Below are 115,343 nucleotides of genomic sequence, written 5' to 3'. Positions count from 1 at the left end.
GGGCGAGCCCATCGTCATCAATCTGTTGCCGGAAGTGGACGTGGCGCAGACCTTGATCGAAGGCAAGGGCACCTTGAAGAAGCAGCTGGGCAATATCGTCGCCCAATGGCTGCCGCAGCGCCTGGCCGACTGCCTGCTGGCCGTCAACGGCCTGGCGCCGGACGCGCGCATCGCCGATATGCCCGACGCGCAGCTGCGCAAGCTGGGGCTGGCCATCAATGCCTGGTCCATCGTGCCGAACGGGTCCGAAGGCTACCGCAAGGCCGAAGTGACGCGTGGCGGCATCGACACGCGCGAACTGTCGCAGCAGACCATGATGGCCAATAAGGTGCCGGGCCTGTATTTCATCGGCGAATCGGTCGACGTGACGGGCTGGCTGGGCGGCTACAACTTTCAGTGGGCCTGGGCTTCCGGCGTGGCGGCAGGTATTGCCTTGCAGTAAGCAAGTCTGTAGGATGAGGTTCTGGCGCCCGGTGCGCCGACCCCGGTGCGTGGTTTACGCCACATTCCGGCAGCGACCGCAGGCTGCATGCCGCACGCAAGTGGGGGAGGGGCTTCCCTTTCCGAATAAAAGCTGCTACTATCTATCTCTTCCTATACACCACCTCAACGGTTTGAATTTTACATGACCACTATTCGCCTTAAAGAAAACGAGCCGTTCGAAGTCGCAATGCGTCGCTTCAAACGCACCATCGAAAAAACGGGTCTGCTGACCGAATTGCGCGCTCGCGAATTCTACGAAAAGCCAACAGCTGAGCGCAAGCGCAAGCTGGCAGCTGCTGTAAAGCGTCATTACAAACGCATCCGCAGCCAACAACTGCCGAAAAAATTATTCTAAGACTGTTCAGTCAGAACCAACCCGGGTAGTTCGGCGCATTGTTCGCCACGGGTTTTGTTTTGATTCGCCTGGAGTGATACTTCAGATGAGTCGCATACCCGCTCCGGTTCGCCGCAGCGGGTTTTCGCTTTTGTGGCCGCCCGCTTGGAGTGCCTGCACGAGCATCGAACCCCACTTACCACCACGAGGATTGCCATGAGCTTGAAAGAACAAATTACCGAAGACATGAAAAACGCCATGCGCGCCAAGGAAGCGGGCAAGCTGGGCACGATTCGCCTGTTGCTGGCGGAAATCAAGCGCAAGGAAGTCGACGAGCGCATCGAACTGACGGATGCCCACGTGACGGCCATCGTGGAAAAGATGATCAAGCAGCGCAAGGATTCGATCACCCAGTTCGAAGCCGGTGGCCGCGCCGACCTGGCCGACATCGAAAAAGCCGAGCTGGTACACCTGACCGGTTACATGCCTGCCGGCCTGTCGGACGAAGAAGTGGCTGCTGAAGTGGCTGCCGCCGTGGCTGCCTCGGGCGCCGCAGGTCCGCAAGACATGGGCAAAGTCATGGCCATCGTCAAGCCGAAGCTGGCTGGCCGCGCCGACATGACGGTGGTGTCCGCCCTGGTCAAGAAAGCCTTGACGCCGGCAGCGTAAGCAACAATAGTAGCAAGGGCTGCCAGCCGTCGCGCTGGCAGCCTGTTAACAGCCCACACGTTGACCTGGCTCAACCTCAGGCCACGTGCGGTAGTATAGTCTGACCTATAACAAGACCCGCCCTAGCCAGTGATACCTCAATCCTTCATTTCCGATTTGCTCAACCGCGTCGATATCGTCGATGTCGTGGGGCGCTATGTGCAACTGAAAAAAGGTGGCGCCAATTTCATGGGCTTGTGCCCGTTCCACAGTGAAAAGTCGCCCAGCTTTACCGTCAGCCCCACCAAGCAGTTCTATCATTGCTTCGGCTGTGGCGCGCATGGCACCTCGATCGGCTTCCTGATCGAGTACTCGGGCATGGGCTTTGTCGACGCCGTCAAAGACTTGGCGCAGAACGTGGGCATGGTCGTGCCGGAAGCGGACGACAAGATTCCGCCAGCCCAGCGCGCGCAGATCCAGGCGCAAAGCCTGGCCTTGTCCGACGCCATGACGCAGGCGTGCGATTATTACCGCGGGCAATTGCGCCACGCGCCCGAAGCCATCGCCTACCTGAAGAACCGGGGCTTGACGGGCGAAGTGGCCGCTCGCTTCGGCATGGGTTTTGCGCCCGGCGGCTGGGACAATCTGCGCTCCGTCTTCCCCGAATACGACGTGGTGGCACTGGCCGAGGCAGGCCTCGTGATCGACAAGGTCGATGAAGAGGGCAACAACCGCAAGCGCTATGACCGTTTCCGCGAACGCATCATGTTCCCGATCCGCAATACGAAGGGGCAAGTGATCGCCTTTGGCGGTCGCGTGCTCGACCATGGCGAACCGAAATACCTGAACTCGCCGGAAACCCCCTTGTTTTCCAAGGGATTCGAACTATATGGGTTGTTCGAGGCGCGCCAGGCCATCCGCGACGCCGGGTACGTGCTGGTGACGGAGGGTTATATGGACGTGGTGGCGCTGGCGCAGATGGGTTTCCCGCAGGCGGTGGCGACCCTGGGCACGGCGTGCACGCCGACCCACGTGCAAAAACTGCTGCGCCAGACCGATAACGTGATTTTCAGCTTCGATGGCGACAAGGCCGGCCGCCGCGCCGCCCGCCGCGCGCTGGAAGCGAGCCTGGCCCACGTGTCGGACAATAAAACGATCAAATTCCTGTTCTTGCCGTCGGAACACGATCCGGACAGCTATATCCGAGAATTCGGCGCCGAAGGGTTTGAACAGCAAGTGCATGAAGCCATGCCGCTGTCGCAATTTCTGCTGAAAGAAGTGTCGGGCGAGCATGACCTGTCGGAACCGGAAGGGCGCGCCCGCGTGCAGTTCGACGCCAAGCCGCTGCTGCAACTGATGGCGCCATCGTCGCTGCGCCTGCAGATCGTGCGCGGCCTGGCACAGCTGACGCAATCCACGCCGGCCGAGATCGAAGCCCTGTTCGAGCTGGCCAAGCCTGTTGCCGTGGCGCACCGGGCGCCGCCGAAATCGGGACGTCCCGTGCCTGTCGGCCTGGAATTGAAGATCATGCGCATGCTGGTGGCGCATCCGCCGCTGACGATGCGTATCGACGAGGCCGCCCTGGCCGCCTTCCAGCACCTGGGGCCGGACGCGGCGCACAGCCTTGGGCAGCTGGTGGCCGTGGGCCAGGCCTTGGGCGAACACGGCAGTTTTGCCGCGCTGGCGCAGCAGTTGAAGGAGCTGGGCAGCGAATACGACGAGATCATCGGCGAGATCGCGGCCGGCACGGAATCCGATTACGACAGCGAATTGTCGTGGCTGGTGAGCACCATCCGCGAGATCAAATTGAATGCCTTGAAGGCGGAATTGCAGCAATTGTTTGCGTCGGGTTTGCCATCGGAGAAAATTGGTGTACGCTACCGCGAAATCATGCAGGAGCAGGGGGCGCTGGAACGTGAGCGCGATGCCGAGTTGGTGAATCGCTAACCTTGCTCTGAGGGTATGGCGCGCACTGGAAAAACATTTTTCGCGTGCTATAATTAAATGCTAAGTATTGTGTGCTTTGGCAAGCTAGTTCTGTTTCGTAAATAGTATTTGTTTTCAGTAAGTTAGGCTCTTGATCGGCGCGGTGGATCGTGTCGGCAGCCAGGGCCAACAGGCGCTTTCGGCGTTGCGGGCAAGGCTCGCAGACGCTGGCAAGCCGCGCCAGGCTCTCGCTCCCAACGCGGTCGATGCAGGAATTTTTGCCGAGGCGGCTGGCAACAGCCGGTGGACAGGAATTGCTGCGCTTCCCGCGGATCGTGGCCGATGAGGTGTAAGTAACGTAACAGTGTCGAATTTGCGTAGTCGGCAGGTTCGAAGATGGTGGTTCCCGCAGGTAGACAGGGAACTGGCAGCAAACTTTATCCTAATCCACCGTAAAGCAAGTCGTTGTGTAATCGAAAGCGCCTGTGCCAATCAAGAAACCCGAATCCAAAGCGGCTGCAAAGCCCACTAAAGTTACCACGAAAGCCGAAAAGGCGCTCGACCGGCCAGAAGCGCGCGTCACCAGCGCGCCTGTGGTCAGCCAGACCACCGACGCCGCCACCCTGGCCGCGATCGATACGTCCGGTTATGTCTTGCCGTCGGTAAAAGTGCCAGGCCGCCGCGGCCGCAAGCCAAAAGAATTCCAACCAGAAAATGATGAAGTCGCTGCCCTGAATGCCGTTGAGCGGGCCGAACTGAAGGCCGTCGACAAGGCCAAGGCCAAGGACCGCAAGGCGAAAGAGCGCGCGCTGCTGAAAGATGCGTTCTCGTCCGATACGGAAGCGAGCGAGGAAGAACTTGAGCGCCGGCGCCAGAAACTCAAGACCCTGATCAAGTTCGGCAAGGAACGCGGTTTCCTGACTTACGCGGAAATCAACGATCACTTGCCTGAAAACATCGTCGATCCGGAAGCCATCGAAGGCATCATCGGTACCTTCAATGACATGGGCATCGCCGTCTACGAGCACGCGCCCGATGCGGAAACGTTGTTGTTGTCCGATAACGTTGCCGTCGTCACCAGCGACGACGAGGCGGAAGCGGCAGCCGAGGCCGCACTGTCGACCGTCGACTCCGACTTCGGCCGCACCACCGACCCCGTGCGCATGTACATGCGCGAAATGGGCTCGGTCGAGCTGCTGACGCGCGAAGGCGAGATCGAGATTGCCAAGCGCATCGAAGATGGCTTGAAAGACATGATCCAGGCCATTTCCGCCTGCCCCGTGACGATCGCCGAGATCATCGCTGCCGCCGACCGTATCGCCAACGAAGAGATCAAGATCGACGAAATCGTCGACGGCCTCGTCGATGAAAACGAACCGGTCGCCGCCGCCCCTGTCGTGGCCGCTCCCGTCGAAGAAGACGAGGAAGAAGGCGAAGCGGAAGAAGAGGAAGAAGAAGAGGAAGAAGAAGCGAGCGCTTCGGGCGCCGCCGGTTTCTCGGCCGAACAGCTGGAAACCCTGAAGCGCACGGCGCTGGAAAAATTCGCCATCATTTCGCAGCAATTCGACAAGATGCGCCGCGCCTTCGAGAAAGAGGGCTACAACTCGAAACCGTACGCCAAGGCGCAGGAAGCCATTTCGCAAGAATTGCTGGGCATCCGCTTCACGGCCAAGGTCGTGGAAAAGCTGTGCGACACCCTGCGCGGCCAGGTCGACGAAGTGCGCCATATCGAGAAGCAAATCCTCGACGTGGCCGTGAACCGCTGCGGCATGCCGCGCGCCCACTTCATCAAGGTTTTCCCGGGCAATGAAACCAATCTCGACTGGGTCGATGGCGAAGTCAACGCAGGACACGCGTACAGCGCCATCCTGGGCCGCAACATTCCGACCGTCAAGGAACTGCAGCAGCGCCTGATCGACCTGCAGGCGAGGGTCGTCTTGCCGCTGCCGGACTTGCGCAACATCAACCGCCAGATGGCGGCCGGTGAAATGAAGGCGCGCAAGGCCAAGCGAGAAATGACGGAGGCCAACTTGCGCCTGGTCATTTCGATCGCCAAGAAATACACGAACCGCGGCCTGCAATTCCTCGACCTGATCCAGGAAGGCAATATCGGCCTGATGAAGGCCGTCGACAAGTTCGAGTACCGTCGCGGCTACAAGTTCTCCACGTATGCGACCTGGTGGATCCGCCAGGCCATTACGCGCTCGATTGCCGACCAGGCGCGCACGATCCGTATTCCCGTGCACATGATCGAGACGATCAACAAGATGAACCGCATCTCCCGCCAGATCCTGCAGGAAACGGGCGCGGAACCCGATCCGGCCACCCTGGCGATCAAGATGGAGATGCCCGAGGACAAGATCCGCAAGATCATGAAAATCGCCAAGGAACCGATCTCGATGGAAACGCCGATCGGCGACGACGACGATTCCCATCTGGGCGACTTCATCGAGGACAACAACACCCTGGCGCCGGCCGACGCGGCCCTGCATGCGTCCATGCGCGGCGTGGTCAAGGATGTGCTCGACTCTCTGACGCCACGCGAAGCGAAAGTGCTGCGCATGCGTTTCGGCATCGAGATGTCCACCGACCACACGCTGGAAGAAGTGGGCAAGCAATTTGACGTGACGCGCGAGCGCATCCGCCAGATCGAAGCCAAGGCGCTGCGCAAGCTGCGCCACCCATCGCGCTCCGACAAGCTGAAAAGCTTCTTGGAAGGCAACTAGAAGCCAATAGGGCTTGACGTACGCCCCTGATACCCCTATCCTCGCGTGTCCGTTTCCAAAACGGCCACGCGAGGCGGGCATCAACAGCGCCGCCACGCCGCAGTCCCCGGGCCTCTAGCTCATGCTTGGTTAGAGCAGCGGACTCATAATCCGTTGGTGCCGTGTTCGACTCACGGGAGGCCCACCAGAATTCAGCAGTAACAGAACGAGCCCCGACAGGTGACTGCCGGGGCTTTTTTCATGCTGTCGTACAATCGCGGCATAGCGATTGATGAAGGATGAAACGAGATGACGGCTGAAGTGAGGATTGACGATATCGTGGTGGGTGATGGCAAGGCGGCGGCGCGCGGCGCGCTGGTGACTGCGCATTACCGGGGCTGGCTGGAAGATGGGACGGAGTTTGACTCGTCGCACAAGCGGGGCGAGCCTTTTCGCTGTGTGTTGAGCAATAACAAGGTCATCCAAGGCTGGATTCTGGGACTGAACGGCATGCAGGTCGGCGGCAAGCGCAAGCTGTGGGTGCCGGCGGCGCTGGCGTATGGCGAGCGGCAGGTGGGGTTGATTCCGCCGCATTCCAATTTGATCTTCGAGATTGAATTGCTGGAAGTGCTGACGCGCGATTGATGCCTGGATGGTGTCATCAGGCAGATACGACGCCGGCTTTTTTCAGCAGCAGTTGCTCGATGTCGGCGCGCAGCGCCTGCTGGGTGGGAAAGTTTGCATAGCGCAAGGTCACATAGCCGGCTAGCCTGAGCATGGCGTCGCGCTCCTTGTCCTGGCGTTCTCGGCCTGCATGGCTGCGGTCATCGAGCTCGATCACGGCGATGACGTGCAGTTGCTGGCTGCACAGCACAAAATCGGCCACCTTGCGGTCGAAACGGTTTCTGTTTGCCCATCCTTTTGCCGTCACCAGCGCGGAAAACGCCACTTGTGCCAACACCGTGCATTCCGGCAGGGCTGTCTGCAGCAGATGGTACATCTGTTGTTCTCGCGCCGTCATCACGGGCTTTCTTTGCAGCTTCAATGGCCTGCGGGACTTGGCCGCCTGACGCGTGACCAGCATGGCAAAGAACAGGATCAAGGCCGCGATGGCGAGCAGGACGGTGTAGGAAGGCATAAGCTGGCACCAATATGGACGAGTCCTGATGGTACGCGAGTAGCGGCGCGTTTTCGTGCCGCTGCCAGCGTATTTCAGGTGGTGCGCTTGTTGGCGATCAAGCCTGTTTCAAGTTCACCGGTATCACGTCCAGCGCCGGCACGATGTCATGCAGGCTGGCCACTTCATAGGTGGGAATGGCGGCCGAGGTATTGGCCATGCTGTCCGGGTTGAACCAGCAGCTGGCTATGCCGTAGCGGTTGGCGCCCAGGATGTCGGCGTCCAGGCGGTCGCCGATGATGATGGTCGTATCCTTGCTGAATGCGCGCGCCATGTTGGCGGCATATTCGAAGAAGCGCACGTCCGGCTTGGCGTGGCCGCACGCTTCCGAGGTGGCGACGAAGGAGATGTAGTCGCTCAGGCCGGAGGCTGCGATGCGTCGGTTCTGGATGGACTCGACGCCGTTGGTGATGATGCCCACTTCGCCGATGCGCGACAGCGTTTCGCACACTTCTCTGGCGCCATCGATGAGCACGACCGTGTCCGGCAGCGATTCCAGATACAGACGGCTGGCCAGTTCCGGATCGATGGCGATGCCGTTCAGCGCAAATGTCTTGCGGAAGCGTTCCACTTTCAGGAAATCCTTGGTGACGTCACCCGTTTCGAAACGTCTCCATAGGTCGACGTTGATCGCCTGATATTGGGAAAATAGTCCGTCGATGCCGTCGCGCAAGCCCAGCTCGTGCATGGTGTGCAGGAACGAGCGTTTTTCGGACGCCCGGAAGTCGAGTAGGGTATCGTCGAGGTCAAACAGGAATAGCTTGTATTTCATGGCGTGTCATTGAAAGGAACTTGTCTTGCATCGTAGCACGTAGCGATGGGTTCGGTTGGCCGTGCCCTGTGAGGGCGATTCGCTACAATCGCTGCCACATTGTCATCCTTACTTAACTCCTGCCCATGACCCAACTTTCCGTCAACGTCAATAAAATCGCTTTGCTGCGCAATTCGCGGGGCCGCAACTTCCCCGACCTGTTGGCGTTTTCCGTGCGATTTCTCGACTTGGGCGCCGCCGGCATTACCTTGCATCCGCGTCCGGACCAGCGCCATGCGCACTACGATGATGTGGCCCCATTGCAGCGCCTGTGCGCGGAGCGGGGACGCGAGCTGAATGTCGAGGGCTATCCGGCAGCGGACTTTTTGGACGTGGTGAAAAGCGTGCGCCCGGCGCAATGCACCCTGGTTCCCGACATGCCGGGGCAATTGACGTCTGATCACGGCTGGGACATCGAAAAACACGCGGCGCTGCTGCGTCCCGTCATTGCGGAATTGAATGACTTGGGCATCCGCGTCAGTCTGTTTGTTGATGCCGATTATCCGGCGCTGGAGTGGGCGCGCGAGGTGGGGGCGGCGCGGGTCGAGCTGTACACGGAACGGTTTGCCGAGAGTTATGGTGGCGCGCAGGCCGATGCCGTGTTTGATGCGTATCTGCAGGCGGCACGGCGTGCGCAGGCGCTGGGTTTGGGCGTGAATGCGGGGCATGACCTCGATTTGCACAACCTGGCGCGCTTCCTGGACATTCCCGACATCCTGGAAGTGTCGATCGGCCACGCACTGGTGGTTGAATGTCTTGAGCTGGGCATGGACAAGGTGCTCGGCCGCTACCTTGAGATATGTCAGTCGTAGAGAGCTTGGGCGACGACACTGGCTGGCCGCCGCAGCCTGAGCCGGACTGGCTGTTCCTCAATGCCGATTTCCAGCTCACGGCAGAAACGCTGACGCAGGTGCAAGCGATTACATATCCACCCACCAGTTGAGCAAGGTTTCATCATCGTCGTCATCGAGGTTGACGTAGATGTTGGCGAAGTACCACTCCACGCCCGTCGCTTCGCGGAAGGCGTCGAAGGGACCGTTGACGTTGTAGATGCCGTGATGCCCCGGCACGCTGAAGGTGAGGTTGCCCTTGTACTGGCCGTCCATGGTGCCGCCCAGCTGGCTTTGCACGTCGCGTTCGAGCTGGTCCACTGCCTCTTGCGACACGTCGTCGGCGTAGATCTGGATGCAGAAGTTGCCGCCGCGTTTTAATACTTCGGCGGGGGCGAGCGGGTCGGCGATGCTGACGATGTCGCCGCGCGCCAGGTTCAGGGTCAGGCCTGGCGAGGCCAGCAGTTCGTAGACGTGCTCGTCGATCTGGCGTGCCGGCAGGGTCTCATACACGGGGCCGTCGGTGTTTTCGCCTGCCAGTACGCGGATGTGCGGCAAGCCTTCGCAATTGATGTCTTCCATTCATTCTTTCATGGTGCCGGCGCGCCGCGCTGTTGGGCGCGCCAGATAGGGGAATGCCAATATTGTACCGGGTGTGTGCGTGCTGGGGCCGCAGCTGCCGCAGGCAGTTCGCCCGTGGTTCAGACTGGCGGCGTGGCCATGAAGGCGGGCAGGGTTTCCGCCGAGCGCGTATAGGCGTGGATGGCCGGGTAGTCGGTCGGCTTGACGATATCGGGCGTTTCCAGCTGGGCGAAGCTCCAGCCGACGGCGATGGTCACGCCCGCTTGGTCGATAGTGCCCGTCTCGCCAGGCTGGGGCAGGCGCGCGCATTCCTGTTCCAGCAAATTCCAGGCGGCGTGCAATTGCATGCTGACCCGTTCCAGCCACGGCGCATGCTGCTTGTCGAGCGGGCGCAGCTTGCGTTCGTAGACGATTTGCACGGCTTTTTCATAGGCGGCCAGCGCCAAGCCTGTCAGGCGCAGTGCGCGCACGCTGTCGGTGAGGTCAGGGACGGAAGTGGCGGGGCGCAGGAGCGACAGATATTGCAGGATCAGGGTCGAATCCATCAGCACTTGCCCGTCGTCCAGGACCAGGGTCGGCACCTTGATGATGGGATTGATTTCTCGCACGGCATCCATGTTGCGGAACACGGACAGTGGCGAGTGCTCGTAGCTAATGCCCTGCAGTTGCAAACAGATGGCGACCCTGCGCACATAGGGCGAGTCGAGCATGCCGATCAGTTTCATGGCCAGTCTCCGGGGAAGTCAGCGGGAGTGCCTACGATACCCGCTTGCCTGCCCGTTTGCCAGCATGGTGCTTAATTGTGTGCGCTGATGCCGCTGCGGAACTGTTCGAAACCGGCGCGGGCGGCCTTGTAGCAATTGCCGGCGGCCGCTTCCAGGCCTTCGCGGTCGAGTACCTCGACCGTGCCGCGGCGGTACTGGATCAAGCCTTCGTCCTGCAGCTTGCGGGCTGTGACGGTGATGCTTTCGCGGCGCACGCCCAGCATGTTGGCCATGGTGTCTTGCGTTACCTTCAGCTCGTTCGACAGCGAACGGTCGAGGCGGTCCAGCAGCCAGCGGCACAGTTTTTGTTCGATGCTGCAATGGCGGCCGCCCACCACGTTCTGCGCCATTTGCGCAAACATGGCGCTGGTGTAGCGCATCAGCAATTGCGCCAGGGCGCCGCCTTCATTGAACACTTCGCGCAGGAAGGCCGTTTTCAGACGGTAGCCGTAGCCGGCCGTTTGCACGATGGCGGTGCAGGTGGCGCGCTCGGCTTCGTACAGCACTACGCCGGCCACGCCTTCGCGGCCAACGACGGCGATCTCGGTGGTGGCGCCGTCTTCCATCACATACAGCAGGGAAACGATGGCGTTGGTGGGGAAGTACGTGTATTCAATCTTGCCGCCGCAATCGAACAGGTGCTTGCCGGCAGGCAAAGCGACCAATTCCAATTGGCAAAACAGGCGCTCCAGATCGGCGCGCGACAAGGCGCGCAGCAATTCGTTCTGTTGCGCACCCGTGATGCTGATCATCGGTGTGGCGGGCGCGGCTTGCCAGTTGTGCTGGGCGGCTGCGTGGGTATTCGTTGCTGGTGTCAGGTTGCTATAAGCTTTGTACATGGTAGGGCCTCGTCTTCTGATTTTGTTGGATGGCGCTGCTTTTATGGCTTGCTAGCGTTGTGCTGAATCTTGTATCCACTATAGAACCAGGGGGCGCCGGCGGGCATCGGATGAGCCGACGTGCTTATGTAGGCTAGGAACATTGCCTCGTGTCATCCGACTCCTACGCCTGCTACTGCATTTTTCCTTGTGGAAACAAGCGTGCTGGGAAAAAAATGCCGTGCTGCCCGCTATGCGAGAACTTTGGCTGCACGCCGCGATCAAACCACTCTGCGCTGCAGTACGACGGTGATAAAATGTTGCATTGCGGAAATTCGATTTGTGTGCCGGTATGAGCTTGCTCTCCATCTCTGCTCACTTTTGTCCCGTTCGTTTAATGAAGGAAAGCAACGCATGAAATGGTTTTTTGATTTGAAAATTGCCACCAAGCTGATCTTGTCGTTTGGCGCCGTGCTGTTATTGACGGCGGCCTTGGGCGTGTCGGCGATCTTGTCCATGGCGCGCATCAATACCGCGTCGACCGACCTGTCCGACAACTGGATGCCCAGCGTGCTGACGGCCATGAATATGCGCAGCGATGTCAGCGATTTCCGCCGCTGGGAGCTGGCGCACATGCTGGCCGCGCAGGATGCCGACATGGTGCAGAACGAAACGCGCATGACGGAAACCCAGGCCAAGCTGAAGGCCGATGCCGACAAGTACCGCAGCCTGATTTCCGCAGCGGGCGAGAAGGAAGTGTTCGAGCGCTTCCTGGCGCTCAACGATGAATTCATGCGTCTGCATGCAACCATGCTGAGCCTGTCGCGCGAGATGAAAAAGGAAGAGGCGCGCGCGCTGGCCGTGGGGCCGTCGGCCAAGGTCATGACGGACATGATGGCGGCCCTCGATAAACTGGTGTCGATTAACACGGACGGCGGCGTGCGCTCGAGCGCCAGCGCCGATGCAACCTATGCGGCCTCGCGCGCCAGCCTGATCGGCTTGGTGGTGGGCATCGTCGTCATCGGCATGCTGCTGGCGCTGTGGGTGGCGCGCAGCGTGGCGCGTCCGCTGATCGAGGCCGTCGGCGTGGCGCGCCAGGTGGCGGCCGGCGATCTGACGGCGCATATCGTTGTGCAATCGCAAGACGAAACGGGGCAATTGATGCAGGCCCTGAAAGACATGAATGCCAGCCTGCAAAAGCTGGTGGGCCAGGTACGCAGCGGCACCGATACCATCGCCACGGCGTCGAGCCAGATCGCGGCCGGCAACCAGGATTTGTCGTCGCGCACGGAAGAGCAGGCTAGTTCGCTGGAAGAAACAGCTTCGTCGATGGAAGAGCTGACGTCGACCGTGAAGCAGAATGCGGACAATGCGCGCCAGGCCAACACCATGGCGCAGACCTCGTCGAGCATCGCCATCGAGGGCGGCAAGGTCGTCGGCGAAGTGGTGGGGACGATGGCGTCGATCAACGAATCGTCGCGCAAGATTGTCGACATCATCGCCGTCATCGACGGCATTGCTTTCCAGACCAATATCCTGGCCCTGAATGCGGCCGTCGAGGCGGCGCGTGCGGGTGAGCAGGGGCGCGGCTTTGCCGTCGTGGCCACGGAAGTGCGCAACCTGGCGCAACGCTCGGCTGCGGCAGCCAAGGATATCAAGGTCCTGATCGGCGATTCGGTCGAGAAAGTCGAGGCGGGATCGAAACTGGTGGACCAGGCGGGCCGCACGATGGATGACATCGTTGCCAGCATCACCCGCGTGACGGACATCATGAGCGAGATCACGGCCGCCAGCAGCGAGCAGAGCGCCGGTATCGAGCAAGTTAACCAGGCCATTGCCCAGATGGACCAGGTGACGCAGCAAAATGCGGCCCTGGTGGAAGAGGCGGCCGCGGCAGCCGAATCGATGCAGGAACAGGCTGCCAGCCTGAGCGCCGTCGTCAGCGTCTTCAAGCTTGACGTGGCCAGCGCCGCCGCGAACCGGCCGCGCGCACCCGTCACCGTCAAGACGCCGGCAGCCGTGACGCCGGTACCGGCGCCGCGTCAACTGGCCAGCACGGCGCGTCGCGCGGCACCAGTCGATGAGTGGGAAAGCTTTTAAGTGAATGAAGTCAAGCGCGCTTGCGCGGCTTCTTGATGCCTGCGGCAGCGGGCGCGGCAGCGGCTTGCTGGCGCTGTTGCCAGGCCTTCAGGGCTTCTTCATAGGCGGCCAGGTCTTCCTGGTACATTTCCAGCACGCAAAAGGTACAACCGCTATGGCAGCACTCGTCATTGCCTGGTTTACTGGGTGGCTGCGGTTGCGGATCGTGGGCTAAGGGCGGGGTGGGCATGGTGAGGGCAGGGGATGGAGCAGCAGGGATCGGAGCAGGCATTGGAACGGCATCATACGGCATTCCCGCAGGCCATTGCTGGAATGCTTTTTGCTCAAAAATCACGGTTTCCGTGTACAGTTGCGGTGAATTAGGGTATCGTTTACAGCACTGATATTGTATCTTCTGCGCGCGATGTTCCGCCGGCGCGATCTCCGCCGCCATCGCAGCACATCTCTTCGACGCTCCCGCATACGCCATCCAGCATGTCCCGGAGCACAGAGGTGCCGCAAGAACAATGATCCATGGCTTGCAAGACGGAGCTGCCTGTGCCCCGAAATGTTGTTTATTGAGAAAGCATGGCTTCCGCAGTGCGGAGGCACACCAGAAAATTTATGTCTGAAACCGAATCGACTCCTACGCCCAGCCCGGCAATTGTCCCTGAAGCGGCGCCCGCCGCCGCTGCACCAGCACCTGCCGCATCCGCTGCTCCCAGCCTGACCTTTGCCGACTTCGGCCTCGCGCCTGAAATCCAGCGCGCACTGACCGACCAGGGCTACACCCATCCGACACCGATCCAGGAACAAGCGATTCCCGTCGTGCTGCAAGGCCGCGATGTGATGGGTGCCGCGCAAACGGGCACCGGCAAGACAGCCGGTTTTTCCTTGCCGATCATCCAGTTGCTGATGGCGCATGCCAGCAGCAGCATGTCGCCGGCACGCCACCCGGTGCGTGCGCTGATCCTCACGCCGACGCGTGAACTGGCGGTGCAGGTGGCCGAAAACGTCAAGGCCTACGCCCAGCACACGCCGCTGCGTTCGACCGTCGTCTTCGGCGGCATGGACATGAAGCCGCAAACCGTCATCCTGCGCGGCGGCGTGGAAATCGTCATCGCCACGCCAGGCCGCCTGCTCGACCATATCGAGCAAAAGAACATCAGCCTGAGCCAGGTGCAGATGCTGGTCATGGATGAGGCGGACCGCATGCTGGACATGGGCTTTTTGCCGGACTTGCAACGCATCATCAACTTGCTTCCGAAACAACGCCAGAACCTGATGTTCTCGGCGACGTTCTCGCCAGAAATCAAGAAGCTGGCCGCGACCTTCCTCAACGATCCGCTGACGATCGAAGTGGCGCGCAGCAACCAGACGGCCGACAAGGTCACGCAAGTGGTCTACAAGGTGACGGAAGACCAGAAGCATGCCCTGGTAGCCCATCTGCTACGCCAGCGCGACCTGAAGCAGGTTATCGTCTTCTCGAACACCAAGATCGGTGCCTCGCGCCTGGCCCGCGTGCTGGAACAGGAAGGCATGAGCGCCACGGCGATTCACGGCGACAAGAGCCAGCAGGAACGCATGGCGGCGCTGGAATCGTTCAAGAAGGGCGAGATCGACGTGCTGGTGGCCACCGACGTGGCGGCGCGCGGCCTGGATATTTCGGACTTGCCTTGCGTCATCAACTTCGACTTGCCGTACAACGCGGAAGACTATGTGCACCGTATCGGCCGCACGGGCCGTGCCGGCGCCTCGGGCGATGCCATCTCGATTTACTCGGATAAAGACGAGCGCTTGCTGGCCGATATCGAGAAACTCATCAAGCAAAGCATCAAGCGCGGCGAATTGACGGGCTTCAATCCCGCTCCTGCCCGCAGCAGCGATAGCGAGCGCCGCCCACCGCGCCGCACCGAAGGTGGCGAGGCGCGTCCCGCACGCGCCCCGGAGAGCCGCCATGCCGGCGAGAGCCGCGACAGCCGTTCCGCCGAGCGCGGTGCGCGTCCCGCCTTTGGTCCTGGCGCCCGCCGCGAGAAGGCCGATCCCTGGTTCCTGAAGCCATATGAGCCCGCCAAAGCAGCCGCTCCCGCTGCCGCCAGCATGGCGCCTGCCGCGGCCAAGCCGAAGCAGAAAATTGCTGCTTTGCTTGGTGGACTAGTCAAACATTAACGTGGATGGCATGGGGTTAGACAAGTACTAACGTTTTACGGAGAAATGATGAACAGCCAGGTTTTACCTGGCTGTTTTTTTGCTGGGGTGGAAGCTACATGCATCAGGCAGCTTACGCATTTCCTCTGCATGAGCGAGGCACTGTTGTGCATCTTTCGGCGACTGTTTTGCCTAAGTATATCTCGCAGAATACAGGCATGACATAGGGCGCTTACTTGAGCAGACTGAGGTTGTTTTCGCGCCACCAGTTGCGGCCAATAACAAATACCAGCGAAAGGAGCAGGCCGAAAAGTGCGGCCTTGCCGACGACATGCGAGAGTCGGTCGGCACGATTTTCTGGCAAGCTTGGACCTGCAATAAAGCGGCTCTTTTCCAAGTAAATATTCAGTGCATTTTGATTGTCGATCGTGATGGAGTTGTAAACTTGCTTGATCACTTCGTCATCCATATTTTTTCCCTTGAATACTTCGATTTTCAGGGGTTCCAGTCCACGCAGCACTTCCTCTCCCGAGCGGGTGTTGTCGATCAGGTCTTTGGCCTTTTTATAGTATTCGAGGAGCAAGACATTTTTACTTTGTTCCGTTTTTGCCTGCAGAATGGCTTCGTTGGCCTCTGAAATCTCTACTTCGCTGGTCATTAATTGCGTGACTGGCGACAGATAGCGGGCATTGTCATCATTGATCGTGACGATCTGGCGTGATGGCTGACTGGCAGGCTCGGGATAGCGGTTGACGATCTGCTTCAGGTCACCACCCTTGCGCTTGAATTTTTCCAGCCGTTCTTTTTCCTCGATGATATCGTTATCGAGCTTGGTGATTTTTGTGGTAATTTCGGTTTGCTTGAAGCGCAAATTATCTGAATAAATCAGGTAAATGATCGTATCGATCGTATAGCGCCCCATCAGCGCAACCATGCGCTGGGCTCCCTCTGGAGTATCGTTGATTGCGCTGATCCGCAGGCCGATGACATTGTTATTTCCGTCTTTTACTTCACCGGCTAATTCCTTGGCATCGAGCTTGGTAAACGGAAAAACAGGTTCGATCATTTGACTGATGCCTTCGCGCGCAGAAAATACGCGGCGCATTTTTTCGAAATCCTTCGCATCAAGCGTTTTGTTTTTTTCCGAAAATTCGATAAAGCGTCCGCTGGTATTGAACGCGGCAGCATAGCGTTTGTAATTCGCCAAGCTGATGCCAGGGTTGGGTTCTGGATCTTTGACGCTCTTTTGTACGGTAACGGGGATTGGGCCACCGAATTGAAAGAATCCTTCGCTGCGGTACTTTGGGAAAGCATACACAGTGGCAGCCCCAATGGTTGCACTTAATATGGTGATGCCAAGAATGATGCGGCGGGAATGCCACAGGGAAGCCAGGAAATCGTTGAAATTAATGCTTTCGTCTGCAGGATGATTTCCTTTTTCCCTTAGTTGCGAAGATTGGTCCATGAAATTTTCTTTAATAAAAACGTTTGAGGTGAGCTGGGGCGCAGCGGTCCAATACAGTTGGCAAAAATGATCATTCAGCGACCTTGCTGACTTGCGGGCATTTCCCGTCGGAGCCAAGTCTGGCAGTCAAACAACTGCTCTGCGCAGTCCTGCGTGGCAGCGAGAGGCGCAATATGGACGTACTCATGGATACCGCAAGCGCACATTATAAATGGCGCTGGCAGGGACAGGATGACAAATTGTGAGGATTTGTTAGGCCGCCGGGTGAGCTCGGCGGTGCGGTGTGCCATGTCCCACTGAAATGGCTTATTTTTTCTTGCGTAAACTCTGCCTTAGAATCATCCATTGCGGCGATTTAAAACGCACAATTTGCGTATACAGCCATACGTAGGTGACGATAAACAGCATTGAAAAGGCGACTAGTACCCATTGGTAGCGCCAGAAGAGCGTAGCAGGGATCACGGCAGTCAGTGACAGCAGCCACAGGTAGGGGGCCGTCAACGAGTTGCGACGCGTCAGCGCATGAGCGTCGCGCTTGCCTATCGTCCAACGCACTAGACGCTTAAATACCAGCATGTGCAGGTGGATACCATCGGGTAATCCAGGCGAGACGCCGCGAATGAATTTTCGGCGGTAGATCGAAAAGATGGTCTCAAAGACGGGATAAATCATCAGCAAGACCGCATACCATGCAGAAACTTCTTTGTTGCGCACAACCAGCAATACCGCCAGTTCGCCGAGCATGAAGCCGATGAAATACGCACCCCCATCGCCCAAGAAAATCAGTCCGTTCGGATAATTCCAGACGAAGAAGCCTGCAATCGCGCCAATCAGTATCAGGCAGGCTGCCATGACATGAAAGTCCCCGACCAGAAATGCGACATACGCCATGGACAGAAGCATGAAAATCGACACGACACTTGCCAGGCCATTAAAGCCATCGATGATGTTGATGGCATTTGCGATGCCGGCCACCGCAAGCACGGTCAACGGCAATGCAATCCAGGCATATTTGAGCCAGGCATCCACCAGAGGAATGTCGATACGGACGATCTTCGCATCCATTACATAATAACCAATGACGACGGATATCATCGTCAGCAGCAACCGGCGGAATGCACTGACTTGCTTGGTGAAGTCTTCGACAATGCCGCAGCCAAATGCCAGACTGGCACACAGGACCAACAGAAACACCCATGCGCCCACCTCTGGTGTTCTCCAGAAAGTGACCGCAGTGCCTGTTAGTGTCGCCGCATAAATTGCCAGCCCACCGATACGTGGCACGGGTCTGGCATGAATTTTTTGCACACTGGCCAGGTCATGATCCAGCATCTTCTTCATGTTTCTGGATAGCTTAACAATAAAGAGTGTTGCAAAGAATGCGGTGATGAAACTGACTACAACTGAAAGCATAATATCCAATTAAAAAATGACTAAGAACCCCGGCTGGGAGCGCCTGTTGCAACTTGCTGCGGACCTTTGTTCCGTTACGCTGTTACCGCAACATCTCTGCACGCTACGGTTTGTCAGGCGTTATAACTTTATGGAGCGGATTAAATCAATAAATCTGCTTGCCGTACCGGCCACGCGGCGCAGTTTGCGACTGTGGCGGGGAGCTGACTTGAGGTAGGCAAGGCCCGCGCTGTGAGATGGGTAGCTAACGTCGCATCTGTTTGCCTCGTTCCCTGCATCGGTTCCAGGGCCTGCGTGTTCATGACGGTGACTGCCTGTTCGGGCGCATGCGACAGATTGATCTGTTCCCGGAAACAGTCGAAGCGCAGCCACGCCAAGCCTGGTATCCGAAGTTCGGGATTGAAAAAATACCATGCCCCAGTCAGTCCTGATCATAGCCGATTCTACGGTTGAGCAGAAGAACTGTAAAACAGATAGTGCCGATAGTGTGTAATTTATTTTATTTCTTCATTTCTAAAAATATTTAATTGGATACAGTTGTTACTGGACGTAACCAAGCTTTTATTTTATTTAAAAATGTTGTAAATTCCGTAAAATTTTTTTGAGTTATCAGGTAGTAAATTGCGTCGATGTGAAAAAAGCAACCGCCTGGATTGATCAAGTATATATTTTACGCTATGCGAAGTGTTCTGCTGCGGATGATTCCGCAAGATATTGTGCGCAGGATCGCTGTTCATCTGAATGAGCGTACTTTTGCAGGGTAAGTATATTTTCTTTTTGGAATTATTGCTTTGGATGTGGCATTTTCTTTGGCCATGTCTGCGCAAGTATTTGCCGCAACTCCATGTGGCTGCGTAAAATGTGGGGTCGGCCCTAGAGGGCCTGATGAAGCCGTGGAAATATTGCAGTCGTCCGGGGGCGGCGTAATTCCAGTAGGTGTCATGAGATCGCAGTATTTTGCTTGAAAAGACACTTCCATGTATTAAAATTGTTGTATTTTTCTGACGTATGGGGTATAGAGATGATTGTAGTGACCGGCGGTGCTGGCTTTATAGGATCAAATTTCGTAAATGACTGGCTTGCCTTCAGCGACGAGCCGATTCTTAATCTGGATAAGCTAACTTATGCAGGAAATTTGAATAATCTAAATGCACTGAGCGATGATGCCCGGCACGTGTTTGTGCAAGCCGATATTTGCGATCGCGCTCAGCTCGAGGCGTTGTTTTTTAACAACATGCCGCGCGCCATTGTTCATTTCGCTGCAGAAAGCCATGTGGATCGGTCCATTCTCGGCCCTGGTGAGTTTATCAATACAAATATTAACGGCACATTCAGCTTGCTCGAAGCCGCACGCACCTATTGGTCTGGCCTGCCTGACGAGGAGCGTGCCACTTTCCGCTTTCTGCACGTCTCAACCGATGAGGTCTACGGTACGCTGGGACCAGATGATGCGCCCTTCAGCGAGACGACCCCGTATGCGCCCAATAGTCCTTATTCAGCCTCCAAGGCCGCGTCGGATCACCTCGTTCGCGCCTATCATCATACGTATGGCTTGCCGACGCTGACTACAAATTGTTCGAATAACTATGGACCGTATCACTTCCCCGAGAAGTTGGTTCCCTTGATCATTGCAAATGCGCGGGCAGGCAAACCCCTGCCGATTTATGGTGATGGACAGCAGATTCGCGACTGGTTGTATGTCAGTGATCATTGTGCCGCCATTCGCCGCGTACTCGAGGACGGGCGTTTGGGGGAGACTTATAATATTGGCGGATGGAACGAGAAAGCCAATATGGATGTCGTACATACTCTATGCGACATGCTCGATGAGCTGTCGCCGAAGGCGGCTGGCGGATCGTACCGGGAGCAAATCACGTATGTGGCGGATCGTCCCGGCCATGATCGCCGCTATGCCATTGATGCTCGTAAAATCGAGCGGGAATTAGGTTGGCGGCCGGCGGAAACGTTTGAGAGCGGCATCAAAAAAACGGTGCAGTGGTATCTGGCTAATCAGGAATGGGTGGCCGATGTGCAATCGGGTGCTTATCTGAACTGGATGGAAAAGAATTATGCGGCGCGCAAGGAGGCGCCATGAGCGCGCCAGCGTTGGCGCGCAAGGGCATTATCCTTGCAGGCGGTTCCGGCACCCGCTTGTATCCCGTGACGATGGCCGTGTCCAAGCAGTTACTGCCTGTTTATGACAAGCCGATGATTTATTATCCGCTGACCACCTTGATGTTGGCGGGCATTAAAGAAATATTGATCATTTCAACGCCGCAGGATACGCCGCGCTTTCAAGAGCTGCTGGGAGATGGCAGCCAGTGGGGCATCAGCTTGAGCTATGCGGTGCAGCCTACGCCTGATGGCCTGGCGCAGGCATTCATCATTGGCCGCGACTTCATCGGCGATGCGCCGTCGGCACTCATATTGGGCGATAATATTTATTATGGTCATGATTTTGAGGCGCAGCTGTGTGCAGCGAGCAACCGTCATGAAGGCGCCACGGTGTTTGCCTACCATGTGCACGATCCGGAGCGCTACGGCGTGGTGGAATTTGATGCGCAGCGCCGGGCAATCAGCATTGTGGAAAAGCCAACGGCGCCGAAGTCTTCCTATGCGGTAACCGGCTTATATTTTTATGACAAGCAGATTTGTGATATCGCCGCTGAGATCAGGCCGTCGGAGCGGGGTGAATTGGAAATTACCGATGTCAATCGGGTCTATCTGGAACGCGCCCAGCTCAATGTCGAACGCATGGGACGTGGCATGGCCTGGCTGGATACCGGTACACATGAATCCCTGCTGGAAGCGGGCCAATTCATCGCCACCATCGAAAATCGCCAGGGTTTGAAAGTGGCTTGTCCTGAAGAAATCGCGTATCGCAAGGGGTATATCGATGCGGAACAATTGCTTCAGCTCGCCCAGCCCCTCAAGAAAAATGCATACGGGCAGTATCTCTTGCGTTTATTAAATGAAAAGATCTTCTGATTATGCAAATCCATACGACTGCAATACCCGATGTACTGATTATTGAACCCAAGGTGTTTGGCGACGACCGGGGATTCTTCTTCGAGAGCTACAATGCCGCCCAGTTTGAAAAACTGACGGGAATTGCGCCCCATTTCGTGCAAGACAATCATTCCAAGTCCGCAAAAAACGTACTGCGCGGTTTGCATTACCAAATCCGCCAGCCACAAGGCAAACTAGTTCGCGTGACTGCGGGCAGCGTCTACGATGTTGCAGTCGACCTGCGCAAGAACTCGCCCACTTTCGGTCAATCTGTTGGCGTAGTCTTGTCCGCGGAGAACAAGCGGCAGTTATGGATACCGGCTGGCTTTGCACATGGCTTCATGGTGACCAGCGAAAGCGCGGAATTTCTCTACAAGACGACGGATTACTGGGCGCCTGAATTCGAGCGCTGTATTTTATGGAATGATCCTGCACTGAACATCGTATGGCCACTCCATGAGGGAGAAGTTCCTCTCTTGTCCGCCAAGGATCAACTTGGCAAGTTGTTGGTTGATGCCGAGGTATTTGAGTGAAGATTTTGCTTACGGGAAATACGGGCCAGTTGGGCTATGAGCTTGAGCGCAGCTTGCAGGGGCTTGGCGAGATCGTAGCCCTGGGACGCGGCAAACTTGATTTGTCGAATCTCGACCAGATCCGCGATGTCATTCGCACGGTAAAACCTGGGTTGATCGTCAATCCTGCCGCATATACGGCGGTTGACAAGGCGGAGACCGAGGTTGAACTGGCCATGCGCATCAATGCGGAAGCTCCGGCCGTCATGGCGCAGGAGGCGAGGAAGCTTGGCGCGGCAATGATCCATTACTCGACCGATTATGTCTTTGACGGCACTAAATGCAGCCCGTACGTGGAAGATGACCCGACTTGCCCGATTAATGTGTACGGCCGCAGCAAGCTTGCTGGTGAACAAGCTATCCAGGCCGCTGGCATCCCCCATTTGATCTTCCGCACGAGCTGGGTCTATGGCATGCGCGGAAAGAATTTTTTGCTGACCGTGCTGCGTCTTGCGCAGGAGCGCGAGGAATTGCGTATTGTTGGCGACCAGCATGGATCGCCAACATGGTGCCGCTCCATCGCCGATACGACAGCGCATATTCTCGCCCAAACACAGGCCAGTGACGATCTGCAGTCCTGGTGGCAGCGGCATTCCGGCGTTTATCATCTGACGGCACAGGGGCAAACAACGTGGGCTGGTTTTACACAGGAAATTCTGAACAATGCCGCATTGCCCAAGTCGCCAATTGTCACGGCAATCACGACCGATGCGTATCCGTTGCCAGCGCCTCGCCCAGCGTACTCTGTCTTGTCTTGCGAGCGCCTGAAACAGGCATTTTGTGATTTGCCTGCATGGGACGATGCTCTAAGATTGTGCATGCATTGATGCCCACAAGGCCGTCCGCGTGCGAGTGGCGGCCGTATTGGGTAGATACGAATCGAAGTGGCATTTTTGACAACCATGATTGCAAGGCCTTTAATGACTGAAAAAAAACATATCCATTCCCACGCGATTGTCGAGCCAGGAGCGTCGATTGGCACCGCGACCAATGTATGGGCGTTTGCGCATGTATTGGGCGGTGCGCGCATTGGTGCCGAGTGCAATATCTGCGATCATGTGTTCATTGAAAATGACGTGGTGCTAGGGGATCGGGTCACTATCAAATGTGGCGTGCAATTATGGGATGGGATCACCATTGGCGACGATGTCTTCATCGGCCCGAACGCGACCTTTGCCAATGATAAATTCCCCAGGAGCAAACAATATCTGGCAGAAGTCGCGCGGACAAGCATTCGCCGTGGCGCCTCCATTGGCGCCGGCGCTGTCATCCTGCCAGGTATCGTCATTGCCGAAAATGCGATGGTGGGTGCCGGTGCGGTCGTGACCAAGAACGTCCCGCCCCATGCCATCGTTGTGGGCAACCCTGCGCGCGTGGTCGGATATACAAACGCTAGTCCGAATGCAGTGCAAGCGCCGTTGCTTGGCACCGCTGGCGCGTCGGAATTTACCAAAGACGGAGCGCCTTCTCACGTCAATGGTGTGCGTCTGTACAAGTTTCCTTTGATTAAGGACATTCGCGGCTCCTTGTCGGTGGGGGAATTCCAGAAGGAAATCCCCTTTGATGCTGCACGCTATTTCCTTGTCTTTGACGTTCCCAGCAAGGAGCTGCGCGGCGAACACGCACACCATGCATGCCATCAATTCCTCATTTGCATTCATGGGTCTTGCGCTGTCGTCGCAGATGATGGCAATGTGCGCCAGGAATACATGCTGGACGCTCCCAACCTGGGTATTTATTTACCGCCGCTGACGTGGGGGGTGCAATACAAATACTCTCCGGACGCCGTGTTACTGGTTTTCGCATCCCATGTGTATGATGCAGACGACTATATTCGCGATTACAGCGATTTCCTTTGCATTACCGCATCCTTATCCGGTGCGGATCCGATATCTTCACTGATTGAGCAGAAAAAATAATAATGGCTATCCCCTTCCTTGATTTAAAAGCAATTAATCTTGAACACGCAGCAGCACTTGAAAGCGCATTTCACCGTGTGCTGCATTCCGGCTGGTATGTGCTGGGCAAAGAAGTCGAGGCTTTCGAGCAGGAGTTTGCTCGTTATTGCCAAGCGGACCACACGGTCGGCGTGGCCAATGGCCTTGATGCCATCTTCCTGATCCTCAAGGCATACGGCATCGGGCCTGGCGACGAGGTGATCGTTCCCAGCAATACCTATGTGGCTACCTGGCTGGCGGCGACGCATTGTGGCGCCGTTCCTGTGCCAGTCGAGCCGGACGCGCGTACCTACAACATCGATCCGGCGAAAATTGAAGCGGCCATTACCGCGAATACCAAGGCCATCATTGCCGTCCACCTGTACGGACAGCCTGCCGACATGGATGCCATCAATGCCATTGCGCAGAAGCATGACTTGAAAGTGATCGAGGATGCGGCCCAGGCGCATGGCGCGTTATACAAGGGCCGCCGTGTGGGCAGCCTGGGCGATGCCGCTGCATTCAGTTTCTATCCGGGGAAAAATCTCGGCGCGCTGGGCGATGCGGGCGCGGTGACGACCAATGATGCCGTCCTTGCGGACAATCTGCGCGTGTATCGGAACTACGGCTCGCGTATCAAATATCACAATGAAGTGGCGGGCTTCAATTCGCGTCTTGATGAGTTGCAGGCGGCACTATTGCGCGTCAAATTACCGGATCTTGATGCGTCGAACAGCAAGCGTGGCGAGATTGCCCGCATGTACAATGACAAATTGAAGGATGTTCCCGGCATCGTCCTACCCCATGTGCCCGAGTGGTGCGACCCCATCTGGCATCTGTATGTCATTTGCACGCCAGAACGCGGCGCCTTGCAAGCGGCATTGGGCGAGGAGTCCATCGGCACCATGATTCATTACCCGGTACCGCCGCATCTGCAGCCCGCCTATGCCGAGCTGGGTTACAAGACTGGCGATTTCCCTATCGCGGAACAGGTGCACCAGCAGATTATCAGCTTGCCCATGGGGCCAACCATGTCGGAAACGGATGTTCAGCAAGTCGTCGATGCCGTGATCAGCAGTTTGAAATGATCCAGTAGTGAAGAAATTACTGACGGTCACTTTGTTCAGTGGCTTGCTGACGTTGCTGCGCATGGCCAGCGGTTTTGTCATTGCCAAGGTTGTTGCGGTGTACACAGGACCGAGCGGCATCGCCATGCTCGGGCAAGTTCAAAGCCTCATCGCCGCTCTCAATGGCGTGGTGGCGGCGCCTGCGGGCAACGGTGTCGTGCGCTATACGGCTCAGCACCATGAAGCTGGTCCGCAGGCATGCGCACCGTGGTGGAAGGCGGCGCTGAACTGGATCTGCTTGTTGATGGCCGTCATGATTCCTGTGATTTGCCTGTGCGCGCAGCCATTGGCCATCTTGGTGTTCGGCGAGGCGCGCTATTTCTGGCTGGTTATCATGGCGGCCCTGGCTTTGCCATTTTCTGCTGCGAATACCTTGATCGCGTCGATTCTCAACGGCCAGCAGCAATATCGTCGCTACGTGGGCTTGGGCATTGTTTCCGTGATGATTGCCACGGTGATTATGGTTGTGCTGGTGGTACACGAGAACCTGAATGGCGCCCTGATTGCGGCAGTTTTATTTTCCGGCATATCCGGCCTTATCATGTTGCTCGGTGTAGTACGGCAGCCATGGTGCCGCCTGCGATTCTGGTGGGGCCGGGCCAGCAAGGCTGAGTTACGTGGTATTGGCGCCTATGTGGTGATGGCGGTGACAACGGCATTGACCATGCCGATGGCCTTGCTTGTAGTACGTAACATTCTGGTCAGCAAAACGGGATGGGAGCAAGCCGGCCAATGGCAGGCGGTGTGGAAGATCTCCGAAGTGTATCTTGGGGTGATCACAATGGCGCTGAGCACGTATTTCTTGCCGAAGCTGGTGTCACTCACCGGTAGTGATGCCATCTTGAAAGAGATCCGCAGCACCGCCAAGATCGTCATGCCGATCGTTGCGCTGCTTGCGCTGAGCGTCTATGTGTTGCGCGATGTCGCGCTCTCCTTGTTGTTTACCGAAGCATTCCGTGCTGCACGTGATCTTTTCGCCATTCAGCTTGTCGGCGACGTGTTAAAAATACTGTCTTTTCTGTATGCCTATCCTATGGTATCGAGAGGCGCCACACGTTGGTTCATGGCTGCCGAAGTGATTTTTGCCCTGCTTTTTATCGTGTTGTCCTATTTTTTGATTGGCCCATATGGCGCGCATGGCGCAAACATTGCCTATGCGGTCAGCTATTTTTTTTACCTGATATTTGCCTGGGCAAACGTTCGGAATTTTTCCCGCTGAGAGGCACTGCGCCGCTCAATTGAAAGCGGACGGTTCCGAAGACCGCGCCGCTGGAGCGTAATACCAGGTAGTGCATTTTCATTCGTTCGTATATATATACCCTGAGAAAGTTACATGAAGATTCTGATTCCTATTTTGATTTTTGCCCGTTCAGGCGGTAGCAGGGTATTGTCCGAGCTGGCGAATGAATGGGTCAAATCAGGAAACGACGTGGCGTTCTTGTGTCCCGACAGTAGCGACGCCCCCTACTTTCCCACCATTGCCCGCATCCTGTGGGTGAATGACAAAGGACAGATTGCGGCCGAGCGCAATCCACTGGCCAAGCCAAGTGGCCGCTATCATTTGCAAGCGCTGTATGCGGGACTGAAGGCCGTGGGGGCGGAATACGAGCTGATTCTGGCTAATCAATCGCTAACGGCATGGCCCGTGGCGCTGGCATCGTGCGGCAACGCCAGGAAGGCCTACTACGTCCAAGCGTATGAGGCGGAATACTATGTCAACATGAAGACCGCCAAGGACCTGGTTTTGGCAGCGATTTCCGCCCTGTCATACCAGTTGCCACTCAAGAAAATCGTGAATGCGCCGGTGTATTTTCGTTATAAAAATCTGCGGGCCAGCGATTTTGTTCCACCTGGAATGGATCTTGACGTCTTTAAACCTTTGGCGGCGCCCCGCGATATCGATAGCACCGAGACCATCATCATCGGCTGTATTGGGCGCCATGAACCTGAAAAAGGCACCATTTACGTATTGCGGGCATTTGAGCAACTGGTGAAACTCGATCCGCGTTTCCGCTTGCGCGTAGCGTATGGAAATTTGCCGCAAGGATGGCAGCACGAAAAATGTGAAGTCGTTGTGCCAAAAAGCGATGCGGAGCTGGCCGACTATTACCGCAGCGTCGATATTCTTGTTTCTCCTGGTACGGTCCAGCATGGCGCGCCGCATTATCCCGTGCTGGAGGCACTGGCAACGGGCGCGGCCGTCGTGACAACCGGCTATATGGGTGCGACGCAAGATACTGCCTGGCTTGTGAAAAACAAGGATGTGCAAACCATTGTCGAGCGCATACAGGAATTGGTCCGGGATGGCGCCGCGCGCCGGGCGAAGATCGCCGCCGGATTGCTGACTGCACAGGCGTTTTCGTGGAAAGCCGTTTCGGCCAAGATGATGGCGATTTTCGTGCGTACCCTGTTTGGCGACAACGCGAAAAAATGAAGCCAATACGTTTGACGGACAAATCGCAAATCCGCCTGCTGCTGGGAATTGCATTTTTGCTGGTATGCATCGCCGGTTTTCGGCAAGTGGGATTTGACCGTGATTCCCTGCAATATTTGGAGAGCTACCAGGAATTTGCAGGACTGCTGGGCGCTGACTTGCGGACCCGGGAGCCAACCTTCTGGCTGATCACGGCGATAGCCAAGATGTTGCCCGGCGATGGATTCCGCTGGGTCCTGTTGGCGTATGCTGTTTTGGGAATGGCGATCAACGTCAAGGCCATCCAGAAAATCTCGCCATATCCCATCATGGCGCTGATTTGCTTTGCCTTTTTGTACTTCCCGTTGCATACCATGACACAAATTCGGGCCAGCATCGCTTGTGGCCTGTTGTTGCTGGCGATCCCCGATATTGCGGATCGCCGCCTCAAGGATTTTCTCATCAAGGTGGGGATGGCAACCTTGTTCCATTATTCGGCGATTATTCTGGTTCCCCTTTACCTGATCCGCTTGAACAGGCTCGACTTCAAGCTGTATGCGATTCTGCCGCTGGTCACGCTGGCATTTTCACTGGTGAATGGTTTGCTGTTGCAGGCAATGGCTTTTCTCGCGCTGGCGCTGCCGGAAGTGCTGGGTTACAAGATTTCGATCTATCTGACATTATTGGAGAGCGAGGAAAAGGCGCCCATTAACCTTTTCAGCCTGTACTACCTGAGCGTGCTTTTTGTTTATTATTTGTGCATTTTTAATATAAATAAATTCAGTTCGAAATATGAAGTGCTTTGCATAAAAATACTGGGCTGGTCACTGGGGATTTATTATGCGATGTCTTTCCTGCCGGTAGTCGCTGTGCGTATCTCGGAAATGCTGGGAGTGGTGATTGTCATTGTCATCCCGGCGCTGGTGCACAAGATCAAGGGACGCAATGAGGTGTTGTTGATTACTTATGCATGGCTTTTTGCCATATTTTTCAATAATGTCATCTTGCATGAATTATTCAATTTTTAGGAAAATCGATGGTTTATGATATCGATGCTGTCTTTGTAACATATAGGCCGGATTTTTCTGTCTTTGAACAGGCATTGGATAGTATAAAAAACCAGGTCCGCACAGTTTATATCGTCGATAATTCGGCAAGTGCTGACGTGGCCAACAGATTGCGGGCGCTGGAAACCAGGGTGCCGAATGTGCGCCTGTTGCTGCTGGAGCGTAATGCCGGCATTGCCAAGGCCCAGAACATGGGCATGGCCAAGGCCATGGAGGAGGGCGCGCAGCTGTCCTTGCTGAGCGACCAGGACACTATCTATCCGCATGATTATGTGGCAAACATGCTTGAGAACTACCGCGGTCTTGGCCACGCTGACCGCCTGGGGGCGATTGCCCCGGATTTTCAGGAGGAAAACAAGGCCAGCGGCGAGGGAGAAGGTTTTTTCGAGCTTCAGGGAGTCAACTCGGTCAAGGTGGCGTCTACCCAGTCCTTGGTCGAGGTTGCGCAGGTGATTGCCTCGGGGATGATCATCAATAATGCGGCCCTGGCCCACGTGGGCATGATGGACGAGGAGCTGTTTATCGATTGGGTCGATTTTGAGTGGTGCTGGCGCGCGCGTGCGCATGGCTATCGTATCATCGGCTGCCGCAACGTGGTCATCCGCCATACCTTGGGTGACGGCGCCGTGAAGGTGGGAGCGAAGACGTATTCGCTGCATACACCGCAGCGCAATTATTATATTGTCAGGAATGGTATTGCCATTGCATTGGGCAAGAAATATCTGGGAGCGGGTGTGCGCCTGGGGATTTTTCTCAAATCGTTACGCTATATGGTGGCGTTCAGTATGTTTGGTGATCAGCATCTGAAAAATCTTGTGTATTGTTGCCGGGGCTTTGCGCATGGTGTCATTGGCCGCCTGGGACCGCTTGAAAATTAGAATAAGATGATAGCCGTATGCCAAAAATAAGCGTTTGCATGGCCGTATATAACGGCGAAAAATATATTCTGGAGCAAATTGAATCGATACTCGGACAACTGTCCGCTGACGACGAATTGATTGTATCGGATGACGGGTCGACCGACTTGACGCTGGAGAAGATCCGCTCATGTGGCGATTCACGCATTCGTATGATCGCCAATGAGCTCGACAAGGGGTATAGCGGCAATTTTGAACATGCCATTCGGCACGCGACAGGCGAGGTGATTTTTCTGTCCGACCAGGATGATGTCTGGCTTGCCGGCCGGGTACAGAAAATGTTGGCCGCTCTGGAACGTTGCGACATGGTGGTGTGCAACGCGCAGTTCACGGACGATGTATTGACACCACTGGATACGACTTTGTTTTCCTTGCGTGGCGGCGGCCAGGGGTTCTGGAAAAATCTGTTTAAATCCCGGTATCTGGGCGCTTGCATGGCCTTTAAGCGTAGCATTCTGCGCAAGGCGCTGCCCTTTCCCGGCAATCGAAAACTGTGCCCGCACGACCTGTGGCTGACCCTGGTCGCCGAACTTTATTATCGGGTCGAACTTATTGAGGAGCCGTTGATCCTGTATCGCCGTCACGGTGCAAACGTCTCGAGTGGCGGTAGTGCCAGTAATAATAGTTTCTTTAAGAAAATGCAGTTCCGGGCATATTGCCTGTTGAAAGTGCTCGGCAGGGCATAACTCCAACTATCAGATTCATTACGTAAGAAAGAAGAATGGCATGAACCAAACAGTACTCATTACGGGCGGCGCGGGTTTTATCGGACAACGCTTGTGCCGCACCTTCCTTGGCCAAGGCATGCAGGTGCGCGTGCTGGACAATTTCAGCCCGCAGATTCATGCGAGCGATGTACTGCCTGACGATCTGGCCGGGAAGGTTGAACTGATCAAGGCCGACGTACGTGACCGCGATGCGATGAAACAGGCACTGACAGGTGTCCATGCCATCGTGCACCTGGCTGCGGAAACAGGCACCGGTCAATCCATGTATGAAATCGACCGTTATTTCAGCGTCAACGTGCAGGGGACCGCCACGATGCTTGATTTGCTCCAGAACGAAGATTGCGCCAAGGAATTGCGTTCCATCGTCGTCGCCTCGAGTCGCGCCGTATACGGAGAAGGTGCTTACCAGTGCGCATCGCATGGCACCGTGTTCCCGCACCAGCGTACGCGCGAACACCTGTCGGCTGGGATGTTTGAGCCTGTCTGCCCTGTCTGCGTCAAGCCGGTGGCGCTGCTGCCGACGACGGAGACGGCGCCGTTCCTGCCGATGTCGATGTATGGCCTGACCAAACAGGTACAGGAACAGGCCGTGCTGTTATTTGCGCGTACCCGCGGCATCAACGGTTTTGGTCTGCGCTATCAGAATGTGTATGGCCCGGGCCAGTCGTTGAAGAACCCGTATACCGGGATCCTGGCGGTGTTTTCGAATCTGGCGCGGCAGAATCAGCTGATCGAAATCTATGAAGATGGCGAAGAGTCGCGCGACTTTGTGTATATCGACGATGTTGTTGAAGCAACGGTGCGCAGTGTCAACCACGCTGGCCCTTTTGTCGGCGCGCTCAATGTCGGTTCCGGACAAGCCACCAGCGTGATGACCGTCGCGCAAGAGATCAAGCAATTCTTTAACAGCGATAGCGAGATCACCGTCACTGGCGCATTCCGCGTCGGCGACATTCGCCATAATATCGCTGATGTTTCGGTTGCCGCTGATGTCCTGGGCTTTACGCCAAGTGTGCAGTTCAAGGATGGCTTGAAGCATTTCCTGACCTGGGCCTCGCAGCAGCCGGCAGAAGACAAGGCCGCCTATGCGCGTTCGGTCAGTGAACTTGCCGACAAGGGGCTGATGGGCTCCAGCCGTCAACCATGACGTTAAAAAAAACCTTGCTGGCCGATCTGGCACGGCAATATGCGGCCAATGGCCAGCCTGGCCGCGTGCCGGGCATCATGGGCGTGATGCTGGGGGCCCTGTCGCCCCGCTTCGCGCCGGTGGTGATTTTTCGGCTGTCCCACTGGTTTTATCAGCATAAGCTGTCACCGCTGGCCAAGCTGTTCTCGTTGCTGAATTTTGTCGTGTTCGGGCTGGAGATTGCCATCCGTTGCAATATCGGCAAGGGATTGTATTTGCCGCACACGCAGGGCACGGTGATCGGCGTAAACAGTATTGGTGAAAATGCCACGATTTACCATAATGTCACCTTTGGTGCGCGAGAAATCGATGTGAATTTCTCCGAGCATTCGCGTCCCACGGTGGGCGATAACGTGATCGTCGGTTCCGGCGCCAAGATTCTTGGCGGCATCATGATCGGTAATGGTGCCCGCGTGGGCGCCAATGCCGTGGTGCTTGCCGATGTCCCAGCAGGCGCCACCGTCGGCGGTATTCCAGCAAAAATTCTCAGGCAAGGCGAAGTCACATGATTCAACAGGGAGCGCGCGTTTTATTTATTTCTCCGAGGACGTTCGATTACGAGAAAGAAATCAAGGCTGAATTGGAACTGGCGGGCTGTCAAGTCGACTGGCATGATGACCGTCCAGCATCGACGCCGCTGGTAAAGGCATTGATACGTTTTCGGCCAGAGTTGGTGGCCACCATGTGCGACCGTTATTTCGACCGTATCATTCATGACGCACGTGGCATTGTCTATGATGTCGTGTTTGTCATCAAGGGCGAAGCTATCTCTGCGGAGCGGCTCAGGATGCTGCGCGAAAGCCAACCAACAGCACGTTTCCTTTACTATTCGTGGGATTCCTTAAAAAATTTCAAGAATGGCGAAGTCAAGCTGTCGTACTTTGACAAGGCATACAGTTTCGACCGGCTAGACACCGTCAATATCCGGCACGTGCGGCACCTGCCTCTGTTTTATATCAGTGTCTATGAAGCGATGGCGGCCAAACAGGCGGAAAAAAACACCAACGATATTGGCATGCTGTTTCTTGGCACCGTGCATTCCGACCGCTACGCCGTAGTCCGGCGCATTGTGGCGGCGGCGCAACGCGTGGGCATGACGCTGCCCGTCTACACGCATTTTTATTATCAAAGCAAATGGGTGATGGCGGTCCGAAAATTGTTTGACCGGGATTTTCGCGCCATACCGTGGAAAGATGTCCAATGGCACTCGCTGAACAAGCAACAGATTCTCGACTTGTTTTCGCGTAGCGAGATCGTGCTCGACATTCATCATCCTGGCCAGACGGGTTTGACGATGCGTACAATCGAATGTCTGGGGGCCGGTAAAAAAATGATCACGACGAATGCCGATGTCGTCAGTTATGATTTTTACCGCCCCGAGAATATCTTGGTGGTGGATCGCCAGGCTACCGACTTGCCCGTAGATTTCTTGCGCACGCCCTGCGTCCGCTTGCCTGAAGATATGTATCGCCGCTATAGTCTGAGAAGTTGGTTAGCTGAAATTTTTGCCTAGTCAGGCTAAGATCGCTATGGCCAGCTTGGGGCCGTAGCGATCTCAGCTCGTCTTTTCCCCGTGACAATGCGGGCAAGACACCTCATACACATATTCCGGCGCCAGTTGCTGGCGCGGGGTAACGACGGCGCGGCAGACGAAACATTGCACGGTTTCCGTCGGTTCCAGTTTCGGGTTCAGGGCCGTGCGGTAGTCGAACACGAAGCAGTCGCCCGTGTAGTGCTCGCCGCCCACTTCTTCGAAATACTTGAGGATGCCACCGTCGAGCTGGTACACGCTGTCGTAGCCGATTTCCTTCATGTGGATCGCGGCCTTTTCGCAGCGGATGCCGCCTGTGCAGAAGGTGACGACGGTTTTGCCTTCCAGCTCGTCCTTGTGGGCGGCGGCCACGGCAGGGAATTCCGTAAACTTGTCGATCCGGTAATCGAGCGTGTTGTTGAACGTGCCCACGTCCACTTCAAAGGCGTTGCGCGTTTCCATCATGACCACGGGTTTGCCCGCATCGTCGACGCCGGCATCTAACCAGCGCTTGAGCGTGTGCGCGTCGACGGACGGGGCGCGGCCCAGTTCCGGCTTGATCAGCGGCATGCGCATGGTGATGATTTCTTTTTTCAGCTTGACCAGCATGCGCTTGTGCGATTGCTCGTTCGACAAGCTTTCCTTCCATTCCAGATCGGCCAGACGCTCGTCGCTGCGCACCCAGGCGAGGAAGCTGTCGATATGCTCGCGCGTGCCCGACAGGAACATGTTGATGCCTTCCGGTGTCAGCAGGATCGTGCCCTTCAGCTCCAGCGCCAGGCATTGCTCCTGATACAAGGGGCGCATGGCTTCCGTATCGTCGAGCGTGATGAATTTATACGCGGCGATATTGACAAACGTGGCGGCCAGCGGGCTGGCGGCGGCGGAAACGGCGGGTGTTGCTGGGGTGATGGCTTGCATGATGGCGATCGGCTTAGACTGAACAGCCGATATTATAAGCCCGACAGGCCAGGCAGGATACCCGGTCCGTACGCGCGACGCGGTAGAATAGACCCCATTGAATTTTGCACGAAACGGTACACAGGATGGAAATGGTAATGCAAGAGGCCGGCGCTCCGGCAGGTTCACAGCAAGCGATGCAGCCCGGTCCTGCTTTCGTCCATTTGCGCGTGCACTCGGAGTACTCGATCGTCGATGGCCTGGTGCGCATCGACGACGTCGTCAAGGCGGCGGCGAAGGACAAGCAGGTGGCGCTGGCCGTCACCGACCTGTCGAACCTGTTTGGCATGGTCAAGTTCTACAAGGAAGCGCGCGGCAAGGGCATCAAGCCCATCGTCGGCGTCGACGTGTGGATCACGAATGACGATAACCGCGAAAAACCGTCGCGCTTGCTGTTGCTGGCGAAAAACCGCATGGGCTATCTGCAGCTGTGCGAACTGCTGTCGACGGCCTGGCTGACGAACCAGTACAAGGGCCGCGCCGAGTTGCGCATCGAGTGGCTGCAGGCGCTGGCGACGAATACCTACGACCTGTACCCGGGCGAAAGCGCGGCCAATGGCTTGATCGTGCTGTCCGGCGCGCACTTCGGCGATGTCGGTACCGCCATCGAGAATGGCAACCTGGCCCTGGCCGAGCGCAATGCGCAGCGCTGGGCCGAGATTTTCCCCGGTCATTTCTATATCGAAATCCAGCGCGGCGGCCAGGCCAACCAGGAAGCGCAGGTGCGCCATGCGGTGGCGCTGGCGGCCAAGCTGGGTTTGCCCGTGGTGGCCACGCATCCCGTGCAATTCATTTCCCCTGAAGAATTTATTGCCCACGAAGCCCGCACCTGTATCGCCGAAGGCGAAATGCTGGCCAATGCCAAGCGCGTGAAACGGTTTAACGACAGCCAGCGCTTCCTGTCGCAGGCCGACATGGCGGAACTGTTCGCCGACTTGCCGGCCGCGCTGGCCAATTCCGTGGAAATCGCCAAGCGCTGCAATTTGACCTTGACCCTGGGCAAGCCGCAGTTGCCGAACTTCCCCACGCCGGACGGCATGACGATCGACCAGTTCCTCGTCGCCGAATCGCAGGCGGGCCTGGAAAAACGCTTGTTGCAGCTGTATCCCGACCCCGAGCGCCGTGAAAAGGAGCGTCCGCGCTACGAGTCGCGCCTGAAATTCGAGACGGACACGATTTGCAACATGAAATTCCCCGGCTACTTCCTCATCGTGGCCGAGTTTATCCAGTGGGCCAAGGAAAACGGCGTGCCCGTCGGTCCGGGCCGTGGTTCGGGTGCGGGTTCGCTGGTCGCGTATTCGCTGCTCATTACCGACCTTGATCCATTGCAGTACAACCTGCTGTTCGAGCGCTTTTTGAACCCAGAACGCGTCTCGATGCCCGACTTCGATATTGACTTTTGCCAGGAAGGGCGCGACCGCGTCATCCAGCACGTCAAGGATTTGTATGGCAAGGAGGCGGTCTCGCAGATCGCCACCTTCGGTACCATGGCGGCCAAGGGCGCGATCCGCGACGTGGGCCGCGTGATGGATTTCGGCTACAACTTCTGCGACGGCATCTCGAAGCTGATCCCGTTTAAGCCGGGCAAACCCGTGTCGATCGCCGACGCCATCGAGGAAGAACCGCTGCTCAAGGAGCGCCTGGAAAACGAGGAAGAGGTCAAGCAGCTGCTGGACCTGGCGCAGCAAGTCGAAGGCATCACGCGCAATATCGGTATGCACGCGGGGGGCGTGTTGATTGCTCCAGGCAAGCTGACGGATTTCTGCCCGCTGTACACGCAGGGCGGCGATTCCGGCGTTGTGTCGCAGTACGACAAGGATGACGTGGAGGCCGTCGGCCTGGTGAAGTTCGACTTCTTGGGTCTGACGACCCTGACGATTCTCGACCGCGCCGTGCGCTACATCAAGCAGCTCGATCCGGCGCAGGCGAACTTCGATCTGGCGACCTTGCCGCTGAACGACAAGCCGTCGTACGACTTGCTGACCAAGGCCAAGACCGTCGCCGTGTTCCAGCTTGAGTCGCGCGGCATGCAGGGCATGCTGAAAGACGCGCGTCCCGACCGTTTCGAAGACATTATCGCGCTCGTGGCTTTGTATCGTCCTGGCCCGATGGACCTGATTCCCGACTTCTGCAAGCGCAAGCACGGCGAACGTTTCGATTATCCCGATCCGCGCACGGAATCGATTCTGTCCGAAACCTACGGCATCATGGTGTATCAGGAGCAGGTGATGCAGATGGCGCAGATCGTCGGCGGCTACTCGCTGGGCGGCGCCGACATGCTGCGCCGCGCCATGGGTAAAAAGAAAGCCGAAGAAATGGCCGAGCACCGCGAGATCTTCCGCGCCGGTGCGGCGAAAGATGGCTTGACGGCGGAAAAGGCCGACGAGATCTTCGACTTGATGGAAAAGTTCGCCGGCTACGGTTTCAACAAATCGCACGCCGCCGCCTACGCCTTGCTGTCGTATCACACGGCTTACCTGAAGGCGCACCACACGGCCGCCTTCATGGCCGCCAACTTGTCGCTGGCCATGGACGACACGGACAAGATCAAGATCCTGGTGGAAGACTCGCTGGAAATCTGCAAGCTGACCTTGTTGCCGCCGGATATCAACGAATCCGATTACCGCTTCACGCCGAGCGGCGCGCCGCCCTCCGTGAGCGGCAAGAAAGTCACGCAGATCCGCTATGGCCTGGGCGCCGTGAAGGGCTCGGGCCAGAACGCCATCGAAGCCATCATCGCCGCGCGCGAGGCCGGTGGACCCTTCACGAGCCTGTTCGATTTCTGCAAGCGCGTGGACAAGAAGCAGATCAACCGCCGCACCATCGAGTCCCTGATCCGCAGCGGCGCCTTCGATTGCCTGAAGGTCGACCGCGCCATCCTGCTCGCATCCGTCGCGTTCGCCATGGAATGCGCCGACCAGGCCGCCAAGGCGGCCAACCAGGTGAGCTTGTTCGGCGGCGACGACAGCGACATGGTGGCGCCGCCCGAGTACGTCAAAGTGCCCGTGTGGACCGATAAACAGCGATTGACGGAAGAAAAGATCGCGCTGGGCTTCTATTTGTCCGGCCACCTGTTCGATTCGTATGCGCCCGAGGCGCGCCGTTTTGCGCGCACGAAATTGTCGGAACTGTCGCCATCGCGCGAGCCGCGCATGATGGCCGGCGTCATCACGGGCTTGCGCACGCAGATGACGCAACGGGGCAAGATCCTCATTGTCACCCTGGACGACAAGAGCGGCACGGTGGAAGTGACGGTGTATGGGGAACTGTTCGACTCGAACAGGAAAATCTTCAAGGAAGATGAATTCCTCGCCGTCGTGGGCAAGGTGTCGGAAGACCGTTTTTCGGGCGGTTTGCGCATCACGGCCGAGAGCGCCTTCGACATCATCGCCGCGCGCGTGCAGTATGGCCGCCAGCTGGGCCTGACCTTGCCGGCCACCCTGGATGCCAAGCGCATCCGCGACGTGATCATGCCGCACCGTGCGGAGACGGGCTTGCCGATTGCCGCGCGGGTCAGCCCGCAAGGCGTCAGTTGCGTGCTGCAGTTTGGTGATGAGTGGAAAGTGGCGCCATCGGATGAATTGCAGATGGCGCTCGAGCAAATGCTGGGCGCGCAAGAGGTGGCGGTCGAATACTGACCGGCACCGCCCGGCATACAACAAAGCCAAACCGCAGACATGCTGGTTTGGCTTTTTTCGTTTACATGTCTTTCAGGCCCGTGATCGCATAGCCTTTGGCGGCGATCTGCTGGTGCGGCTGTTCGATATGGTAGTCGGGCAAGATCTCGGCATCGTCGGCCACTTCGCTGGCGCGTGCTTCGAGCTGCCAGTCGGTATTGGTCACTTCTTCCGGAATGAGCTTTCCTTCCGGCACGGCGAGGTAGGAAAAAATGCCGTCGTGCTCGGCCCGGCGGTAGATGTCTACGCGCATGAATGCCTCCTAGTAAGCGTTGGGGGAACCGGTGCACCGCAGTGCATGCCGATAGCGCTAGCGTAACAGGATTGTGCCGTGCACGGGTTGTAGCGTGTGCCGCAGGAGGGGCGGTGCTCAGGCGATGGCGGAAGCGTAGTCGTCGTCTTCGCCGAGCATGGCCGATTGCCACACCCCGCCGGCGGCGGCCGCAGCACCTGCCATGGCGGCTTGCAGCGGGCTGCGATGGGCGTCGAGGCCGCTGCACAGGCAGGCGATCATGGCCAGTGTCAGTTCGTGGCGCTTGCGTGCTTCCGAGCGTTTCTTTGAAGGAATTTCTTGCAGCGCTGGCAAGGGCAGGTTTTCGCACGCCAACTCAAAATCGCCATCCTGGCGCACTTGCGCGCCCAGTTCTTGCCATAGCGCATTGTAGTCGGCGAACAAACGGCCTTTCTTGGCGGAGTGGTGCACGGCGCGGTTGATATTGCCGACAAGAAGCATCTTGCGGCAGCCGTGTTCGTATCCCAGCTGGCGCACCAGGCGCACCATCAGGGTCTTGGGACGCATGCCGTGCAAGTCGCGCGTTGCCTCGCGCACGCGGTGCGCGCTGTCCTCGCCCTTCGGGCCTTGCAGGCAGCCGATGCGCATGCCCAGGGTGGCGCGCAGCTGGCTGCCGAAGAAGGAAAAGGCGATCGAATACAGCACGTCGTCGTCATGCATCAGCTGCAGCACCATCTCGCCTTCGCGGTCCATCGGGTGCAGCGAACACAGTTGCAAATGGTAGGGTGCCCCCGACTTGCCCGCCACCGTGCCCAGGCGTACGGGCCCGTGCGCCGCTTGGCTCATCAGCTTGCCCCAGCCCTGCTGCAAGATGAAATGGTAGTGCTCGGTCAGCAATTCCACGCGCTGCTGGCAATTCAAGGTCAGGCTCAGGTACGGGCGGTAGACCTTGTGGATCATGTGCGGATAGGCTTGTACCAGATCATGAAACGCCGGATGCGAGTTCAGCAGTTGTAGCCAACGGCGGGTCTGGCGCTGCTGCACGCGGGCGCGCAGATGCAGCTTGAGCAGTTCGCGCCAGCGGCGCATGCCACTCGGCATCGCCATCAAGCCGTCAGACAGGGTAATAGTTGGCATCATCGTGGCGTGGAGTTACAAGGCAAGGCGTGCCGCATGCATGGGAGGGATGCTCATGGTCGGAAAACCATGTCATCTTATGCACGCCATCCCCCTCTGTAAATTGGCGAAACAGCGTACGGGTTCCCCTTATGCCAGCCCTGTTTTAATAGCGGTAGGTGACATACACGGCGCCGATTGGCGAGGTCTTGCGCTGCACGATGGGGCTCTTGGCCGCGTCGCCCAGGCGGCTCTCGACGCCGACCAGGGTATTGATGCCCCAGCGCGCATCGAAGCGGTGCTCCCAGTTGACGGTGGCTTGCGCTTCATAGAAACCGGCCTTGGGTGTGTATTGCTTGAACGAGGTATTCGCGGCCTGGGTGGCCGTGACGCCATACATGGTCTGCACGTATTTGCGCTCGCCCCAGGCCAACTGGCCGCCGATGGTCACGCTATCCTTCTGCACGCCCTTGGCATCGGACCTGCCGTAGACCTGGCCCGTCGCTTCGAAATGCACGTTCGCACCGTTTTCGCGGTTCGACAGGGGAATGTCGCTCGACACGCTCAGCGACAGGCCCGGCAATGGCGAATAGCCCACGCTGAGCAGGGCGCTGGCGTTGCCCTTGACTTCGCCCATGCCCTTCAGATAATCGCTGCCGCCCCAGCCGTTGGCGCCATTGCGTTTGTGGTCTTCGCGGTTGCCGCGGTAGCCCAGCGCCGCGCTGTAGCTGAGGGGGCCTGCCTGGCCGCCATAGCCGATGCCGCGCGACGTGCTGAAGAACAGGCCATTGGCCATGGCGTAATCGAGAATGATCAGCGGCGAGGCCGACAGCTTGTCGGCGCCGGAATAGCTGGACACGGCGGCAACACCGCCGCCGATGGTGAAGACATTTTCCGCAGCTGGTTCGGCCGCCGCGGCAGCCAGGGGATTCAAGCTCAGGCCGCAGGCCAGCGCCAGCGAGGTCAACAAGGTTGTAGATGCGTGCATGGAGTTTTCCGTCAGGTGGAGAACCGAGTCCGGAGTGGCTCGATTGACTGCCGACAGTATCTGTCCTTGCCATGAAGGAAAAATGAGCCTTTTATTAAGATTGCATGAAGAGCGCGTCTTTACCCTTTCTTCAGCTTGCGGTGGTTTAATACTGACCATGAAGATACTGCTGATTGAAGACGATATGGACCTGGGCAATGGCGTGCGGATCGCCTTGCGCGACCAGGGCATGCAAGTGGTCTGGGTGCGCAGCCTCGAGGATGCGGCGCGCAGCATCGAGCACGACAGTTGCGAGCTGGTGCTGCTGGACCTGGGCTTGCCCGATGGCGATGGCCTCGATTTGCTGGCCCGGCTGCGCGCGGCCCGCCTGCCCGTGCTGATCCTCAGCGCCCGCGACACGCTGGAACAGCGCTTGCGGGGCCTGGACGGCGGCGCCGACGATTACCTGGTCAAGCCCTTCGTGCTGGCCGAGCTGCTGTCGCGCGTGCGCGCGCTGGCGCGCCGCAGCTATGGTTTCGACGGCGACACCATCGAGTTGCGCGGCCTGCTGCTGCAGGTACCCACGCGCCGTGTCAGCGTGCATGGCCGGCCCGTGGAACTCACCGCCAGTGAATATGCCCTGCTGAAGACCTTGCTGATGCGCGCCAACCGGGTCATCACGCGCCGCGTGCTGGAAGAACACATCCTGCCCGGCGGGCTGGCCAATGCCAGCAACACCCTTGATGTGCATATGGGTAACCTGCGCCGCAAGATAGGCGAAGGGTATATCCGTACCGTGCGCGGCGTCGGCTATGTCATCGACCAGCAGGGCGAACCGTCCACCGCGCCAGGTGCTGGCGCATGATGGGGCGTTTCTGGGCCATGCTGCGCCGGCCTACCCTGGTGCGCCGCCTGATGATGGCGCAAATGCTGATGCTGACCATGGTATGGAGCCTGGCCGTGGCGTATGTGATGGTCGAGGGGGCGGACGAAGCGAGCAATGTGAGCCGCGGCGTCCTGCACGCCATTATCAGCGTGGCCGATAATCTGGCCGAGCAGCCGCAGCGCCAGGAACAAAGCTTGCGCGCCATCGACGAAGCCTTGCGCGAGGAGTTTGAAACGGGACAGGTGCCGGAACTGGCGCCGCGCATCCTGGTCTGGCGCGAAGGCAAGCTGGTCTACAAGTCGCCCGATGCGCCCAGCGGTATCCGCAGCGCCGGCCCGGAGCAGATGGAAGTGGTGTACATCAAGGGCCAGGCCTGGCGCAGCCGCAGCCTGGCCGAGGGCAACACGCGCGTGACGGTGCTGGAAGCGGGAGGCGCATGGCAATTGTTCATCACGATCAATTCACGCGGTTACTACCTGCTGCCGTTGCTGATCAGTCTGCCGTTCCTGCTGGTGCCGGCCTGGCTCTCGATCCGCCTTGCCATGCGACCGTGGCGCAAGCTGGCGCAGGAGGTGGCGGCGCGCGGGCCGCAGGATTTGCGGCCGCTGGCGTTCAAGCCGCCGCATGGCGAACTGGCGGCACTGGTCGACAATATCAATGCACTGCTGCAGCGGGTCGACGCCAGCGCCGCGCGCGAACGCAGCTTCATCGCCGATGCCACACATGAGCTGCGCACGCCTCTGGCTGCCATGCGCGTGAATGTCGAGGCCTTGCAGGGCCAGGTACATGATGCGCGCCAGCAAGAGCTGCTGGACGGTATCTTGAATAGCGGCAACCGGGCCGCGCGCCTGGTGGGCCAGCTGCTGCAGCTGACGCGCAGCGAAGTGCAGGCGGGCGCGGGCGAGTTGCCGCGGCGGCAGGCGCTCGATACCTTGCTGCAAGACCGCCTGGCGGCCCTGTCCGGACTGGCCCAGGCGGGCGATATCGAGCTTGAGTTGCAAGCCAGCGTCTCGCTCAGCGTGCCAGGACAGCGCGAGAGCCTCGTTTCGCTGATCGACAACCTGGTGGAAAACGCCATCAAGTACAGCCCGCGCGGCAGCAGCGTGACGGTGTCGCTGCATGCGGAACGAGGCCAGGCCGTGTTGCATGTGGCGGACCAGGGACCGGGCATCGCGCCGGCGCTGTATGAGCGCGTGTTCGACCGCTTTTTCCGCGCCCCGCAGCAGGTGCAGCCAGGCAGTGGCCTGGGCTTGTCCATCGTCGCTTCCGTCGTGCGCCAGCATGGCGGCACGATTCAGCTGCACAGCGGTAACGGCGGCCTGGGCTTGCTGGTGGAGGTGCGCTTGCCCTTGGCCGTGGCCTGATTGCGTTGACGGGTCTTGCGATATTGCATGAAAATTATTTCATGTGCATATAACGCAAGATGGCATGGCGTGGCGCACGCTTGCGATGCATAATGCGGGACAGTTAAAAAAACACCGTTATGCGTCCATTCCTGTCCCGCTACCTGCCGTATCCCGTCTTTGTCGGCCTGTATCTGCTGTTTGACTGGGCCACGTATATCGACCCGATGTACGGGCTGAACATTACCCCGTGGAATCCCGATCCCGCGCTGGGCCTCGTGTTTTGGCTGATCCATGGCCGCAAGGCAGCGCTGCCATGGTTCATCGCCCTGGTGGCCGGCGAGGTGCTGGTGCGCGGCATGCCGGCAGGCCTGCCCCTGACCTTGCTCTGTTCGGCGTGGCTGGTGCTCGGCTATGGTGGAATCGGCGCAGTCCTGCGCCGCAGTTTCAGCAGCAGCGACATCTTTGACAACCGGCGCCGCCTGAGCGCCTGGGTCCTCATCGTGCTGCTGGGCACCGCGCTCAATGCGCTCGGCTATATTTCATTGCTGTCGCTCACGGGGCGCATACCGGCCGGTGAATGGGACACGGCCGTCTGGCGTTTCGGCATCGGCGACACGGTCGGCATGCTGGTGTCGATGCCGCTGATCTGGGTGCTGTTCAGCGAGCGCGGGCGTGAGCGCCTGCATGCCGCCGTCTGGCGCTGGGAAACCCTGGCTTACCTGGCCCTGGCCAGCTTCGTGCTGTGGAGCCTCTTCGGCTCCATCGTGCGTTCCGAATACAAGCATTTCTACTTCCTGTTTCTTCCCGTGATCTGGGCCGCCTCGCGCCAGGGCTTGCATGGCGCCATGCTGGCCGTGTTTGTATTGCAGCTATGCATCATCACCCTGGTGAAATGGACGCATGCCGTCGATATCCAGTTTTATGAATTGCAGTTGCTCGACGCCGTGCTGGCGCTGGTGGGCTTTTTTATCGGTATCGTCGTCGATGAAATGCGGCAAGTGGCCGACGAACTGAAACACACGCTGCGCCTGGCCGCCGCCGGCGAAATGGCGGCCGCCCTGGCGCACGAGCTGAACCAGCCGCTGACGGCCTTGTCGACCTATGGCAAGGCGTGTGAATACCTGCTGGAACGGGGCGAGAGCGGCGCCTTGCTGCAAGGCGCCATCGGGCACATGATCGTCGAATCGGGACGGGCTGCGGACGTGGTGCGCCGCCTGCGCGACTTTTTCCGCACGGGCGCGATGCAGCTCGAGGCGGTGCGGGCGAGTGAGCTGATCGAGGGCCTGGCACGCCAGTTCACGCCGCTGTTCCATGAACACGGTATCGAGCTGGCGCTGGCGCCGCCGTCGCCGCTGGCCGTCAACGCGGACCGCCTGCAAATCGAACTGGTATTGCGTAACCTGCTGGCCAATGCACAGGATGCGGTGATGGGCCAGCCGCGCGGCCAGCGCCGCATCACGGTCTCGGCCGAGCCGCTAGAGGGCGGCCGGCTGAGCCTGTCCGTGGAAGATAGCGGGCCCGGCATTTCCAGCAGCCTGGCCGCGCGCCTGTTCGAACCGTTCGTTTCGACCAAGGCCAGCGGCCTGGGGCTGGGCCTGGTGCTCAGCCGCAGCATCGTCGAAGCGCATGGCGGCCAGCTCTGGGCCGAAGTGGGCAAGCATGGCATGTTTCGTTTTATCCTGCCCTTGGCGCACGCCAGTGCAGGCACTACGGGAGAGTATGGTGACAAGTAATTTGACGGTGTTTATCGTGGACGACGATCCCGCCGTGCGCGATGCGCTGGGTTTGCTGTTGGGCATACGCGGCTACCGCACGGCCCTGTTTTCCTGCGGCGAGGATTTCCTGCACAGCTGGCGGCCCGAGTGGGCCGGCTGTCTGCTGATCGATATCCGCATGTCGGGCATGGATGGCCTGAGCCTGCAGCGCCGCTTGCTGGAGCGCAAATGCCTGCTGCCCATCATCATCATCACGGGGCACGGCGACGTGGCGCTGGCACGCCAGGCCTTCAAGGCGCAAGCCAGCGATTTCCTGGAAAAACCATTTGATCACGACAAGCTGCTGGCCGCTATCGATGAAGCGTTTTCGCACGAGGCGCATGCGCGCGGCCAGTTGCAGCGCCAGGTGGACGGGCTGGCCTTGCTGCGCGCCTTGACGCCGCGCGAGCGCGAAGTGATGCAGTTGGTGGTAACGGGCCAGCACAACCGCGATATCGCCCCGGCGCTGGGGATTTCCGTGCGCACAGTGGAAGTGCACAAGGCGCGCCTGATGGACAAGCTGGGCGTCGATAATGTGGCCGACCTGGTGCGCATCAGCATGCTGGCCACCGGCTAGCCGCTGAAGCGTTCTCTAGGCGATGGTCTGCAATACCTGATCGCTTGAAATCGCCTTGACCCAGTCGCTGCGCCGCGCCACCGTGATGACGGTGCTGTTTGCGCTGTCGAAGGGGGCCCATTCGGGATTCTTCTTGCGCATCAATGCCACCACGGGCACATGCACGGCGTTCGCCAGATGCATGATCGATGTTTCCACCGAAATAATCAGGTCGCATTGCGCCAGCATGGCCGGCAGCTGGAAAAAATTGTCGATGGCACTGAAGGCTTGCGTGCGCGGCAAGTTGTGCGCCTGCACGACGGCATTCACCTTGGCCAGTTCCTGCGGCATGGCATTGATCAGGAAGCAGGCATTTTTCCACTTCGGCATCGCTTGCATGCGCGCGATCAGCTCGGCAATGCGCTCCAGGGGCCAGCCACGCTTGTGCGACTTGGCAAACGGATTCAAGAGCACGAGCGGACCCTGGCGCGGGGAAAAGCCCCAGCTGGCCAGTTGCTCCTGTGCCTGCTGCAGCGCTTGCTCGGGAATGTGCACGAAGGGATAGCGTTCGGCCACGGGAATGTCGAGTCCCGTCAATTGATGGAACCAGTCCGCATACACGCTGCTGATATGGTGTTCGCCGGCATCCTGTCCCGCATACGAGGCCAGCACGGCATCGATCTTGCGGTACGCCAGATAATGCCAGGGGCGAAGCGGACTGAACGGCTTGCGCGTACCGATCACGAGCCCGTGTGGGCTGATCGCGCGGGCAAGGTCCGCATATTGCTGCGGCCGTACGTGGGCCAGCGACACGACCACCGGATAGTGCTCTGCCTTGGCTTCGCGCAGTGACTCTTCGTATAGCGCCGGGCTGTAGGTCTTGCGGTACACCTTGGAAAACAGGCCCGACTGTTCGACCCAGTCGTACAGCGAATAGGTGCGCAAGCTTTCCCATTGTTTGGCGTCGGACGTGCGGCGTACTTCGTCGACCCACAGGTGGATCTGGATATGCGGGTAGGCCGCGGCAAAGGCGCGGAAACCGTTTTGCAGGTAGGTAAAGTCTCCCAGCGCCAGATGGGCGATGAACAGAATTTTTTCCGACTTTTGTAGAAGTTCGGCGGGAATCAAAGGCGTCATGTATCAGTACGATTTCAGGTATTCATTCGATGGTGTCATACCACTTGCTGGGAAAATTGCAGGCGATGCAGATTGGCATACGCGCCGTTGGCATCCAACAATTGCTGGTGACTGCCGGTTTCCATTATTTTCCCATGTGACAATACCACGATACGGTCCGCACGTTCAATTGTTGATAGCCTATGAGCAATAACTAAGGTGGTTTTTCCTTGCATAAGGTGCTCCAGTGCCGCTTGCACGGCCCGTTCCGCCTCCGTATCCAGTGCCGAGGTGGCTTCATCGAGGATCAGGATGGGCGCATCCTTGTAGATCGCGCGGGCGATGGCCACGCGCTGGCGCTGGCCGCCGGACAGGCGCGAACCGTTGTCGCCCAGGCGCGTTTCCAGGCCGTCGGGCAAACCGTCGATGACGTCCGACAGGAAGGCGGCTGCGGCGGCCGCTTCGACGCGCTGCCGGTCCGGGGCCGCATCGCCATACGCGATGTTGGCGGCCAGGGTATCGTCGAACAACACCACCTGCTGGCTGACCATGGCGATCTGGCTGCGCAGGCTGGTCAGGGCGATGGCATCGATATTCTGTCCATCGAGCAAGATTTCACCGCTGCTGGCCGAGTAAAAGCCGGGCAGCAGGCTGACCAGGGTCGATTTGCCGCCGCCGGACATGCCCACAAAGGCGACCGTTTGTCCGGGCGCGATGTTCAGGTCGATGTGTTGCAGGGCCGGCTCCGGATGTCCGGGGTAGGCGAAGCTCACGTCCTTGAACTCGATGCGGCCGTTGCTGCGGCCAGCGAGCGGCTTGCCGCCCGTGCGTTCCGGTGTCTTGTCGATCAGCTGGAAGACTTCCTCGGCGGCGGCCATGCCGCGCTGCAGGGGGCCGTTGACTTCGGCCAGCTGCTTCAAGGGCGTCAGCAGCATCAGCATGGCCGTGATGAAGGAAACGAAGCCGCCGACCGTGATCTGCCCCTGTTCCGACTGGAACAGTGCCATCACGATGACCAGGGCCACGGCCGCGGCCGTGATTACCTGCGTGATGGGCACGGTGGCGGAAAAGGTCGTCGTCATGCGCATGCTGTAGCGGCGCAATTGTTCGGCGCGCTCTTCGAAGCGGGCTTTCTCGTAGTTCTGGCCGCCGAAGATCTTGATCACTTGCTGGGCGCGCGTGGTTTCCTCGATGACCTGGGTCAGCTCGGCATTGACGGCCAGCGAGTCGCGGTTGAGTTTTTTCAGGCGCTTGCCCGTGGTGCGCACGACGATGGTCAGCAGCGGCAGCAGCACCAGGGTCACCAGGGTCAGCACCCAGTTCAGGTACAGCAGCCATGCCAGCAGGCCCAGCACCGTGAGCGAGGAGCGCACGATCGAGGTAAATACCTTGGTCACCATTTCGATGATCTGCTGCACTTCGAACATGATGGAGTTGATGACTTTGCCCACCGTGTGCGTGTTGTAGAAGTCGATGGGCAGGTTCAGCATGCTGGCAAACATCCGGCGCCGCAATTCGTTGAGGATGCGCGTGGAGACATAGCTCATCAGGTAGCTGCTGGCAAACGTCGAGGCGCCGCGCATGGCAAAGATGCCGATGACGATCAGCGGCACGAGCCAGAAGGAAAAACTCACCTTGCCGCCAAAACCATTGTCGAGCAGCAACTTGAGCGCATACGGTAGCAGCGGCTCCGTGGCCGCCGTGACGACCATCGCCAACAGGGCCAGGGCCAGGTGTTTTTTATAGGGCGCGTGCAGCGCGGTGAGGCGCTTCAGGTCGGGCGTGAGCATCGATATGGTTCCTTGCAGGGACAGCAAAAACGGTCAGGCGGAAAACAAGCTCAAGCAGTGCGCTCTTGCTGGCGCAACATGGCCCACAGTATCACCATCGGGAAGACCAGCATGATGATGCCGATATTCAGGGTAAGCGAGCTCGTCGTCAGACCGAAAATCATATAGCAAGTGCACAGCACCACGCCGGCCAGCGCATAGGGCTGCGCCGCAGCGCTACCGCGCCGTAAGATGCGGGTGAAGAGTACCAGCGGTACCAGGAACAGGGCCAGCAGTGCCAGTACGCCAGTGATGCCGCGTTTGACCAGCGTGTCGAGATAGTCGTTATGCGCATTCGTGTAGTCGCTGATGATATTGCTCATCTTGCCTTCCGCCACCAGTACGCGCTTCGCTTCCAGATAACCGGTACGGCCGATGCCTACCATCAAATGGTCGCGGGATATAAGCAAGGCAGTGCGCCACATTTCCAGGCGCTGTCCGACGGATGACCATTTGAGATCGGCGCCATGTTCAAAATTCTGGGTCTCCTCGACAGCGGCATGCATGCGCTTGCGTATCTGAGAATCAGGCAAGGAATAACTGACTGCACCCAGGGCGATGATCGCGATGGCGGCGCTGGCAATATAGCGTTTGCCATCTCTTTTCGCGTAATGCAGGGCGATGATGCCAGCGCAAACAGGCAAGGCCAGCCAGCCGCTGCGGCTGCCGCTGATGACAGAGCCGAGGATGCCGGCCAGGCCGCCGGCTAGCAAGAGTGTTGACCATGCCGCGCGGTAGCGTTGTTCGCGGGCCCAGACCAGGCCGCACAGCGATAGCATGCCCAGCAACATGCTCACATTGCCGTAATGGATGGCGTTGCTTGTTGCCGCCTGGGGGCGTTCCAGATTCAATACGGTGAGTTGCCAAAACGCCAGTGCGGCACCGCCGATTGCGCCAATGGCGACACCACTCCACCAGGCCGCCGGCCGCGGCGGATAGGCGAGCAGCAGCAGCAGCACGGGCACCGCCAGCAATGCCCGCAATGGCATGTCGAGTTCGCGTGCCGGATCGCTGTGGTACAGCATATTGGCGGTAAAGATGGCGAAGTACAGCAGCAGTGTGCCCAGCAGCAGATAATCGCGGCGCTGCAGGTTCAGACGGGGGCGTTTCCACAGCAGCCAGCTGCTGGCCAGCAGCAGCACCAGCGCGCCAAGGGAATATCCGCTGTTGACAGCCAGCGCCAATGCCGAAAAGAGAAAAACACAAACAGAGGTCAGGCCGAGCATAATATCCTTGGTAACGCACGTGTCGCCATTATGGCAACTGTAGCAACATAAAGTAGGCGTCATTGTAATCGAAGGTGGCTGCAAAAACGCCCACGGGGGAATTTGCTCTTCGATAACTATTTAAGCAGTCTCAAGGGGAAGAATGAAAAAACCATGGTTTTTAGCCATGGTTTTTTTGTAAGCAATGGTAACTTGCTGTTATTTTGCCAAGGCCGCAAGGCCTGTCATGCGTCTCAGGCGGTGGCTGGCACGCGCGTGGCGACGCCGGTGGCGATGGCCGCTTGCGATACGGCAGGCGCGACCCAGCTGCGCAGACGTTCATCGAACGGCGACGGTATCAGTTGCAGCGGCGTCAGGGCGCTGCTCTCGTGGCCCGGCAGCGGCTCCTTGGCCAGCGCGGCGATGGCGCGCACGCAGGCCAGCTTCATTTCTTCGTTGATGGTGGTGGCGCCCACGTCGAGCGCGCCGCGGAAGATGTACGGGAAGCACAGCACGTTGTTGATCTGGTTCGGGTAGTCCGAGCGGCCGGTGGCGACGATGGCGTCGTCGCGCACGGCGTGCACTTTTTCCGGCGCGATTTCCGGATGCGGATTGGCCAGGGCGAAGATCAACGGCTTGGCAGCCATCGATTCGACCATTTGCGCGCTGACCACGCCGCCCTTCGAGACGCCGATGAAGATGTCGGCGCCGGTCATGGCATCGGCCAAATCGCGGTCGCTCGTGTCGTTCGCGTAGCGCGCCTTGTTCTCTTCCATGTTGGCATCGCGGCCCGGGTAGATCACGCCCTGGCTGTCGCACACTTTCAGCAGCGACTTGTTCAGGCCCAGCGAGACGAGCAGGTCCAGGCAGGCGATCGAGGCCGCGCCCGCGCCCGACACGGCCACCTTGACGTTGCCGATATCCTTGCCCACCAGTTCCAGGCCGTTCAGGATGCCGGCCGCGACGATGATGGCCGTGCCGTGCTGGTCGTCGTGGAAGACGGGAATGTTCATGCGCTTGCGCAATTGCTGTTCGATGTAGAAACAGTCTGGGGCCTTGATGTCTTCCAGGTTGATGCCGCCGAAGGTCGGCTCCATGCGCACCACGGTGTCGATGAACAGGTCGGGATCATTCTCGGCCAATTCGATGTCGAACACGTCGACGTCGGCGAACTGCTTGAACAGGCAAGCCTTGCCTTCCATGACCGGTTTGCTGGCCAGCGGACCGATATCGCCCAGGCCCAGCACGGCCGTGCCGTTGGTGATCACGGCCACCAGGTTGCTGCGCGACGTGTAGATGCCGGCCGTGCGCGGATCTTCCACGATGGCTTCGCAGGCAAACGCCACGCCCGGCGAGTACGCCAGGGTCAGGGCGCGGGCGTCGCCCAGCGGTTTGGTGGGGATCACGGAAATCTTGCCTGCGCGGGGTTCCGCGTGATAGGCGAGGGCGGCTTCTTTCAGGTTGAAGGTTTCGCCGTTCTGTTCGGCGTGCTTGCTGTGCGAAGTAGACATAGGAATTCTGGGAAGGGCATGCATGGCCCGAGTGGTAAGTCCGAGCCATGGTATGCAAGCGTTTGCACGCTGTCAAGGCTGGATTGTACTTAAGCGTAACAAAACCGCTTTGGCCAGCGGCATTATTTCAATGCAAGCGTTTGCTCGGTTTTTGACGGAATGGGCATTTTTTGCGATAAAATCACGGTATTGCGATCCGGGAAGCCCATGACAAACAAGAACCCCACCTTAAGTGACGTTGCGCGGGCCAGCGGCGTGCACTTTTCCACCGTATCGCGCGTGATGAACCCGGCAACGCGGCAAATGGTCAGCGCCGAGGTGGCCGCGCGCGTGCTGGCCGAGGCGGGCCGGCTCGGCTACCGTCCCAACCGCGCCGCCTCCACCTTGGTTACACGCAAGTCGCGCATCATCGGCGTGGTCTTGCCCGACATTACCAACGCGGTTTTTCCGCCCATTCTGCTGGGCATCGAGGAAGGCTTGCGCAAGCATGGCTACCTGGCCATCGTCGCCAACGTGGGCGCCGACGAGGAAGAACAGCTGTTCGTCATCAACCGCCTGCTGGGGCAGCAGGTCGATGGCCTGATCCTGGCCACGGCGCGCCGCGACGATCCCGTCATCAAGATGTGCATCGACCAGAACGTGCCTGTCGTGACCGTCAACCGCAGCGATGAAAACGGCGTGGCGTCCTGCGTCGTCAGCGACGACGTGGTCGGCATGCGCCTGGCCGTCGAGCACTTGCTGGCGCTGGGCCACCGGCACATCGCGCACATCGCGGGCCCGGAAAATTTGTCCACCGGCCACGTGCGCCGCCTCGGTTTCCTGGCCGCCATCCAGGCCAGCGAACTCGCTCCTTCGCAAGCGTTCGTCTTTGAAAGCAGCGGCTATTCGCGCGAATGCGGCAAGGCGGCCCTGCTGGAACTGCTGAGCCAGTCGCCGCAAACGACGGCCGTGGTGACGGGCAGCGACCTGGTGGCCCTCGGCTGCTACGACGCCATCCGCGAACTGGGCTTGAGCTGCCCCGAAGATATTTCCGTCGTGGGCCACAACGACATGCCGTACATGGACATGATCCGCCCGCCTCTCACCACCATCCGCATCCGCCACCACGGCATCGGCACGGAAGCGGCCCGGCTGATCCTGCAAACCATCGCCTCGCCCGATTCCCCGGTGCTCGACGTGCGCCTGAAACCTGAACTTGTGGTGCGCGAATCGACTGCCGCGCCGCGCGCCTGACACCTTCTTGCCCTTCTTTCTGCCGAGTATGTTTAAATCTTGATATTGATAATGATCAAGGCAACGCCATGCAGATGAGAGCCAAGCAAGCACAGCAGGGAGGCCGCTGATGCCGAAGAATTTCGGCATGCCCGGCAACGCCTGGCGCTATGCGCTGGGCAGCGATTATGGCTATTGTTCGCCCTTGCTCGACGGCATAGAGTTTGAAAACGAGTGGGTCACCATACGCGAATCGGCGATCCGCATCCGCGCCGGCTATGCCTGGGATGGCTGTTCGCCCTGTATCAGCGTGCTCGGCCTGTTTTATGTGGGCACGCCCGATGGCGCGCAGCACCTGGGCTTGCCGGCGACCTATCATGCCAGCCTCGTACATGACGTGCTGTGCCAGTGGCGCGCCGACATTCCCGTCACCCGCGCGCAGTCGATCGCCATTTTCCAGCAGTTGCTCAGGGAGGTGCGCTTCCCCCTGGCGGGACTGTATGCGGGCGCCGTCTTCCTGTTCGGGCCACGGCGCGGCTTCATGCGGCCTGTCGCGCGCACTGCGGTGGCCGCCCCGCACCCGCCAGGCGCAACATTAAAGCGGCGCTAACGCCGCCGCCGATGCGCCATGATGTTAAACTGGCGCCCCTCATCGTTTCTCTTGCCCTCTACCGCCATGACCAAAACCAACACGCCTTCCCCAAAACGCCGCGAAGAGGGCGTCGCCAAGCTGACCGTCAATCCCTTCCTCGACGCCGAGTTTTACGCGCGCATGCGCGACTACACGGAGCGCGATGCGGCCATCATCAAGGAATTGAAGGCGATCGCCGAGATCCGCGCCGGCAACAAGCAGCCCGATCCCCGCCTGGCGCCGTCGTTGCAAGCACTGCGCGATACCGTCAAGAAAGGTTTGACCTTTGGCGAGATGCTCGACCGCATGGCGGCCGGCAAGGAAAAAGGCTTGTGGGAACCATGGATGACGACCTTCGGTATCGAGATCCGCGCCGTCAACTACGGCGCCGGCCCGCGCAATGCCTGCCTGGTGCTGGACTTGGCCGCGAATGCCCCCGCGCACGCCATGTTCGCCAAGGCCGGCATTCAGAACTGGCGCAGCCTGGCCGCCGACGACTGCTCCGTCGTGCGCTCGGAAAAAGCCACGGAAACGACGCCCTTGAAAGTGTATGCCGTGTTTTACCTGGATCCGCTGCCGGCCTGAACCAGTAGCACTATCGCTAACGCAATCAGCATCACGCCCGACAGCCGTTCCAGGGCAGGCAGCGCACGCGCGAAGCGCTGCCGCAGGGCGCTGCTGCCGATGGCCAGCGCCACCGCCATATCCCACGCCAGCACGGCAAAGACCATCCACGCGCCATACGCCGCCATCGCAGCGGGGCTCGTTTGCCTGGCGGCCAGCACGGTGGCCAGGCTGACGTAGAACAGCGCGTTCTTCGGGTTCAGGATGGCCGAGACAAACCCCATCACGACACCGCCGCGCCAGCGCGCCTTGCCGGTGGCGGGCGCGGCTTCCAGGCTGCTCTTGCCCGCATGGCGCAGGAACAGCCAGCCCAGATACAGCAGATAGGCGCATCCCGCCAGTCGCACCACCATGAATGCCGTACTGCCCGCCTTCAGGACCGACAGTCCGCCAAACGCCGCCACGATAAACACGGCATTGGCCACGGTAATGCCCACGCACGTGCCGGCGGCGGCGCGCCAGCCGTGGGCCAGCGAGGTGCGCGCGATCAGGAAAAAATCGGGGCCGGGCGACAGCAAGGAAAGAAAGTGGGCGGCGGCGATGAAGAGGAAATCCTGCATGGGGTTAGGCTCGGGCAATGGCGATGCGCGAGTATGCAGGGACAGGCGGCAGCCTGTATTGAAGAAAATTGCAGCTTAGCGGTAGCGTCCCGGCGTGATGCCCGTATGGGCTTTGAACACGCGCTGGAAATGGCTCTGGTCGGCAAAGCCCAGTTCATGCGCCAGCTGCGCCAAAGCCGTCCCCGCCTGCAGGCCGCTGCGCGCGCGGTTCACGTGCGCGTTCAGCTGGTAGGCATGCGGCGTCATGCCCGTGGCGGCGCGAAAGGCGCGGATCAATTGATACGGGCTCAAGCCCGCCGCTTGCGCCAGTTGCCGCAGGCTGGCCGAGGGCTGCGCCGCCAGCGTTGCGAGCACGGGCGCCAGCCGCTGTGGCACGGGCTTGCGTTCCGAAGGCAGCAGGTCTGCGCAGGCACTGGCGCAAGCGCCCAGGAACGCCAGCAGCGCCGCATTTTTTTCGCCTGTGCTGGCCGTTGAAAACAGCAGCGCATTCATGGCGCAAAACTGCGCGTATAGCAGCGGGCAGTACAACACCGTGGCCGTGTCGCCATCGAGCGCTGGTGCGTGCGCTTGCAGCCACTGCGTATCGAGATGCAGCATCTGGTAGCTCCACAAGGCGCCAGACAGGGGATTGCAGGCGTGCACGCAGCTGGCCGGCACCAGCACCAGGCTGCCATTGGCGAGCACGGCCTGGCCATCCTGGCTGCCCGTAAAGATGCTGCCGCCGGAGTCGACGGCGCCGATGGAAAACGTGGGATGGCTGTGCGGCTTGTAGCACGCCCGGCTGTGGCAGGCGCGCCGGCTTTCCACGTGGGGCAGAGCCGGGTCGCGCCAGAAGGCGGTGGTGCTATTGCTTGCGTACATAGGCCTCAACCAGCCGGCGCGGACGGGCGCAAATACAGCATTTGATGCTGCAGGTCGAACAGTACCGGCATTTGCTTGAAGAAATCCGTGCCCAATATGCCATCTGCCTTGAATTCATCCGGCAACGTCATCAACAGGGGCGAGATACTCTTGCCGCCCGGGAGCGACAGTGTGATCGCGCGGCAGGGAAGTCCGGGGCCCAGCTTGAACGCGCATTTTTGCACGCGCGAAAACGCTTCGGCTGCCGAACTTTTTATAATGGAAATGGAGGCGGCGGTGTCGAGCACCAGGCGATAGGTTTTCTTGCCGTCGGCCAGATGCAGCAGCAAGCCTTCATCGATGCGCTCATATGGCACTGCCAGCCATCCGGCAGGTGGTGCGGCGCCATCGCTGGCGCTGATCTGCAGGATGCCCGCTGGCAGGTCGAGCACGACCCGTTTGCCGGCAAAAAAATTCAATCCCAGCACGGACATATTTGCCGGCAAGCCCTTTTGCTCGCCCAGCGACAGGCCCCATGGCGTCAGAATGACACCCTGCATGGCAGCGAATGGCAAGCCGTTGACGGTCAGCACGGGGACGAGAAATTCGTCCGATGCATGAACCTTGCCAGCCAGGTCGATGCTTTTGCGTTGCCGACCCGTGTAGGCCAGCCCCGGCAGCGATTGTGCGACCTCCGGCGTGAGGTGCAGGCTGGTGCTTGCACCCGTGTCGAGCACGAAGGGCAGCGTCTTGCCGTTCAGGTCCAGCTGCACCACGGGTGTACCCTTGGCGAGGGTGACGGGGAGTGTGGCATTGGTAGCGGCCAGGGCCGTCGATGCGCACAGCAGCAACAGGCACAGGGCAGCGTTTGTTTTCATGGTCAGCGTGTGCAATGGCTACATCAAAATCACGTCGTACTGCTCCTGATGGTAGGCATTCTCCACCTGCAGCGAGATTTTCTTGCCAATGAAGTCACCAAGCATGGCCAGGTGCTGCGATTCTTCTTCGAGGAATAAATCCACGACTTCCTGCGAGGCGAGGATGCGGAATTCGCGCGGGTTGAACTGTTTTGCCTCGCGCAGCAGTTCGCGCAGGATTTCATAGCAGATGGTGCGCGACGTCTTGACTTGTCCCTTGCCGGCGCAGGCGGGGCACGGTTCGCACAGGATGTGCGCCAGCGATTCGCGCGTGCGCTTGCGCGTCATTTCCACCAGGCCCAGCGGGGAGAAATTGCTCACCGAGACCTTGGTACGGTCGCGCGACAGCGTGCGCTTGAGTTCGGCCAGCACGGCGTTGCGGTGCTCGGCATTGTCCATGTCGATGAAGTCGAGGATGATGATGCCGCCCAGGTTGCGCAGGCGCAGCTGGCGCGCGATCGCGTGCGCCGCTTCCAGGTTGGTCTTGAAAATCGTGTCGGCGAAATTGCGCCCGCCGACGAAACCACCTGTGTTGACGTCGATGGTGGTCATCGCTTCCGTCTGGTCGACGATCAGGTAGCCGCCCGATTTCAGGTCGACCCGGCGGCCCAGCGCGCGCAGGATTTCCTCTTCCACGCCATACAGGTCGAACAGCGGGCGCTCGCCCGTGTAGTGCTGTAAGCGTGTCAGTTCGCTGGGCGTGTAGATCTCCGCGAATTCGCGCAATTTCACATAGTTTTCGCGCGAATCGACCTGGATGGTGGCCGTTTCATCGCCGACGAAGTCGCGCAGCACGCGCTGCGCCAGGCTCAAATCCTGGTGCAGCAGGCTGGTGGCGGGACGCGTGCGCGCGCCGTGCGTGATGGTGCTCCAGGTTTTTCTCAGGTAGTCGACGTCCGCCTTCAGGTCCGCGTCGGACGCGTCCTCGGCCATGGTGCGCACGATGTAGCCGCCCTTTTCGTCGGGTGGCAACAGGCTTTGCAGGCGTACGCGCAACTGCTCGCGCTCCGCTTCCTTTTCGATTTTTTGCGAGATGCCGATGTGCTTGTCTTGCGGCAGGTACACGAGCATGCGCCCGGCGATGGAAATCTGCGTCGACAGGCGCGCGCCCTTGGTGCCGATCGGGTCCTTGATCACCTGCACCGTCAGCACCTGGCCGTCGAAAAGGATTTTTTCGATGGGAGCGGGCGTGGCGTTCTGGCCGTCGTGGCCGCGTGCTTCCCAGATGTCGGCCACGTGCAGGAAGGCGGCGCGCTCCAGGCCGATGTCGATGAAGGCCGATTGCATGCCCGGCAACACCCGCACCACTTTGCCGGAGTACACATTGCCGGCCAGGCCGCGCGTGAGCGTGCGCTCGATGTGCAATTCCTGCACGGCGCCCTGCAGGATGAGGGCGACGCGCGTTTCTTGCGGCGTGATATTGATCAGGATGTCTTCGTTCATGGAGGCGCGGGAGTGGAGGCAACGAATGACATCATACCCGGGATCAGGGCAGGGGCAAACCTGCTTCACGCAGCAATTGCGCCGTCTCGTACAGGGGCAGGCCCATGATGCCGGAATGGCTGCCTTCGATATGCTCGACGAACAGGGCGGCGCTGCCCTGGATGCCGTAGGCGCCGGCCTTGTCGTACGGTTCCGGCGTGGCGCAGTAGGCGGCGATCGAGGCGGGCGAGAGCACGCCGAAGCGCACTTGCGATACCTGCGTGCGCTGCTCGGCGAAGTTTTTGTAGTGCACGGCGATCGAGGTGAGTACCTCGTGCGTGCGGCCCGACAGCTGCTCCAGCATGGCCACGGCCTCGGCGCGGTCGGCCGGTTTGCCGAGGATGACGCCGTCGATGGTGACGGTGGTGTCGGCCGCCAGTACGGGACGCGGGGTCAGGTGGCGGCGGCGCACGAGGTCCCACGCGAAGGCGGCTTTTTCATTCGACACGCGGGCGACATAGTCGAGCGCCGATTCGCCGGGGAAGACTTCCTCGGTGACGTCGGCGCCGCGCGGGCCGTCGCTGCGCAGCAGCAGCAATTCGAAATCGACGCCGATCTGACGCAGCAGTTCGCGCCGGCGCGGGCTTTTGGAAGCGAGGTAGATCTTGTGATCAGCCGTTTTCATGGAGGAGTTCAGACGCGGTGATAGGGGTGGTTTTGCGTGATCGACCAGGCGCGGTAGAGCTGCTCGGCGAGGATCACGCGCACCACGCCGTGCGGCAGGGTCATGCTGGAAATGCGCAGCATGCCTTCGGCACGTGCCTTGAGTTGCGGATCGAGGCCGTCGGCGCCGCCGATCAAAAAGGCGGTGTCGCGGCCATCCTGCTGCCACGCCATCAATTGCTGCGACAGGCCGACGCTGGTCAGGTCCTTGCCGCGTTCGTCGAGGGCGATGATGCGCACGCCCTTGGGCAGGACGGCTTCGATGCGTTCGCGTTCGAGCGCCATCGCCGTGGCGGCGGTCTTGCTGCCGGAACGCTCCACCGGCTTGATTTCTTTCAGCACGATGCGCAATTCCGGCGGCATGCGCTTCGCGTATTCTGCGAAGCCCGTCTCTATCCAGGCCGGCATTTTATGGCCGACCGCAGCGATGATGAGCTGCATCGAGGCTTACTCTTCGACTTTTTTGATACGCTTGATCACGGTTTTTGCCGGTGCAGCATCGGCTGCCGGCTTGGCCGCGCGTGGGGCGCGTACTTTTTTCTCTGGCAGCGCTTTCAGTGCTTTCACGGCAGCCGCTTCGGTCTTGGTTGGCGCGACTTTCACGGTCTTGCCGACAGCTTTGGAAGCGGTGGCTTTTTTCGCCGGGGCTTTCTTTGCGGCGGTAGCGGCCGTGGCTTTCTTCGCCGGTGTCTTTTTCTCGATCACGGGCGAAGCTTCCACATTGGCCTTGCTTGCCGCCAGATGGCCGCTGACCTTTTTCGGCTCGTCGCCGGCGGCTTTTTTCGGCGCGCGCTTGGCGGCACCCAGCTTGACCGGGGTGTCGCCCCAGATTTCTTCCAGGCGGTAGTAGGCGCGGATAGGCGCTTGCATGATGTGGACGATCATGTCGCCCAGATCGACCAGCACCCATTCACCGGTTTCCTCGCCTTCCATGCCGATGATCTGGCCGCCGGCATCCTTGACCTTGTCGCGTACCGAGGCGGCCAGCGCCTTGGTTTGACGGTTCGAAGTGCCGGAGACGATCGCGATGCGGTCGAACAGGCTGGTCAGGTGGCTCGTTTCGAAGACGGCGATGTCTTGGCCTTTGACGTCTTCAAGGGCGTCAACGACGAGGGTTTGCAGTTTTTTGATGTCCATTTAGCTTTTGTATAAATTATGTTGTTCAATATAGTCTAGCACTAGCGGGGAAACAAGCGAGTTCGCCCGATCCCCCCGTTGTAATGCCGCACGTATTTCGGTGGCGGAGATATCCACCGCGAAGTCCTGTGCCAGATAAGTCAGACCGTGCGGCGTGTTGCGGATGCTTTCCAGAGACCCCAGGCGGCGCGAAAATTTGTCGGCGACCACTTGCGGTACTGCTGTGTCATTCAGCGCGAAGCCAGGGCGGGCCGCGACGCAGATATGCGCGTATTCAAATAATTGCTGCCATTCGCGCCATGTCGCGAGCCGCTGCAGCTGGTCGGCGCCCATCAGGAAAACGATGGAAGCGCGCGGTCCCAGCTCGGCGCGTACCTGGCGCAAGGTATCGATGGTGTAGCTGGCCTGGCCATGTTCGCTGCGCTCGATTTCCTGGCGGTCGATCACCACGGGCAAGGGCAGGCCGGCAAAGGCCAGGCCGGCCATCTCGGCGCGCTGCTGGCCGGTGGCGCCCAGGCTACCCTTTTGCCAGGGCGCGCCCGCCGGTATCACGCGCAGTTCATCGGCGTGCAGCAGGCTGGAAAAATGCGTGCCCAGCGCGACATGGCCCATATGCACCGGATCGTAGCTGCCGCCGAGCAGCGCCACGCACGCCGTACTACCGTCGGTCACGCCTGCAGCCAGTCGCGATGCACGAGGAAGTCAGTATACAACGCCGCTTCCGGACTGCCCGCTTCCGGGTGCCAGTCGTAGCGCCACTTGACCACGGGCGGCATCGACATCAGGATCGCCTCGGTGCGTCCGCCCGACTGCAGGCCGAACAGGGTGCCTCGGTCGAACACCAGGTTGAACTCGACATAGCGTCCGCGCCGGTAGCACTGGAAATCGCGTTCGCGTTCGCCGTAGGGCGTGTCCTTGCGGCGCGCCACGATCGGCACATAGGCCTCGATGAAGGCGTCGCCGGCGCTGCGCATCATGGCGAAACTGCCGTCAAAGCCCAGGGCGTTGAAGTCGTCGAAGAAGATCCCGCCGGCGCCGCGCGCTTCGCGCCGGTGCTTCAGGTAGAAATAATCGTCGCACCACTGCTTGAACTTCGGATGCAGCTCGTCGCCAAACGGCGCCAGCGCATCGTGGCACACCTGGTGGAAATGCTTCACGTCGTCCGCGTCGCCGTAATACGGCGTCAAATCCATGCCGCCGCCGAACCACCATACGGGTGCGCCATCGGCATTCACGGTGCTGAAAAAGCGCACGTTCATGTGCACCGTGGGCGCGTAAGGATTGCGCGGATGCAGCACCAGCGACACGCCCATCGCTTCCCATGCCTTGCCACCGAGTTCAGGGCGCGCGGCCGCTGCCGATGGCGGCAGCGCGGCGCCGGTGACGTGCGAAAAATTCACGCCGCCACGCTCGAACACATTGCCTTCCTCGATCAGCCGCGAAATGCCGCCGCCGCCCTCGGGGCGCTGCCAGGCATCGGTCAGGAAGGGCTTGCCGTCCTGCGCTTCGAGCGCCTGCACGATACGGCTTTGCAAATCGAGCAAATAAGCCTTGACGGCCGAAGGGGAGGGAGTTGACGACATCGCGTGGGCCGACGAGGCCGAAATAAAAAAGTAAGGACGGATTGTACCCTGTTACGCGTTTTTGTGATAGGGCGGCGCTGGCGCTGTGGTTTTGCGGCCAGCGCCCCTTACAGCATGCGCAACTGCTGCAGCACGGGCAGTTTCTCACGCAGGAATTCCTCGATGGCTGCATTGAGCAGCTGCTGGTGCGCCGCCTCGTCGTCGCATGCCGCGCCCTCATTGAGCAGGCGGCGCCCGCAGTGCGCCATGGCGCTGGCCGCCTGCACCTGCAAGGTGGCCAGATCCGGCTGTTCCCCTTCCTGGATGAGCAGCGAAAACAGCAGCCGGTCGATGAATTCCGTGTCGATGCCGCTGCCTGCCAATGGCGAACACAGGACACGATTGCCGTCGCCGTAGCGCAGCTGCGCGCCGATGGCCTGGTTCAGGCGGCGCGCGGCCGCGTCGCCGCTGCCGTCCTGCGCCCCAGCCGGGAAATACATCACGACCTGGCTGCCGGTGACCAGCATGGCCGCCACCTCCGCCAGGCTTTGCACGCTCTGTCCGGGCAAGGAGGGCAGTGCGGCCAGGTCGGCCAGACTATGCGGGCCGGTCGCCAGCGCATCGCAGACGGCGCCGTAGACCTGCTCGTTTCCTGTCACGACGCCCGCCTTGGTCTGGAAGGTAAAGGCCATTTTTTCACGCGGCACCAGCATGGCCAGGTGCACGCTGGCGAGGCACTCGGCCTGGCGCACGGCCCCCATGCGGCGCGCGCCCCGCACCAGCACATCCTTGCGGAAGCTGGTATTGAGAAAATAATCCTTCATCATTTCGCGCATGGTGGCGTCGGGCAGCAAGTCGATGGTGGCTTGCTGGTCGGCGTTCAGATACAGCGCGGGAAAGGCAAAAGGCAGGTCGGCGGAGCCGGCAAAATCGAGCTTGGCGCGCGCCACATCGCGCATCACGTCCGTGTGGTACAACGGCTCCCAGTTCTGGTTCAGGTATTCATGCACGCTGTAATGGGGATCGCTGTTGATGAGCGCATTGAGGCGCGGCGCGAGTGCGGGATTGTCCGCGATGTAGCCAGCCTGCAGGTTCTGTAACTGCTGCACGTAGGCGATGCCAGCCTGCATCTGCAAGTCGCTGCGGCCGGGGAAGCTGGCGGCAAACTCCAGCAGCAGGCGCTGCAGGGGCAGGGCGGAACTCCATCCAGGCATGGCGTTATAGCTGAGCGAAACAATGCCGCCCGGTTTCAGGTAGCGTGCGATGAAGTCGACGATATGCTGGCGATTCTCGCGGTTGACCCAGGTGTAGATGCCGTGCAGGGTAATGAAGTCGAACTGCGGCAGATCGGGCACGCGGCCCTGGGCCAATTCTTCAAAGCTGTTTTCCAGCAGGGTCAGATTGCTCGACTGGGCCTTGGCCGCCAGGGCGCGTGCGCCAGCGACATGGGCCGGATTGAAATCGTTGCCGTAGAACCGGCCGTTGGCATTGGCCGCTGCCAGGACATTGAGCGTCTGGCCACGGCCGAAGCCCAGTTCAAAGTAGGTGTAGGGCTGGTCCAGGGGCACCGGTTCGACGCCGTTGAGGATGCAGCTGAAATTGAGGTGATGCGGACTCAGGTCGCTGTAAAAACCGTTGGTGTACTCGATATCCGACACGTATCCTTCATTCCAGGCCATGGCTTCCCCGCATTGGTGGCAAAACGGCAGTATGCCATCATGGCCGCCTGCGCGGGAAGTGCATTGTGGTTCAAGGCGCCGGCGGCGTGGCGCCGTCCTGCACGACGGTGATGGACAGGTCCGGCCCGGCGCCGGGCAGGCGCGCGCTTTCGACGGCGTGCGCGGCGTTCTGCTGCAGCTCAGGCCGCTCGACGCCCTGCTCGGCGATGGTGGCGGGAGAGGGAGCCTGCCGGGACATGATGGAGCGGCCGGCGACGGCCAATACCACCACCAGCAGCAGTACTGGCATCACCCATGTCACCGGGCGCGCATACGCGGGGCGGTGGGCCCGCTGCGCGGCGCCATCGACGATGATGCGGCCCAGCTCCGAGCCGCGCTGGCGGGTGCGCAGGCGCAGTGCCTCGAATTGGGGCGCGGACAAGATACCTTGCCGTAGCATGTCGCGCAGGGCGGCGACCGGCGAGGCGAGCAGGCGGTCCGCCGGCAAGCGGGCGTGCGCGGCGTCGCGCTGCCACTGGTCGATCAGGTCTTCGTCGTACAGGGTGTCGATGGCCTGGCGGTTGACTTGCCGCAGCGCGTCGGCGGCCAGTTGCTGGCGTTCGAGCAGGTCCGCGCCGCCATGCTGGCGCGGCAGGTCGCGCACCCGCTGCAAAAAGTCGTCCTGTGGCAGCAGGTCCGTGAGCAGCAGCCATGCCAGGGTGTCGACAAGCCCCGCGCCAGCGGCCAGTTCCGGCACGTCGATGCCTTCTTCCTCGTTATGCTTGCGCTGCAGTTCGATGATCTCCAGTTCGGCGATGGCGTCGTCGAGTTCATCGTCCGTGATCAGACCGAGCTGGCGTACCTGGGCGAGGGAAGGATGAATGTGGCTGGGGCTGGGCATGGGCGGCAGTTTTGTCTGAAAGGCAAAATCTTAGCGCAAAGCCCGTTTTCCCGGCGCGCCAATTAAAACGGGACCGGGGCGGATGACTTCCGCGCCGGCCCCGCCGTTTGCCGCTAAAGGGCTGATCAGTGTTTCAAACCGCGCCAGCCGATGTCGCGGCGGTATTGCGCGCCGTCGAAATGGATTTTTTCCACGGTTTCATATGCCTGCTTCTGCGCCATCTTGATGCTGTCGCCCAGGCCCACGACGCACAGCACGCGGCCGCCATTGGTGACCAGGCGTTCGCCGTCGATGCGGGTGCCCGCATGGAAGGTGACGGAGTCCGGCGTTTCGGCCGGGATGTCGCCGATCGCCGTACCCTTGACAGGATCGTCCGGGTAGCCGGCGGCGGCCATGACGACGCCAACGGCCGTGCGGCGGTCCCATTCCAGTTCCACGGCGTCCAAGGTGCCGTTGACGGCGTGTTCCATGACGGTGACCAGATCGGTTTTCAGGCGCGCCATGATCGGCTGCGTTTCCGGGTCGCCCATACGGCAGTTGAATTCCAGCGTCTTCGGCGTGCCCTTGTCGTCGATCATCAGGCCCGCGTACAGGAAGCCCGTGAACGTGATGCCATCCTTGGCCATGCCCTGGATGGTCGGCACGATGATTTCGCGCATGACGCGCGCATGCATGGCCGGCGTAACGATCGGCGCCGGCGAATACGCGCCCATGCCGCCCGTGTTCGGGCCCTGGTCGTGGTCCTTCAGGCGTTTATGGTCCTGGCTGGTGGCCAGCGGCAGGATGTTCTTGCCGTCGCACATGACGATGAAGCTCGCTTCTTCGCCTGCCAGGAATTCCTCGATGACGATGCGCGCGCCGGCGTCGCCGAACTGGTTATCGGACAGCATCATGTCGACCGCCTGGTGCGCTTCTTCCAGAGTCATGGCAACGACGACGCCCTTGCCGGCGGCCAGACCGTCGGCCTTGATGACGATGGGCGCGCCCATGGCGTCGATGTAGGCATGCGCGGGAGCGACGTCGGAGAACGTCTGGTAGGCGGCCGTCGGGATGCCGTGGCGCTGCATGAAGGCCTTGGCGAAGTCTTTCGACGATTCCAGCTGCGCCGCTTCCTTGGTCGGGCCGAAGATTTTCAGGCCGCGCGAGCGGAACAGGTTGACGATGCCCGCTGCCAGCGGCACTTCCGGGCCGACGACCGTCAGGCCGATGTGTTCCTGCTGAACGAAGTCGGCCAGCAATTGCGGGTCGCTGATGTCGAGATTGACCAGGCGCGCATCGCGCGCGGTGCCGCCGTTGCCCGGCGCGACATACACCATCTGTATGCGTTCGGACTGGGCCAGTTTCCAGGCCAGGGCGTGTTCGCGGCCGCCAGAGCCGACTACCAGAATTTTCATAGGGACCGTTCGTTCAATGTGGGTTGCAGGGCGGCGGTGCCGCCCTTGAGTACAGAGTGATTAATTCTCTATTAACGCGTTGGTAAACACTTCCTGCACGTCGTCCAGCAGTTCCAGCGCATCGATCAGCTTTTGCATCTTGATGGCGTCGTCGCCCGAGTACACGGTTTCCGTCGCCGGTTTCATGATGACTTCGGCCACTTCGGCCTTGAAGCCGGCCGCTTCCAGCGCTTCCTTGACGGTGGCGAAATCGTGCACGGGAGTGACCACTTCGAAGCCGCCTTCTTCATCGGCGATGACGTCGTCGGCGCCCGCTTCCAGGGCCGCTTCCATCAGCTTGTCTTCGTCGGTGCCCGGCGCGAACAGCAGCTGGCCGCAATGCTGGAACATGAAGGCGACGGAGCCTTCGTTGCCCATGTTGCCGCCGTTCTTGTTGAAGGCATTGCGTACTTCGGCTACCGTGCGCACCTTGTTGTCGGTCATGCATTCGACGATGACGGCCGCACCGCCCACGCCGTAACCTTCGTAGCGCACTTCTTCGTAGTTGGCGCCATCGACGCCGCCGCTGCCGCGGTTGATCGCGCGCTGGACGTTGTCTTTCGGCATATTGGCGTCAGCCGCCTTGTCGACTGCCAGGCGCAGGCGCGGATTGGTGATGGCGTCGGCGCCGCCCATGCGGGCCGCGACCGTGATTTCCTTGATCAGGCGCGTCCAGATTTTGCCGCGCTTGGCATCGGTGGCAGCCTTTTTATGCTTGATATTGGCCCATTTGCTATGTCCTGCCATGTCGAATCTTCCTTAGACGGGTGTTCAATTGTGGCCGACATTTTAGCATATCGGCCCCTTGGCAAGCGGCATGGCCCCGTCATCAGGATGACACAATCTGTTGCTAAAGTGACGCGCTTTCACCATATCGAGGGCGCGACATCATGGCAAGTCAAATGGACAGGCGGCAATTTCTGAAATTGGGCGGCTTCATTACCGTCTCCGTGGCCACCGCCGGCCTGGCCGCCTGCGGCAGCACCGATTACAGCGATCCTGGCGTGCCGCTCGCTTCGGGCGGCGACTGGAAATTCCCGCAAAGCGTGGCGTCGGGCGACCCGCGCGCCGACAGCGCCATGCTGTGGACGCGCGTCGTGCCCGCCAGTTTCGACGCCGTCGCGCCCGCCGTGGCCGGCAAGTCCGACGTGGCCGTGCGCCTGATCGTCAGCGCCAGCGACAATACGGCCGCCCTGGGCGGCAACACGGCCCTGGCGGGCACGCCTATCGTCGACGCGAAATTGCCCCTGAAAGCCGATTTCGACAATACCTTGCGCCACAAGGTGACGGGCTTGCAGCCGGGCCAAGTGTATTTTTACCAGTTCATCGCCGGCGACGTGCGCTCGAACGTGGGCCGCTTCAAGACGGCGCCCGCCGCCACTAGCGACGTGCCGCAGCTGCAGTTTGCCTACCTGACGTGCCAGGACTGGAGCATCAACCACTGGGGCGCGCTGTCGCACATCGCCGCCAATGAAAGCCTCGATTTCATCGTCCACCTGGGCGACTACATCTATGAAACGGTGGGCGAAGCGTTCCAGAGCGGCGCCGTGGAAAGCCGCCACGACCAGCTGAAACTGCCCGACGGCACCTTCAAAAGCGGCGCGTCCGGCGCCAAATACGCGACCACGGTGGCCGATTACCGCTACCTGTACAAGAAATACCGCACCGATGCGCGCCTGCAGGCCGTGCACGAGCGCTTTGCCTTCATCGCCATCTGGGACGACCATGAATTCACGGACGACGCCTGGCAGGACGCCTCCACCTACGAAGGCATCGTGGCCGCCGACGGCTCCGATCTGCATCAGCCGGCCCGCCGCCGCAGCGCCAACCAGGCGTGGTTCGAATACATGCCGGCCGACGTCACGTTCGATAGCGCCGCGACCACGTTCCAGAACATCCAGATCTATCGCGATTTCCAGTTCGGCAAACTGATGCAGCTGGTGATGACGGATGAGCGCCTGTACCGCGCCGACCATGCGATCGCCGAGTCGACCGTCAACCCGGCCACGGGCAAGCCGCTGGGCAGCATCGGCAGCCGCTACCTGGTACCGCAAGCGCTGTTCGACAGTGTGGAAGGACAGAAAATGGCGGCCGCCACCAAGGCTGGCGCCGATCCGCTGGCCGCCGTTGGCATGCTGGGCAGCACGCAACGCGACTGGTGGAAAAGCAAGATGAAAGCGGCGACCTCGACCTGGAAACTGTGGGGCAATGAAGTGTCCTTGCTGCGCATGGGCTTGAATGGCACGGACGCGATCGCCACCTTGCTGGCGCTGAGCGCCATGAGCAACGTGGGCCAGGCCATCGCCAGCACCCTGCCGTTGGTGGGGGGCAGCGTGCCATTGGCGTCCGCCATCGTGGCGGCATCGACGGCGGGCGCCGCGCAAAACGTGGCGCAAGCGGCGGCCATGGCCATTGCCGGCGCGGCAGCGAACGCCAGCGCCCAGGGCGCCGCTGCCGTGGGCGCCGGCTTGAGCGCGGCCCAGGCCGGCATCACGGTGGCCGCCTACAACAGCGCTTCGCCGGCCGCCGCGGCGCAAGTGATCGCCTTCGGCTGGATCAAGCCCGACGTGCAGGCCAAGGGCGCCGCATCGAGCTTTGTCGCCGCTTCCGGCCAGCAAGCGGCGCTGGCGCCATTCTTCACGCGCTTCCTGCTCAATTGCGACCAGTGGGACGGCTACAACAGCGAGCGCAAGAATTTGATGGCGCACCTGAAAACCAATGCCATCGGCAACGTGGTGGCGCTGACCGGCGATATCCACTCGTTCTTTGCCGGCACCGTCAGCGACGATTTCGACGCGGCAGGCGGCGGCACGCCCGTCATGGTGGACCTGGTGTCGGCCGGCGTCAGCTCGGACTCCTTCTTCAGCTACCTGAAGTCGGCCGCCGGCAGCATGGGCGATATCGGCACCCTCGTCAGCTACCCGCTGGCCATTCCCGTCACGGGCCTGGGCACGGTCAATCTCGACGTCAACCTGCTCGACTACACCATGGGCAAGGCGGCGCCCACCGTCGACAGCCTGCTCGAGCAATTGCGCGTGCAGTTGCGCGGCGCTCTGGCCGCCAAGGGCGTGCCGGAAGCGCAACTGGAGGCGACGGTCGCTGCCGTGCAGGCTGGCTTGAAAGCGAGCACTGACTTCAGTGCGACCCTGCTGGGCCTGGCGCAGCAATTGTCCGGCCTGGGCAACAACCCGTGGATCAAGCATCTGAACACGGATGCGCAAGGCTACACGGTGGTGACTTTGACACCAGGCAAGCTGGTGGCGCAGTTCAAGCAAGTGAACAAACTGATTGGCACGGCGGCGCCTTCGAACGTGATTGCGCGGGTGACGACGGCGACCGTGACGGCGGGTGCGGCGGCGGTAGTCGTCTCCTAAATGCTGCACTGGGATGTTGTCGGGTTACGCCCTTTGGGCTAACCCGACCTACGCCTGACCTGCGCGCTATTTTGGGGTCAGACCCGCCGGGTCTGACCCCAGCACTCAGCTTCCTTTCGCTTTTGCCATTACAATCTGGACATGAGCTCCAGTTCCCCGCAAGCAACCCCATCTTCGCTTCCCCGTTCCGTCTACCTCGGTGGCCTGGCCATCGCCGTGGGCGGGGCGGTGCTGTTTTCCACCAAGGCCATCGTCGCCAAGCTGCTGTACCGCTACCAGATCGATGCCGTCACCCTGATCGCCTTCAGGATGATCTTTTCGCTGCCCGTGTTCGCCGTCATCGCCTGGTGGAAGATGCGCACGGAGCCGCCGTTATCAAACAGCGACCGCCTGCGCCTCGTCGGGCTGGGCCTCGTCGGCTATTACCTGTCCAGCTACCTGGATTTCCTGGGCCTGCAATATATTTCCGTGGGGCTCGAGCGGCTGATCCTGTTCCTCACGCCCACCTTCGTGCTCCTGATTACCACCGTGTACTTCAAGCAGAGCATCAGCCGCTTGCAGTGGCTGGCCTTGCTCACGTCCTACTGCGGCATCGTGCTCGTGTTCGTGCACGACTTGCAGGGCGGCGCCAGCAATGTGGCGCTGGGCTCGACCCTGGTGCTGGGTTCGGCCTGCTCGTATGCCGTGTATCTGCTGGGCTCTGGTGAATTGGTGAAGCGCATCGGCTCGATGCGGCTCGTTTCCTACGCGATGTGCGTGGCCAGCTTTGCCTGCATCGTCCAATTCTTCATCCTGCGCCCCGTCGAGCTGCTGATACAGCCCATGCCCGTGTATGGCTTGTCCTTGTTGAACGGTATCTTTTGCACGGTGATGCCCGTCTTCATGACGATGATCGCCGTCGAGCGCATCGGCGCGCCCGTCGCTTCGCAAGCGGGCATGATCGGCCCCGTGTCGACCCTGTTCCTGGGCGCCATGATTCTCGATGAACCGATCACCAACTGGCAACTGGCGGGCACCAGCCTGGTATTGGCCGGTATTTACTTGCTGTCGAAAAAGAAATAATTCATCCACCCACTGAAAAGTCCTCACCATGAAAACACGCATCGCCCTGATTGCCCACGACAAGAAAAAAGATGACATGATTACCCTGGCGGGCGAATACCTGGATTTTTTGAAGGGCTGCGAACTGTCGGCCACAGGCACCACGGGCGGGCGTCTGATCAACGAGCTGGGGCTGGCAGTCGAGCGCAAGCATTCGGGCCCGTTCGGCGGTGACTTGCAGATCGGTTCCCTGCTGGTGGAAGGCTTGATCGATTGCGTGATCTTCCTGCGCGACCCGATGACGCCGCAGCCGCATGAGCCGGACATCAACGCCCTGGTGCGCGCCTGCGACGTGCATAACGTGGCGTGCGCGACAAATCTGTCGTCGGCGCACCTGGTGCTGTCGCAACTGCAGGCGCGGGCCAACGCGGCCGCCTGATTCACCCAGACAAGGAGATGAGCATGAGTGCAACGATTACCACCAAAGCTATCCGCGTACAGCGCACGGGCGGCCCGGAAGTGATGGAATATGTGGACGTGGAACTGCCGCCGCCCGGTCCCGGCGAGGCGCGCGTCAGGCACGAGGCCATCGGCCTCAATTTCATCGACGTGTATTTCCGCACGGGCTTGTACCCGCAGCCGCTGCCCAATGGCCTCGGCGTCGAGGGCGCGGGCATTGTCGAGGCGGTGGGCGAGGGCGTCACGGAAGTGAAGGTCGGCGACCGGGTGGCGTATGCGGCGCGCATCAATGGCGCGTATGCGCAGCAGCGCAACCTGCCGGCGGCCCTGCTGCTGGTGCTGCCCGAGCGCATCGCTTTCGACACGGCCGCCGCCATGATGCTGCAAGGCTTGACGGTGCAATACCTGTTCCACCGCACGGTGGCCCTGAAGGCGGGCGACACCATCCTGTTCCACGCGGCCGCGGGCGGCGTGGGCCTGATCGCCTGCCAGTGGGCGAAAGTGCTGGGCGTGAACCTGATCGGCACGGCCGGCTCCGATGAAAAGGTGGCGCTGGCCAAGGCGCACGGCGCGGCCCACGTCATCAACTACAACACGGAAAACTTCGTCGAGCGCGTGCGCGAGATCACGGGCGGCAAGGGCGTCTCGGTGGTTTACGATTCCATCGGCAAGGATACGTTTACGGGCTCGCTCGACTGCCTGGCGCCGCTGGGCATGATGGTCAGCTTCGGCAACGCGTCCGGTCCCGTGCCCGCGTTTACCCTCGGCGAACTGGCCTCGCGCGGCTCGCTGTTCCTCACGCGTCCGGCCCTGTTCAGCTATGCATCGAACCGCACGAACCTGGAAGAGATGGCGACCTCGCTGTTCGGCGTCGTCAGTAGCGGTGAAGTGCAGATCGAGATCAACCAGCGCTACAGTCTGGACAATATCGCCCAGGCGCACACGGACCTGGAAGCGCGCAAGACGACGGGCTCGACCATCATCGTGCCATGAGCGGCGGCAGTGACGGCACGCCGAAATTCGGCCGCCTGCTGATCGTGCTGTTATTGGCCGTCGCCCTGATCGGCGCGCTGACCTTTGCGGCCGAGGCGTATTATTCTTAGGTGAAAAAAAACCGGCTGGCGCATTGCTGCACCAGCCGGTTTTTGTATTGCCGCGTCATTACTCTATCTTGACTTCGACTTTACGGGGTACGCCGCTCTGGCCGGGGAAATCGGCAAAGGCGCTCGCCACCATGGCCGGCATCACTTGCGACGTGGCGCGCTTGTTGCTGGTCGATTGCACGGTCACGTCGTACAGTTTCTTGCCGTTGCGGTCATTGATCGTGATGCGCAATTCGCGTTCGTATTTATGGCGCACGCTTTCTTCGAGGTCCAGCGGACCATACCAGTAGGGGTTGTAGCCGAAGCGGCCATAGCCTGGCCATGCGCCGTAGCGGTAGCCATAGCGGCCAGGCCAGTAGCCTGGACCATACCAGAATGGATCGGTGGCCTGCAGCACGCGCTCAGGATAGTCGACGGTGGAGAAATTCATCGCTACGCGCAAATTGGCTGCCGCAGGGCCGGAAGCTTCGCCAAAGCCGTGCTTGGCCAGTTCCGCGCGCACCAGGTTCTGGTAGCTGCGGTATTCCAGCGTGTCGTTTTCCGCCGCTGGCGCTTCAAACGCATACGATTTGTCCTGTAATTGCGCAGGCCACTCATGAAAGACGGTGACATCGCTGCGTATGGTGGTGGCGCATCCGGTCAACAACACGGTCAATGCGGCCATCATGATGGTGAGATAACGTTTCATTACATGACCTCCAGATAGTAGACACAATTCATCACTTAGTATTATAAGAATAGTTCTATTTGTTTCTATTCATTATTACAGAATGTTACCGAGCATGTCGGCGTGTAAGGGAATCCAACATTCCTGAGCTGAATCGCGACTATCGGGGGCTGGTGTTGGTAAAATAGGCTTTTGCCTCCGCTCCCACCCAAATCCCTATGCGCACAGACAGCCCTCAGACGATTTACCGCAAAGATTACACGCCGCCCAGCTTCCTGGTCGACAGCGTCGAACTTGGTTTCGATCTTGATCCCGCCCGCACAGTGGTGGCGAGCCGGATCCATATGCGCCACAACCCGGCCAGCACCAGCCGCAGCATTGAATTGCACGGCGAACATATCGAACTGGTGATGGTACGCCTGAATGGCAAGGTGCTGAAGCCGTCGCAGTACAAGCTGACGGCCGGCATGCTGACCATCCCCAAGGCGCCGGACGAGGTGCTGCTCGATATCGAGACCGTGCTGGCGCCGCAGGACAACACGTCGCTGTCGGGCCTGTACGTATCGAACCATAATTTCTTCACGCAGTGCGAAGCGGAAGGCTTCCGCCGCATCACCTTCTTCCCGGACCGTCCGGACGTGATGGCCAAGTACACGGTCATGCTGCGCGCCGACAAGGAACAATATCCGGTGCTGCTATCGAATGGCAACCTGATCGAAGAGGGCGACCTGGGCGACGGCCGCCATTACGCCAAGTGGGAAGATCCGTTCAAGAAGCCTTCCTACCTGTTCGCCCTCGTCGCCGCGCGCCTGGTGTGCCAGGAAGAGCGCTACACCTTGAAGTCGGGCCGCGAAGTGCTGCTGCAAGTGTGGGTGGAAGAGGGCAACCTCGATAAGACCGACTACGCCATGCAGTCGCTGAAAAACTCGATCCGCTGGGACGAGGAACGCTTCGGCCTGGAGCTGGACCTGGACCGCTTCATGATCGTCGCCGTGGGCGACTTCAACATGGGCGCCATGGAAAACAAGGGCCTGAATATTTTCAATACCAAGTACGTGCTGGCCAATTCGCGCGTTGCCACCGACGTCGATTACGCGGGCATCGAAGCGGTGGTGGGCCACGAATACTTCCACAACTGGACCGGCAACCGCGTGACGTGCCGCGACTGGTTCCAGCTGTCGCTGAAGGAAGGCTTGACGGTATTCCGCGACCAGGAATTCTCGGCCGACATGATCGGCACGGACACGGGCCGCGCCGTCACGCGCATCGACCAGGTGCGCACCTTGCGCCAGGCGCAGTTCCCCGAAGACGCGGGTCCGATGGCCCATCCCGTGCGTCCCGACTCCTTTGTCGAGATCAATAACTTTTATACGGTCACCATCTACGAGAAGGGCGCCGAAGTGGTGCGCATGTACCAGACCCTCGTGGGCCGCGACGGTTTCCGCAAGGGCATGGACTTGTACTTCGAGCGCCACGATGGCCAGGCCGTCCAGTGCGACGACTTCCGCGCCGCCATGGCCGACGCGAATGGCCGCGATTTCACGCAATTCGAGCGCTGGTACAGCCAGGCCGGCACGCCCATCGTCACCGCTTCCACGCGCTACGATGCGGCCAGCCGGACGTTCGAGCTGACCCTGGCGCAAAGCTGTCCCGCCACGCCGGGCCAGGCGAAGAAACTGCCGTTCCACATTCCCGTCACCGTCGGCTTGCTGGCTGCCGATGGCCGCGACCTGCCGCTGCACGTCGATGGCGTGGCAGCTGATGGCGCCACCAGCGTCGTGCTGGAATTGACGCAAGCGTCGCAGACTATCCGCTTCACGAACGTGGCGGAAGCGCCCGTGCCATCGCTGCTGCGCGATTTTTCCGCGCCCGTGGTGCTCGAATACGGCTATACCGACGCGGAACTGCTGCACCTGTTCCGCCACGACAGCGATCCCGTCAACCGATGGGAAGCGGGCCAGCGCCTGGCCATGGAGCGGCTGTTGAAACTGACGGGCGCCGTCGCCGCCGGCGAGACCCTGGCGCTGGACGACACCTTCATTGCAGCGCAGCGCGCTTTGCTGGCCGACGACACGCTCGATCCCGCCTTCCGCGAGCTGGCCCTGATCCTGCCGTCGGAAACCATCATCGCCGAGCGTATGGCGCAAGTCGACCCGCAGGCGATCCATGCGGCGCGCCAGTTCATGCGCCGCACCATCGCGGCAGCCCTGAAGCCTGAATTGCTGGCGCAGTACCACGCCAACCAGACGCCGGGCGAGTACAGCCCGGACGCCCTGTCGGCGGGCAAGCGCGCGCTGAAAAACCTGGCCCTGTCGTATCTGCTGATCGCGCCCGAAGCGGCGGAGCTGGACCTGGCGCGGCTGCAGTTCGACAATGCCGGCAACATGACGGACCGGGCAGCAGCGCTGGCGGCGCTGATTCATTCCGGCTCGCAGCCGCATGCGCAGGCGGCTTTGACCAGCTTCTATAGCGATTTCGAGAACGAAGCGCTGGTGGTCGACAAGTGGTTTGCCATGCAGGCGGCCGCGCCAACGACCGATGTGCAAGCCGTGCGCCGGCTGATGACGCATCCGGCCTTCACCTTGAAAAATCCGAACCGCGCGCGCAGCCTGATCTTCAATTTCACCAACGGCAATCCATCGCAGTTCCATGCACAGGACGGCAGCGGCTACGCCTTCTGGGCCGAGCAGGTCATCGCGCTCGACGCCCTGAACCCGCAAGTGGCCGCGCGCCTGGCGCGCTCCATGGACCGCTGGCGCCGTTACGTGCCCGCGCTGCAAAGCCCCATGCGCGACGCGCTGGAAAAAGTCGCCGGCCAGGCCAGTTTGTCGAACGACGTGATGGAAGTCGTTTCCAAGGCATTGGCAAATTGATTGCACGTCGGATTACGCCCTGCGGGCTAATCCGACCTACGCGCATGCATGGGCATTCATCATTTTGTAGGTCGGCTTGGCGCCAGGGGCGCGTAAGCCGACAGGCACCGAACGAGACGTATTTAAAACTAACGAAGGGGTTTCATGAAACGCATCAGTCTTACGCAATACCTGGTTGAAGAGCAGCGCTCGAACAACAGCATTCCGGCCGAACTGCGCCTGCTGATCGAAGTCGTCGCGCGCGCCTGCAAGACCATCAGCCACGCCGTCGGCAAGGGTGCGCTGGGCGAAGTGCTGGGCACGGCCGACACGGAAAACGTGCAGGGCGAAGTACAGAAAAAACTCGACATCATCTCCAACGAGATCCTGCTCGAAGCGAACGAATGGGGCGGCCACCTGGCGGCCATGGCATCGGAAGAGATGGAATCGATCCACCCAATCCCGAACCGCTATCCGAAGGGCGAATACATGCTGCTGTTCGATCCACTCGATGGTTCGTCTAACATCGACGTCAACGTCTCGATCGGCACCATCTTCTCCGTGCTGAAGGCGCCGGACGGCATGGGGCAGCCGACCGAGCAGGACTTCATGCAGGCAGGCAGCAAGCAAGTGGCGGCCGGCTACGCCGTGTACGGCCCGCAAACCATGCTGGTGCTGACCTTCGGCAATGGCGTGAACTGCTTCACCCTGGACCGCGAAATGGGTTCGTGGGTCCTCACGCAAAGCAATATGCAGATTCCGCCGACGACGAAGGAATTCGCCATCAACATGTCGAACGCGCGCCACTGGCATCCGCCCGTGAAACGCTATGTCGACGAACTGCTGGCCGGCGACACTGGCCCGCGCGGTACCAATTTCAACATGCGCTGGATCGCCTCGATGGTGGCTGACGTGCACCGCATCCTGAACCGCGGCGGCATCTTCATGTACCCGGCCGACCTGCGCGACACGTCGATGCCGGGCAAGCTGCGCCTGATGTACGAAGCGAACCCGATGGCCTTCATCGTCGAGCAAGCCGGCGGCGCGGCCACCGACGGCCAGCAGCGCATCATGGACATCGCCCCGCACAAGCTGCACCAGCGCGTGCCCGTCTTCCTCGGCTCGAAAGACGAAGTGGCCCGCGTCACGGCCTACCACGCTGAGTAAAAAAACCGCACTTTTCCACGATTTTCAGCGGCCTGCAGCCGGGCCGCTAAAAAAATGCAAAAAAGTTCGCGTTGACACTAGCAAATTTTGTGCATTGTTTGTAGAATGTGGGTCTTCGCCGTTGTAGCTCAGTTGGTAGAGCAGCACATTCGTAATGTGAAGGTCGCCAGTTCGATTCCGGCCAACGGCACCAAGTTTCATCAGAAAACCTGCTTACTTGCAAAAGTCAGCGGGTTTTTTGTTATTTGTCGCTTTCCTGTTTCAGATCCACTGGTCGTTCTGCACCGTGCGCTCCCCCGCGCCGCCGTCGCCCGTATTGACCACGCCGCGCGGCTCGATCAGCAGCAGCCTCGTTTCGGCGCTGGCGCACGGCTTGTGTTCGACACCCTTGGGCACCACGGCCATCTGGCCGGCAGTCAGCACGATGGCGTGTCCTTCCGCATAGCCAGGGCCGCGCACGGCGATGCGCAATTCGCCGTCCAGCACGATGAAGGTTTCATCCGTGTCCGCGTGCCGGTGCCACTGGAATTCGCCCAGTACCTTGACGACCTTGAATTGGTAGTCGTTCATTTCGGCGATGACGCGCGGTTGCCAGTGCCCGTCGATCAGGTCGATCTTGCCTGCCAGGTCGATGGATTGGCCCTGGCCGCGCGTGGTGGTGGTAATGGTGGTGTCTGGCATGCTGTGCTCCGTTCAAGTGGCGATGCAGCGAGAATACGCAGGTGCTTGCCGGCCGTATTGAACGATCGTGGGTGTTTTCAGCGTGTGCTGGCGCCGCCAGCGTAACGCAGCCAGCGGCCAGGCGTGATTCCATGGGTTTTCAGGAAATGCCGCGTCATGTGGCTCTGGTCGGCAAAGCCTGCGGCCATGGCGGCCGAGGCGAGCGTGCTGCCAGCTAGCAGCAGGCGCCGCACCATTTCCAGGCGCCGCATCGTCAGATAGCGGTATGGGCTGGTGCCATAGAAAACGCGAAAGTCATGCGACAGGCTCCAGCGGTCGCGTCCCGTCGCCGCTTCGAGTTCCTCCAGGGTAACGGCGCGCGTGCAGTGCGCCTGCAAGTAGTCGCGCGCGCGCCGCGCCGCCAGGAAGTCGCCTTTTGGACGCTGCATCGGCGTGCCGGCCGCCGCCGCCAGCGCATGCGCCAGTTCGGCCAACGCCTCGCTCTGCTCCAGCGCTTCGAGCGGGTGGCCGTCGTGCGGCAGCAAGGTTGAAGTGGCCGCCGCCAGGCGGGGATCGGTCGACACGCCGCCCTCGATGAAGGGCAACGCGCGTCCGCCCAGCACGTCCTGAAACAGCGCCGGTTCGATATACAGCATGCGGTAACGGAAGCCGGCGTCGGTACCCGCCTGGCCATCGTGCGCCTCGTCGGGATGCAGGATCATGGTATTGCCGGGCAGGCTGTCGCGCTGGCCGCGGCGATAGCTGAAACGCTGCACGCCGGCCAGCGTGCGGCCGATGGCGTAGGTGTCGTGGCGGTGCATGGCATAGGCCTTGCCCTGGAACCACGCCTCGATGCGTTCGATTCCCTGTACCGGTTCGGCGCACTTGACCCAGTCGCCAAGCGCCGGCGCTGATGCTCGCTTCATGGTGTCTGTTCGCAGATGCCTGCCCTGGTTGCGGAATGAAGACTGTACGCGCCGCGCGCGGGGCTGTCCACGAAAACCGTGCCTCAGAAATTGTGTTTGATCCCCAGCGCCACGCCCGACAGGGTCGCGCCTGCCGTACCTGTTTCGCGTCCGACGCTGTTGATGGCAAAGCCGGCGATGCCGTTGCGGCCGTTGGCCAGCCGCGTGTAGTAGGCATACAGGCTGCTGCGTTTCGACAGCTGGTAGTCGTAGCCGATGGTGGCGTGGGTGGCGCCCGTGCCGTCTCCCGCGCGCACGGTGCCGATGGTTTCCAGCGCGCTGCCGGTGGCGCTTTGCGCGTGGGCCAGACCGACACGCAGGCCGTGGCGGCCGAACTGGCGCGTGGCGGAGGCATACACCGTGCGCCGGCGCAGGTCTCCTGTTGCCGTGGCATAGCGCAGGCTTTCCAAGGCTAACGCCAGATGCGTGGCGCTGTCAACGCGCCACCCGATGGCCAGCTTGCTGCCACGGTCGCTCAAGCCCCGTCCCTGGTAGTCGTGGTGCTCTTCCAGCGCCACGGTGGCGTACAGGGAGCCGCCGTCGTAGAGCAGGGCGGCCGACGTCAGTGCCGGATGCGCACCGTTGGCCGGCCGTTCTTCCGCCATGCCGCGCGCCACGCGCAGCGACCAGCCCTGCCACTGCGGCGTCCAGTAATGGACGCTGTTCTGCTGGCGCCGGTCGAACGAATACGCGTTGCTGGTATTGTTTTCGGTGGCGCCCGCGCCATTGCCCATCAGGCTCATGTAGCCGGCCGTGGTGGGATAGAACGGGTCGAGCGCGGAGGTGGCGCTGTTGTAGGGCAGGGTCCAATTGCCGGCAAACAGTGTGCCCCACGGCCCGGCAATGCCGACGCGCGTGTCGCGCGCGGCAATGGAACCCGCTCCCGTGTCGGGCGACAGGGTGCCCTCGACCTGGAACAGCGCCTGCCAGCCGCCGCCCAGGTCTTCGCTGCCGCGAAAACCGAGTACCGAGCGGTTGTTGGACAGGCGCTGCACGCTGTCGCCGCTGCCGGACGAGCGCAGCGCTTCGAGCGCCACGTTCAGGCGGCCGTACAATTGCACATTTTCCTGTGCCGTGGCGGGCAGGGCCGCCGCCAGTGCCAGGGCACCGGCGGCGCATGAAAATACGCGCGCCATACGCACCTCAGAACGCAAAGCAGCTGCACCCCAGCGCACCCCAGAAGCCGGAATGGCTGGACACGGGTACGGAACTCTTGCGCGCCACGTCGTGGGCGTGGGCATGCACGCCGCAGGCGCCCTGGCACTGGTGCTGCTGCATGACGCTGGTTTTTTGCGGCGGCGCGGCGCGGTAGTGGCCGGCCACGTTTTTCACGGGCGACCAATCGGGCAGCACGGGAATGGCAGGCGGCGCCAGCTTGGTAAATTCCGCCTGGCCGTAGACGATCTTGCCGCCGACGATGGTAAGCACGGACTCAATCGACTTGATCGCCTCTTCATCGATGCTGAAGAAGTCCGCGCTCAGCACGGCCAGGTCGGCCAGCATGCCTTCCTGGATGCGGCCCTTCTTGCCTTGCTCGCTGGAGAACCAGGCGCTGCCCGCCGTCCACAGTTCCAGCGCCGTGTCGCGCGACAAACGGCTGCCCGCGTCGTACAGGCGCAAGCCGCCCACGGTGCGGCCCGACACCAGCCAGTACAGCGCCGTCCACGGGTTGTAGCTGGCGACCCGGGTGGCGTCCGTGCCGCCGCCCACGGGCACGCCAGAGGCAAGCATGCGCGCGATGGGCGGCGTGGCCTTGGCCGCTTCCGCGCCGTAGCGGTCGACAAAGTATTCGCCCTGGAAGGCCATGCGGTGCTGAATGGCGATGCCGCCGCCCAGCGCCTTGACCCGGTCGATGTTTTTCGGCGTGATGGTTTCGCAGTGGTCGAACATCCAGTGCAGGCCGTCGAACGGGATATCGCGGTTGACCTTTTCAAACACCGTCAGCATGCGCTCGATTGATTCGTCGTAGGTGGCGTGCAGGCGGAAGGGCCAGCGTTTCGACACCAGGTGGCGCACGACCTTTTCCAGTTCGTCGTCCATGCCGGGCGCCAGGTCCGGGCGCGGCTCGAGGAAATCCTCGAAGTCGGCGGCGGAAAACACGAGCATTTCGCCGGCGCCGTTATGACGGTAGTAATCGTCGCCCTGGCCCGGCGTGACCATCTCCGTCCACTTCTGGAAGTCTTGCAGTTCCGCGCCCTTGTTTTGCGTGAACAGGTTGTAGGCGATGCGTATCGTCAGCTGCTCTTTTTGCGCCAGTTCCTCGACCACCGCGTAGTCTTCCGGATAATTCTGGAAGCCGCCGCCCGCGTCGATGGCGCTGGTCAGGCCCAGGCGATTGAGTTCGCGCATGAACTGGCGCGTGGAATTGACCTGCAATTCGCGCGGCAGGGTTGGACCCTTGGCCAGGGTCGCATATAAAATCATGGCGTTCGGACGCGCGATCAGCATGCCCGTGGGATTGCCGGCAGCGTCGCGCACGATTTCGCCGCCGGGCGGGTTCGGCGTATTTTTATCGTAGCCGACCACGCGCAGGGCGGCGCGGTTCAGCAGGGCGCGGTCGTACAGGTGCAGGATGAAGACAGGCGTGTCGGGTGCGGCCGCATTGATTTCATCAAGGGTCGGCATGCGTTTTTCTGCGAACTGGAATTCGTTCCAGCCGCCCACGACGCGTACCCACTGCGGGTTCGGCGTGCGTAAGGCTTGTTCCTTGAGCATGCGCAGGGCGTCCGCCAGCGATGGCACGCCTTCCCAGCGCAATTCCAGGTTGTAGTTCAAACCGCCGCGGATCAGGTGCAGGTGCGAGTCGTTCAGGCCGGGAATCACCGTGCGGCCGCCGAGGTCGATCACGCGGCTGTCGGGCGTGCGGTGGCGCATGACGTCATCGGCATCGCCCACGGCGAGGAATTTGCCGTCGGCGATGGCCACCGCGCTCGCTTGCGGGCAGCTTTTGTCGACGGTATGGAAACAGCCATTGAGCAGTATCAAGGGTGCGGCGGCGGGGAGGGTATGTTCTGGCATGGTGCAGCTCCATGGTTGCGGTGCGGGGAGGGCCGGCGTGCGCGGCGCGAAAGTCACGTCGGCCAGTGTAGCGGACGTCCCGCGCCTGAACACGGGCCAAAAGATCAGGTGAAGCGTGGCGCACTGGCCGAATGGCGGGGGCGGCGGCCGGCCGCATGGCTTACCATGCAGGCAGTGGCGCCGGGGCGCTTCCCTGGCGCGTTTTTTGTTTTTTTTAGTGCATTGCACAGTATCAGGAGTCATTCGATGGATCAGCCACCACACAGCCGCCTGTTCGGCACCAGCCTGGGGTTTTTAGCCGGGTATGTCGATACCCTGGGTTTTATTGCCCTGTTTGGCCTGTTTACGGCCCATGTCACGGGCAACTTCGTGCTGATCGGCGCCGCCCTGGCGGATGCATCGCGCGTGTCCATCCTGTTGAAGTTTCTCGCTTTTCCCGCCTTTATCGCCGGCGTCGCCGTCACGCGCCTGATGGTGCTGGCCGTCGAGCGCCGCGCCGGCCCGTCGCTGACCCTGGCCATGCTGCTGCAGTGGGCCTTGCTGGCCGGCTTCATGGTGTTTGGCATCCTGGCCGAACCGATCGGCAAGGACGTCAGTTCCATGGCCATGGCGGCGGGCTTGCTGGGCACGGCCGCCATGGGCGTGCACAGCGCCACCAGCCGGCTGCTGCTGGCGCACCTGGCGCCCACCTCCATGATGACGGGGAACGTGACGCAGATCGTCATCGACACCGTCGACGTGCTGCGCGGCGCGGCCGATGCCGCCACCCATGCGCGCTGCGGCAAGTTCTTCTGGCCGCTGGCAGCCTTCGCCCTGGGCGCCATCGCCGCCGCCTTTGCCTACCTGGCTTTCGGCTTCGTAGCGCTGGCCGTGCCCCTGCTGCTGCTCGCCGGCCTGATCATCGTGCAGCACCGCAGCGGCCACGCGGCCGTGCCTGCCGCCTGACCGGCCGTGCGCCTGCCCGTCCTGGCCGCGCTGTGCTGGCTGCCCTTGCTGCTGCTGTTCAGCCCTCCCGGGCTGGCCATCGACGCGGCGCGCGGCATCCACCAGCTGCAGCACACCAGCTGGACGTCCAGGGATGGCGCACCGGACGATATCAGCGTCATCGCCCAAGGGGGCGACGGCTTCCTGTGGCTGGGCACCCATTCGGGCCTCGTGCGTTTTGACGGCCTGCGTTTCGCGCCCTTGCGCGCGCGCCAGGGCGCGTTTCCCGATACGGTGACCCTGGCCCTCAAGCGCGCGGCCGACGGCGGCATGTGGGTGGGCTGGCAAGTGGGCGGCATCAGCCATGTCAGGGATGGCGTGGTGCGCAATTACGGCGAGGCGCAGGGCGTGCGGCCCGGTTCCATCTGGGGTTTTGCCATCGACGCCACAGGCGCCGTGTGGGCCGCCGGCGTGGCCGGGGTGTCGCGCTTCGACGGCCGGCGCTGGCAGGCGATGGGGCCGGCGCAGGGCTACACGGCGCAAAAGGCCTCGGCCGTGTTCGCGGACCGCGATGGCAGGCTGGGCGTGTTCAGCGAACGGGGCCTGTTTATCTGGCAGCCGGGCCAGGCGCGCTTTGCGCCGCCTGTGGGCCGCCTCGACTTGCGCGCGCCGCCGCAGCAGGGACCGGACGGCCGCCTGTATCTGCTGGAGCTGCGCGGCATCCGCATCATCGACTCGCTCGAGCGCTACGACCAGCTCGACCATCGCTGGATCTACCGCGATACGAGCGGCACCAGCGGCAGCATGCTGGTCGACCGCCAGGGCACCTTGTGGTTCGACAGCCAGTTCGGCCTGCACCGCACGCGCAGCGCCGGCGCGCTGGAGCCGCAGCAGCTGGGCATCAGCAGCGACACGGAATCGTTCCTGCCCCGCGACGGCTTGAGCAATGTGCTGATCGGTTCCCTGTGCGACGACAACGAAGGCAATGCCTGGGTTGCCACGTATGCGGGCCTGGACCGCTTTCGCCAGGCCGCGCCCGTGATCCTCAGCGCGCGCGCGGGACCCGAGGCGCCCGAAGCCTTCCGCGCGCAGCAGCTGTCGCCCGGCACGGGAGGGCGCATGTGGCTGTCGAAGGAGGGCGATACGCCGCTGATGCTGGCGGCGCCCGACGGCAAGGTCTTGCGCGCCCCTGCGCTGGGGCCCGTCACGGCCATCATGGCGGCGCCGGGTGGTATCCGCGTCGGCACCCGCGCTGGCTTGCTGCGGCTCGATGGCGACGATGGCCGCGTGCTCGAGACGATTGCCTATCCGCCGGAAGCGGCCGCGTTGAGGCGGGTGCGCATGGCCGTGAACGCGCCCGACGGCAGCCTGTGGGCGATTTTCAGCGGCGCCGGCGTGTTCCAGTACGCCGACGGCGCATGGCGGCGCGAACCGGCCTTGCCCGAGGGCGGGCGCAAGGTGCCGCTGGCGCTGCTGGCCGATGCGGCCGGCCGCCTGTGGCTGTCCTATCCGGACGGCAGCGTGGTGGTGCTGGACGGCGGGCGCCTGGCCAGCTATGGTCCCGCACAGGGCCTGGACCTGGGCAAGGTGCCCGCGCTGATCGAGACGGGCGGCCAGCTGCTGGCGGGCGGCCAGAATGGCCTGGCGCTGTGGCACGATGGGCGCTTCGTGCCGCTGCGTGCCGCGGTGCCCGGCGTTTTCGACGGCGTGGTCGGCATGCTGCGCGCGCGCGACGGCAGCCTGTGGCTCAATACGGGCAATGGCGCCGTGCGCGTGGCCGCCGCCGAAGTAGCCCAGGCCCTGCGCGATCCATCGCATCCCATGCAGGCGCAGTTGTACGATGGCGCCGATGGCTTGAACGGCAAAATGAGTTTGCTGCATAACGACTCGATTGCCGAAGCGGATGATGGCAGGATCTGGTTTTCGCGCCAGAGCGCGACCTTCTGGATCGACCCGCGCCAGCCGGCGCCGCCGCTGCCGGCGCCGCAGGCCGAGATCGGCGCATTGATGGTCGATGGCGAGAACATCGCTGCCGCCGATTATGAGCGCCTGCCGGCCGGCACGCGCGACGTGCAGTTCGCCTACAACGCCAGCAGCCTGGGCGCGCCGTCGCGCCTGCGCTTCCGCTACCGGCTGGAAGGCTATGACAGGGACTGGCAGCATGCGGACGAGCGGCGCCAGGCGCAATACACGGGCCTGGGGCCGGGTGCCTACCGCTTCCAGGTGATGGCCATCAATGGCGACGGCGTGGCCAGCGCGGTGGCGCAATTGCCGTTCCGCGTGCTGCCCGCCTTCTACCAGACCTGGTGGTTCCGCAGCCTGTGCGCGGCGGCGCTGCTGGCGGCCGCGTATGGCGTTTGCCGCTGGCGGCTGGGCCAGCATGCCGCGCGCCTGCAGACGCGTATGGAGGCGCAGCAGGCCGAGCGCGAACGCATCGCGCGCGAACTGCACGATACCCTGCTGCAGGGAACGCAGGCGATGATCCTGCACTTTCACAATGCCAGCATGGCCATCGCCGAGGATGATCCCGCGCGCGCCGCCATGCTGCGCGCGCTCGACGACGCCGACCGCATGCTGGGCGAGGGGCGCGACCACGTGCACGACTTGCGCGCCGGCGACGATGCCGGCGCCCGCTGGAGCGCCATCCTGCAGCGCGAAGGCGAACGGCTGGCGGCGCAGCACGGCATCGTGTTCCGCTATGCGGAGGAAGGCGAGCCGCGCATGCTGCATGCGCGCGCCGCGCATGAAATCTACCGCATCGCCAGCGAAGCGCTGCGCAATGCCTTCCAGCATGCGCGCGCGCAGGTGGTCGAGGTGGCGGTGCGCTATGCGTGCGGCGGCATTGAACTGCTCGTGCGCGACGATGGTCAGGGCTTGCCGCCCGTGGTGGCGGCCAATGGACAGATTCCCGGACACTGGGGCATGCCCGGCATGCGCGAGCGCGCCGCCAGGCTCGGCGCGCGCCTGTCCGTGGGCGGGCGCGACGGGGGCGGCACGCAGTGGCACCTGCGGGTGCCGGCGCGCCGCGCCTGGCCGGTGGCGCACGGCCCGCTGCGCCGCTGGTGGCAGCGCTGGCGCCGCTCAGGCGTCGAGGATGCCGCGTCGTAGCGCGATGGTGACGGCATGGGTGCGGTCCCTGGCGCCCAGCTTGGCCAGGATGGTGCTCATGTGCGCCTTGACGGTTTCTTCCTTGATCTGCAGCAGGGCGCCCGTTTCGCGGTTGGAATTGCCTTGCGCGACCTGCTTGAGTACGTCCAGTTCGCGGTTCGACAGCACGTCGCTGCACGCATACAGCGCCAGTTCCGCCTCGATCTCGGGCGTGATGTGGCGCCGCCCCGCGTGCACGTTCTGTATCGCCGCCAGCAATTCGTGGCGCAGCGCGCTTTTCAGCACATAGCCGCAGGCGCCCGCGCGGATGGCGCGCAGCACTTGCGTGTCGCCCTTGTAGGTGGTCAGCACGATGATGCGCGCCTGCGGATGGCGCGTGCGGATGGCGCCGATCGCGTCGAGTCCGCTCATGACCGGCATCTGCAAATCCATCAGCGTGACATCGGGCCGCAGCGCGTCAAATTGCTGTGCCGCCTGCTGGCCATCGGTCGCCTGGCCCACCAGCACCACGCCGGGAAAGGCGCGCAGCAGGGCCGCGATGCCGTCGAGCAGCAACTGGTGGTCGTCGGCGATGAGGACGCGTATCGGTGCCGTATCGCTGCGCATGATGTTGTCTGGCAAAGAAGAGTTATCGATCAAGAGTCGTCGGAACATGGTAAGCAAAAGGTATTTTACCGCAGCGCCCGCCCTCCTGTAGGAGCTATTTCCCAGAGGCAATCAACATGCCAGCCTATATTTAGATAGTGGTGCGGGCGCGGCGCCAGGCATACGATGCACGGCAGTACCCACTCAACCCCAACCTTCATGGATGACATCATGACCAATCCGAAACTGGAAGTCCTTACCCCCGACAATTGCCAGATCATCTTCATCGACCAGCAGCCGCAAATGGCGTTCGGCGTGCAGTCGATGGACCGCCAGGCGCTGAAAAACAATACCGTGGGCCTGGCCAAGGCCGCCAAGGTGTTCAACATCCCCACCATCATCACCACGGTGGAAACGGAAAGCTTCTCGGGCCACACCTATCCGGAACTGCTCGACGTTTTCCCCGGCAAGGATATCCTCGAGCGCAGCTCGATGAATTCGTGGGATGACCAGAAGGTGCGCGATGCGCTGGCCGCCAACGGCAAGAAGAAAGTCGTCGTGTCGGGCCTGTGGACGGAAGTGTGCAACAACAGCTTCGCCCTGTGCGCGATGCTCGAAGGCGACTACGAAATCTACATGGTGGCCGATGCCTCGGGCGGCACCTCGAAGGAAGCGCACGACTACGCCATGCAGCGCATGATCCAGGCAGGCGTGGTGCCGGTAACGTGGCAGCAGGTGCTGCTGGAATGGCAGCGCGACTGGGCGCATAAGGCAACCTATGACGCCGTCATGGCCATCGTGCGCGAACACTCGGGCGCCTACGGCATGGGCGTCGACTACGCCTACACGATGGTGCACAAGGCGCCGCAGCGCATCCATGGCGAACACACGACCCTGGCGCCGGTGCCGGCCAAGTAATCGCCGCGCGGCTATGCCATGCGCCGCGCGCCTGACCGCGCGCGGCGTTTTTTTTCATCGAAAGGAATGCGCCATGAAGTTATATGTGATTTCGCTGGCCGTGGGCTTGCTCGTTGGCATCATCTACGCCGTCTTGCAGGTGCGCTCGCCGGCGCCGCCAGCCATTGCCCTGATCGGCCTGCTGGGCATGCTGATCGGCGAACAGATCGTCCCCAGCGTCAAGCGCCTGATGGCGGGTGAGCCTGTGACGGTATCGTGGCTGCGCAGTGAATGCGTGCCGAAGATCAGCGGCGTGGAAGCGAAGCCAACGCTGGCCAAGGCCGCGGCAAAGTTGGATGATGATGCAGCGTAAATGCTGGGGTCAGACCCGGCGGGTCTGACCCCGGTTCCCGGCAGCTAGAACGCGCCCAGCAAGCCGCGCCGGGCGGCCACCGTGGCCGCCTCGGTGCGGCTTGATACGTTGAGCTTGGTCAAAATATTATTCACGTGAAATTTCACGGTGCCCACCTCGATGCCGGCGCTGCGCGCGATCATCTTGTTGCTCTTGCCTGCGGACAGGTGCAGCAGAATGTCGTGTTCGCGTTTCGACAGGCGGTTCGCGTCAATGCGGCTGGCTTGCTGCGCCGCCAGTTCCGGCGGCAGGTAATGTCTGCCGGCGGCCACCTGGCGGATGCACTGCGTCAGTTGCAGGAAGCCGGAATCCTTCAGCAGGTAGCCGCGCGCGCCGGCGCGCAAGGCCCGGTGCACGCTGTCCTCGCCCTGGTAGCTGGTGAGGATGACGATCTTCGCTTGCGCGTCGTCCGCGCAGATGCGCTCGATCGCCTCGATGCCATGCATCTCCGGCATGTTCAAATCCATCAGCACCACGTCGGGCCGCAGCTCCCGGTACAGCTCCACGGCGGCGAGGCCCGTGCCGGCCTGGCCCAGCAGGCGCAGTCCAGGCAGTGATGCGATCAGCGAGGCCAGGCCGGCCAGGATCAGCGGGTGGTCGTCGGCGATCAAGAGGGTAATCGGCGGATCGGCCGGGGGCGTGGTCATGTCCATGGTTGTCCTCATAACGCTGGCAGGGTAAAGTGGAAGACGCTGCCGTGGGGTGCGCCGGGCGCATGCCACAGGCGGCCGCCATGCGCGTCGACGATGCGGCGGCAGATGGCCAGGCCCATGCCCATGCCGTCCGGCTTGCTGGAATACAGGGCGTCGTACAGGCGGCCGGCTGCCTGCGGCGCGATGCCGGCGCCATTGTCGGCGATGCTGAAATGCTGCACGCCCCCATCGAGGCGCGAGGACAGCAGCACCGTGCGCGGCCTGCCGCTGGCGCCCTGCAGGGCTTCGATGGCGTTCATCAGCAGGTTCAGGAGGACTTGGCGGAATTGCACCGGGTCGGCGTGCAGCAGCGGGCGGCCAGGTGCCAGTTGCGTTTCCAGGTGGATGGCGTGGCGTTGCAGTGGCGCGCGCAACAGCGGCAGCAGATCCTGCACAGCGTCGTCGGCCACAAAATGATCGTGGCTGCCCGGCGTCTTGCAGACCAGGCCATGCACGCTGCGCAGCACGGCGCTGGCATGGCTGCCGGCGCTGGCGACCAGGGCCAGCGCCGCGCGCGCCTCGTCGAGGCGGGGCGGATCGTGGTCGAGCCAGCGCAAGGCGGCATCGGCATTGAGCGCAATAGCCGCCAGCGGCTGGCGCACCTCGTGCGCGACCGATGCGGCAAATTCACCCATGCCGTCCATGCCGCCCATGTGCTGCGCGTGCGCCAGGCCGGCGTCTTGCTTCTGAGGGAAATAATGCATGCTGGCCATCGCCGTGCTCCTGTCGCTGTCGCGGCGTATGCCGCATTGCAACAAGTATGCACGCGCCGTCAGGCAAGGCAGTTATACGAATGGGGGAGGCGGGCGGTTTTTTTATGCGGCGGAGGCGATAAACACCGCCGGGCGGGCCGGCGGTGCGGGGAGCGAAGAACGATCAGGACTTGATAAAGGCCAGCAAATCTTCGTTCAGGCGGTCCTTGTGGGTCGCCGGCAAGCCGTGCGGCGCACCTTCATAGATGACCAGCTTGGCGTTCTTGATGAGCTTGGCCGCAGCCTTGCCGGAAGAGTCGATCGGCACGATCTGGTCGTCGCCGCCGTGTACCACCAGGGTCGGCACGGAGATTTTCTTCAGGTCGGCCGTGAAGTCCGTCTCGGAAAATTGCTTGATGCAATCGTAGGCGTTCTTGATGCCGCACTGCATGCCCTGCAGCCAGAAGGTGTCGCGCATGCCTTGCGATACCTTGTTGCCGGGACGGTTGGCGCCGAAGAAGGGCACGGTCAGGTCCTTGAAGAATTGCGAACGGTCGGCCAGCACGCCGGCGCGGATGCCGTCAAACACCGACATCGGCAAGCCGCCCGGATTGGTGTCCGACTTGACCATCTGCGGCGGCACGGCGCCCACCAGCACGGCCTTGGCCACGCGTTTTTCGCCATGGCGGCCGATATAGCGGGCCACTTCGCCACCACCCGTCGAATGGCCGACCAGGGTCGCGCCCTTGATGTCGAGCGCGTCGAGCAGGGTGGCCAGGTCGTCGGCGTAGGTATCCATGTCGTTGCCCTGCCATGGCTGGCTCGACAGGCCGTGGCCGCGGCGGTCATGCGCGATCACGCGGTAGCCGTGGCTGGCCAGGAACATCATCTGGTCTTCCCAGGCGTCGCCCTGCAATGGCCAGCCGTGGCTGAAGACGACGGGCGTGCCCGTGCCCCAGTCCTTGAAGTGGATGACGGTGCCGTCCTTGACGGTGACGCTGTTGACGGTGAGCTTGCCCGGTGCGGTGGTGGCAGCGGCAGGCTTGGCGGCGGCGCTGGCGCCACCGGCGGCCAGCAGGCCCGCACCGGCGGCGACACCGGCGACGCTGACGAGCAGCTTGCGGCGGGAAGTGACTTCTTCGGCTTCGATTTTCTTCGACATGATGCATTTCCTTCGGGGATGGGGGAGGGAGGCCGGTTACGGCCTGGACCAGTGATGGCATCGGCCAGTCTAGGCCTTCGCGCGCGCTGGCGCCTCTGCCAAAAGACCAGTCGCGCCCAGGTGTCCGCCTGCCTATGATGGCTGGCAGCGGCGCGCCGCGCCGACTGGCTTTCCCACTGGAGCGATCATGAAGAAAAACTGGATGGCGGCGCTGGCCGGCCCCTTTTTACCCGATGCGGGTATGCTGTTTGCGCGCCTGACGGGCGCGCTGTTGGTGCTGCACGTGCACGGTCTGCCCAAGCTGCTGCATTTTTCCGATGAACTGGCGCATATCGACGACCCGCTGCACCTGGGCCGCGCCATCACGCTGTACTGCGCCCTGTTCGCGGAAATCCTCTGCCCGCTGCTGGTCGCCGCCGGCTTGCTGACGCGCCTGGCCTGTCTGCCATTGCTGTTCCTGCTGGGCGTGTCCATGCTGCTCGTGCACCCGGACTGGAGCATCGCCGACGGCCAGTTCGGCTGGCTGCTGATCATCGTCTTCGGCACGATCGCCATCAGCGGCGCGGGACGCTATTCACTCGATGCGAGGTTGCGCCTGCGTGCTTGAATCAGGTAACGGCATGCGCAGCAGTGCCATGGTCAAAATACAATTTCTTATTTTTAATGCCACGATGTCGTTTATCTGGATACAATATTCAGGTGCCGTTGTCATTTCGTCGGGCTTTATTTCAATGAAGGGAAGTTGGCGAACCATGAAAATATTTGTTATCACTGCTTTGGGGACCTCAACGGGCAGTCTTATCTATACAGGACTGATGAGCGATACGCATGCATTCGACTGGCACCGTGCCGCCTTTGTGGGCGTGTTTTGTGGCATATGCGCGGCCATATGGCCAGGGAAGAAAACCGACCAAAAAACTCCCTGAAAGCCTGCCTGGCAAGTAACCGTTGCCGGTTGCCAGGAGCAGATGGTGTGGTTTTTATCTTGATAAGAGGGAGGTGTGCCGTGTCGTCGAAATCCTTCTTTTTGATGGCTGCCGCGCTCTTTGCCGTCGCAGCAGCCGCTGGCGCAAGTCAGCCGTACGCCCCTGTCGTATCCGTTCAGTACAACATCAGCGAAAGTTTGCCCGAGCAGTTGATGACTCTCATCACGACTCCGCTTGAACAGTCTTTTTACAAGCTCGAGCGGGTAGTGCAAGTCAATTCCAGCACCAGCCATGGAAGCGTTGAGATAGAAATTCAATTCGATGGCGGAACATCCGAACAGGATTTAACGCGGGTCATTCGTCAAATTGAGCAGCTCAATTTTAGCGACAGGATCCACGTCATTTCTCGAGCCGTCTTGCTTCGACCACCTCGTCTGATACATGATGCCACCCACCTGCAACCCTGACTGGCAGGGGTTTATATCAATGTCAACGCCATTTTTTAAAATTTTGCTAGCGGTGATTTTCGGGGGCGCCTGCTGGACCGTTAACCTGCCTGCCGTCATTCGCGCGGTGGTTTCTTTCTTCGCTGGATGCCGTCGCTGTGCGGGTGACTGATGCCGGCCAGGCCTGCCAAACGCACCTCGATCCCCGCCCGCCCCACCAGGCCGGCGGGGATTGTTATTTCTGGCAGGCATTTAAGTCTGCGCCTCAACGTGTGGCAGCGCACGGTGGCGTGGGGCGGACGCAGTTAAGGTAGTGCCAACAGCTTGCTGCTGATCCCGTGTTTGATATGGCTCAGCCCGGCAGCGTTTAGCCGCTTCTTTTTCCCCGAAGCGAGGAGAATCATGATTCGGTCACGGCATCGAGCATGGTTGAAATTATTCACTGTTAAAGGAAACCATCATGAACGCGATTGAAAAAACCAGCTCCGATATGAATGGCAACGCCCAGGATACCCGCCAGGACTTGCACCGCACCATCGACAAGGTGGCAGGCCAGGCCCAGCCCCTGGCCGACAAGGTGGCCACGCGCGCCCATGACAGCGTGGACCAGGTCGGTGAACGCCTCGGCCAGGTCAGCGACAGCGTCAACAAGGCTTCCGAACGCCTGATGGCGCGCGGCAAGCAATGGGGCGCCGCCTGCCAGCGTGCCGGCGAAACGGGCCGCGGTTATGTGCGTGAACGTCCGGCCGTATCCCTGCTGATTGCGGCCGCGGCCGGTTATGGCCTGTCGAAACTGCTGGGTTCGCGTAAATAAGTTCTGCGCCTTCCTGGAAGGTACTGTCGTGGGCGCTGTTCCCTTCGCCGTCATGGCGAGTGGGCCGGCGCCCATGCGCACAAGGTAGTAACAAGCAGTGTAACAAGCAGTAAAGGAGAGTGATGATGCGCTCCATTTTGTTGTGGTTGATCGGCATACCTATTCCCATCATTATTTTGATTGCCCTGTTCGTGCGCTGAATGAGGGAGTTGTAGCGTTACTTCCCGGGGCAAACTACTCACAGGAGATGTAATGGCTACCAGCAAGAAAACGCCGTCCACGGACGGTGCGGGTTCCGTATTGAGCAGCATGTCCGGCCCATCCGACAGCAATGCGCCGCACAGCCTGGGCGCGGACAATGACGTGACCCGCGCGCTGCTGCAAAAGACGGCCGCCAGTCAGCAGTTGTCCGCCGCCATGGCCGTCAATCCCAAGGAAGATGGCCAGTATGGCGACGCGGCGCGCACGCCGGTCGAAGGCGTGCATGTGGCAACGGGCGAGCCGCTGGCCACGGCCAGCACCACGGGCGAAACGACAGCGTCTCCGAAGACGGGCGGCGGTCAGCCCGCGCTGGGCGAGAATGCGCGCAACGCCTCGCTCGATGGCGTCCGTGCCGACGATAGCGGCTGCGTGCAGACGACGAACCAGGGCGTGCCCGTGGGCGACAACCAGAATTCCTTGAAGGCGGGCTTGCGCGGCCCCACCCTGATGGAAGATTTCATCCTGCGTGAAAAGCTCACGCATTTCGACCATGAGCGCATCCCAGAGCGCGTCGTGCATGCGCGCGGTTCGGCCGCCCATGGCTATTTCGAATGCTACAAGGAACAAAGCAAGCTGACGCGCGCCGCGCCGTTCGCCAAGGCGGGCAAGCGCACGCCCGTCTTCGTGCGCTTTTCCACGGTGGCCGGCGAACGCGGTTCGACCGACACGGCGCGCGATGTGCGCGGCTTCGCCGTGAAGTTTTATACGGACGAGGGCAACTGGGATTTGGTCGGCAATAACATCCCCGTCTTCTTCATCCAGGATGCGATGAAATTCCCCGACGTGGTCCACGCCGTCAAGCCCGAGCCGCACCATGGCATGCCGCAGGCGGCCAGCGCGCACGACACCTTCTGGGATTTTGCGTCGCTGTCGCCGGAAATCACGCACATGCTGATGTGGGTCATGTCGGACCGCGCCATCCCGCGCAGTTATCGGATGATGCAGGGCTTCGGCGTGCATACCTTCCGCCTCGTCAATGCCAAGGGTCAGTCCGTGTTCTGCAAATTCCACTGGTCGCCGATGGCCGGTACGCATTCGCTCGTGTGGGACGAAGCCGTCAAGATCAGCGGTGCCGATTCCGATTTCCACCGGCGCGACCTGTGGGAAGCCATCGAGTGCGGAGAATACCCGGAATACGAGCTCTCCTTCCAGGTCTTCACGGAAGCGCAGGCGGAAGCGTTTCCCTTCGACGTGCTCGACCCGACCAAGCTGATTCCCGAAGAAGTCGTCCCTCTCATCCCTGTTGGGAAAATGGTCTTGAACCGCAATCCCGACAATTTTTTTGCCGAGACGGAGCAGGTGGCGTTCTGTACGGCGCACATCGTGCCCGGCATCGATTTCAGCAACGATCCGCTGCTGCAGGGACGCATCCATTCCTATGTCGATACCCAGCTGACGCGCCTGGGCGGCCCGAATTTCCACGAGATTCCCATCAATGCGCCGCTGGCGCCCGTGCACAACAACCAGCGCGACGGCATGCACCGCCAGGCCATCAACCGGGGCCGGGTCGCGTATGAACCGAACTCGCTGGCGGGCGGCTGTCCGTTCCAGGCGGGTGCGAAAGGTTTCAACAGTTTCCCCGCCTCCGCCGAAGGCGACAAGGTGCGCGGCAAGCCCGAGAAATTCGCCGAGCACTATGGCCAGGCGCGCCTGTTCTGGATCAGCCAGACGCCTATCGAACAAGAGCACATTGTGCATGCGTTCCGCTTTGAACTGAGCAAGGTGCAGACGGTGGCCATTCGCCAGCGCATCGTCGCCATGCTGCGCAATGTCGACGAGACCCTGGCGCAGCGCCTGGCCGATGGCCTGGGCCTGGCGCTGCCGCCCGTCATGCCGCGCGCCTCGCTGCAGCCGCTGCCGACGTATCCGCCATCGCCAGCCCTGTCGCTCTTTTTCCGCCCCGGCAAGAGGGGCATCCATACCCGGCGCGTGGCCATCCTCGTGGGGCCGGGCAGCGATGGCGCGCAGGTGCGCAATATCTATGCCTCGCTGCTGGCCGACGGCGCCGCGCCGCGCCTGGTGGGCAGCCACCTTGGCAAAGTCGACACCAGCGGCGGCGTGCCGCTGGCCGTGGAAATCTCGCTCGAAGCGGGGCCGGGCGTGCTGTTCGACGCCGTCGTGGTGCCGGACGGCCAGGGCGCCGTGCAGCAGCTGGGCAGCGACGCCAACGCGCTCGACTTCCTGCGCCTGCAATACCGCCACTGCAAGCCGATGCTGGCCATAGGCGCGGGCAAGGACCTGCTGGACAAGGCTGGCGTGCCGGTGACCCTGCCCGATGGCAAGCCCGATCCCGCCATCATCGTCGCGCCTTCCGGCGACCTAGCGAAAGCCGTGGCTGCGTTCAAGAAGGCGCTGGCCGCGCACAGGGCGTTTGCGCGCGAGACGGATCCGCCGCGGGTGTGAGTGACTGCGTCTGCACAGGGGCCGGATCCGCCGGCCCCGCTGCATACCCTGTTTGCGTTTCGTGCGCAACGCCCTGCAACAATGTAAACAATAAAAACGTCCCGCGGTGATATGCTGCTGACTAGAACTGTTCATTTGCAACTATTTCTATAACAGCAGCAAGGAACGGCTTCAGCAAACCGGATCGCGATTACCGCATGGACAAGTACACACCTCGCACCTGGGGGCCGGGCGAACGCCCGACCTTGCCCGGGTCGCCATCGATGCCCGAACATTCGACGCCCAAGCGTGTCGCGTATTTCATCGTCGGCCTGATCGTCGCGCTGACGGGGGGACTGGGCAACGGCCTGGTGACGGCCAATTTGCTGAACCTGCAAGGTTCGCTGGCCGCCTATGCCTACCAGATGCAGTGGCTGCCGGCCGCCTACGTGATGACGATCGTTTCCATGAATCTGCTGCTGGTGAAGTTCCGCCAGCAGTTCGGCCTGCGCCTGTTTACGGAAGCGTTCCTGGTGCTGTATGCGCTGGTGACGTTCGCCCACTTGTATGCCAATACCTTGCCGTCGGCGATCGCCGTGCGCGCCGCGCATGGCATGGTGGGCGGCGCGCTGGGGGTGCTGGGCCTGTACTACACCTTGCAGGCGTTCCCCGCGCGGCACCGTCTGAAGGGCGTGGTGCTGGGCCTGGGCTTTGCCCAATTGGCCTTGCCGCTGGCGCGCATTTTTACTTCCGAACTGCTGCAGATCGGCGAATGGCACGGCTTGTACCTGTTCGAACTGGGACTGGCCCTGCTGGCGCTGGGCTGCGTGCTGGCCCTGAAGCTGCCGCCCGGCGACCGGGTGCAGACGTTCGAGCCGCTCGATTTCCTCACCTTCATCCTGTTCGCGCCCGGCGTGGCGCTGCTGTGCGCCGTGCTGGCGCAGGGGCGCACGGCGTGGTGGATGGAGTCGGAGTGGGTGGGCGTGTGCCTGGCGTGCTCCATCGTGCTGATCGCCGCCTCGCTGGCCATCGAGCATAACCGCGCGCGCCCGCTGCTTAACACGCGCTGGCTCACGACGGGCAAGATCGCCAAGCTGTTTTTATCGGTGCTGCTGTTTCGCATCGTGCTGTCCGAATCGACGGGCGCCGTCGGCTTTCTGCAGGCGCTGGGCCTGAACACGGACCAGATGCAGAACCTGTTCGTCGTGGTGCTGCTGGGCAGCGTGGCGGGCCTGGTGGTCAGCGCGCTGACGATCAATCCGGCCACCCTGAACCGCTCGCTGATGTTCGCGCTGCTGCTGATCGCTGCCGGCGCCCTGATCGACGCGCACGCCACCAGCCAGACGCGCCCCGTCAACATGTATGTAAGCCAGTTCTTGCTGGCCTTTGGCGGCACGTATTTTCTCGGTCCCACGATGGTGGCGGGCATGGGCGCCGTGATCGCCGAACCGCGCAACCTCGTGAGCTTTTCCGTGATGTTTACCATGACGCAGAACCTGGGCGGTCTGCTCGGTGCGGCCATCGTCGGCACCATCCAGACGGCGCGCGAAAAATACCATTCCAGCTACCTGGTCGAGCACCTGAGTATGCTGGATCCGCAGGTGGCGGCGCGCGTGCAGTCGGGCGCCGCAAGCTATGGCGGCGTGCTGATGGACCCTGCGTTGCGCAGCGCCCAGGGCGTGGCGCGCCTGGGCGCCGTCGCCACGCGCGAAGCCAATGTGCTGGCCTATAACGACGTTTTTTTGATGATCGCCGGCGTTGCCATCGCCACCCTGATCTGGATGCTGGTCAGCCAGTCCTGGACCCGCATCACCACCGGCGCGCGCCGCCTGGTCGGCCCCGTGCGCGATGCGCAGACGGCCATGGCCATCGTCCCCATTACCAATTCGGAACCGAGCAATGACAGAAAATAATACTCCGCCGCCAGCACCGACAACGCCCCCAGCCGCGACCACGCCGGCGCCAACCACTTCCACGGCGCAGCCGGACCGGCGCCACCAGTGGCTGTCCGCGCTGGCCTTTGCCGCCGTGGCCCTGGTGGGCGTGCTGATCGTGCTGTATGCATGGCGTCTGCCGCCGTTCACGAGCCCCATCGTGACGACGGAAAACGCCACCGTGCGCGGACAGGTGACCATCATCGGCACGCAGCTGTCGGGCTATGTGGTGGAAGTGACGGTGCAGGATTTCATGGACGTCAAGGAAGGCCAGCTGCTGGTGCGTATCGACGACCGCATCTACCAGCAGCGCTACGAGCAGGCGCAGGCCCAGCTGGCCGCGCAGCAGGCGGCGCTGTCGAACTGGGCGCAGCAAAAGGCCAGCGCGCAGGCTGGCATTTCCGTCAGCGAGGCCGTGATGGCGAATGCGGAAGCGCAGGCGCGCAAGGCCAGCGCCGACCTCAATCGCGTGGAACAGCTGGTGGCCGACGGTTCATTGTCGCAGCGCGAACATGACCAGTCGCGCGCTACGCAGGCGCAGATGGCGGCGGCGCTGGCGCAGGCGCGCGCCAATCTCGACATCGCCCAGCAAAGCGTGCATAGCGTGGTGGTCAACAAGCAGGCCCTGGAAGCGGCCGTGGCGAACGCGCAGGCGGCCGTCAAGGCGGCCAAGATCGACCTCGATAACACGCGCATCGTGGCGCCATCCGATGGACAACTGGGTCAGGTGACGGTGCGCCAGGGCGCGTACGTGAATTCGGGCGCGCAGCTGATGGCGCTGGTGCCGCGCCAGATGTGGGTGATCGCCAATTTCAAGGAAACGCAGATGAACGGCGTGCAGGAAGGGCAAAGCGCCACCTTCCATGTCGACGCGCTCGACGGCGCCGTGCTGACGGGCCAGGTGGAGCGCATTTCGCCGGCCACCGGTTCCGAGTTTTCCGTGCTGCCGGCCGATAACGCGACGGGCAACTACCTTAAAATCGCCCAGCGCATTCCCGTGCGCATCCGCATCGATCCGGGGCAGGCGAATGCGCGCCGCCTCGTGCCCGGCATGTCGGTGGTGGTCAGCGTCGATACGTCGGCCGTGCTGAACGACTCGGCGGACAATCCGGCGCCGCCACCGCCGCCGAAGAAGGCCAAGCCATGAAGCGCCGTTTCCTGCTGATGGCCGGCGCGCTGGCGCTGGCCGGTTGCGCCGCCAACGCGCCACCGCAGCCTGCGTCGGCACTGCAGCTGCCATCCGGCTGGCGCGCGCAGGCTATCGGAGCACCTGCTGCGACTGAGGCCCATGTCGAGCAGTTGTGGTGGCAAGCCTTTGGCGACCCGGTCTTGAGTGACCTGGTGGGCGAGGCGCTGGCGCGCAATGGCGACTTGCGCGTGGCGCGCGCCCGCGTGCAGGAATACCGCGCACGCCTGGCGCAGGCCGATGCGAACCGCGCACCCAGCCTGGCCTTCGACGGCTCGCCCACGCGTACGCGCACCCTGGCATCCAGCGGCAAGCCGTATGTGACGAATGTCTTCCAGGCGGAACTGCAGGCCAGTTATGAGATCGATGTGTGGGGCCGGCTGGCCAGCTTGAGCGATGCGGCCGGCGAGAGCTACCGCGCCGAGCAGGCCAGCCTCGATGCGGCGGCCCTGTCGATCGCCGCCAGTGTGGCGACGAGTTACCTGAATCTGCGAGGGCTCGACGCGCAGCTGGCGCTCACGCAATCGACCCTGCAGCTGCGGGAACAGTCGCGCGAGCTGGCGCGCAAGCAGTTCGAGGTGGGCTACAGCTCGCGCCTGGAATGGCTGCAGGCGCAATCGGAATACCATGCGGCGGCCGAACAGGTGCCGCAGCTGCAGCGGCAGATCTTCGAACAGGAAAACGCTCTGGCCATCCTCGTCGGCGGCAATCCGGGCCCCATCGCGCGCGGCTTGCCGCTGGCCGAGCTGGCGGCGCCTGGCGTGCCGGCCGGCCTGCCATCCGAATTGCTGCGCCGGCGGCCCGACATCGCGCGTGCGGAACACAACCTGGCGGCCGCCAACGCCAGCCTGGCCGCCACGCGCGACCAGCTGCTGCCTTCGTTCAAGCTGACGGCCGTGGGCGGCGGGCAAGCCACGACCCTGACCGATTTCCTGCATGCGCCGACCGCCCTGTGGCGCCTGACGGCGCTGGCGGCCGGCCCCCTGTTCGATGGCGGGCGCGTGCAGGCGCAGACGGATGCGGCCGGCGCCCAGCGCGACCAGCTCGTGTACACATATGAAAACGTGGTGCGCAATGCCTTCGCCGAAACGGAGAACAGCCTGGGCGCCATCTACCGGCTGCGGCAGCAAGCCGTGGAAAACGATGCGCGCCGCGCCACGGCGGCGGACACTTTGCGCATCGCGCACAACCGCTACCGCAACGGCTATGCCTCCTACCTGGAAGAACTCGACGCCCAGCGCACCCTGTACAGTGCCGACGTGGGACTGTTGCAGCTGAAGACGCGCATCCTCGTCGCTTCGGTCGACCTGTACCGCGCCATGGGCGGCGGCTGGTCGGCCAAGGCGCAATAGGCGCGTGTGCACGGCGCGGCCAGTGTAATATTCTGAGCAGGGAAAGCGGCGGCATGGTGCCGGCTGCTCCCATCACGAACGAGGTCGCAGCATGACGATTTTTGGCATAGGCATCCACATCCTGATCGCGGTATTTTTTGCGATCCACGTGGTGCGCAACGGGCAGCAGCTGTACTGGCTGCTCATTTTATTCATGTTCCCGCTGCTGGGCAGCGTGGTGTATTTCTTCGCCATCTACCTGCCCAATTCGCGCCTGCCGCAAGGCGCGCGCAAGGTCGCGTCGGTGGCCGTGCAGGTGCTCGATCCGAACCGCGAATTGCGCGAGGCAAAAGCGGCCTTCGAGTACACGCCGACGGCGCAAAACCAGATGCGCCTGGCCAGCGCGCAGCTCGAGGCGGGCAATGCAAAGGAAGCGGCATCGACGTACGAAGCCTGCCTGCAGGGGGCGTTCGCATCGGACCTGGAAATTCGCCTCGGTGCGGCGCGCGCCTACCTGGAGTGCGAACGGGGCGCCGAAGCGCTGACGCACCTGGAATTCATCCGCCGCACGGATATGCATTTCCGTCCCGAGATGGTGTCCCTGCTGACGGCGCGCGCGCTGGCGCAAAGCGGGCGCCAGGTGGAAGCGAAAGCGGAATTCGACGATGCGCTGACGCGCTACAACAGCTTCGAGTGCCGTGCCGAGTGCGCGATCTGGGCGCTGCGGCAGGGCGACAAGGTGTTGTCGGAACGCCTGCTGCTCGATATCGACAGCGCCATGGCCCGCTGGAGCAGCCATACGCGTGCCATGTATGCGCCGCTACTTGCGCGCCTGGAAGCGGCGCGCAAGTAGCTGGCTTACGTGGGGTCAGACCCGGCGGGTCTGACCCCATTAGACGCCCGGCACCGTGTTCTTCCCTTCAATCAGTTTATATCCCTTGCCATCGAAGCCGTAGCGCGCGTGGTTGTTCAGGGGCGTGGCGATGCGCGGCGGGTCTTCGTCGGGCTTGACCGTGACGCCGGGCTTGATCTTCTCGGAAGCGCCCTTGAAATCGATCAGCAAGTCATCATAGGCGCCGCCATTGCGCGCCGGCGCGAAGCGCCAGTTCCCCTTGACCATCCAGCACTCGTCCGTCTCAGGCCCGCAGGCGCCCATATTGTCCGAATACAGGTCGATGGCGCCATCGAGTGAGGTGACCTTGCCGTCGCCGATTTCAAACAGGGCCAGTTGCGTGATGGTGTAGCCCTGGCCCGTATAGCCATGGCGGATAGCCAGTCCCGGCTTGTTCGCGCCCAGCATGACCCAGTGGACTTCGCCGAGTTGCCCCGACGAACCCAGGGCGGCGATGTTTTCCAGGCGTTTCACGACTTGCCACTGGCCGTCTTCCGGCTGGCCCTTGGGCGCCAGGAAAAAGACATTCAGCAGTCCCGGCGAAGCATGCGCCGATTCGGCCGTGCCTTCCGTGTTGGCCGTTTCCGCATTCGCTACCAGGATGGCGCTGCCATCGGGCAGCAGCTTGTGGCTGACGGCGCTGACCACGTAACTGAGCTTGTCGACGTGGTTATCGGGATCGGGCAGGTCGGCCAGCGCATCTTCGCTGTCGCTGCGGTAGTCCTTGCCGAAGACGGCGCGCATCATGCCCACTTCGCGCTCGCGCGCCTGGGGCGTGTTCATCGCTTCCGTCCTCGGTGCGGTGGCGGATGGCGGCGGCACGTGTTCGGCCGATGCGGTGTCTGCTGCGGCAGCGGCAGCGGGGACTTCGGTGACCACGTCAGCTGCCAGGTCGGCGCTGGCGGGGGCGGTCTTGTCCGAGCAGGCGCCGAGCAGCGCGGATGCCATCAGCAGGACGAGCGGGGTGCGGTAATTCATAGGCAGGGCAGATTGCGTTCATGGAGAATGGGCGCAGTATGCCAGATAGATGAAAGCGAGGGAGCGCGGCCTGGCGGCCGGTCCCTCGTTTCCTTGCCCGCAGGGGGCGATTTTGCAATTGACCGTGGCGCTTATTTTTCCAGCGCCACCTTGTCATCGCGCCGCAGCGGCGCCTTCTGGCGGCGCAGTTTCGCCATGCCGCGCTTGAGCAGGTGCTCGAGATCGTCGATGTAGGTGAACACGGCCGGCACCACCAGCAGGCTCAACAGGGTTGACGTGATCAGGCCGCCGATGACGGTAATGGCCATCGGCGAACGGAAGCTGGGGTCGGCGCCCCAGCCCAGCGCCAGCGGCATCATGCCGGCACCCATGGCGATGGTCGTCATCAGGATGGGGCGGCTGCGCTTGTGGCAGGCGTCGACCAGCGCATCGAAGCGGTTCATGCCGGCCTGGCGCGCCAGGATCGCATAGTCGACCAGCAGGATCGAGTTCTTGGTGACGATCCCCATCAGCATGATCAGGCCGATCATCGAGGGCATCGACAGGGCGCTGCCCGTAATCAGGAGCGCCACGAAGGCGCCGCCGATCGACAGCGGCAGCGCCGCCAGGATGGTCACCGGCTGCATGAAGTCCTTGAACAGCAGCACCAGCACGCAGTAGATGCACAGCACGCCGATCAGCATGGCAAGGCCAAAGCTGGCGAACAGCGAGGCCATCTCCTGCGCGTCGCCCAGTTCGGCGATCTTCACGGATGGCGGCAAGTTCTTCATCGACGGCAGCGCGCGCGCCTCTTCATTCAGTTCGCCCAGGGTGCGCGAACCGAGTTCCACGTCGAGGGTCACGTTGCGGCTGCGGTTCAGGCGGTCGATCTGCGCCGGGCCGCTTTCCATCGTCACCGTGGCCACGTTCGCCAGGCGCACGGGACCATTCTTGCCGGGCACGGTCAGGCGCTCGATGGCTGCCAGGTCTGCGCGCACGCTGTTGGGCAGCTTGACGCGGATCGGCACTTGCCGCTCGGGCAGGTTCATTTTCGTCAGGTCCGTGTCGTAGTCGCCGGCCGTGGCCACGCGCACGGTCTCGCCGATGGCCGCCGCCGTCACGCCCAGGTCGGCCGCCTTGGCGAAATCGGGACGCACGATGATTTCCGGGCGCACCAGCGAGGCGCTGGAATTGACGTTGCCGATGCCTTTCAGGCCGCGCAGTTCGCGCTCGACCTTTTGCGCCGCGGCCATCAGCGCCACCGGGTCTTCCGAGCGCAGCACCAGCTGCATCTTGACGCCCGTGTCGGGCGGTCCCACCGTGAAGCGGGCGCCGGGGATGGTATCGAGCTTCTGGCGCAGCTGGGTTTCCAGGTCCGCCATCGATTCCTTGCGCTCCGTGCGGTGCACGGTGGTCAGGGTCAGCACGGCGCGGCGCGCCTCGGCCGCCGCGCCGGGGGCGAAGGCGTCGCCGCTGGAGCCGCCGCCTATTGAACTGAAGACGCCCTGGATACCCGGCGTACGCATGGCCGCATCGCGCGCCAGGGCTGCCACGGCCTGCGTTTCGCCCAGGGTGGAGCCGGGCGGCAATTCCAGGTTGATCTGCGTCTGCGCGCGGTCGGCGGCCGGCACGAAACCAGTCGGCAGCAGCGGCACGAGCGCGATGGCGCCGACAAAGAACAGGGCCGCGGCGATGGCCGTGATGCCGCGGTGGTTCAGGCACCAGCGCATGACCGTCAGGTAGCGCGTCATCAGCCAGCCATCCTGCTCTTCCTTGTGCGGCAGCGGTTTCAGGATATAGGCCGCCATCATCGGCGTGAGCAGCCGCGCCACCACCAGGGACGCCAGCACGGCCAGCACGGCCGTCCAGCCGAACTGCTTGAAGAACAGGCCGGGAATGCCGCTCATGAAGGCCGTCGGCAGGAACACGGCCACCAGCGCGAAGGTGGTGGCGATGACCGCCATGCCGATCTCGTCGGCCGCTTCCATGGCCGCTTCCATCGGCGACTTGCCCATGCGCAGATGGCGCTCGATGTTTTCGATTTCCACGATGGCGTCGTCGACCAGCACGCCGACGACGAGGGCCAGCGACAGCAGGGTGACGGTATTGAGCGTGTAGCCGAACCAGTAGATGCCGAGGAAGGCGGGCATCACGGACAGGGGCAGGGCGGCGGCGGCCACCAGGGTGGCGCGCCAGTCGCGCAGGAACCACCACACCACCAGCACGGCCAGCAACGCGCCTTCGTACAGCAGCTCCATCGAGCCGTCGAAGTTTTCCTCGACGGGGAAGGCATTGTCGATCGACTGCTGCAGCACCACGTTCGGGTTTTCCTTCTGCAGGTCGGCGATGGCGTCGCGCGCGCCCTTGGCGACAGCCACTTCGCTGGCACCCTTGGTGCGGAATACTTCAAAGGCGACGACCGTCTTGCCATCCTGCTCGGCCAGCGCGCGCGGTTCGGCGATGGTGTCGCGCACGGTGGCGACCTGGTCCAGGCGCACATGGCGTCCGTCCGGCAACGGCACTTCCACGCGCGACAATTCATCGGCCGTTTTCACTGTGGCGATGGTGCGCACGGACTGCTCGGCGCCGCTGATGTCGCCCCTGCCGCCAGGCGCTTCGCGCTGCACCAGGCGCAGCTGGCGCGACACGTCGAGGGCCGACACTTTCAATGCGGCCATGCGCGCCTCGTCGAGTTCGACTTGGATCTCGCGGTAGACGCCGCCGACTCTGGTGACGGCACCCACGCCGGGCACGGTCAACAGGCGCTTGGCCACCGTGTTGTCGACGAACCAGGACAGGTCGGGAGAGTCGAGCGGGTTGTCCACGCCCGGCTTCGCCGTGGCGATAAAGGTCAGCACGACCCTGCCGGCCGTGGAAGCCTTGGTGACGGTGGGGTCGCGCAGTTCGGCCGGCATGTCCGCCTTGACGCGCGCGACCGCGTCGCGTACATCGTTGACGGCTTCGGCGATCTGCTTTTCCAGGATGAATTCGACGGTCACCGTGACGACGCCATCGAGCACCTTGGTGTAGATGTTTTTCACGCCTTGCAGGGTGGCGACGGAGTCTTCGATCTTGCGCGCCACTTCCGTTTCCAGCTGGGCTGGCGCGGCGCCGGGCAGCACGGCGCTGACGGTGACGATGGGCAGTTCGATGTCGGGGAAATCCTGCACCGGATTGGCCTTGTAGGCCAGCAGGCCGGCCAGGGTCAGCAGCGCGAACAGCATGATGGCCGGGATCGGGTTCTTGATCGAGAGGGAGGAAAAATTCATGGCCTCTCCTTACTTTTTCGCGGCCGGTGCTACGGCAGCCTTGGCCGCTGGCGGAGCCTGTACATTGCGTACCAGGTCGCCGTCATTGAGGAAGCCTGCGCCGCTGACGACAATCGTCGTGTCGGCCGTGATGCCACCAAGGATTTCAATGCGGTCGCTCAGGCGCCGTCCGGCCTGCACCTTGATCTGGCTGACCCGCTGGTCGGGATTCAGGCGGAAGACATAGCTGAAACCATCGCGCACGGCGATCGCCTGCTGTGGCACGGTCAGCGCGCCCGAGGTGCCGAGTTCGAATTCGCCGCTGGCGTACATGCCGGCCTTGAACGGCGCATTGCTGCCCGTGCCGGCAGGCAGGTCCACGTACACGAGGGCGGAACGCGTCTGCGGATCGACGGTAGGAGCGATCATGCGCACCTTGCCTGTCAAGACGCTGCCGTTGGCCGCCTTCACTTGCGCCAGGGTGCCTGGTTTCAGATTCAGCAGCTCGGTGGCCGTCACTTCGGCGCGCCATTCGAGGCGGCCCTGGCGGATCATGCGGAACAGTTCCGTGCCGGCGCCCACGACGGAACCGACGGTGGCCGAACGCGAAGAGATGATGCCGCTGTCAGGCGCCGCCACCTGCGTGTATTTCAGGCGCAGCTGCTGCGACGCCAGCTGCGCCTTGGCGGACGCGATGCGCGCGTTGGCCGTCTGCTCGGCCGTCAGGTACTGGCTGATCTGCTGCGCGCTGATGGCGCCCGTGCTTTGCAGCGAGCGGGCGCGCTGCGCGTTGGCGGCCGCTTCCGCCGCATTGGCTTGCGCTTCCAGCACGGCTGCCTTGGCCTGCGCCACGTCGGCGTTCACCGTGTCGTTCGAGAACACGGCCAGCACCTGGCCGGCGCGCACGACGTCGCCCACGTTCACGCGCACGTCGGTCAGACGCAAGCCGTTCGATTCGCTGCCGATGACGGCTTCCTGCCAGGCGGCCACGTTGCCGTTGGCCTTCAGCTTGATGGGCAGGCTGGCCGTCTGCGGCTTGGCCGTGGTGACGGTGAGCGCCGGTTTTTGCGCCGCGTTTTTATCCTTGGCGTCGTCGGCCGCCATGGAGGAAGGGGAGTACAGGGCCACGCCCGCACCCAGCATCACGCAAAGGGCGGCCAGGACGAGCGCCATCGGTTTCAAGGTCATTTTTTTCATGTTGTGTATCCGTCAGGGGGCGTTGTTGGCGATGGCGCTGCTGGTCCAGCCGCCGCCGGCGGCGCGGTACAGCGCCACCCAGGCGGCGCTGCGTTCGCGCTCGAGGTTGACCACCGTATTTTCAGCGGCCAGGCGCGTGCGGCGCGCGTCTTCCAGTTCGATCAGGCTGGCCAGGCCATTCTTGTAGCGGTCTTCCGTGGCGACAAACGACACGCGGTAGCCTTCCAGTGCCGTTTTCGCATGGCTGCTGCGCTCGTCCGTGCTGGCCAGGTTGACCAATGCTTCTTCCACTTCGCGCACGGCCTGGCGCACGCCGGCGCGGTATTTCACCACGGCTTCGTCGTAGCGCGCCGTGGCCGCATCGATCTGCGCGCGGCGGGTGCCGCCGTCGAAGATGGGCAGGCTGACGGCCAGCGGGCCGATGCTCCAGGTGCTGGCCGTGATGCTGGTGCCGCCGGCGCGGATATTGCCCTTGCCGATGGAGCCGGCCAGGCTCAGGCGGGGATAGCGCTGCGCCTGCGCACCGCGTACTTCGAAGCTGGCGGCCGCCACTTCGCGTTCGGCGCTGTAGATGTCTGGGCGCTGGCCCAGGGTTTGCGCCGGCAGTTCCGCAATCGCCACGGGCGAGGGCAGGATGGCGGGGCTGGCCGCCAGCTTCTCGCGCAGCGACGCTTCCGGCATGGCCGACAGGGCCACCAGCGCCTTGATATTCACGTCGCAGGCGGCGCGCTGTTCGATGGCGCGGCTGGCGCCTTCGGCGGCGCTGGCGCGTGCCAGCGCCGCATTGGCGGGCGGCTGGAAGCCGGCGCCGGCGCTCAGTTCCGTCAGGCGCGCCGAGTCGCGGCGCGAGACGGCATCCTGTTCGGACACGGCCTGCAATTGCTGGCAGGTGCGCAAGGCGTAGTACTGGTTCGCCACTTCGGCGGCCACCGAGACGCGGGCTTCATGCCATCCCGCTCGGGCGCTGTCGTAGCGCTCCTGGGCCGCGTCGCGCGTGGCGCGGTTGGCGCCGAACACGTCGATTTCCCACGACGCCTGCAAGGCGGCCTGCGAGGTGGTGCCGCTGGGCTGTGCCGATTGCTGGCTGGTGCGTACCACGCTGCCCGTCGCGTCCAAGATGGGCGCCAGCGCGGCGCCGCTGGCGATGCGGTCCGCGCGTGCCTGCACGATGCGCGTGCCGGCGGCGGCGATGGTCGGGCTGACCTGTTGCGCGTCGCTGATCAATTCCACCAGCAGGCTGTCGCCCTGGCCCTGCCACCAGCTGGCCAGGTCCGTCAGCTTGCCGTTATGCGGCAGCGGCGCCTGCCACTGCGCGGGCGCGCTGGCGGCCACCGCTGCGGGCGGCCCTTGCAGGGCGCAACCGCCCAGCGCCAGCACGATGCTGGCGGCCAGGGCACGTTGAACGGTGCATCGAATAGTCGTCATGCTGGTCCTTCTGCTTGTCGTTGAGTGGTAGAGGAGGAGGGCGGAGTGGCCAGGCGCCGTCGCTCCACGTCGGCCATAGCCAGCGCATAGTCGGTCAGGCGCGCGAGCCAGGTGTCGATCGCATGCGGCGATTCCAGCAGTTGCGGGCGCAAGGTGTGCAGCACCTCGGTGCCCACCATGTGCTGCAGAGCCAGCGAAGCGATGGAAAACGCCAGCCGGTGCATGTCGTCGCTGTTGTCGGGCGCGCCCAGGTGGCGCGCCAGCACGCGCGTGAGCGCTTCGTGTTCGGGGCGGATGTTCTGGTCGATTTCGCGCGTCCACAGGCCCGTCGGTTCGAGCATTTCGCGGCACCACAGGCGCATGCAGTCGCGCGCGATGTCGCCCTGCTGCATGGGAGCGAGCAATTGCGCATAGAAGCCTTGCAGGCTTTGGCGCAAGGTGAAATGCGGTTGCTCGTACAGGGCGATATTGTCTTGCGGGTCCGCTGACTGCTGCGCAAAGGCGGCGCGGTACAGTCCCGCCTTGTCGCCAAAATAATAGCTGATGGCGGCGGCGTTGGTGCCGGCCGCCTGCGCCAGCTCGCGCGTGGACGTCTTGGCGTAGCCTTGCTCGGCAAACAGGCGGATGGCGCTATGCAGCAGCCGCTCGCGCGACTGCTCGCCGTCGGAGCGGGGCTTGCGCCCGTCGTCGGCATGGAAAGTGGGGATGGCGTTTTTTTCAATCATGCCGGAGATTTAATCATATATCTCAAACGATTGATATAACTAAGCCGGTTGATTTAGTTAAGAAAGGATGAAGATAATGAAAAACGCAGGCAAAAAAAAGCCCGCGGTTGTATTCGCGGGCTGAATCCAATGTTCGGAGAACGAATTGGAGGAGACAGTTCTACTATAGCGCTGAAAATGGTGCAGTGCAATACCGTAGAACTACTGTATCGGCCTCTTTTCGATGGCAAAAAGCCCGTATTCCATGCTGCGGCGCACAGAAGCTCAGGTCTTGCTGCGCAGGGCCAAGGTAAACGTGCTGCCCGAGCCGTAGTCGCTGTTGAAGAACAGGGCGCCGCCGATGGCGTTGGCCAGGTTCTGGCACAGGTACAGGCCCAGTCCCGCGCCTTCCACGTGGCGCGTGGAGGTGGAATCGAGCTGCGAGAAGGCCTGGAACAGCTTGGCCTGGTCTTCTTCCTTGATGCCGGCGCCGCTGTCGGCGATGCTCATTTCCGTCACCAGCACGCCGTCTTCGTCGCGCTGGGCCAGGCTGATGCGCACCGTGCCCTGTTCCGTGAACTTGATGGCGTTGTTGAGCAGGTTGATGAGGATCTGTGTCAGTGCGCGGCGGTCCGTGTCGATGATGGCGGGAGATTGGCCCGGCTCGCCCAGTTCGAGTTCCAGCGCCAGGCCTTTTTGCTGGGCCAGGGGACGCAGGGTGTCGGCCACGTCGGCCATCAGTTCCTGGCAGTGCACGGGTTCTATCGACAGGGTCAGCTTGCCCGCCTCGATCTTGGCCACGTCGAGGATGTCGTTGATCAGCGAGAGCAGATGGCGCGCGCTGGCGCGGATGGTGTTCAGCTGCTTGTCCTGGTCCGACGTCAGGGGGCCGGGCAGTTTCATCAGCAGCGCGCCCGTGAATCCGATGATGGCGTTGAGCGGCGTGCGCAGTTCATGCGACATATTGGCGATGAAGGCGGACTTCATGCGGCTCGCTTCGGCCAGCTCCAGGTTTTTCAGGGCGATTTCGCGGTTGATGGTTTCCAGTTCGGCCGCATGGTGCGCCAGGCGCATGTTCAGCTCGATCACCTGGCGTTCGCGCGCCTGCAGTTCGCCGTTGACCTGCACCGCCTGTTCATACGTGGAGATCAGCAGGTCGAGGATTTGCTGGCGTTCCGCATTGATGAAATGCTTCTGGTCGCCCAGGTACAGGGCGATGCCGATTTCCACGTTCTGGTTCTTGCGCAGCTTCTGGTTCATCAGCATGTGGCTGATGCGGTTGAGCAGGTAGTCTTCCGCGTAGGGCTTGCGGATGAAATTGTCGGCACCGCACTCGATGCCGCGGATGATGTCCTTCGGATCGTTGAGCGAGGTGACGAGGATCACGGGGATGTCGCGCAGGGTCGGATCGGACTTGATGGCGCGGCACAGGTCGTAGCCATTCATTTCAGGCATGACGATATCGGACAGCACCAGGTGCGGCTTGCGCTCGCGGATGGCGGCCAGGGCCAGCTGGCCATTCGCCGCCACGCGCGCGTTGTAGTGCAGCGACTGGATCAGGCGGCGCAAGCGCTCCGCCTGGGTCGGGCTGTCCTCGACGATCAGGATCTCGATTTCGTCAGGCTTGATTTGGTTGTTGGAGTCCACAGACCTCTCCTAGGATTTCAGTGTGGTGATGCTGGGCGCCGTGAGCGCGCAATATCGACATCGTATGACTATATCGGATTTAGGTCTGCAAAAGTAACTTCCAAGTAACTATTTTGGCCACAGGCAATGCTGTGGCCGCCTGTCAGTTTTCGCCCTGGAACTGGCCTGCGCGATAGGTCAGCACGAGGGTGTCGCGGTGGCCGTGCTCGCCGACGGGCTGTATCGGCGTCGATTCGTGGATGACGGCAGCGTCGTCGAGCAGCAGCAGCGACCACGGCTCGGTCAGGGTAAAACGCTTGCCGTTGGGGCCATCCGCTTCGAAGATGCGCGTCTCGCCGCCCTTGACCTGTTCGCGCCCGATCAGCAGCACGGCGACGAAATCGACGCCATCGCGGTGCGCGCCTTCCGGCGTGGGGCGGCCGATGCCGTCGGTCGTATCGATGCGGAACTGGTGCGCTTCGATGAACCACGGCTGGCTGCCCTTGACTTGCGAGCAGACGTCACCGAGCGCGCGAATCAACTGCTGCCAGGCCGCTTGCGCGACGATAGCCGCTTCGACCGGTTCGAACAGGCGGTGCATGCCGCCGTGCAGGGCGTTGTATTCCACCGGTTGCCAGTGCGGACGGTGCGCCGTCTGCGTCAGGCGTTCGCCATCCTGCACGAAGCACGAGTGGCGCCGGCGGCGATAGCGGCCGCCATCCTTCAGGTAATTGTCCAGCGCCAGGGTATTCCAGCTCCCTTCCAGCGCGCGCAATGCGTCCAGCGGGCAGCCAGCCAGCGCGGCCACGTCCTGCGGGCGCAGGACGGCATAGCCGTCATCGCGCAAGGCTTCCTTGACGTGGGACGGGTCGGTAAAGATCGGTGCGGAAGTGCTCATGGCGGTGCGGCCGCAACGCGGCCTGTCTCAGTTTATCCAGCCTGGCATTCTACGACTTCGCGGCGTTTCCTGTGCAGTCCGATAAGAATTATTCTTGTTTACTTAAAAATTCTTTACCAGGGTCAGGCGCAGCGAGCGCGATTCCACCGGATGGAAGTGGATGTCGTCGACGGGCTGCGCCTCGCCGGGCAGGCGCGAGGCATAGTAGTAATCGATGGCCGAGTCGCGCCGGTTGGCCAGGTTGTAGCCTTCGACTTCCACGCGCAAGGTCTTGTCGATCTGGTAGGCGATGCGCCCGTTCAAGCCCACGCTGGCCGACGAGCGCACGCTGTTGTCTTCCATCAGCGGGCGCGGGCCGAAGTAGCGCAGGCGCAAGGAGCCCGACCACGGCCCTGGCGGCGTCACCGTCAGGGCCAGCTGGGCCACGCCTTCGATGGCGCCGGGGATGAAGTCGCCCGCCGGGTCGCTGCCGCGCGAGCGTGCGCGCGCATACGCGAGGTCCAGGTCCAACGACAGCCATCTGGCCGCCTTGTAGTAGCTGGAAAACTCGATACCGTAGCGGCGGCTGGGGCGGCCCGCCTCGGTGGCGCCCGCGTCGCCGATGAACAGCAGTTCGGAATCGAAGTCCAGGCGGTACAGCGACAGCGACGTTTGCAGGCCGGCGATGGCGGCGCTGCGCAAGCCCAGTTCCAGTCCGCGCGAGCGCACCAGCGGCGTGACCTTGTCGGCCGCTTCGCCCGTTTTAGGGTCGACCGTGATCGTCGTGCCGCGCGCGTCGTTGCTATGAAAACCATTGCCAATGTTGATATACGCTTCCGTATCGCGCCACGGTCCGGCGATCACGCTCAGGCTGGGACTGAACAAATGGTCGCTGGCCTTGCCTGAATTTTCCGGCCGGTCGCTGCGCACGTCGAAGCGGTAGGCGTCCGCGCGCAGGCCGGCCACGGTGCGCAGCCAGCGCGACCAGCGCGTGCTGTTTTCGCCATACACGCCGATGCTCGATTCGACGATATGGTCTTGCCGCGTGGCCGATACGACCTGCCGCTGCCGCGTGTTGTACAGGCCATTGTGGATATTGTCGTTCTGTAGCTGCAGGCCGATGGTGGTGTCGCTGCTGCCCCTGTCCGTGTGGCGGTGCCAGGTGTGGCTGGCGTCGAGGCCGGCCGTCACGCGCCGGTCGGGCTGGGCGAACTGGTCGCCGTTATCGGGGTCGTCCATCGCATACGTAAAATTCGAGAACAGGGCCAGGCGGTTGGCGATCACATACGCGCTGACTTTGGACGACATGTCGTCCGTCGTCTGGCGCCAGGCGCCCGACAGGCTGTAGCGCTGGGCCTTGCCGCCATCGCTGGCATCGATGGCGTCGAAGCGCCCCAGGGTGCCGTCCTGCACGGCACGCAGCGGAATCTGGTCGGTGGCGTTCCAGCTGGCGTCATACGCCATGGCCGTGACGTTGAAGCCGTTGTTGGCATAGCCTTCGCTGTAGCGCAGCACGCCATTGCGCTTGCGGTAGCGGTCCGGCTGCGTGAACGGGCCGTCGTTGCGCTGCGCTTCGAGCGCGTACAGCAGGCTGCCGTCGCCCGCATCGAGCGTATCGGCCAGCAGGGCACGGCGAAAGCCGTTTTGCCCGACGCCCACGCTGGCGATGCCCTGCGTCAGGCGGTTCGCGTAGACGACGGACGCCGCGCCCGCCGAGGAGAAATCGCCTTGGGCCGCCGAATACGGCCCCTTTTTGTAATCGAGGCGCATGGCCAGTTCGGGGATCAGAAAGTTCAGGTCCGTCCAGCCCTGCCCGTGGCCATGGCTGCGCTGGTTGACAGGCATCTCGTCGACGGTGGTGCGCAAGTCCGTGCCATGATCGAGGTTGAAACCGCGCAGGTAGAACTGGTTGGCCTTGCCTTCGCCGCTATGCTGGCTGACGATCAGTCCCGGCACGGCTTCGAGCAATTCGCCGGGCCGGTAGCTGGTGCGCGCATCGAGCTGCTGTTGCGTGACGCTGCCCGCGTTGGCCGAATCGGCCACGCCCAGCTGGTTCAGGCGCGAACCGTCGATCAGCACGCGCTGGAAGATGTCGTCGGCGTGGGCGGCGGTGGCTGAAAACAGGGCGGCGAGGAGCAGGGGAAGAGAGCGTGGCGTCATGGATGTAATAGGGGGCGGGCCTTAGCGGATCGGCAGTTCCGTGTTCTGGCGGTCGAAAATCAGCGTCTGGATGGCGCCGCTGTCCTGCACGTTGAGGGTATTGCGCTGGCTGGGCAGGAAGTCGATCAGCAACTGGTTGTGGATGCGCGTGGCGGGGGCCAGGCGCGTGCGTTCGAGCTCCTGGAAGATGACCACATTGTCGGCGTTGACCTTCATGCCGACCCAGTTCAGGCGCAAGCGTTTGCCATCCGGCCCCACGAGGTAAAACTGTTTTTCCACATAGCGGCGCAGCGCCGCTTCGCTGTCTTCCTGGCCCAGGTCGAACTGGCGCTGGTACAGGTTCGTCAGCAGTGCCTCGACGTCGTGGCCCGTGTAGGTGTGCACCACTTCCGTGCTGCCGCTGGCCGCGTTGTAACTGATGTCGGCGATACCCATGTGGAAGTTGTGGGCGCCGGCCGCCATGCTGGCGCAGGCCAGCAAGGCAGCGCCCAGCGCGCGCCAGCACTTCATGCCTCGTCGCCCTTGGACGCGCCGCCGTTGTGGCCTTTCAGCGGCGTATGGAAATCGCGCATCAGGTTATCCTTGGGCGACTTCTCGCTCTTGAACAGCTCCAGGCGCGATGGCGTGATCTTGCGCGGCCAGCTATTGTTGCTCGTGTCGATGTCGGCCGTTTCCCAGTACGGGTCTTGCACCAGACCCACCATCGGCTCGTCCGTGATGACGACCTTGGTGATTTTCTTCGGCGAGTAGCGCCACACTTCGGCCGGCACGCGCTCGACGTATTTCTTGCCGCTTTTCAGTTCGATCTCGAGGATCAGGGGCATGACCATGCCGCCCACGTTCGACAGGTCGACCAGGTACAAATGCTTGCCCTGTTTCAGCAAGTCCTTTTCCCACGGTTCCAGGGCGGCCAGCGCTTCGGCGTAGGCGTTGCGGTCCTTGTTGGTGACCGTGAAATCGTCGTGCTGGTTGTAGAAATCCTTGAGCTCCGGATGCGCATCGACGCGGCGCGCCATGCCCTTGTTGGCGCGGCTCGTGACGGATTCGGGCTGGGCGTCCTTTTGCGCCTTTCTCCACGCTTTTTCCGTGGCCGGATCTTTTGAACTCACGCCGTATTCGCTGATGCCGTCGATGCTGATGTCGACCGGGTCGGTCGTATAAAACCAGCCGCGCCAGAACCAGTCGAGGTCCGTGCCGGAAGCGTCTTCCATGGTGCGGAAAAAGTCGGCGGGCGTGGGGCGCTTGAACTTCCAGCGCTGCGCATATTCCTTGAACGCGTAGTCGAACAGTTCGCGCCCGAGGATGGTTTCGCGCAGGATGTTCAGGCCCGCCGCCGGCTTGGCGTAGGCGTTGTTGCCGAACTGCAGCAGGGATTCGGAATTGGTCATGATCGGCACCTGGTCGCGGCTGCGCATGTAATCGGCGATCTCGCGCGGTTCGCCGCGCGAGGCCGGATAGTTCTCTTCCCACGCCTGCTGCGCCAGGTATTGCACGAAGGTGTTGAGGCCTTCGTCCATCCACGTCCACTGGCGCTCGTCCGAGTTGATGATCATCGGGTAGTAGTTGTGGCCCACCTCGTGGATGATCACGCCGATCAGGCCATACTTGGTGCGCTTCGAGTAGGTCAGCTCGCCCGTCTTCTTGTCTTTCACCGGACGGGGACCGTTGAACGAGATCATCGGATACTCCATGCCGCCCACGGGGCCGTTGACGGAAATGGCCGTCGGGTACGGGTAGGCTATGCTGTACTTGTTGTACTGTTCGATCGTGTGCACGATGGCTTGCGTGCTGTACTTTTCCCACAGCGGATTGCCCTCTTTCGGATAGTAGGACATGGCCATCACGTCGCTGCCGCCCTTCTTGTAGCCCTGTGCATCCCAGATGAACTTGCGGCTCGAGGCCCAGGCGAAGTCGCGCACGTTGGCCGCCTTGAAGTGCCACGTCTTTTGCGCGCGGCTGACGGATTTCTCGGCCGCTTCCGCTTCCTTTTGCGTGACGATGACGACGGGCTTGTCGCTGCCGCGCGCTTTTTCCAGGCGCTCGCGCTGCGCGGCAGACAGCACGTCCTGCGGATTTTGCAGCTGGCCCGTGGCGGCGACGATATGGTCGGCGGGCACCGTCAGCTGCACGTCGTAGTCGCCGAATTCCAGCGTGAATTCGCCCGAGCCGAGGAACTGCTTGTGCTGCCAGCCGGCCGCGTCGTAATAGGCCGCCATGCGGGGGAACCACTGCGCCACTTCGAACAGGGCGTTCTTGTCGTCGAAGACTTCATAGCCGGCGCGCCCGCCCAGCACCTTCTGTTCGTTGATGCGGTAATCCCAGTCGATCTGGAAGGCAAAATCCTGGCCCGGTTTCAAGGGCTGCGGCAGGTCGATGCGCATCATGGTGCGGTTGATAACGTACTTCAAAGGCTGGCCATCGGCGCCCGTCAAGCGGCGGATATGGAAGCCGCCCTGGAAGTCGCCGCGCGCGAGGATGCCGCGCAAGCCTTCGAATTTCATCGTGTCTTCGCCCGCCGTCTTGGCCCACGCCTGGCGCGAGGGCGCCGTGGCCATGCGGCGCGCGTCGGAATCGGGCTTGTAGATATTCTGGTCCAGCTGCACCCACAGGTAGCCGAGTGTGTCGGGCGACTGGTTGTGATAAGTGATGGTGCCGCTGCCGGTGATCTCGCGTTTGGCTTCATCGAGGGTGGCGCGGATCGTGTAGTCGGCGCGCTGCTGCCAGTAGGCGTGGCCTGGCGCGCCGGAGGCGGTGCGGTAGGTATTCGGGGTGGGCAGCACTTCTTCGAGCTGGCGGAACTTGTCGTCGAATGGCTCGGCGGCAAAGGCCGATACGGTAAAGCACAGAGCCAGCGAAGCGACGGAGCCGAAAAGTATGCGCATGATCACCCTGATGTTGTTGTAAGGAAATAGTGGCAACTATTCTATACGCAGGGTGGGGCCATCCATGTATCGATTTGTAATAAAGAAAGGCGGATTTCGCGCCAGCTTTTGCGTGGCGCTGTCAGGGTGATGTTTTGCCTGATTTTGCTCGGGAAAGCGGAGCTTTCACTCACTTTTCATCAGGCTGTCGCGCAACTGGTTCAGCTGTTGTTTCATGTCCACAACCTGCTCCACGCTGCAGTGGCTGGCCGCCAGGATGGCCTCTGGCAGCAGGGCCGCCTCGTGGCGCAGCTGGTCGCCCTGCGGCGTGAGGGAAATGATGACCTGGCGCTCGTCGCTGGCTGCGCGCGTGCGCGTGAGCAAGCCCGATTGTTCCATGCGCTTGAGCAAGGGCGTCAGGGTGGCCGAGTCGAGGAACAGGCGCTCGCCCACTTCCGACACCGTCAAGCCGTCGCGCTCCCACAACACCATCATCACCAGGTATTGCGAATAGGTGAGGCCGAGCTTGCGCAGCAGCTTGCGGTACAGCTTGTTCATGGCAAGCGAGGTCGAGTACAGCGCAAAGCACAGCTGGCCGTCCAGGCGCGGCACCTGGTGCAAGGGGTTGGTAGTGGTAGTGGTATCCATGGGCACAGTATATATAGTGCGCTACTTAGTTGCAAGCGACCTCAATGCCGCCAGCGCCTGTGCATCGAGCCTGAGCGCGCCGGCCGCGACGTTTTCACGCAGATGCGCCACCGACGAGGTGCCGGGAATGACCAGCATGTTCGGCGCGCGCTGCAGCAGCCAGGCCAGCGCCACCTGCATCGGCGTGGCTTGCAGGGCGGCCGCCGCCTGGTTCAAGGTATCGGACTGCAGCGGCGAAAAGCCGCCGAGGGGGAAGAACGGCACATAGGCGATGCCTTGCGCGGCCAGGGAGTCGATCAGCGCATCGTCCGCGCGGTACGCCAGGTTGTAGTGGTTCTGCACGCAGACGATGGGGCTGATGCGCTGTGCCTCGGCCACCTGGGCCGCATCGACATTGGACAGGCCGATATGGCGCACCAAGCCTTCGCGCTGCAGCTGCACCAAGGTGGCCAGCGGCCCGGCAAGCGACGAGCCGTCCGGGCCAGCCATGCCCGGTGCGCGCAGGTTGACCACGTCGAGCACGTCCAGGCCCAGGTTGCGCAGGTTGTCGTGCACGGCGTCGCGCAGCTGCTGTGGCGACGCGGCCGGCAGCCAGGACTGGTCGGCGCCGCGCATGAAGCCGATCTTGGTGACGATGGTCAAGCCGCCGCGGTAGGGATGCAGCGCTTCGCGGATGATCTGGTTGGTGACGTGCGGGCCGTAAAAATCGGACGTGTCGATATGGTTGACGCCCAGTTCGATGGCCTCGCGCAGCACGGCGACGGCGGCGGTGCGGTCTTTCGGCGGTCCCCAGACGTGCGGGCCGGCCAGTTGCATGGCGCCGTAGCCGAGGCGGTTGAATACGATGTCGCAATGGGCGGGCGTGAATTGGTCGCGGGCGGGGGAAGGCGTGTGCATGGCAGCTCCTGTGTGGTGGTCGAGTAAGGGAGCAGCCATCGTAAGGCCGATTGCGCTGTATGATAATCGGTTCAATCCGGCACAGGCTGTACTCATTTACGCACAATGAAAGCGCTACTCATGCATGCAGACAACCCTTCCATGGCCGATCTGGCCGCCTTTGCCCTGGTGGCCCGGCACCACGGTTTTCGCCAGGCCGCGCGGGCCAGCGGGCAGTCCGCGTCCGCCATGAGCGAAGCGCTGCGGCGGCTGGAACAGCAGCTGGGCATCCGCCTGCTGGAACGCACGACGCGCAGCGTGACGCCGACGGCGGCCGGTGCGCTGCTGCTGACGCGTTTGCGCCCGGCGCTCGATGAAGTGAGCAGCGCGCTCGATGTGCTGAACGACTTGCGCGACAGCCCGCGCGGCACCTTGCGCCTGAACGTGCCGGTCAACGCGGCGCGCTTCTTTTTGCAGCCCATGGTCGACCAGTTCTTGCGCGCCTATCCGCAGATCAGGGTCGAGCTGGTGGTCGATAATAATTTTGTCGATGTCGTCGCCAGCGGCTGCGACGCGGGCATCCGCTATGGCGAGCGGCTGGAGCAGGACATGATCGCCATCCCCATCGGCCCGCGCACGCAGCGCTTCGCGGTGGCGGGCTCACCGTCCTACCTGGCGCAGCGCGGCGTGCCCGTGCATCCGCGCGACCTGCTGCGGCATGCCTGCCTGCTGGGGAAATTCCTCAGTGGCGCGGTTCCACCGTGGGAGTTCGAGCGGGACGGGCAAAAAGTGAGCGTGGAGCCGGACGGCCCCGTGATCGTCACGCCGACGGCGGCCGATTTTGCGGTCAGCATGGCCATCGCCGGCCATGGCCTCGTCTATCTGTTTGAAGAGTGGTTGCAGCCGTATATCGATGCGGGCCAGCTGCAGCCCGTGCTGGAAGACTGGGCGATGCCCTTTCCCGGCCCGTTTTTATACTATGCGGGCCGGCGCCATCTGCCAGCGCCGCTGCGCACCTTCATCGATTTCGTGCAGGCCAATTTTGCGCAGTTTCCTCAGTCCGCCGGATAACGCTGGCGTAGTAACTGCAGCATCGCGACGTTCTGTTCCCACGCGTCGCTCACGGGCTGCTGCGTCCACGGCAAGGTTTGCGTGTACGGCGCGGGGCCGAATTCCGGCGTGAACGTCATGCGTTCGGCGCCGGCCGCGCGGCGCAGGGCGACGATGGCATCCCACCAGGCCAGGTGGGCGTCGAGCGCAGGTTTCGCTTCCGGCGCGCGGAAGTCGGCTACTTGCGGCCCCTGCGCATGGCCCACGCGCGCGTGCACGTGGCGCACCAGCGGCAGCACTTGTGCCAGCGTGTGCGGCT

At 61.8% G+C, this 115,343-nt stretch carries 101 protein-coding genes, 2 tRNA genes and 1 pseudogene (2 of these 104 running past the window's edge); 53 read left to right on the top strand and 51 right to left on the bottom strand.

Annotated features, from left to right (window positions below):
* From AC54AG_RS03060 to AC54AG_RS03030, 7 genes are all read left to right on the top strand, one after another.
* A protein-coding gene (locus AC54AG_RS03060; protein WP_034746968.1) for a BaiN/RdsA family NAD(P)/FAD-dependent oxidoreductase crosses the window boundary here: on the top strand, positions 1–442 show its final stretch. The gene continues 773 nt to the left of window position 1, outside the view; 442 of the gene's 1,215 nt are visible here — the last part of the coding sequence; the start codon falls outside the window, past its left edge; it ends in the stop codon at positions 440–442.
* Between the two features lie 183 nt (positions 443–625).
* The gene (rpsU, locus tag AC54AG_RS03055; RefSeq protein ID WP_008451879.1) at positions 626–838 is read left to right on the top strand and encodes a 30S ribosomal protein S21; all 213 of its coding nucleotides are present in this window, start codon (positions 626–628) and stop codon (positions 836–838) included.
* A 195-nt stretch (positions 839–1,033) separates the two neighbouring features.
* On the top strand, positions 1,034–1,486 hold the full coding sequence (locus AC54AG_RS03050) for a GatB/YqeY domain-containing protein (protein WP_034746974.1): 453 nt from the start codon (positions 1,034–1,036) through the stop codon (positions 1,484–1,486).
* A 129-nt stretch (positions 1,487–1,615) separates the two neighbouring features.
* Positions 1,616–3,412: a DNA primase gene (gene dnaG, locus AC54AG_RS03045; protein ID WP_034746977.1), complete on the top strand. Its 1,797-nt coding sequence runs from the start codon at positions 1,616–1,618 to the stop codon at positions 3,410–3,412.
* A gap of 464 nt (positions 3,413–3,876) precedes the next feature.
* On the top strand, positions 3,877–6,117 hold the full coding sequence (gene rpoD, locus AC54AG_RS03040) for an RNA polymerase sigma factor RpoD (RefSeq protein WP_034746980.1): 2,241 nt from the start codon (positions 3,877–3,879) through the stop codon (positions 6,115–6,117).
* A 108-nt stretch (positions 6,118–6,225) separates the two neighbouring features.
* Positions 6,226–6,304: transfer RNA gene (locus tag AC54AG_RS03035), tRNA-Ile, on the top strand.
* 101 nt (positions 6,305–6,405) lie between these two features.
* Positions 6,406–6,741 (top strand): FKBP-type peptidyl-prolyl cis-trans isomerase, encoded by a 336-nt coding sequence (locus AC54AG_RS03030; RefSeq protein WP_219327837.1) that lies wholly within the window; start codon positions 6,406–6,408, stop codon positions 6,739–6,741.
* Positions 6,742–6,757: 16 nt separating this feature from the next.
* Here AC54AG_RS03030 and AC54AG_RS03025 read toward each other — a convergent pair whose 3' ends face one another.
* Together AC54AG_RS03025 and AC54AG_RS03020 are read right to left on the bottom strand one after the other, a co-directional pair.
* Positions 6,758–7,234 (bottom strand): DUF2726 domain-containing protein, encoded by a 477-nt coding sequence (locus AC54AG_RS03025; RefSeq protein WP_496629455.1) that lies wholly within the window; start codon positions 7,232–7,234, stop codon positions 6,758–6,760.
* Positions 7,235–7,331: 97 nt separating this feature from the next.
* Positions 7,332–8,045 (bottom strand): YjjG family noncanonical pyrimidine nucleotidase, encoded by a 714-nt coding sequence (locus AC54AG_RS03020; RefSeq protein WP_496629454.1) that lies wholly within the window; start codon positions 8,043–8,045, stop codon positions 7,332–7,334.
* Positions 8,046–8,170: 125 nt separating this feature from the next.
* Between AC54AG_RS03020 and AC54AG_RS03015 the strand changes: the two genes are divergently transcribed.
* Positions 8,171–8,896 (top strand): pyridoxine 5'-phosphate synthase, encoded by a 726-nt coding sequence (locus AC54AG_RS03015; protein WP_496629453.1) that lies wholly within the window; start codon positions 8,171–8,173, stop codon positions 8,894–8,896.
* 108 nt (positions 8,897–9,004) lie between these two features.
* Here AC54AG_RS03015 and AC54AG_RS03010 read toward each other — a convergent pair whose 3' ends face one another.
* The 3 genes from AC54AG_RS03010 to AC54AG_RS03000 all read right to left on the bottom strand — a co-directional run bounded on the left by AC54AG_RS03010 (position 9,005) and on the right by AC54AG_RS03000 (position 11,012).
* Positions 9,005–9,496, bottom strand: a complete 492-nt coding sequence (locus AC54AG_RS03010) for a DUF4265 domain-containing protein (protein WP_128142020.1) — start codon at positions 9,494–9,496, stop codon at positions 9,005–9,007.
* A gap of 119 nt (positions 9,497–9,615) precedes the next feature.
* Complete coding sequence (locus tag AC54AG_RS03005) at positions 9,616–10,221, bottom strand: glutathione S-transferase (protein WP_496629452.1); 606 nt, start codon at positions 10,219–10,221, stop codon at positions 9,616–9,618.
* Between the two features lie 71 nt (positions 10,222–10,292).
* Entirely contained in the window at positions 10,293–11,012 is a 720-nt protein-coding gene (locus tag AC54AG_RS03000; protein WP_034747863.1) for a Crp/Fnr family transcriptional regulator, read from the bottom strand.
* Between the two features lie 480 nt (positions 11,013–11,492).
* Here AC54AG_RS03000 and AC54AG_RS02995 point away from each other — a divergent pair, with 480 nt between their 5' ends.
* Positions 11,493–13,178 (top strand): methyl-accepting chemotaxis protein, encoded by a 1,686-nt coding sequence (locus AC54AG_RS02995; protein ID WP_331777006.1) that lies wholly within the window; start codon positions 11,493–11,495, stop codon positions 13,176–13,178.
* Between the two features lie 10 nt (positions 13,179–13,188).
* Here the strand turns inward: AC54AG_RS02995 and AC54AG_RS02990 are convergent, their stop codons facing one another.
* Positions 13,189–13,611 (bottom strand): oxidoreductase-like domain-containing protein, encoded by a 423-nt coding sequence (locus AC54AG_RS02990; RefSeq protein WP_496629451.1) that lies wholly within the window; start codon positions 13,609–13,611, stop codon positions 13,189–13,191.
* A gap of 170 nt (positions 13,612–13,781) precedes the next feature.
* Here AC54AG_RS02990 and AC54AG_RS02985 point away from each other — a divergent pair, with 170 nt between their 5' ends.
* Positions 13,782–15,326, top strand: a complete 1,545-nt coding sequence (locus AC54AG_RS02985) for a DEAD/DEAH box helicase (protein WP_331777004.1) — start codon at positions 13,782–13,784, stop codon at positions 15,324–15,326.
* Positions 15,327–15,537: 211 nt separating this feature from the next.
* Here AC54AG_RS02985 and AC54AG_RS02980 read toward each other — a convergent pair whose 3' ends face one another.
* Together AC54AG_RS02980 and AC54AG_RS02975 are read right to left on the bottom strand one after the other, a co-directional pair.
* Complete coding sequence (locus AC54AG_RS02980) at positions 15,538–16,770, bottom strand: GumC domain-containing protein (RefSeq protein ID WP_331777003.1); 1,233 nt, start codon at positions 16,768–16,770, stop codon at positions 15,538–15,540.
* Positions 16,771–17,076: 306 nt separating this feature from the next.
* Positions 17,077–18,183, bottom strand: a complete 1,107-nt coding sequence (locus AC54AG_RS02975; protein WP_331777002.1) for an MraY family glycosyltransferase — start codon at positions 18,181–18,183, stop codon at positions 17,077–17,079.
* A gap of 1,021 nt (positions 18,184–19,204) precedes the next feature.
* On the opposite strand from AC54AG_RS02975, the gene rfbB reads away from it, so the two are divergent.
* The 14 genes from rfbB to AC54AG_RS02905 all read left to right on the top strand — a co-directional run bounded on the left by rfbB (position 19,205) and on the right by AC54AG_RS02905 (position 32,652).
* Complete coding sequence (gene rfbB, locus AC54AG_RS02970) at positions 19,205–20,278, top strand: dTDP-glucose 4,6-dehydratase (protein ID WP_070301482.1); 1,074 nt, start codon at positions 19,205–19,207, stop codon at positions 20,276–20,278.
* The gene (rfbA, locus tag AC54AG_RS02965; protein WP_070301302.1) at positions 20,275–21,171 is read left to right on the top strand and encodes a glucose-1-phosphate thymidylyltransferase RfbA; all 897 of its coding nucleotides are present in this window, start codon (positions 20,275–20,277) and stop codon (positions 21,169–21,171) included. Before rfbB ends, rfbA begins: the two co-directional genes overlap by 4 nt.
* 2 nt (positions 21,172–21,173) lie before the next feature.
* A complete protein-coding gene (gene rfbC, locus AC54AG_RS02960) occupies positions 21,174–21,725 on the top strand; it encodes a dTDP-4-dehydrorhamnose 3,5-epimerase (protein WP_496629450.1) in 552 nt (183 codons plus the stop codon).
* On the top strand, positions 21,722–22,591 hold the full coding sequence (gene rfbD, locus AC54AG_RS02955; protein ID WP_456130071.1) for a dTDP-4-dehydrorhamnose reductase: 870 nt from the start codon (positions 21,722–21,724) through the stop codon (positions 22,589–22,591). Before rfbC ends, rfbD begins: the two co-directional genes overlap by 4 nt.
* Positions 22,592–22,648: 57 nt before the next feature.
* Positions 22,649–23,683 (top strand): WxcM-like domain-containing protein, encoded by a 1,035-nt coding sequence (locus AC54AG_RS02950; protein WP_456130072.1) that lies wholly within the window; start codon positions 22,649–22,651, stop codon positions 23,681–23,683.
* Positions 23,684–23,685: 2 nt separating this feature from the next.
* Complete coding sequence (locus tag AC54AG_RS02945; protein WP_070301306.1) at positions 23,686–24,789, top strand: DegT/DnrJ/EryC1/StrS family aminotransferase; 1,104 nt, start codon at positions 23,686–23,688, stop codon at positions 24,787–24,789.
* Positions 24,790–24,796: 7 nt separating this feature from the next.
* A complete protein-coding gene (locus tag AC54AG_RS02940) occupies positions 24,797–26,047 on the top strand; it encodes an O-antigen translocase (protein ID WP_496629449.1) in 1,251 nt (416 codons plus the stop codon).
* 114 nt (positions 26,048–26,161) lie between these two features.
* Positions 26,162–27,262 (top strand): glycosyltransferase family 4 protein, encoded by a 1,101-nt coding sequence (locus tag AC54AG_RS02935; protein ID WP_496629448.1) that lies wholly within the window; start codon positions 26,162–26,164, stop codon positions 27,260–27,262.
* Positions 27,190–28,269: an EpsG family protein gene (locus AC54AG_RS02930; protein WP_456130073.1), complete on the top strand. Its 1,080-nt coding sequence runs from the start codon at positions 27,190–27,192 to the stop codon at positions 28,267–28,269. The genes AC54AG_RS02935 and AC54AG_RS02930 overlap by 73 nt, the downstream gene beginning before the upstream one ends.
* An 8-nt stretch (positions 28,270–28,277) precedes the next feature.
* A complete protein-coding gene (locus tag AC54AG_RS02925; protein ID WP_331776996.1) occupies positions 28,278–29,186 on the top strand; it encodes a glycosyltransferase family 2 protein in 909 nt (302 codons plus the stop codon).
* Between the two features lie 17 nt (positions 29,187–29,203).
* Complete coding sequence (locus AC54AG_RS02920) at positions 29,204–29,911, top strand: glycosyltransferase family 2 protein (RefSeq protein ID WP_331776995.1); 708 nt, start codon at positions 29,204–29,206, stop codon at positions 29,909–29,911.
* 40 nt (positions 29,912–29,951) lie between these two features.
* On the top strand, positions 29,952–31,100 hold the full coding sequence (locus tag AC54AG_RS02915) for an NAD-dependent epimerase/dehydratase family protein (RefSeq protein WP_331776994.1): 1,149 nt from the start codon (positions 29,952–29,954) through the stop codon (positions 31,098–31,100).
* Positions 31,097–31,648, top strand: coding sequence for a serine O-acetyltransferase (locus AC54AG_RS02910; RefSeq protein ID WP_331776993.1), 552 nt, complete (start codon positions 31,097–31,099; stop codon positions 31,646–31,648). The genes AC54AG_RS02915 and AC54AG_RS02910 overlap by 4 nt, the downstream gene beginning before the upstream one ends.
* A complete protein-coding gene (locus tag AC54AG_RS02905) occupies positions 31,645–32,652 on the top strand; it encodes a WaaS/CpsH family glycosyltransferase (protein ID WP_331776992.1) in 1,008 nt (335 codons plus the stop codon). Before AC54AG_RS02910 ends, AC54AG_RS02905 begins: the two co-directional genes overlap by 4 nt.
* A 42-nt stretch (positions 32,653–32,694) precedes the next feature.
* Here AC54AG_RS02905 and AC54AG_RS02900 read toward each other — a convergent pair whose 3' ends face one another.
* On the bottom strand, positions 32,695–33,591 hold the full coding sequence (locus AC54AG_RS02900; RefSeq protein ID WP_331776991.1) for a sulfurtransferase: 897 nt from the start codon (positions 33,589–33,591) through the stop codon (positions 32,695–32,697).
* A 137-nt stretch (positions 33,592–33,728) separates the two neighbouring features.
* Here AC54AG_RS02900 and dnaE point away from each other — a divergent pair, with 137 nt between their 5' ends.
* A complete protein-coding gene (gene dnaE, locus AC54AG_RS02895; RefSeq protein ID WP_070301316.1) occupies positions 33,729–37,268 on the top strand; it encodes a DNA polymerase III subunit alpha in 3,540 nt (1,179 codons plus the stop codon).
* 61 nt (positions 37,269–37,329) lie between these two features.
* Here dnaE and AC54AG_RS02890 read toward each other — a convergent pair whose 3' ends face one another.
* From AC54AG_RS02890 to AC54AG_RS02880, 3 genes are all read right to left on the bottom strand, one after another.
* A complete protein-coding gene (locus tag AC54AG_RS02890) occupies positions 37,330–37,560 on the bottom strand; it encodes a DUF6139 family protein (protein WP_338679635.1) in 231 nt (76 codons plus the stop codon).
* A gap of 117 nt (positions 37,561–37,677) precedes the next feature.
* Complete coding sequence (locus AC54AG_RS02885) at positions 37,678–38,679, bottom strand: VirK/YbjX family protein (RefSeq protein ID WP_496629447.1); 1,002 nt, start codon at positions 38,677–38,679, stop codon at positions 37,678–37,680.
* 142 nt (positions 38,680–38,821) lie between these two features.
* Positions 38,822–39,643 (bottom strand): MipA/OmpV family protein, encoded by an 822-nt coding sequence (locus tag AC54AG_RS02880; protein WP_331776989.1) that lies wholly within the window; start codon positions 39,641–39,643, stop codon positions 38,822–38,824.
* A 157-nt stretch (positions 39,644–39,800) separates the two neighbouring features.
* Here AC54AG_RS02880 and AC54AG_RS02875 point away from each other — a divergent pair, with 157 nt between their 5' ends.
* The 4 genes from AC54AG_RS02875 (at position 39,801) to AC54AG_RS02860 (ending at position 44,185) form a co-directional block, all read left to right on the top strand.
* Positions 39,801–40,487: a response regulator gene (locus AC54AG_RS02875; RefSeq protein ID WP_034747063.1), complete on the top strand. Its 687-nt coding sequence runs from the start codon at positions 39,801–39,803 to the stop codon at positions 40,485–40,487.
* Positions 40,484–41,872: a sensor histidine kinase gene (locus tag AC54AG_RS02870; RefSeq protein WP_219327812.1), complete on the top strand. Its 1,389-nt coding sequence runs from the start codon at positions 40,484–40,486 to the stop codon at positions 41,870–41,872. Before AC54AG_RS02875 ends, AC54AG_RS02870 begins: the two co-directional genes overlap by 4 nt.
* A gap of 119 nt (positions 41,873–41,991) precedes the next feature.
* Positions 41,992–43,587, top strand: a complete 1,596-nt coding sequence (locus tag AC54AG_RS02865) for a sensor histidine kinase (protein WP_496629446.1) — start codon at positions 41,992–41,994, stop codon at positions 43,585–43,587.
* Entirely contained in the window at positions 43,574–44,185 is a 612-nt protein-coding gene (locus tag AC54AG_RS02860) for a response regulator transcription factor (protein ID WP_456130081.1), read from the top strand. The genes AC54AG_RS02865 and AC54AG_RS02860 overlap by 14 nt, the downstream gene beginning before the upstream one ends.
* Before the next feature lie 15 nt (positions 44,186–44,200).
* On the opposite strand, the gene AC54AG_RS02855 is transcribed toward AC54AG_RS02860, so the two are convergent.
* The 4 genes and pseudogenes from AC54AG_RS02855 to AC54AG_RS02840 form a co-directional block, all read right to left on the bottom strand.
* On the bottom strand, positions 44,201–45,301 hold the full coding sequence (locus AC54AG_RS02855) for a glycosyltransferase family 9 protein (protein WP_456130082.1): 1,101 nt from the start codon (positions 45,299–45,301) through the stop codon (positions 44,201–44,203).
* 35 nt (positions 45,302–45,336) lie between these two features.
* Positions 45,337–47,070, bottom strand: coding sequence for a lipid A export permease/ATP-binding protein MsbA (gene msbA, locus AC54AG_RS02850; protein WP_496629445.1), 1,734 nt, complete (start codon positions 47,068–47,070; stop codon positions 45,337–45,339).
* 50 nt (positions 47,071–47,120) lie between these two features.
* Entirely contained in the window at positions 47,121–48,335 is a 1,215-nt protein-coding gene (locus AC54AG_RS02845; protein ID WP_456130084.1) for an O-antigen ligase family protein, read from the bottom strand.
* 251 nt (positions 48,336–48,586) lie between these two features.
* Positions 48,587–49,825: pseudogene (locus AC54AG_RS02840) on the bottom strand (malic enzyme-like NAD(P)-binding protein); the annotation flags it as partial.
* Between the two features lie 207 nt (positions 49,826–50,032).
* On the opposite strand from AC54AG_RS02840, the gene AC54AG_RS02835 reads away from it, so the two are divergent.
* The 3 genes from AC54AG_RS02835 (at position 50,033) to AC54AG_RS02825 (ending at position 52,253) form a co-directional block, all read left to right on the top strand.
* A complete protein-coding gene (locus AC54AG_RS02835; protein WP_051990818.1) occupies positions 50,033–51,058 on the top strand; it encodes a LacI family DNA-binding transcriptional regulator in 1,026 nt (341 codons plus the stop codon).
* Between the two features lie 109 nt (positions 51,059–51,167).
* Positions 51,168–51,647, top strand: coding sequence for a hypothetical protein (locus AC54AG_RS02830; protein WP_319990801.1), 480 nt, complete (start codon positions 51,168–51,170; stop codon positions 51,645–51,647).
* A gap of 66 nt (positions 51,648–51,713) precedes the next feature.
* Positions 51,714–52,253, top strand: a complete 540-nt coding sequence (locus tag AC54AG_RS02825) for a hypothetical protein (RefSeq protein ID WP_230518487.1) — start codon at positions 51,714–51,716, stop codon at positions 52,251–52,253.
* Here the strand turns inward: AC54AG_RS02825 and AC54AG_RS02820 are convergent.
* The 13 genes from AC54AG_RS02820 to AC54AG_RS02760 all read right to left on the bottom strand — a co-directional run bounded on the left by AC54AG_RS02820 (position 52,229) and on the right by AC54AG_RS02760 (position 64,192).
* Positions 52,229–52,852, bottom strand: a complete 624-nt coding sequence (locus tag AC54AG_RS02820) for a LysE family translocator (protein ID WP_496629444.1) — start codon at positions 52,850–52,852, stop codon at positions 52,229–52,231. The genes AC54AG_RS02825 and AC54AG_RS02820 overlap by 25 nt on opposite strands.
* A gap of 75 nt (positions 52,853–52,927) precedes the next feature.
* A complete protein-coding gene (locus AC54AG_RS02815) occupies positions 52,928–53,713 on the bottom strand; it encodes an AraC family transcriptional regulator (protein WP_496629443.1) in 786 nt (261 codons plus the stop codon).
* Positions 53,714–53,718: 5 nt separating this feature from the next.
* Positions 53,719–54,570: a retropepsin-like aspartic protease gene (locus tag AC54AG_RS02810; RefSeq protein WP_496629442.1), complete on the bottom strand. Its 852-nt coding sequence runs from the start codon at positions 54,568–54,570 to the stop codon at positions 53,719–53,721.
* An 18-nt stretch (positions 54,571–54,588) separates the two neighbouring features.
* A complete protein-coding gene (gene rng / locus AC54AG_RS02805; RefSeq protein ID WP_034747098.1) occupies positions 54,589–56,052 on the bottom strand; it encodes a ribonuclease G in 1,464 nt (487 codons plus the stop codon).
* Positions 56,053–56,095: 43 nt separating this feature from the next.
* A complete protein-coding gene (locus tag AC54AG_RS02800; RefSeq protein WP_496629441.1) occupies positions 56,096–56,716 on the bottom strand; it encodes a Maf family protein in 621 nt (206 codons plus the stop codon).
* An 8-nt stretch (positions 56,717–56,724) separates the two neighbouring features.
* Positions 56,725–57,195, bottom strand: a complete 471-nt coding sequence (gene rlmH, locus AC54AG_RS02795) for a 23S rRNA (pseudouridine(1915)-N(3))-methyltransferase RlmH (protein WP_034747108.1) — start codon at positions 57,193–57,195, stop codon at positions 56,725–56,727.
* Between the two features lie 6 nt (positions 57,196–57,201).
* Complete coding sequence (rsfS, locus tag AC54AG_RS02790; protein WP_034747111.1) at positions 57,202–57,891, bottom strand: ribosome silencing factor; 690 nt, start codon at positions 57,889–57,891, stop codon at positions 57,202–57,204.
* Complete coding sequence (gene nadD, locus AC54AG_RS02785; RefSeq protein ID WP_496629440.1) at positions 57,892–58,563, bottom strand: nicotinate-nucleotide adenylyltransferase; 672 nt, start codon at positions 58,561–58,563, stop codon at positions 57,892–57,894.
* Positions 58,560–59,474, bottom strand: coding sequence for an oxygen-dependent coproporphyrinogen oxidase (gene hemF / locus AC54AG_RS02780; protein WP_496629439.1), 915 nt, complete (start codon positions 59,472–59,474; stop codon positions 58,560–58,562). Before hemF ends, nadD begins: the two co-directional genes overlap by 4 nt.
* A gap of 107 nt (positions 59,475–59,581) precedes the next feature.
* Positions 59,582–61,132 (bottom strand): class I SAM-dependent methyltransferase, encoded by a 1,551-nt coding sequence (locus AC54AG_RS02775; RefSeq protein WP_496629438.1) that lies wholly within the window; start codon positions 61,130–61,132, stop codon positions 59,582–59,584.
* Positions 61,133–61,202: 70 nt separating this feature from the next.
* A complete protein-coding gene (locus AC54AG_RS02770; RefSeq protein WP_496629437.1) occupies positions 61,203–62,012 on the bottom strand; it encodes a hypothetical protein in 810 nt (269 codons plus the stop codon).
* 125 nt (positions 62,013–62,137) lie between these two features.
* Positions 62,138–63,406 carry a phosphoribosylamine--glycine ligase gene (gene purD / locus AC54AG_RS02765; protein ID WP_046686096.1) on the bottom strand — a complete coding sequence of 423 codons (1,269 nt, stop codon included), beginning with the start codon at positions 63,404–63,406 and terminating at the stop codon, positions 62,138–62,140.
* Between the two features lie 60 nt (positions 63,407–63,466).
* Entirely contained in the window at positions 63,467–64,192 is a 726-nt protein-coding gene (locus tag AC54AG_RS02760; protein ID WP_034747129.1) for a YebC/PmpR family DNA-binding transcriptional regulator, read from the bottom strand.
* Between the two features lie 143 nt (positions 64,193–64,335).
* Between AC54AG_RS02760 and AC54AG_RS02755 the strand changes: the two genes are divergently transcribed.
* The 4 genes from AC54AG_RS02755 to AC54AG_RS02740 all read left to right on the top strand — a co-directional run bounded on the left by AC54AG_RS02755 (position 64,336) and on the right by AC54AG_RS02740 (position 69,312).
* Positions 64,336–66,819 (top strand): alkaline phosphatase D family protein, encoded by a 2,484-nt coding sequence (locus tag AC54AG_RS02755; RefSeq protein ID WP_496629436.1) that lies wholly within the window; start codon positions 64,336–64,338, stop codon positions 66,817–66,819.
* Positions 66,820–66,960: 141 nt separating this feature from the next.
* Positions 66,961–67,881, top strand: coding sequence for a DMT family transporter (locus tag AC54AG_RS02750; protein ID WP_496629435.1), 921 nt, complete (start codon positions 66,961–66,963; stop codon positions 67,879–67,881).
* Positions 67,882–67,909: 28 nt separating this feature from the next.
* Positions 67,910–68,299 (top strand): methylglyoxal synthase, encoded by a 390-nt coding sequence (locus AC54AG_RS02745; protein ID WP_092608131.1) that lies wholly within the window; start codon positions 67,910–67,912, stop codon positions 68,297–68,299.
* A 23-nt stretch (positions 68,300–68,322) separates the two neighbouring features.
* Entirely contained in the window at positions 68,323–69,312 is a 990-nt protein-coding gene (locus AC54AG_RS02740) for a quinone oxidoreductase family protein (RefSeq protein ID WP_034747141.1), read from the top strand.
* Between the two features lie 168 nt (positions 69,313–69,480).
* Here the strand turns inward: AC54AG_RS02740 and AC54AG_RS02735 are convergent, their stop codons facing one another.
* A complete protein-coding gene (locus AC54AG_RS02735; RefSeq protein ID WP_338679622.1) occupies positions 69,481–70,110 on the bottom strand; it encodes a DUF4136 domain-containing protein in 630 nt (209 codons plus the stop codon).
* Positions 70,111–70,307: 197 nt separating this feature from the next.
* On the opposite strand from AC54AG_RS02735, the gene pepN reads away from it, so the two are divergent.
* From pepN to AC54AG_RS02720, 3 genes are all read left to right on the top strand, one after another.
* On the top strand, positions 70,308–72,962 hold the full coding sequence (pepN, locus tag AC54AG_RS02730; RefSeq protein WP_496629434.1) for an aminopeptidase N: 2,655 nt from the start codon (positions 70,308–70,310) through the stop codon (positions 72,960–72,962).
* 144 nt (positions 72,963–73,106) lie between these two features.
* A complete protein-coding gene (locus tag AC54AG_RS02725; RefSeq protein ID WP_034747152.1) occupies positions 73,107–74,108 on the top strand; it encodes a class 1 fructose-bisphosphatase in 1,002 nt (333 codons plus the stop codon).
* A gap of 117 nt (positions 74,109–74,225) precedes the next feature.
* A tRNA-Thr gene (locus tag AC54AG_RS02720) sits at positions 74,226–74,301 on the top strand.
* A gap of 68 nt (positions 74,302–74,369) precedes the next feature.
* Here AC54AG_RS02720 and AC54AG_RS02715 read toward each other — a convergent pair.
* The 4 genes from AC54AG_RS02715 to AC54AG_RS02700 form a co-directional block, all read right to left on the bottom strand.
* On the bottom strand, positions 74,370–74,789 hold the full coding sequence (locus AC54AG_RS02715; RefSeq protein WP_496629433.1) for a cupin domain-containing protein: 420 nt from the start codon (positions 74,787–74,789) through the stop codon (positions 74,370–74,372).
* A 77-nt stretch (positions 74,790–74,866) separates the two neighbouring features.
* Complete coding sequence (locus AC54AG_RS02710) at positions 74,867–75,694, bottom strand: AraC family transcriptional regulator (RefSeq protein WP_496629432.1); 828 nt, start codon at positions 75,692–75,694, stop codon at positions 74,867–74,869.
* Between the two features lie 83 nt (positions 75,695–75,777).
* Positions 75,778–76,869, bottom strand: a complete 1,092-nt coding sequence (locus tag AC54AG_RS02705; RefSeq protein WP_496629431.1) for a porin — start codon at positions 76,867–76,869, stop codon at positions 75,778–75,780.
* 7 nt (positions 76,870–76,876) lie between these two features.
* Positions 76,877–78,751 (bottom strand): amidohydrolase, encoded by a 1,875-nt coding sequence (locus tag AC54AG_RS02700; RefSeq protein WP_319990817.1) that lies wholly within the window; start codon positions 78,749–78,751, stop codon positions 76,877–76,879.
* A gap of 246 nt (positions 78,752–78,997) precedes the next feature.
* Between AC54AG_RS02700 and AC54AG_RS02695 the strand changes: the two genes are divergently transcribed.
* Complete coding sequence (locus tag AC54AG_RS02695) at positions 78,998–79,696, top strand: YoaK family protein (protein WP_331776972.1); 699 nt, start codon at positions 78,998–79,000, stop codon at positions 79,694–79,696.
* A gap of 6 nt (positions 79,697–79,702) precedes the next feature.
* Positions 79,703–82,783 (top strand): sensor histidine kinase, encoded by a 3,081-nt coding sequence (locus AC54AG_RS02690; protein WP_496629430.1) that lies wholly within the window; start codon positions 79,703–79,705, stop codon positions 82,781–82,783.
* On the opposite strand, the gene AC54AG_RS02685 is transcribed toward AC54AG_RS02690, so the two are convergent.
* Entirely contained in the window at positions 82,757–83,389 is a 633-nt protein-coding gene (locus tag AC54AG_RS02685; protein ID WP_338679618.1) for a response regulator, read from the bottom strand. The two genes, AC54AG_RS02690 and AC54AG_RS02685, sit on opposite strands and share 27 nt — an antisense overlap.
* Positions 83,390–83,599: 210 nt before the next feature.
* On the opposite strand from AC54AG_RS02685, the gene AC54AG_RS02680 reads away from it, so the two are divergent.
* Both AC54AG_RS02680 and AC54AG_RS02675 read left to right on the top strand, forming a co-directional pair.
* Positions 83,600–84,286, top strand: coding sequence for a hydrolase (locus AC54AG_RS02680; protein ID WP_034747885.1), 687 nt, complete (start codon positions 83,600–83,602; stop codon positions 84,284–84,286).
* 73 nt (positions 84,287–84,359) lie between these two features.
* Positions 84,360–84,638, top strand: coding sequence for a XapX domain-containing protein (locus AC54AG_RS02675; RefSeq protein WP_072455644.1), 279 nt, complete (start codon positions 84,360–84,362; stop codon positions 84,636–84,638).
* A gap of 44 nt (positions 84,639–84,682) precedes the next feature.
* On the opposite strand, the gene AC54AG_RS02670 is transcribed toward AC54AG_RS02675, so the two are convergent.
* The 3 genes from AC54AG_RS02670 to AC54AG_RS02660 all read right to left on the bottom strand — a co-directional run bounded on the left by AC54AG_RS02670 (position 84,683) and on the right by AC54AG_RS02660 (position 87,223).
* Positions 84,683–85,324, bottom strand: a complete 642-nt coding sequence (locus tag AC54AG_RS02670) for a response regulator (protein WP_319990820.1) — start codon at positions 85,322–85,324, stop codon at positions 84,683–84,685.
* A gap of 14 nt (positions 85,325–85,338) precedes the next feature.
* Entirely contained in the window at positions 85,339–86,082 is a 744-nt protein-coding gene (locus AC54AG_RS02665; RefSeq protein ID WP_496629429.1) for a sensor histidine kinase, read from the bottom strand.
* A gap of 163 nt (positions 86,083–86,245) precedes the next feature.
* Complete coding sequence (locus tag AC54AG_RS02660; RefSeq protein ID WP_496629428.1) at positions 86,246–87,223, bottom strand: alpha/beta fold hydrolase; 978 nt, start codon at positions 87,221–87,223, stop codon at positions 86,246–86,248.
* A gap of 187 nt (positions 87,224–87,410) precedes the next feature.
* On the opposite strand from AC54AG_RS02660, the gene AC54AG_RS02655 reads away from it, so the two are divergent.
* The 9 genes from AC54AG_RS02655 to AC54AG_RS02615 all read left to right on the top strand — a co-directional run bounded on the left by AC54AG_RS02655 (position 87,411) and on the right by AC54AG_RS02615 (position 97,356).
* Positions 87,411–87,830, top strand: coding sequence for a DoxX family protein (locus tag AC54AG_RS02655; RefSeq protein WP_496629427.1), 420 nt, complete (start codon positions 87,411–87,413; stop codon positions 87,828–87,830).
* Between the two features lie 13 nt (positions 87,831–87,843).
* Positions 87,844–88,149 carry a hypothetical protein gene (locus AC54AG_RS02650; RefSeq protein WP_331776965.1) on the top strand — a complete coding sequence of 102 codons (306 nt, stop codon included), beginning with the start codon at positions 87,844–87,846 and terminating at the stop codon, positions 88,147–88,149.
* Between the two features lie 80 nt (positions 88,150–88,229).
* Positions 88,230–88,616: an efflux RND transporter permease subunit gene (locus tag AC54AG_RS02645; protein ID WP_331776964.1), complete on the top strand. Its 387-nt coding sequence runs from the start codon at positions 88,230–88,232 to the stop codon at positions 88,614–88,616.
* Positions 88,617–89,055: 439 nt separating this feature from the next.
* Complete coding sequence (locus tag AC54AG_RS02640) at positions 89,056–89,409, top strand: ElaB/YgaM/YqjD family protein (protein ID WP_331776963.1); 354 nt, start codon at positions 89,056–89,058, stop codon at positions 89,407–89,409.
* 252 nt (positions 89,410–89,661) lie between these two features.
* Positions 89,662–92,073: a catalase gene (locus AC54AG_RS02635; protein WP_496629426.1), complete on the top strand. Its 2,412-nt coding sequence runs from the start codon at positions 89,662–89,664 to the stop codon at positions 92,071–92,073.
* Positions 92,074–92,270: 197 nt separating this feature from the next.
* Positions 92,271–93,965 carry an MFS transporter gene (locus tag AC54AG_RS02630; RefSeq protein WP_034747197.1) on the top strand — a complete coding sequence of 565 codons (1,695 nt, stop codon included), beginning with the start codon at positions 92,271–92,273 and terminating at the stop codon, positions 93,963–93,965.
* Positions 93,952–95,133: an HlyD family secretion protein gene (locus AC54AG_RS02625; RefSeq protein WP_051990825.1), complete on the top strand. Its 1,182-nt coding sequence runs from the start codon at positions 93,952–93,954 to the stop codon at positions 95,131–95,133. The genes AC54AG_RS02630 and AC54AG_RS02625 overlap by 14 nt, the downstream gene beginning before the upstream one ends.
* Positions 95,130–96,524 (top strand): efflux transporter outer membrane subunit, encoded by a 1,395-nt coding sequence (locus AC54AG_RS02620; RefSeq protein ID WP_034747199.1) that lies wholly within the window; start codon positions 95,130–95,132, stop codon positions 96,522–96,524. The genes AC54AG_RS02625 and AC54AG_RS02620 overlap by 4 nt, the downstream gene beginning before the upstream one ends.
* Positions 96,525–96,615: 91 nt before the next feature.
* Complete coding sequence (locus tag AC54AG_RS02615) at positions 96,616–97,356, top strand: tetratricopeptide repeat protein (RefSeq protein WP_034747202.1); 741 nt, start codon at positions 96,616–96,618, stop codon at positions 97,354–97,356.
* 39 nt (positions 97,357–97,395) lie between these two features.
* Here AC54AG_RS02615 and AC54AG_RS02610 read toward each other — a convergent pair whose 3' ends face one another.
* The 12 genes from AC54AG_RS02610 to AC54AG_RS02555 form a co-directional block, all read right to left on the bottom strand.
* Positions 97,396–98,373 carry a hypothetical protein gene (locus AC54AG_RS02610; protein ID WP_034747205.1) on the bottom strand — a complete coding sequence of 326 codons (978 nt, stop codon included), beginning with the start codon at positions 98,371–98,373 and terminating at the stop codon, positions 97,396–97,398.
* Positions 98,374–98,504: 131 nt separating this feature from the next.
* Positions 98,505–101,621: an efflux RND transporter permease subunit gene (locus AC54AG_RS02605; protein ID WP_496629425.1), complete on the bottom strand. Its 3,117-nt coding sequence runs from the start codon at positions 101,619–101,621 to the stop codon at positions 98,505–98,507.
* A 9-nt stretch (positions 101,622–101,630) separates the two neighbouring features.
* Complete coding sequence (locus AC54AG_RS02600; RefSeq protein ID WP_496629424.1) at positions 101,631–102,797, bottom strand: efflux RND transporter periplasmic adaptor subunit; 1,167 nt, start codon at positions 102,795–102,797, stop codon at positions 101,631–101,633.
* A gap of 12 nt (positions 102,798–102,809) precedes the next feature.
* Entirely contained in the window at positions 102,810–104,222 is a 1,413-nt protein-coding gene (locus tag AC54AG_RS02595; RefSeq protein ID WP_257620203.1) for an efflux transporter outer membrane subunit, read from the bottom strand.
* Positions 104,219–104,947, bottom strand: coding sequence for a CerR family C-terminal domain-containing protein (locus AC54AG_RS02590; RefSeq protein ID WP_219327782.1), 729 nt, complete (start codon positions 104,945–104,947; stop codon positions 104,219–104,221). The genes AC54AG_RS02595 and AC54AG_RS02590 overlap by 4 nt, the downstream gene beginning before the upstream one ends.
* A 264-nt stretch (positions 104,948–105,211) precedes the next feature.
* Positions 105,212–106,573: a hybrid sensor histidine kinase/response regulator gene (locus AC54AG_RS02585; protein WP_219327781.1), complete on the bottom strand. Its 1,362-nt coding sequence runs from the start codon at positions 106,571–106,573 to the stop codon at positions 105,212–105,214.
* 142 nt (positions 106,574–106,715) lie between these two features.
* The gene (locus AC54AG_RS02580; RefSeq protein ID WP_072455622.1) at positions 106,716–107,450 is read right to left on the bottom strand and encodes a 2OG-Fe dioxygenase family protein; all 735 of its coding nucleotides are present in this window, start codon (positions 107,448–107,450) and stop codon (positions 106,716–106,718) included.
* 102 nt (positions 107,451–107,552) lie between these two features.
* Positions 107,553–109,589 carry a TonB-dependent receptor gene (locus tag AC54AG_RS02575; protein WP_496629423.1) on the bottom strand — a complete coding sequence of 679 codons (2,037 nt, stop codon included), beginning with the start codon at positions 109,587–109,589 and terminating at the stop codon, positions 107,553–107,555.
* A 21-nt stretch (positions 109,590–109,610) separates the two neighbouring features.
* Positions 109,611–110,099 (bottom strand): DUF6702 family protein, encoded by a 489-nt coding sequence (locus AC54AG_RS02570; protein WP_219327778.1) that lies wholly within the window; start codon positions 110,097–110,099, stop codon positions 109,611–109,613.
* The gene (locus AC54AG_RS02565) at positions 110,096–112,471 is read right to left on the bottom strand and encodes a M1 family metallopeptidase (RefSeq protein WP_496629422.1); all 2,376 of its coding nucleotides are present in this window, start codon (positions 112,469–112,471) and stop codon (positions 110,096–110,098) included. The genes AC54AG_RS02570 and AC54AG_RS02565 overlap by 4 nt, the downstream gene beginning before the upstream one ends.
* Positions 112,472–112,636: 165 nt before the next feature.
* The gene (locus AC54AG_RS02560) at positions 112,637–113,098 is read right to left on the bottom strand and encodes a MarR family winged helix-turn-helix transcriptional regulator (protein WP_219327776.1); all 462 of its coding nucleotides are present in this window, start codon (positions 113,096–113,098) and stop codon (positions 112,637–112,639) included.
* A 21-nt stretch (positions 113,099–113,119) separates the two neighbouring features.
* Complete coding sequence (locus tag AC54AG_RS02555; RefSeq protein WP_496629421.1) at positions 113,120–113,995, bottom strand: oxidoreductase; 876 nt, start codon at positions 113,993–113,995, stop codon at positions 113,120–113,122.
* A 120-nt stretch (positions 113,996–114,115) separates the two neighbouring features.
* Here AC54AG_RS02555 and AC54AG_RS02550 point away from each other — a divergent pair, with 120 nt between their 5' ends.
* On the top strand, positions 114,116–115,045 hold the full coding sequence (locus AC54AG_RS02550) for a LysR family transcriptional regulator (RefSeq protein WP_331776951.1): 930 nt from the start codon (positions 114,116–114,118) through the stop codon (positions 115,043–115,045).
* On the opposite strand, the gene AC54AG_RS02545 is transcribed toward AC54AG_RS02550, so the two are convergent.
* Positions 115,030–115,343: the 3' portion of a sugar phosphate isomerase/epimerase family protein gene (locus tag AC54AG_RS02545; protein ID WP_072455608.1), read on the bottom strand. Its footprint extends 508 nt past the window's final position; 314 of the gene's 822 nt are visible here — the last part of the coding sequence; its start codon lies off the right edge, out of view; its stop codon occupies positions 115,030–115,032. The genes AC54AG_RS02550 and AC54AG_RS02545 overlap by 16 nt on opposite strands.

The organism is Janthinobacterium sp. BCJ23 (assembly GCF_059617945.1).
Note: the sequence above shows the minus strand (reverse complement) of the source record. Positions and strands in the feature narration are given on the sequence as shown.

Coding starts and splice junctions, on each gene's coding strand:
- rpsU (WP_008451879.1), top strand. CDS start 626: ATGACCACTATTCGCCTTAAAGAAAACGAGCCGTTCGAAGTCGCAATG.
- AC54AG_RS02660 (WP_496629428.1), bottom strand. CDS start 87,223: ATGTCGAAGAAAATCGAAGCCGAAGAAGTCACTTCCCGCCGCAAGCTG.
- AC54AG_RS02665 (WP_496629429.1), bottom strand. CDS start 86,082: ATGGCCAGCATGCATTATTTCCCTCAGAAGCAAGACGCCGGCCTGGCG.
- AC54AG_RS02910 (WP_331776993.1), top strand. CDS start 31,097: ATGACGTTAAAAAAAACCTTGCTGGCCGATCTGGCACGGCAATATGCG.
- AC54AG_RS02700 (WP_319990817.1), bottom strand. CDS start 78,751: ATGCCAGAACATACCCTCCCCGCCGCCGCACCCTTGATACTGCTCAAT.
- rsfS (WP_034747111.1), bottom strand. CDS start 57,891: ATGGACATCAAAAAACTGCAAACCCTCGTCGTTGACGCCCTTGAAGAC.
- AC54AG_RS02615 (WP_034747202.1), top strand. CDS start 96,616: ATGACGATTTTTGGCATAGGCATCCACATCCTGATCGCGGTATTTTTT.
- AC54AG_RS02835 (WP_051990818.1), top strand. CDS start 50,033: ATGACAAACAAGAACCCCACCTTAAGTGACGTTGCGCGGGCCAGCGGC.
- AC54AG_RS02800 (WP_496629441.1), bottom strand. CDS start 56,716: ATGAAAACGGCTGATCACAAGATCTACCTCGCTTCCAAAAGCCCGCGC.
- AC54AG_RS02760 (WP_034747129.1), bottom strand. CDS start 64,192: ATGGCAGGACATAGCAAATGGGCCAATATCAAGCATAAAAAGGCTGCC.
- AC54AG_RS02995 (WP_331777006.1), top strand. CDS start 11,493: ATGAAATGGTTTTTTGATTTGAAAATTGCCACCAAGCTGATCTTGTCG.
- AC54AG_RS02875 (WP_034747063.1), top strand. CDS start 39,801: ATGAAGATACTGCTGATTGAAGACGATATGGACCTGGGCAATGGCGTG.
- rng (WP_034747098.1), bottom strand. CDS start 56,052: ATGAACGAAGACATCCTGATCAATATCACGCCGCAAGAAACGCGCGTC.
- AC54AG_RS02830 (WP_319990801.1), top strand. CDS start 51,168: ATGCCGAAGAATTTCGGCATGCCCGGCAACGCCTGGCGCTATGCGCTG.
- AC54AG_RS02595 (WP_257620203.1), bottom strand. CDS start 104,222: ATGACGACTATTCGATGCACCGTTCAACGTGCCCTGGCCGCCAGCATC.
- AC54AG_RS02560 (WP_219327776.1), bottom strand. CDS start 113,098: ATGGATACCACTACCACTACCAACCCCTTGCACCAGGTGCCGCGCCTG.
- AC54AG_RS02630 (WP_034747197.1), top strand. CDS start 92,271: ATGGACAAGTACACACCTCGCACCTGGGGGCCGGGCGAACGCCCGACC.
- AC54AG_RS02985 (WP_331777004.1), top strand. CDS start 13,782: ATGTCTGAAACCGAATCGACTCCTACGCCCAGCCCGGCAATTGTCCCT.
- AC54AG_RS02675 (WP_072455644.1), top strand. CDS start 84,360: ATGAAGTTATATGTGATTTCGCTGGCCGTGGGCTTGCTCGTTGGCATC.
- AC54AG_RS02865 (WP_496629446.1), top strand. CDS start 41,992: ATGCGTCCATTCCTGTCCCGCTACCTGCCGTATCCCGTCTTTGTCGGC.
- AC54AG_RS02670 (WP_319990820.1), bottom strand. CDS start 85,324: ATGACCACGCCCCCGGCCGATCCGCCGATTACCCTCTTGATCGCCGAC.
- AC54AG_RS02550 (WP_331776951.1), top strand. CDS start 114,116: ATGCATGCAGACAACCCTTCCATGGCCGATCTGGCCGCCTTTGCCCTG.
- AC54AG_RS02775 (WP_496629438.1), bottom strand. CDS start 61,132: ATGGCCTGGAATGAAGGATACGTGTCGGATATCGAGTACACCAACGGT.
- rfbC (WP_496629450.1), top strand. CDS start 21,174: ATGCAAATCCATACGACTGCAATACCCGATGTACTGATTATTGAACCC.
- AC54AG_RS03015 (WP_496629453.1), top strand. CDS start 8,171: ATGACCCAACTTTCCGTCAACGTCAATAAAATCGCTTTGCTGCGCAAT.
- rfbB (WP_070301482.1), top strand. CDS start 19,205: ATGATTGTAGTGACCGGCGGTGCTGGCTTTATAGGATCAAATTTCGTA.
- AC54AG_RS02565 (WP_496629422.1), bottom strand. CDS start 112,471: ATGCGCATACTTTTCGGCTCCGTCGCTTCGCTGGCTCTGTGCTTTACC.
- AC54AG_RS02980 (WP_331777003.1), bottom strand. CDS start 16,770: ATGGACCAATCTTCGCAACTAAGGGAAAAAGGAAATCATCCTGCAGAC.
- AC54AG_RS03010 (WP_128142020.1), bottom strand. CDS start 9,496: ATGGAAGACATCAATTGCGAAGGCTTGCCGCACATCCGCGTACTGGCA.
- AC54AG_RS02900 (WP_331776991.1), bottom strand. CDS start 33,591: ATGCAAGCCATCACCCCAGCAACACCCGCCGTTTCCGCCGCCGCCAGC.
- msbA (WP_496629445.1), bottom strand. CDS start 47,070: ATGCTCACGCCCGACCTGAAGCGCCTCACCGCGCTGCACGCGCCCTAT.
- AC54AG_RS02735 (WP_338679622.1), bottom strand. CDS start 70,110: ATGAAACGTTATCTCACCATCATGATGGCCGCATTGACCGTGTTGTTG.
- AC54AG_RS02845 (WP_456130084.1), bottom strand. CDS start 48,335: ATGCTCGGCCTGACCTCTGTTTGTGTTTTTCTCTTTTCGGCATTGGCG.
- AC54AG_RS02745 (WP_092608131.1), top strand. CDS start 67,910: ATGAAAACACGCATCGCCCTGATTGCCCACGACAAGAAAAAAGATGAC.
- AC54AG_RS03000 (WP_034747863.1), bottom strand. CDS start 11,012: ATGATCAGCATCACGGGTGCGCAACAGAACGAATTGCTGCGCGCCTTG.
- AC54AG_RS02685 (WP_338679618.1), bottom strand. CDS start 83,389: ATGCGCAGCGATACGGCACCGATACGCGTCCTCATCGCCGACGACCAC.
- AC54AG_RS02655 (WP_496629427.1), top strand. CDS start 87,411: ATGAAGAAAAACTGGATGGCGGCGCTGGCCGGCCCCTTTTTACCCGAT.
- AC54AG_RS02945 (WP_070301306.1), top strand. CDS start 23,686: ATGGCTATCCCCTTCCTTGATTTAAAAGCAATTAATCTTGAACACGCA.
- pepN (WP_496629434.1), top strand. CDS start 70,308: ATGCGCACAGACAGCCCTCAGACGATTTACCGCAAAGATTACACGCCG.
- AC54AG_RS02620 (WP_034747199.1), top strand. CDS start 95,130: ATGAAGCGCCGTTTCCTGCTGATGGCCGGCGCGCTGGCGCTGGCCGGT.
- AC54AG_RS02750 (WP_496629435.1), top strand. CDS start 66,961: ATGAGCTCCAGTTCCCCGCAAGCAACCCCATCTTCGCTTCCCCGTTCC.
- AC54AG_RS02890 (WP_338679635.1), bottom strand. CDS start 37,560: ATGCGCGTAGACATCTACCGCCGGGCCGAGCACGACGGCATTTTTTCC.
- AC54AG_RS02650 (WP_331776965.1), top strand. CDS start 87,844: ATGCGCAGCAGTGCCATGGTCAAAATACAATTTCTTATTTTTAATGCC.
- hemF (WP_496629439.1), bottom strand. CDS start 59,474: ATGTCGTCAACTCCCTCCCCTTCGGCCGTCAAGGCTTATTTGCTCGAT.
- AC54AG_RS02990 (WP_496629451.1), bottom strand. CDS start 13,611: ATGGCGGCGGAGATCGCGCCGGCGGAACATCGCGCGCAGAAGATACAA.
- AC54AG_RS02770 (WP_496629437.1), bottom strand. CDS start 62,012: ATGCCCAGCCCCAGCCACATTCATCCTTCCCTCGCCCAGGTACGCCAG.
- AC54AG_RS02915 (WP_331776994.1), top strand. CDS start 29,952: ATGAACCAAACAGTACTCATTACGGGCGGCGCGGGTTTTATCGGACAA.
- AC54AG_RS02715 (WP_496629433.1), bottom strand. CDS start 74,789: ATGCCAGACACCACCATTACCACCACCACGCGCGGCCAGGGCCAATCC.
- AC54AG_RS02625 (WP_051990825.1), top strand. CDS start 93,952: ATGACAGAAAATAATACTCCGCCGCCAGCACCGACAACGCCCCCAGCC.
- dnaE (WP_070301316.1), top strand. CDS start 33,729: ATGCAAGAGGCCGGCGCTCCGGCAGGTTCACAGCAAGCGATGCAGCCC.
- AC54AG_RS03005 (WP_496629452.1), bottom strand. CDS start 10,221: ATGAAACTGATCGGCATGCTCGACTCGCCCTATGTGCGCAGGGTCGCC.
- AC54AG_RS02755 (WP_496629436.1), top strand. CDS start 64,336: ATGGCAAGTCAAATGGACAGGCGGCAATTTCTGAAATTGGGCGGCTTC.
- AC54AG_RS02925 (WP_331776996.1), top strand. CDS start 28,278: ATGGTTTATGATATCGATGCTGTCTTTGTAACATATAGGCCGGATTTT.
- AC54AG_RS02635 (WP_496629426.1), top strand. CDS start 89,662: ATGGCTACCAGCAAGAAAACGCCGTCCACGGACGGTGCGGGTTCCGTA.
- AC54AG_RS02905 (WP_331776992.1), top strand. CDS start 31,645: ATGATTCAACAGGGAGCGCGCGTTTTATTTATTTCTCCGAGGACGTTC.
- AC54AG_RS02820 (WP_496629444.1), bottom strand. CDS start 52,852: ATGCAGGATTTCCTCTTCATCGCCGCCGCCCACTTTCTTTCCTTGCTG.
- AC54AG_RS02710 (WP_496629432.1), bottom strand. CDS start 75,694: ATGAAGCGAGCATCAGCGCCGGCGCTTGGCGACTGGGTCAAGTGCGCC.
- AC54AG_RS03050 (WP_034746974.1), top strand. CDS start 1,034: ATGAGCTTGAAAGAACAAATTACCGAAGACATGAAAAACGCCATGCGC.
- AC54AG_RS02695 (WP_331776972.1), top strand. CDS start 78,998: ATGGATCAGCCACCACACAGCCGCCTGTTCGGCACCAGCCTGGGGTTT.
- AC54AG_RS02610 (WP_034747205.1), bottom strand. CDS start 98,373: ATGAATTACCGCACCCCGCTCGTCCTGCTGATGGCATCCGCGCTGCTC.
- AC54AG_RS02640 (WP_331776963.1), top strand. CDS start 89,056: ATGAACGCGATTGAAAAAACCAGCTCCGATATGAATGGCAACGCCCAG.
- AC54AG_RS02570 (WP_219327778.1), bottom strand. CDS start 110,099: ATGAAGTGCTGGCGCGCGCTGGGCGCTGCCTTGCTGGCCTGCGCCAGC.
- AC54AG_RS02605 (WP_496629425.1), bottom strand. CDS start 101,621: ATGAATTTTTCCTCCCTCTCGATCAAGAACCCGATCCCGGCCATCATG.
- AC54AG_RS02825 (WP_230518487.1), top strand. CDS start 51,714: ATGACCAAAACCAACACGCCTTCCCCAAAACGCCGCGAAGAGGGCGTC.
- purD (WP_046686096.1), bottom strand. CDS start 63,406: ATGAAAATTCTGGTAGTCGGCTCTGGCGGCCGCGAACACGCCCTGGCC.
- AC54AG_RS02590 (WP_219327782.1), bottom strand. CDS start 104,947: ATGATTGAAAAAAACGCCATCCCCACTTTCCATGCCGACGACGGGCGC.
- AC54AG_RS02885 (WP_496629447.1), bottom strand. CDS start 38,679: ATGATGCCAACTATTACCCTGTCTGACGGCTTGATGGCGATGCCGAGT.
- AC54AG_RS02575 (WP_496629423.1), bottom strand. CDS start 109,589: ATGACGCCACGCTCTCTTCCCCTGCTCCTCGCCGCCCTGTTTTCAGCC.
- AC54AG_RS03020 (WP_496629454.1), bottom strand. CDS start 8,045: ATGAAATACAAGCTATTCCTGTTTGACCTCGACGATACCCTACTCGAC.
- AC54AG_RS02580 (WP_072455622.1), bottom strand. CDS start 107,450: ATGAGCACTTCCGCACCGATCTTTACCGACCCGTCCCACGTCAAGGAA.
- rfbA (WP_070301302.1), top strand. CDS start 20,275: ATGAGCGCGCCAGCGTTGGCGCGCAAGGGCATTATCCTTGCAGGCGGT.
- AC54AG_RS02810 (WP_496629442.1), bottom strand. CDS start 54,570: ATGAAAACAAACGCTGCCCTGTGCCTGTTGCTGCTGTGCGCATCGACG.
- AC54AG_RS02740 (WP_034747141.1), top strand. CDS start 68,323: ATGAGTGCAACGATTACCACCAAAGCTATCCGCGTACAGCGCACGGGC.
- AC54AG_RS02880 (WP_331776989.1), bottom strand. CDS start 39,643: ATGCACGCATCTACAACCTTGTTGACCTCGCTGGCGCTGGCCTGCGGC.
- AC54AG_RS02705 (WP_496629431.1), bottom strand. CDS start 76,869: ATGGCGCGCGTATTTTCATGCGCCGCCGGTGCCCTGGCACTGGCGGCG.
- AC54AG_RS02855 (WP_456130082.1), bottom strand. CDS start 45,301: ATGACGCCTTTGATTCCCGCCGAACTTCTACAAAAGTCGGAAAAAATT.
- AC54AG_RS02680 (WP_034747885.1), top strand. CDS start 83,600: ATGACCAATCCGAAACTGGAAGTCCTTACCCCCGACAATTGCCAGATC.
- AC54AG_RS02815 (WP_496629443.1), bottom strand. CDS start 53,713: ATGTACGCAAGCAATAGCACCACCGCCTTCTGGCGCGACCCGGCTCTG.
- AC54AG_RS02870 (WP_219327812.1), top strand. CDS start 40,484: ATGATGGGGCGTTTCTGGGCCATGCTGCGCCGGCCTACCCTGGTGCGC.
- AC54AG_RS03030 (WP_219327837.1), top strand. CDS start 6,406: ATGACGGCTGAAGTGAGGATTGACGATATCGTGGTGGGTGATGGCAAG.
- AC54AG_RS02860 (WP_456130081.1), top strand. CDS start 43,574: ATGGTGACAAGTAATTTGACGGTGTTTATCGTGGACGACGATCCCGCC.
- AC54AG_RS02600 (WP_496629424.1), bottom strand. CDS start 102,797: ATGAAAAAAATGACCTTGAAACCGATGGCGCTCGTCCTGGCCGCCCTT.
- AC54AG_RS02920 (WP_331776995.1), top strand. CDS start 29,204: ATGCCAAAAATAAGCGTTTGCATGGCCGTATATAACGGCGAAAAATAT.
- AC54AG_RS02975 (WP_331777002.1), bottom strand. CDS start 18,183: ATGCTTTCAGTTGTAGTCAGTTTCATCACCGCATTCTTTGCAACACTC.
- AC54AG_RS02725 (WP_034747152.1), top strand. CDS start 73,107: ATGAAACGCATCAGTCTTACGCAATACCTGGTTGAAGAGCAGCGCTCG.
- AC54AG_RS02555 (WP_496629421.1), bottom strand. CDS start 113,995: ATGCACACGCCTTCCCCCGCCCGCGACCAATTCACGCCCGCCCATTGC.
- AC54AG_RS03025 (WP_496629455.1), bottom strand. CDS start 7,234: ATGCCTTCCTACACCGTCCTGCTCGCCATCGCGGCCTTGATCCTGTTC.
- AC54AG_RS02935 (WP_496629448.1), top strand. CDS start 26,162: ATGAAGATTCTGATTCCTATTTTGATTTTTGCCCGTTCAGGCGGTAGC.
- rlmH (WP_034747108.1), bottom strand. CDS start 57,195: ATGCAGCTCATCATCGCTGCGGTCGGCCATAAAATGCCGGCCTGGATA.